The organism is Allobosea sp. BE125 (assembly GCF_031456075.1).
GTDB lineage: Bacteria > Pseudomonadota > Alphaproteobacteria > Rhizobiales > Beijerinckiaceae > Allobosea.
In genome coordinates this window covers 1-95,896 of sequence record NZ_JAVDTY010000018.1, presented here as the reverse complement: position 1 = coordinate 95,896, position 95,896 = coordinate 1, and the positions used below count along the sequence as shown (strand labels likewise).

General features: G+C 66.0%; 97 protein-coding genes. 55 read left to right on the top strand and 42 right to left on the bottom strand.

What is annotated here, in order from left to right:
* Nucleotides 1-372 precede the first annotated feature (372 nt).
* Nucleotides 373-2,409, top strand: a complete 2,037-nt coding sequence (locus tag J2Y55_RS28885; protein ID WP_310160186.1) for a M23 family metallopeptidase — start codon at nt 373-375, stop codon at nt 2,407-2,409.
* A gap of 111 nt (nt 2,410-2,520) precedes the next feature.
* Nucleotides 2,521-3,438 carry an AEC family transporter gene (locus J2Y55_RS28880; protein WP_310160184.1) on the top strand — a complete coding sequence of 306 codons (918 nt, stop codon included), beginning with the start codon at nt 2,521-2,523 and terminating at the stop codon, nt 3,436-3,438.
* 35 nt (nt 3,439-3,473) lie between these two features.
* On the opposite strand, the gene gluQRS is transcribed toward J2Y55_RS28880, so the two are convergent.
* Entirely contained in the window at nt 3,474-4,355 is an 882-nt protein-coding gene (gene gluQRS, locus J2Y55_RS28875) for a tRNA glutamyl-Q(34) synthetase GluQRS (protein ID WP_310160182.1), read from the bottom strand.
* A gap of 222 nt (nt 4,356-4,577) precedes the next feature.
* On the opposite strand from gluQRS, the gene J2Y55_RS28870 reads away from it, so the two are divergent.
* Entirely contained in the window at nt 4,578-5,219 is a 642-nt protein-coding gene (locus J2Y55_RS28870) for a DNA-3-methyladenine glycosylase family protein (RefSeq protein WP_310160181.1), read from the top strand.
* A 99-nt stretch (nt 5,220-5,318) separates the two neighbouring features.
* On the opposite strand, the gene J2Y55_RS28865 is transcribed toward J2Y55_RS28870, so the two are convergent.
* Nucleotides 5,319-6,098, bottom strand: a complete 780-nt coding sequence (locus tag J2Y55_RS28865) for an HpcH/HpaI aldolase family protein (protein ID WP_310160178.1) — start codon at nt 6,096-6,098, stop codon at nt 5,319-5,321.
* 319 nt (nt 6,099-6,417) lie between these two features.
* Nucleotides 6,418-6,741 carry a DUF1476 domain-containing protein gene (locus tag J2Y55_RS28860; protein ID WP_310160177.1) on the bottom strand — a complete coding sequence of 108 codons (324 nt, stop codon included), beginning with the start codon at nt 6,739-6,741 and terminating at the stop codon, nt 6,418-6,420.
* 358 nt (nt 6,742-7,099) lie between these two features.
* On the opposite strand from J2Y55_RS28860, the gene purC reads away from it, so the two are divergent.
* The 5 genes from purC to purQ all read left to right on the top strand — a co-directional run bounded on the left by purC (nt 7,100) and on the right by purQ (nt 10,106).
* Nucleotides 7,100-7,894 (top strand): phosphoribosylaminoimidazolesuccinocarboxamide synthase, encoded by a 795-nt coding sequence (purC, locus tag J2Y55_RS28855; protein ID WP_069689009.1) that lies wholly within the window; start codon nt 7,100-7,102, stop codon nt 7,892-7,894.
* Between the two features lie 17 nt (nt 7,895-7,911).
* A complete protein-coding gene (locus tag J2Y55_RS28850; protein ID WP_310160175.1) occupies nt 7,912-8,532 on the top strand; it encodes a hypothetical protein in 621 nt (206 codons plus the stop codon).
* Between the two features lie 81 nt (nt 8,533-8,613).
* A complete protein-coding gene (purS, locus tag J2Y55_RS28845) occupies nt 8,614-8,856 on the top strand; it encodes a phosphoribosylformylglycinamidine synthase subunit PurS (RefSeq protein WP_310160174.1) in 243 nt (80 codons plus the stop codon).
* Between the two features lie 24 nt (nt 8,857-8,880).
* Nucleotides 8,881-9,414 (top strand): GNAT family N-acetyltransferase, encoded by a 534-nt coding sequence (locus tag J2Y55_RS28840; RefSeq protein ID WP_310160173.1) that lies wholly within the window; start codon nt 8,881-8,883, stop codon nt 9,412-9,414.
* A complete protein-coding gene (gene purQ / locus J2Y55_RS28835; protein ID WP_310160172.1) occupies nt 9,411-10,106 on the top strand; it encodes a phosphoribosylformylglycinamidine synthase subunit PurQ in 696 nt (231 codons plus the stop codon). The genes J2Y55_RS28840 and purQ overlap by 4 nt, the downstream gene beginning before the upstream one ends.
* 134 nt (nt 10,107-10,240) lie before the next feature.
* On the opposite strand, the gene J2Y55_RS28830 is transcribed toward purQ, so the two are convergent.
* The 4 genes from J2Y55_RS28830 to J2Y55_RS28815 form a co-directional block, all read right to left on the bottom strand.
* On the bottom strand, nt 10,241-10,840 hold the full coding sequence (locus tag J2Y55_RS28830; RefSeq protein WP_310160171.1) for a DsbE family thiol:disulfide interchange protein: 600 nt from the start codon (nt 10,838-10,840) through the stop codon (nt 10,241-10,243).
* The gene (gene ccmD, locus J2Y55_RS28825) at nt 10,837-11,010 is read right to left on the bottom strand and encodes a heme exporter protein CcmD (protein WP_310160170.1); all 174 of its coding nucleotides are present in this window, start codon (nt 11,008-11,010) and stop codon (nt 10,837-10,839) included. The genes J2Y55_RS28830 and ccmD overlap by 4 nt, the downstream gene beginning before the upstream one ends.
* Nucleotides 11,007-11,768 (bottom strand): heme ABC transporter permease, encoded by a 762-nt coding sequence (locus tag J2Y55_RS28820; protein WP_310160167.1) that lies wholly within the window; start codon nt 11,766-11,768, stop codon nt 11,007-11,009. The genes ccmD and J2Y55_RS28820 overlap by 4 nt, the downstream gene beginning before the upstream one ends.
* Nucleotides 11,769-11,886: 118 nt before the next feature.
* Nucleotides 11,887-12,129, bottom strand: coding sequence for a hypothetical protein (locus tag J2Y55_RS28815; RefSeq protein WP_310160165.1), 243 nt, complete (start codon nt 12,127-12,129; stop codon nt 11,887-11,889).
* Between the two features lie 297 nt (nt 12,130-12,426).
* Between J2Y55_RS28815 and J2Y55_RS28810 the strand changes: the two genes are divergently transcribed.
* Entirely contained in the window at nt 12,427-12,675 is a 249-nt protein-coding gene (locus J2Y55_RS28810; protein ID WP_310160164.1) for a hypothetical protein, read from the top strand.
* Here J2Y55_RS28810 and ccmB read toward each other — a convergent pair.
* On the bottom strand, nt 12,672-13,340 hold the full coding sequence (ccmB, locus tag J2Y55_RS28805) for a heme exporter protein CcmB (protein ID WP_310160163.1): 669 nt from the start codon (nt 13,338-13,340) through the stop codon (nt 12,672-12,674). The two genes, J2Y55_RS28810 and ccmB, sit on opposite strands and share 4 nt — an antisense overlap.
* Nucleotides 13,337-13,933 (bottom strand): heme ABC exporter ATP-binding protein CcmA, encoded by a 597-nt coding sequence (gene ccmA / locus J2Y55_RS28800; RefSeq protein WP_310160189.1) that lies wholly within the window; start codon nt 13,931-13,933, stop codon nt 13,337-13,339. Before ccmA ends, ccmB begins: the two co-directional genes overlap by 4 nt.
* Nucleotides 13,934-14,454: 521 nt before the next feature.
* Here ccmA and acnA point away from each other — a divergent pair.
* The 10 genes from acnA (at nt 14,455) to J2Y55_RS28750 (ending at nt 25,040) form a co-directional block, all read left to right on the top strand.
* Nucleotides 14,455-17,166: an aconitate hydratase AcnA gene (acnA, locus tag J2Y55_RS28795; RefSeq protein ID WP_310160162.1), complete on the top strand. Its 2,712-nt coding sequence runs from the start codon at nt 14,455-14,457 to the stop codon at nt 17,164-17,166.
* A gap of 248 nt (nt 17,167-17,414) precedes the next feature.
* Nucleotides 17,415-17,696 carry an acyl carrier protein gene (locus J2Y55_RS28790; RefSeq protein ID WP_092178340.1) on the top strand — a complete coding sequence of 94 codons (282 nt, stop codon included), beginning with the start codon at nt 17,415-17,417 and terminating at the stop codon, nt 17,694-17,696.
* A gap of 180 nt (nt 17,697-17,876) precedes the next feature.
* The gene (locus J2Y55_RS28785; protein ID WP_310160161.1) at nt 17,877-18,347 is read left to right on the top strand and encodes a 3-hydroxyacyl-ACP dehydratase FabZ family protein; all 471 of its coding nucleotides are present in this window, start codon (nt 17,877-17,879) and stop codon (nt 18,345-18,347) included.
* On the top strand, nt 18,344-19,474 hold the full coding sequence (locus J2Y55_RS28780; RefSeq protein ID WP_310160160.1) for a beta-ketoacyl-ACP synthase: 1,131 nt from the start codon (nt 18,344-18,346) through the stop codon (nt 19,472-19,474). The genes J2Y55_RS28785 and J2Y55_RS28780 overlap by 4 nt, the downstream gene beginning before the upstream one ends.
* Before the next feature lie 10 nt (nt 19,475-19,484).
* Nucleotides 19,485-20,828 carry a beta-ketoacyl-ACP synthase gene (locus J2Y55_RS28775; protein WP_310160159.1) on the top strand — a complete coding sequence of 448 codons (1,344 nt, stop codon included), beginning with the start codon at nt 19,485-19,487 and terminating at the stop codon, nt 20,826-20,828.
* Nucleotides 20,825-21,571: an SDR family oxidoreductase gene (locus tag J2Y55_RS28770; RefSeq protein WP_310160158.1), complete on the top strand. Its 747-nt coding sequence runs from the start codon at nt 20,825-20,827 to the stop codon at nt 21,569-21,571. The genes J2Y55_RS28775 and J2Y55_RS28770 overlap by 4 nt, the downstream gene beginning before the upstream one ends.
* A 29-nt stretch (nt 21,572-21,600) precedes the next feature.
* Nucleotides 21,601-22,623 (top strand): zinc-binding dehydrogenase, encoded by a 1,023-nt coding sequence (locus J2Y55_RS28765; RefSeq protein ID WP_310160157.1) that lies wholly within the window; start codon nt 21,601-21,603, stop codon nt 22,621-22,623.
* Between the two features lie 153 nt (nt 22,624-22,776).
* Nucleotides 22,777-23,709, top strand: coding sequence for a lipid A biosynthesis lauroyl acyltransferase (locus J2Y55_RS28760; RefSeq protein WP_310160188.1), 933 nt, complete (start codon nt 22,777-22,779; stop codon nt 23,707-23,709).
* A gap of 66 nt (nt 23,710-23,775) precedes the next feature.
* Entirely contained in the window at nt 23,776-24,534 is a 759-nt protein-coding gene (locus tag J2Y55_RS28755) for a DUF1223 domain-containing protein (protein WP_310160156.1), read from the top strand.
* 104 nt (nt 24,535-24,638) lie between these two features.
* Nucleotides 24,639-25,040, top strand: coding sequence for a YbaN family protein (locus tag J2Y55_RS28750; protein WP_310160154.1), 402 nt, complete (start codon nt 24,639-24,641; stop codon nt 25,038-25,040).
* Between the two features lie 68 nt (nt 25,041-25,108).
* On the opposite strand, the gene J2Y55_RS28745 is transcribed toward J2Y55_RS28750, so the two are convergent.
* The 3 genes from J2Y55_RS28745 to J2Y55_RS28735 are packed head-to-tail and all read right to left on the bottom strand — an operon-like array spanning nt 25,109 to nt 27,157.
* A complete protein-coding gene (locus J2Y55_RS28745) occupies nt 25,109-25,714 on the bottom strand; it encodes a TPM domain-containing protein (protein WP_310160152.1) in 606 nt (201 codons plus the stop codon).
* Nucleotides 25,714-26,523 (bottom strand): TPM domain-containing protein, encoded by an 810-nt coding sequence (locus J2Y55_RS28740; protein ID WP_310160150.1) that lies wholly within the window; start codon nt 26,521-26,523, stop codon nt 25,714-25,716. The genes J2Y55_RS28745 and J2Y55_RS28740 overlap by 1 nt, the downstream gene beginning before the upstream one ends.
* A 25-nt stretch (nt 26,524-26,548) precedes the next feature.
* Nucleotides 26,549-27,157: a LemA family protein gene (locus J2Y55_RS28735; protein ID WP_310160149.1), complete on the bottom strand. Its 609-nt coding sequence runs from the start codon at nt 27,155-27,157 to the stop codon at nt 26,549-26,551.
* Nucleotides 27,158-27,318: 161 nt separating this feature from the next.
* On the opposite strand from J2Y55_RS28735, the gene ggt reads away from it, so the two are divergent.
* The gene (gene ggt / locus J2Y55_RS28730) at nt 27,319-29,073 is read left to right on the top strand and encodes a gamma-glutamyltransferase (protein ID WP_310160148.1); all 1,755 of its coding nucleotides are present in this window, start codon (nt 27,319-27,321) and stop codon (nt 29,071-29,073) included.
* Nucleotides 29,074-29,132: 59 nt separating this feature from the next.
* Complete coding sequence (locus J2Y55_RS28725) at nt 29,133-29,825, top strand: acid phosphatase (RefSeq protein ID WP_310160145.1); 693 nt, start codon at nt 29,133-29,135, stop codon at nt 29,823-29,825.
* 15 nt (nt 29,826-29,840) lie between these two features.
* Here J2Y55_RS28725 and J2Y55_RS28720 read toward each other — a convergent pair whose 3' ends face one another.
* The 3 genes from J2Y55_RS28720 to J2Y55_RS28710 all read right to left on the bottom strand — a co-directional run bounded on the left by J2Y55_RS28720 (nt 29,841) and on the right by J2Y55_RS28710 (nt 32,428).
* Nucleotides 29,841-30,335 carry a hypothetical protein gene (locus J2Y55_RS28720; RefSeq protein ID WP_310160142.1) on the bottom strand — a complete coding sequence of 165 codons (495 nt, stop codon included), beginning with the start codon at nt 30,333-30,335 and terminating at the stop codon, nt 29,841-29,843.
* Between the two features lie 5 nt (nt 30,336-30,340).
* A complete protein-coding gene (rlmN, locus tag J2Y55_RS28715) occupies nt 30,341-31,573 on the bottom strand; it encodes a dual-specificity RNA methyltransferase RlmN (protein WP_404979061.1) in 1,233 nt (410 codons plus the stop codon).
* Nucleotides 31,574-31,825: 252 nt separating this feature from the next.
* A complete protein-coding gene (locus J2Y55_RS28710; RefSeq protein ID WP_310160137.1) occupies nt 31,826-32,428 on the bottom strand; it encodes a hypothetical protein in 603 nt (200 codons plus the stop codon).
* 198 nt (nt 32,429-32,626) lie between these two features.
* On the opposite strand from J2Y55_RS28710, the gene J2Y55_RS28705 reads away from it, so the two are divergent.
* Nucleotides 32,627-33,601, top strand: a complete 975-nt coding sequence (locus J2Y55_RS28705) for an NADPH:quinone oxidoreductase family protein (RefSeq protein WP_310160135.1) — start codon at nt 32,627-32,629, stop codon at nt 33,599-33,601.
* A 187-nt stretch (nt 33,602-33,788) separates the two neighbouring features.
* Here the strand turns inward: J2Y55_RS28705 and J2Y55_RS28700 are convergent, their stop codons facing one another.
* Nucleotides 33,789-34,163, bottom strand: a complete 375-nt coding sequence (locus tag J2Y55_RS28700; protein WP_310160134.1) for a YkvA family protein — start codon at nt 34,161-34,163, stop codon at nt 33,789-33,791.
* Between the two features lie 180 nt (nt 34,164-34,343).
* Between J2Y55_RS28700 and J2Y55_RS28695 the strand changes: the two genes are divergently transcribed.
* Both J2Y55_RS28695 and J2Y55_RS28690 read left to right on the top strand, forming a co-directional pair.
* The gene (locus J2Y55_RS28695) at nt 34,344-35,129 is read left to right on the top strand and encodes an SDR family NAD(P)-dependent oxidoreductase (RefSeq protein ID WP_310160132.1); all 786 of its coding nucleotides are present in this window, start codon (nt 34,344-34,346) and stop codon (nt 35,127-35,129) included.
* A gap of 78 nt (nt 35,130-35,207) precedes the next feature.
* Nucleotides 35,208-35,612 (top strand): NUDIX domain-containing protein, encoded by a 405-nt coding sequence (locus J2Y55_RS28690; RefSeq protein ID WP_310160131.1) that lies wholly within the window; start codon nt 35,208-35,210, stop codon nt 35,610-35,612.
* A gap of 27 nt (nt 35,613-35,639) precedes the next feature.
* On the opposite strand, the gene J2Y55_RS28685 is transcribed toward J2Y55_RS28690, so the two are convergent.
* From J2Y55_RS28685 to ftsY, 5 genes are all read right to left on the bottom strand, one after another.
* Nucleotides 35,640-36,368, bottom strand: coding sequence for an RES family NAD+ phosphorylase (locus J2Y55_RS28685; protein WP_404979064.1), 729 nt, complete (start codon nt 36,366-36,368; stop codon nt 35,640-35,642).
* A complete protein-coding gene (locus J2Y55_RS28680; protein WP_069689042.1) occupies nt 36,362-36,775 on the bottom strand; it encodes an MbcA/ParS/Xre antitoxin family protein in 414 nt (137 codons plus the stop codon). Before J2Y55_RS28680 ends, J2Y55_RS28685 begins: the two co-directional genes overlap by 7 nt.
* Nucleotides 36,776-36,844: 69 nt before the next feature.
* The gene (locus J2Y55_RS28675) at nt 36,845-37,963 is read right to left on the bottom strand and encodes an alpha/beta hydrolase (RefSeq protein WP_310160127.1); all 1,119 of its coding nucleotides are present in this window, start codon (nt 37,961-37,963) and stop codon (nt 36,845-36,847) included.
* 190 nt (nt 37,964-38,153) lie between these two features.
* Complete coding sequence (locus J2Y55_RS28670; protein WP_310160126.1) at nt 38,154-38,777, bottom strand: septation protein A; 624 nt, start codon at nt 38,775-38,777, stop codon at nt 38,154-38,156.
* Nucleotides 38,774-39,988 carry a signal recognition particle-docking protein FtsY gene (gene ftsY / locus J2Y55_RS28665; RefSeq protein ID WP_310160125.1) on the bottom strand — a complete coding sequence of 405 codons (1,215 nt, stop codon included), beginning with the start codon at nt 39,986-39,988 and terminating at the stop codon, nt 38,774-38,776. The genes J2Y55_RS28670 and ftsY overlap by 4 nt, the downstream gene beginning before the upstream one ends.
* A gap of 69 nt (nt 39,989-40,057) precedes the next feature.
* Here ftsY and J2Y55_RS28660 point away from each other — a divergent pair, with 69 nt between their 5' ends.
* From J2Y55_RS28660 to J2Y55_RS28650, 3 genes are all read left to right on the top strand, one after another.
* Nucleotides 40,058-40,813, top strand: a complete 756-nt coding sequence (locus J2Y55_RS28660; RefSeq protein WP_310160123.1) for an RluA family pseudouridine synthase — start codon at nt 40,058-40,060, stop codon at nt 40,811-40,813.
* Between the two features lie 89 nt (nt 40,814-40,902).
* Complete coding sequence (locus J2Y55_RS28655; RefSeq protein ID WP_404979060.1) at nt 40,903-41,568, top strand: DUF6875 domain-containing protein; 666 nt, start codon at nt 40,903-40,905, stop codon at nt 41,566-41,568.
* Between the two features lie 53 nt (nt 41,569-41,621).
* Nucleotides 41,622-42,782, top strand: a complete 1,161-nt coding sequence (locus tag J2Y55_RS28650) for a GNAT family N-acetyltransferase (RefSeq protein WP_310160121.1) — start codon at nt 41,622-41,624, stop codon at nt 42,780-42,782.
* 61 nt (nt 42,783-42,843) lie between these two features.
* Here the strand turns inward: J2Y55_RS28650 and J2Y55_RS28645 are convergent, their stop codons facing one another.
* From J2Y55_RS28645 to J2Y55_RS28630, 4 genes are all read right to left on the bottom strand, one after another.
* Complete coding sequence (locus J2Y55_RS28645) at nt 42,844-43,134, bottom strand: 4a-hydroxytetrahydrobiopterin dehydratase (RefSeq protein ID WP_310160119.1); 291 nt, start codon at nt 43,132-43,134, stop codon at nt 42,844-42,846.
* Nucleotides 43,135-43,136: 2 nt separating this feature from the next.
* A complete protein-coding gene (gene thpR, locus J2Y55_RS28640) occupies nt 43,137-43,715 on the bottom strand; it encodes an RNA 2',3'-cyclic phosphodiesterase (RefSeq protein ID WP_310160116.1) in 579 nt (192 codons plus the stop codon).
* A 203-nt stretch (nt 43,716-43,918) separates the two neighbouring features.
* Nucleotides 43,919-44,974, bottom strand: coding sequence for an aldo/keto reductase (locus J2Y55_RS28635; RefSeq protein ID WP_310160114.1), 1,056 nt, complete (start codon nt 44,972-44,974; stop codon nt 43,919-43,921).
* A gap of 116 nt (nt 44,975-45,090) precedes the next feature.
* Nucleotides 45,091-45,696: an arylesterase gene (locus J2Y55_RS28630; RefSeq protein ID WP_310160112.1), complete on the bottom strand. Its 606-nt coding sequence runs from the start codon at nt 45,694-45,696 to the stop codon at nt 45,091-45,093.
* A gap of 153 nt (nt 45,697-45,849) precedes the next feature.
* On the opposite strand from J2Y55_RS28630, the gene J2Y55_RS28625 reads away from it, so the two are divergent.
* The 4 genes from J2Y55_RS28625 to J2Y55_RS28610 all read left to right on the top strand — a co-directional run bounded on the left by J2Y55_RS28625 (nt 45,850) and on the right by J2Y55_RS28610 (nt 50,758).
* A complete protein-coding gene (locus tag J2Y55_RS28625; protein WP_310160111.1) occupies nt 45,850-46,551 on the top strand; it encodes an ABC transporter ATP-binding protein in 702 nt (233 codons plus the stop codon).
* Between the two features lie 2 nt (nt 46,552-46,553).
* Nucleotides 46,554-49,139, top strand: a complete 2,586-nt coding sequence (locus tag J2Y55_RS28620; protein WP_310160110.1) for an ABC transporter permease — start codon at nt 46,554-46,556, stop codon at nt 49,137-49,139.
* A gap of 218 nt (nt 49,140-49,357) precedes the next feature.
* The gene (locus tag J2Y55_RS28615; RefSeq protein WP_310160107.1) at nt 49,358-50,134 is read left to right on the top strand and encodes a Bax inhibitor-1/YccA family protein; all 777 of its coding nucleotides are present in this window, start codon (nt 49,358-49,360) and stop codon (nt 50,132-50,134) included.
* 87 nt (nt 50,135-50,221) lie between these two features.
* Nucleotides 50,222-50,758 carry a GNAT family N-acetyltransferase gene (locus J2Y55_RS28610; RefSeq protein ID WP_310160106.1) on the top strand — a complete coding sequence of 179 codons (537 nt, stop codon included), beginning with the start codon at nt 50,222-50,224 and terminating at the stop codon, nt 50,756-50,758.
* Between the two features lie 3 nt (nt 50,759-50,761).
* Here J2Y55_RS28610 and J2Y55_RS28605 read toward each other — a convergent pair whose 3' ends face one another.
* A complete protein-coding gene (locus tag J2Y55_RS28605; protein WP_310160104.1) occupies nt 50,762-51,130 on the bottom strand; it encodes a DUF2794 domain-containing protein in 369 nt (122 codons plus the stop codon).
* Between the two features lie 361 nt (nt 51,131-51,491).
* Nucleotides 51,492-52,040 (bottom strand): peroxidase-related enzyme, encoded by a 549-nt coding sequence (locus tag J2Y55_RS28600; RefSeq protein WP_310160187.1) that lies wholly within the window; start codon nt 52,038-52,040, stop codon nt 51,492-51,494.
* Nucleotides 52,041-52,260: 220 nt separating this feature from the next.
* Here J2Y55_RS28600 and J2Y55_RS28595 point away from each other — a divergent pair, with 220 nt between their 5' ends.
* On the top strand, nt 52,261-57,108 hold the full coding sequence (locus tag J2Y55_RS28595) for an NAD-glutamate dehydrogenase (protein WP_310160101.1): 4,848 nt from the start codon (nt 52,261-52,263) through the stop codon (nt 57,106-57,108).
* Nucleotides 57,109-57,119: 11 nt separating this feature from the next.
* The gene (locus J2Y55_RS28590) at nt 57,120-57,323 is read left to right on the top strand and encodes a Trm112 family protein (RefSeq protein WP_310160099.1); all 204 of its coding nucleotides are present in this window, start codon (nt 57,120-57,122) and stop codon (nt 57,321-57,323) included.
* A 211-nt stretch (nt 57,324-57,534) separates the two neighbouring features.
* On the opposite strand, the gene J2Y55_RS28585 is transcribed toward J2Y55_RS28590, so the two are convergent.
* Nucleotides 57,535-58,083, bottom strand: a complete 549-nt coding sequence (locus J2Y55_RS28585) for a peroxiredoxin (protein ID WP_310160096.1) — start codon at nt 58,081-58,083, stop codon at nt 57,535-57,537.
* 84 nt (nt 58,084-58,167) lie between these two features.
* Entirely contained in the window at nt 58,168-59,418 is a 1,251-nt protein-coding gene (locus tag J2Y55_RS28580; protein WP_310160095.1) for a ubiquinone biosynthesis hydroxylase, read from the bottom strand.
* A 118-nt stretch (nt 59,419-59,536) separates the two neighbouring features.
* Between J2Y55_RS28580 and tesB the strand changes: the two genes are divergently transcribed.
* From tesB to xth, 6 genes are all read left to right on the top strand, one after another.
* Complete coding sequence (gene tesB, locus J2Y55_RS28575) at nt 59,537-60,403, top strand: acyl-CoA thioesterase II (RefSeq protein ID WP_310160094.1); 867 nt, start codon at nt 59,537-59,539, stop codon at nt 60,401-60,403.
* A 239-nt stretch (nt 60,404-60,642) separates the two neighbouring features.
* Complete coding sequence (locus J2Y55_RS28570; RefSeq protein ID WP_092178245.1) at nt 60,643-60,981, top strand: P-II family nitrogen regulator; 339 nt, start codon at nt 60,643-60,645, stop codon at nt 60,979-60,981.
* 28 nt (nt 60,982-61,009) lie between these two features.
* Complete coding sequence (locus J2Y55_RS28565; RefSeq protein ID WP_310160091.1) at nt 61,010-62,488, top strand: ammonium transporter; 1,479 nt, start codon at nt 61,010-61,012, stop codon at nt 62,486-62,488.
* Between the two features lie 192 nt (nt 62,489-62,680).
* Entirely contained in the window at nt 62,681-65,245 is a 2,565-nt protein-coding gene (locus J2Y55_RS28560) for a DNA translocase FtsK (protein WP_310160090.1), read from the top strand.
* A gap of 232 nt (nt 65,246-65,477) precedes the next feature.
* A complete protein-coding gene (locus J2Y55_RS28555) occupies nt 65,478-66,302 on the top strand; it encodes a LolA family protein (RefSeq protein ID WP_310160088.1) in 825 nt (274 codons plus the stop codon).
* 257 nt (nt 66,303-66,559) lie between these two features.
* Entirely contained in the window at nt 66,560-67,375 is an 816-nt protein-coding gene (gene xth, locus J2Y55_RS28550; RefSeq protein ID WP_310160087.1) for an exodeoxyribonuclease III, read from the top strand.
* A gap of 10 nt (nt 67,376-67,385) precedes the next feature.
* Here the strand turns inward: xth and J2Y55_RS28545 are convergent, their stop codons facing one another.
* Nucleotides 67,386-67,850 carry a cyclic nucleotide-binding domain-containing protein gene (locus tag J2Y55_RS28545; RefSeq protein ID WP_310160084.1) on the bottom strand — a complete coding sequence of 155 codons (465 nt, stop codon included), beginning with the start codon at nt 67,848-67,850 and terminating at the stop codon, nt 67,386-67,388.
* A 6-nt stretch (nt 67,851-67,856) separates the two neighbouring features.
* Nucleotides 67,857-68,543 (bottom strand): response regulator transcription factor, encoded by a 687-nt coding sequence (locus tag J2Y55_RS28540; protein WP_069689069.1) that lies wholly within the window; start codon nt 68,541-68,543, stop codon nt 67,857-67,859.
* 81 nt (nt 68,544-68,624) lie between these two features.
* Here J2Y55_RS28540 and J2Y55_RS28535 point away from each other — a divergent pair, with 81 nt between their 5' ends.
* Together J2Y55_RS28535 and J2Y55_RS28530 are read left to right on the top strand one after the other, a co-directional pair.
* Nucleotides 68,625-69,194: a L,D-transpeptidase family protein gene (locus J2Y55_RS28535; RefSeq protein ID WP_310160081.1), complete on the top strand. Its 570-nt coding sequence runs from the start codon at nt 68,625-68,627 to the stop codon at nt 69,192-69,194.
* A gap of 220 nt (nt 69,195-69,414) precedes the next feature.
* Complete coding sequence (locus J2Y55_RS28530) at nt 69,415-69,798, top strand: glyoxalase superfamily protein (RefSeq protein ID WP_310160079.1); 384 nt, start codon at nt 69,415-69,417, stop codon at nt 69,796-69,798.
* Between the two features lie 160 nt (nt 69,799-69,958).
* Here the strand turns inward: J2Y55_RS28530 and J2Y55_RS28525 are convergent, their stop codons facing one another.
* Entirely contained in the window at nt 69,959-70,624 is a 666-nt protein-coding gene (locus J2Y55_RS28525) for a YggS family pyridoxal phosphate-dependent enzyme (RefSeq protein ID WP_310160077.1), read from the bottom strand.
* Nucleotides 70,625-70,719: 95 nt separating this feature from the next.
* On the opposite strand from J2Y55_RS28525, the gene leuS reads away from it, so the two are divergent.
* Genes leuS through holA form a run of 3 tightly spaced genes read left to right on the top strand, consistent with a single transcriptional unit; the run spans nt 70,720 to nt 74,942 of the window.
* Entirely contained in the window at nt 70,720-73,344 is a 2,625-nt protein-coding gene (leuS, locus tag J2Y55_RS28520) for a leucine--tRNA ligase (protein WP_310160072.1), read from the top strand.
* Complete coding sequence (locus tag J2Y55_RS28515) at nt 73,331-73,894, top strand: LPS assembly lipoprotein LptE (RefSeq protein ID WP_310160070.1); 564 nt, start codon at nt 73,331-73,333, stop codon at nt 73,892-73,894. Before leuS ends, J2Y55_RS28515 begins: the two co-directional genes overlap by 14 nt.
* A gap of 16 nt (nt 73,895-73,910) precedes the next feature.
* Nucleotides 73,911-74,942, top strand: coding sequence for a DNA polymerase III subunit delta (gene holA, locus J2Y55_RS28510; RefSeq protein WP_310160067.1), 1,032 nt, complete (start codon nt 73,911-73,913; stop codon nt 74,940-74,942).
* Between the two features lie 27 nt (nt 74,943-74,969).
* Here the strand turns inward: holA and J2Y55_RS28505 are convergent, their stop codons facing one another.
* From J2Y55_RS28505 to mnmE, 5 genes are all read right to left on the bottom strand, one after another.
* A complete protein-coding gene (locus J2Y55_RS28505; RefSeq protein ID WP_310160064.1) occupies nt 74,970-75,848 on the bottom strand; it encodes a ParB/RepB/Spo0J family partition protein in 879 nt (292 codons plus the stop codon).
* A 38-nt stretch (nt 75,849-75,886) separates the two neighbouring features.
* Entirely contained in the window at nt 75,887-76,717 is an 831-nt protein-coding gene (locus J2Y55_RS28500) for a ParA family protein (RefSeq protein ID WP_310160063.1), read from the bottom strand.
* The gene (rsmG, locus tag J2Y55_RS28495; protein WP_310160061.1) at nt 76,714-77,361 is read right to left on the bottom strand and encodes a 16S rRNA (guanine(527)-N(7))-methyltransferase RsmG; all 648 of its coding nucleotides are present in this window, start codon (nt 77,359-77,361) and stop codon (nt 76,714-76,716) included. The genes J2Y55_RS28500 and rsmG overlap by 4 nt, the downstream gene beginning before the upstream one ends.
* Nucleotides 77,362-77,364: 3 nt before the next feature.
* Nucleotides 77,365-79,257, bottom strand: a complete 1,893-nt coding sequence (gene mnmG, locus J2Y55_RS28490) for a tRNA uridine-5-carboxymethylaminomethyl(34) synthesis enzyme MnmG (protein WP_310160058.1) — start codon at nt 79,255-79,257, stop codon at nt 77,365-77,367.
* Nucleotides 79,258-79,362: 105 nt separating this feature from the next.
* Nucleotides 79,363-80,688 carry a tRNA uridine-5-carboxymethylaminomethyl(34) synthesis GTPase MnmE gene (mnmE, locus tag J2Y55_RS28485; protein WP_310160056.1) on the bottom strand — a complete coding sequence of 442 codons (1,326 nt, stop codon included), beginning with the start codon at nt 80,686-80,688 and terminating at the stop codon, nt 79,363-79,365.
* A 65-nt stretch (nt 80,689-80,753) separates the two neighbouring features.
* On the opposite strand from mnmE, the gene J2Y55_RS28480 reads away from it, so the two are divergent.
* Nucleotides 80,754-82,754 (top strand): thioredoxin domain-containing protein, encoded by a 2,001-nt coding sequence (locus J2Y55_RS28480; RefSeq protein WP_310160053.1) that lies wholly within the window; start codon nt 80,754-80,756, stop codon nt 82,752-82,754.
* A 175-nt stretch (nt 82,755-82,929) separates the two neighbouring features.
* On the opposite strand, the gene rho is transcribed toward J2Y55_RS28480, so the two are convergent.
* From rho to hemE, 3 genes are all read right to left on the bottom strand, one after another.
* A complete protein-coding gene (rho, locus tag J2Y55_RS28475) occupies nt 82,930-84,195 on the bottom strand; it encodes a transcription termination factor Rho (RefSeq protein ID WP_069689081.1) in 1,266 nt (421 codons plus the stop codon).
* Between the two features lie 269 nt (nt 84,196-84,464).
* Entirely contained in the window at nt 84,465-84,893 is a 429-nt protein-coding gene (gene hemJ / locus J2Y55_RS28470; RefSeq protein ID WP_404979063.1) for a protoporphyrinogen oxidase HemJ, read from the bottom strand.
* Between the two features lie 9 nt (nt 84,894-84,902).
* On the bottom strand, nt 84,903-85,937 hold the full coding sequence (gene hemE / locus J2Y55_RS28465) for a uroporphyrinogen decarboxylase (protein ID WP_310160047.1): 1,035 nt from the start codon (nt 85,935-85,937) through the stop codon (nt 84,903-84,905).
* Between the two features lie 443 nt (nt 85,938-86,380).
* Here hemE and J2Y55_RS28460 point away from each other — a divergent pair, with 443 nt between their 5' ends.
* From J2Y55_RS28460 to dnaQ, 5 genes are read left to right on the top strand one after another with little or no spacing between them, the layout of a single operon-like run.
* On the top strand, nt 86,381-87,211 hold the full coding sequence (locus tag J2Y55_RS28460; protein WP_310160045.1) for a pyruvate, water dikinase regulatory protein: 831 nt from the start codon (nt 86,381-86,383) through the stop codon (nt 87,209-87,211).
* On the top strand, nt 87,208-87,834 hold the full coding sequence (locus tag J2Y55_RS28455; RefSeq protein WP_310160042.1) for a Maf family protein: 627 nt from the start codon (nt 87,208-87,210) through the stop codon (nt 87,832-87,834). Before J2Y55_RS28460 ends, J2Y55_RS28455 begins: the two co-directional genes overlap by 4 nt.
* Before the next feature lie 21 nt (nt 87,835-87,855).
* The gene (locus J2Y55_RS28450; RefSeq protein ID WP_310160040.1) at nt 87,856-88,689 is read left to right on the top strand and encodes a shikimate dehydrogenase; all 834 of its coding nucleotides are present in this window, start codon (nt 87,856-87,858) and stop codon (nt 88,687-88,689) included.
* A 39-nt stretch (nt 88,690-88,728) separates the two neighbouring features.
* Complete coding sequence (gene coaE, locus J2Y55_RS28445; protein WP_310160038.1) at nt 88,729-89,355, top strand: dephospho-CoA kinase; 627 nt, start codon at nt 88,729-88,731, stop codon at nt 89,353-89,355.
* Nucleotides 89,348-90,055, top strand: a complete 708-nt coding sequence (dnaQ, locus tag J2Y55_RS28440) for a DNA polymerase III subunit epsilon (protein ID WP_310160037.1) — start codon at nt 89,348-89,350, stop codon at nt 90,053-90,055. The genes coaE and dnaQ overlap by 8 nt, the downstream gene beginning before the upstream one ends.
* A 112-nt stretch (nt 90,056-90,167) precedes the next feature.
* On the opposite strand, the gene J2Y55_RS28435 is transcribed toward dnaQ, so the two are convergent.
* Nucleotides 90,168-90,902: a TerC family protein gene (locus J2Y55_RS28435; protein WP_310160034.1), complete on the bottom strand. Its 735-nt coding sequence runs from the start codon at nt 90,900-90,902 to the stop codon at nt 90,168-90,170.
* A 182-nt stretch (nt 90,903-91,084) separates the two neighbouring features.
* Nucleotides 91,085-91,564 carry a protein-export chaperone SecB gene (gene secB, locus J2Y55_RS28430; protein WP_404979062.1) on the bottom strand — a complete coding sequence of 160 codons (480 nt, stop codon included), beginning with the start codon at nt 91,562-91,564 and terminating at the stop codon, nt 91,085-91,087.
* A 263-nt stretch (nt 91,565-91,827) separates the two neighbouring features.
* On the opposite strand from secB, the gene J2Y55_RS28425 reads away from it, so the two are divergent.
* The 5 genes from J2Y55_RS28425 to J2Y55_RS28405 all read left to right on the top strand — a co-directional run bounded on the left by J2Y55_RS28425 (nt 91,828) and on the right by J2Y55_RS28405 (nt 95,757).
* The gene (locus J2Y55_RS28425; protein WP_310160030.1) at nt 91,828-92,559 is read left to right on the top strand and encodes a Tim44/TimA family putative adaptor protein; all 732 of its coding nucleotides are present in this window, start codon (nt 91,828-91,830) and stop codon (nt 92,557-92,559) included.
* Nucleotides 92,556-93,737, top strand: coding sequence for a murein transglycosylase A (gene mltA, locus J2Y55_RS28420; RefSeq protein ID WP_310160029.1), 1,182 nt, complete (start codon nt 92,556-92,558; stop codon nt 93,735-93,737). Before J2Y55_RS28425 ends, mltA begins: the two co-directional genes overlap by 4 nt.
* Before the next feature lie 2 nt (nt 93,738-93,739).
* On the top strand, nt 93,740-94,300 hold the full coding sequence (locus J2Y55_RS28415) for a Smr/MutS family protein (protein WP_310160027.1): 561 nt from the start codon (nt 93,740-93,742) through the stop codon (nt 94,298-94,300).
* On the top strand, nt 94,297-94,677 hold the full coding sequence (locus tag J2Y55_RS28410; protein ID WP_310160025.1) for a helix-turn-helix domain-containing protein: 381 nt from the start codon (nt 94,297-94,299) through the stop codon (nt 94,675-94,677). Before J2Y55_RS28415 ends, J2Y55_RS28410 begins: the two co-directional genes overlap by 4 nt.
* An 81-nt stretch (nt 94,678-94,758) precedes the next feature.
* Entirely contained in the window at nt 94,759-95,757 is a 999-nt protein-coding gene (locus tag J2Y55_RS28405) for an adenosine kinase (RefSeq protein WP_310160023.1), read from the top strand.
* The last annotated feature ends 139 nt before the right edge of the window (nt 95,758-95,896 follow it).

Below are 95,896 nucleotides of genomic sequence, written 5' to 3'. Positions count from 1 at the left end.
GCGGCGGCGCCAGCGGCGTCGCCGTCTCGATGGCCGCTGTATAGGCCCCACCTCCCAATCCTGTCAACACACTCCGTGAAACTTTTTAGACAGCGGGCCATTTTTTTGGGCGGCGGCCGCCTTCGCTGTGGGCAGCACTTATTGATCGCGCGCGTAGGCGAGCGCTCGCGCGAGAGACACTCGCAAGGTGCCCGTAAACAGCCGCAATCCAAGACCATGAGAGCGCTTGCCGCTCGTTGCGCGATTGATTCCGCGCCGCCGCGCGGGCATGGTCTCCCAGCTTGAGCGGGCGAGGCCCCCGCGCTCGGCGGCAGGTTTGTCCGCATGGCTAGGCTTGCAGGTGCGGATAAAGACGGATCAAGACGCCAGACGATGAACGCCCATCCCGAGTTCAACGCCCCAGCAGAACCGCTCGCCCCCGAGGCCGCGGCGCTGCTGATCGATCTCGGGATCGAGCCGCCGATCCGGCCGGACGGCTCCGCGCATCAATTGCAGGACCGGCGCGGCATCTCGGTGCGCTGGCTCTTCGCCTGCATGCTCGTCGGCTCCTGCGGCGCGGCCCTGCTCGGCGCCGCCATCCTGATCGCGATGCGCGGCGACACCAGCTTTCCCGAACAGCCCGAGACCGTGACGGCGCGCGCCTCCTCGGGCGCCGGCGCCGGCGGCGGGGCCCGCAAGGCGGACAAGCTCGTGGCCGAGCAACCCGTGATCGCCGCACGCCAGGCCGTGCGCGCGCCGATGTCGCAGAAGCTCGGGGATCGTGAAGTCATCCGCGTCCGGCCCTTCATCCGGCTCGCATCCAACCTGTCGATGACGACCGGCGTCTACGCGACCAATATTCCACCCTTCAACCCGTTGCGGCTCTTCGCCGAGGGCGGCCAGCCCAGCGAGCGCTATGCCGAGCCGGTGCAGGATCTCCCCGACGCCGACGTGACCATCGTGAAGCGCGACCTGACCGATATCCAGGTCCCCGACGGCAAAGCCCAGCTCGGCGACGCCGAGGTCATCACCCAGATGGAGGAAGAGCGCGCCAATGCCGCCGCCGCCGGGCGGCAGCGCAGCCTGCCGATCCCGCCGCAATTGATGCTGAGCCGCACGCTCACCGGCGCGGCCCCGACCGCCGGCGACCTCTTGGCCTATGCGCCCAGCGACACGCGCTTTTCCGGCATCGAGGTCCGCGTCGTTCCCGAGAACGTCACCAACGCGCGCAAGACCCCGATCCCCGCCTCGCGCGAGCCGCTGGTCGAGGAAAAACTGGTGATCGCCAAGCGCGGCGAGAATTTCGAGCAGACCATGCGTGCTGCCGGCGCGACCCAGGACCAGATCCGCGGCATGATGCAGGCGTTTGGCGGCAAGGTCCGCGTCTCCGCCCTTCCCGACGGCCAGGTCCTGCAGGTTCTGTTCGCGCCGGGTCCGCGCCCCGGCGATGTCAGACAGATCGTGCGCGTCTCCTTCCTGACCGCGGGCCAGCCCGATGGCACGGTCGCGATCAACGACGCCGGCGCCTTCGTCTCCGTCACCTTGCCCCGCCAGGACCTGGTCGGCCCGCAGCGCCCGCAGCGGAAGACCGGCGACGCGCAGGACGAGGAGGAGGATGAAGATGGCGGCGGCAGCACCGGCGCCAGGCTCTATGACAGCCTCTACGAGACCGGTCTGCGCCACGAGATGCCGCGCCCGCTTGTCGACGAGCTCGTCCGGATCTTCTCCTACGACGTCGATTTCCAGCAGCGCGTGCGCGGCGGCGACAATCTCGAGGTCATCTTCACCGAGGAGGAGGAAGGCGAGCGCGCCGAAATCCTGTCGGCGGCCTTGACCATCAACGGCGAGACGCGCCGCGTCTTCCGCTACCAGGCGCCCGAGGACGGGCTGATCGAGTATTTCGACGAGGACGGCCGCTCGCTGAAGAAGTTCCTGCTGCGCAAGCCGATCGCCGAAGGCGAGATGCGCTCGGGCTTCGGCATGCGCTACCACCCGATCATGCGCTATTCGAAAATGCATACCGGCGTGGACTGGGCCAACCGCATCGGCACGCCGATCCTGGCGGCGGGCAACGGCACGATCATCAGCGCCGGCTGGTCCTCGGGCTATGGCAAGCACACCGAGATCCAGCACGCCAATGGCTATGTCACGACCTATTCGCACCAGTCCAACTTCGCCAACGGCATCGTGCCCGGCGCTAGGGTCCGGCAGGGCCAGATCATCGGCTATCTCGGCTCGACCGGCCTCTCGACCGGCCCGCACCTGCATTACGAGGTCAAGGTCAACGATAATTTCGTGAACCCGATGAAGATCCGCGTGCCGCGCGGTCGCGAACTCCAGGGCGTCGCGCTGGCGGAGTTCAAGCGCCAGCGCGACGAGATCCAGGGCCTGATCGTGAAGGCCGGCGGCACGCTCGCACAGTTGCGCTGAGCGCATGACGAAGGCGTAGGAGGGGCGCCGCCTCGCAGCCGGCGCTTGACTTAGCGCCAGCGAGGGCACACCGGGAAAGCCTGTTCTGCTCCTGCCCCGCGAAATAGGCCGATGCTCGCCGCCCTCATCGTCGTCCTGCCCGTTTTCGGCCTGATCAGCCTCGGCTATCTCGCGCGCTGGGCCAAGATCGTGCGGGAAACCACCGGCGAGGGCCTCTCCGACTTCGTCTTCGTCCTGGCCCTGCCCTGCCTGCTCTTCCGCACGCTCGCCAAGGCGGATATTCCGGCCACCCAGCCCTGGGGCTACTGGATCGCCTATTTCACCGGCCTCGCCATCGTCTGGGCGCTCGCCATGCTGATCGCGAGCCGCATTTTTGCCCGTAAGGGCCCCGAGCTGGTCGTCTCGGGCTTCGCCGCCGCGCAATCCAACACCGTCTTCGTCGGCGTGCCGATGATCCTGAAGGCCTATGGCGACGCCGGCGCTGTACCGCTCGGCCTGCTGCTGGCGATCCATCTGCCGGTCACGATGACGATCGCCACCTTGCTCGCCGAAGGCCGCGCGGCCTCGATCACGATGATGATCAAGCGGCTGTTCACTCACCCGATCATCATCGGCATCCTGCTCGGCTCGGCGGCGCGTCCGATCATCGGCCTGATCCCCGAGCCGCTCTGGACGATCATCGACCTCCTGGCCGGCGCCGCCGTGCCCTGCGCGCTCATCAGCCTCGGCATCGCCATGCGGCGTTACGGGCTGACATCGGGCCTCGCTTTGCCCGCCATCCTGAGCGGGCTCAAGCTCGGGCTGCATCCGCTGATCGTCTATGTGCTGGCGACCATGGTCTTCCAGATGCCGGCGCATTGGTCGGGCGTCGCCGTGCTCTTCGCCGCCTGCCCCTGCGGCATCAACGCCTATCTCTTCGCCGAACGCTACAAGCAAGGTGTCGCCGACGCTTCCAGCGCGATCGCACTCTCGACCATGCTCTCGCTCTTCACCACCACGGCCTGGCTGACCTGGCTCGGGGTGAGCTGACGACGCAAACCGTCCTTGCGATGACCGGAGGCCGCTCAGCCGAAGCCGAGCTGCGCCCTGATCTCGCCGGCCGTGACGCCGCGCGCCCGGAGATCGGCGAGGCTTTGCGAGAGCCGGCTCTTCGCCAGCTTCTGCCCGGTCTCGTCGCTCAGCAGGGGATGGAAATGATAGCGCGGCGTCGGCAGGCCGAGCAGCCGCTGCAGCGCGACATGGATGTCGGTCGCAGCTTCGAGATCGCGCCCGCGCACGACATGGGTCACGCCTTGCAGCGCATCATCGAGCACGACCGAGAGGTGATAGCTCGTCGGCACCTCCTTGCGCGCCAGCACGACATCGCCCCAGCGGGCCGGTTGCGCGGCGACGAACCGTTCATGCCCTGCCTCGTCGAAGAGCACATAGTCAGCCGCTCCGCCTATCATCTCGACCGCGCGCTCCATCGCCAGCCGCAGCATATGCGGCTCGCCGGCCGCGATGCGTGTCGCAGCCTCGGCCGGATCGCACGCACGGCAGGTTCCGGGATAAAGCGGCGCGCCGTCGGGATCGACCGGCCAAGCCTTATGCAGGCCGACCGCGCGTTTGATCACCTGGCGCGAACAAAAACAGGGATAGACCAGCCCTCGCGCCTGCAGCCCCCTCACCGCCTCGGCATAACTCTCGAAATGCTCGGATTGCCGCCGGACCGCCCCGTCGAAGCACACACCAAGCCAGGCAAGATCCTCCCTGATCCCTGCCTCGAATTCCGGCTTGCAGCGGGTGACGTCGATATCCTCGATCCGCAGCAGCAGCCGGCCGCCCAGCTCGCGCGCCAGCCGTTCATTCGTCAGCACCGACAGCGCGTGGCCGAGATGCAGCCGCCCGTTCGGGCTCGGCGCGAAGCGGAAGACCGGCTCCGCGAAATCAGGGGAGGACGCTGCCATCCGCCTTGTCTAGAGCAATTTCCGATTCTGGAGCAATTTCCGATCCAACTGGGCCGAAAATGCTCCAGGCCTCTGCTTTAACGAGCTTTCTTCACACGAACCGATGCCCACTTCGCTCGAGAACGCTCTATGGTTTCGCGGGCGGCCAGCCGAGACCGCGACGCTGCTGACAATCCCCGTCACGACCATGCCGTTCCATCAGCCCGCCATGAATCTGATCACATGAACCTGATCACCTGCGACGCCGATCTCGAGGAAGGCATGGCGGCGCTGCGCGCGCTGCAGCCGCATTGGGCTGGGATCATCGACAAGGTCGGTCTGCCGCCGTTGCGCCGCCGCCCCGGCGGCTTCGCGGGGCTGGCGGCCATCATCGTCTCGCAACAACTATCGGTGGCGAGCGCCCGCGCCGTCTGGGCCCGCGTCGAGAGCGTGCTCGCGCCCCTGACGCCGGAGCGCATCCTGGCGGCCAGCGACGAGGAGATGCGGTTGTCGGGCCTCTCGCGGCCCAAGCAACGCACCTTGCGCGCGGTCGCCGCCGCGCTCGTCGAGGGCAGCTTGCGCTTCGAGGCGCTGGAAGCCGCCACGCCCGAGGCGGTGCATGAGCACATGACCGCCGTCTCCGGCATCGGCCCCTGGACGGCGGACATCTACCTCTTGTTCTGCCTCGGCCATCGCGACGGCTTCGCCGCCGGCGACCTTGCGATCCAGGAGGCGGCGCGGCAGGCCTTCGACCTGCCCGCCCGCCCGAAAGCGGCCGAGCTCGCGGCGCTGGCCGAAGCCTGGCGGCCATGGCGCGGCGTCGCGGCGCGATTGCTCTGGGCCTATTACGCCGCCTTGAAGAAGCGCGAAGGCATCAACGCTTAGCCGAACGCAGCGTCCTGGGCAGGACATGGCGCTGCCGGGACCCCAAGGGATAAGGAAGACGCGTGCGTTTCCCTTCTCCAGGGAAGAGGGCGCCTCCGCTCAGCCCCTGATCGTCTTGATCGCAGCCTGCGCGCCGGCGCGCATCAGCCCGGCATCGCTCATCAGCGTCACCATCCTGGCGCCGAGCGCGAAGAAATCCTTCGCCCGCTCCGCCGACTGGGCATAGATCGCCACCGGCTTGTTGACGGCAGATGCGCGCGCAACGATGTGGCGGATCGCTTCATCGACCTCGGGGATCGTCGCATCGACCAGTGCGCCGCCCGACAGCGCGATCGAAAGATCGGAAGGGCCGACGAAGACGGCGTCGATGCCCGGCAGCGCCAGGATGTCGTCGAGGATGGCGATCGCCTCGCGCGTCTCGATCATCGCGAAGGAGAGCGAGAAGCCGTTGGCCGCCTTGAAATAGCTGTTCGCATCGAGACCGGAGGTGCCGAGCGCGCCGTAGCTGCCCCAGCTGCGCTCGCCCATCGGCGGGTATTTGGAATAGGCGGCAAAGCGGCGCGCATCCTCCATCGTGTTGATCATCGGCGCGATCACACCGGAAACGCCGGCATCGAGCAGCTTCGAGACGTTCTGGAACTCGCCGACCGGAAGACGCGCCAGCGCCGGCTTGCCCGCCGCGTTGATCAGCGGAATCGCGCGGATGACCTCGCCCAGCGTGATCGGTCCGTGCTGCATGTCGAGCGTGACGGCGTCAAAGGCCTCCTGAGCCAGAATGCCGCCGATGCTCGGCTCGGGAATGCTCGACCAGGCCGAGAGGATCTTGTCGCCCTTGGCGAGACGGTCGGCGAGCGAGGACAGCACGGTGGGCTTCGACATGGGCGTTCATCCGGTTCTGGGGCCCGCTCTTGGGGGATGGCGGGTCGCTCAAATTGGACCGGGGCGACGTTCAAAAGCAAACGGGCGCCCATGCGCCCGTCTCACATGCGTCCTGCGTTTGCCGGCATCCCGTGTTTGCCGGGCAGCGCGCCCTAGTGGTTTGATTCCGACATTTGCTCCCCATTCTATATCGGGCTCGGAGCAAATGTCGGAATCATCAAAACCACTGGCAACTCTTTGGTTTTCTAGTGGAACTTATGAATTTGACATTTGCTATCCGCCCGATATCGGGCGCGAGGCAAATGTCAAATTCGTTCCACTAGCGGCCGGCCTGGATCTCTTCAGCCGCCTTGATCAGGAGCTCCGCCATGATCTGGCGAATTTCGGCGTCGCCGACCGTCACCGCCCCGGCCACGAAATCGGCCTTGACCTTGCGCACGACGTCCTCGTCGCCTGCCTCCTCGAAATCGGCCACCACGACGGCCTTCGCATAGACGTCCGCCTCCGCGCCGCTCTTGCCCAGCTTCTCGGCCGCCCAGAGACCGAGCAGCTTGTTGCGCCGCGCCGTCGCCTTGAAGCGCAGCTCCTCGTCATGAGCGAATTTGTTCTCGAAGGCGTCCTTGCGCTGATCGAATGTCGACATCTTTTTAAGTCCTCTCGCGGGGCGCGCGCTGGAAAAGGGCTCGGGAAGGCTTGGTTATGAGCCATATAGGATGGCGTGCCGCCCAGAGCCAGAGCGGAATGCTCCCGCGCCCGATCGCGAGCAGGCCCATGACCCCTGCGTCAAGGCTTCCAGAGCGGATTTGTTGCGTTTGCAGTGCAGAAGTCCCATATAGCGGGCGCGAAGACGGCCTTGGCGGTCGCCTTCGCATTGAGCCGGCCGGCCATGCGGTCTAGGCTGATCCCGCCTAAGAATCGGAATCAGCGCAGATCGCGCAGGACCGGCTGATCAGGGGCCCCGATCCCGCCGCGGGCGACCGCGACCAGAGAAAGGCCGACCTATGGATTTCCTCAAGCCACGGTACATCCCAATGAATCGCCGCCGTCGCATCTACGAAGGCAAGGCGAAGGTCCTCTATGAAGGACCCGAGCCCGGTACGCTGATCCAGCATTTCAAGGACGACGCGACCGCCTTCAATGCCAAAAAGCATGAAGTGATCGACGGCAAAGGCGTGCTGAACAACCGGATTTCGGAGCATATCTTCTCCAATCTCAACGATATCGGCGTGCCCACGCATTTCATCCGCCGGTTGAACATGCGCGAGCAGCTCATCCGCGAGGTCGAGATCATTCCGCTCGAAGTCGTGGTGCGCAACGTCGCCGCCGGCTCGCTCTCCACCCGTCTCGGGCTGGAAGAAGGGACGCAGCTGCCGCGTTCGATCATCGAGTTCTATTACAAGAACGACGCGCTGAACGACCCGATGGTCTCCGAAGAGCACATCACCGCCTTCGGCTGGGCGACGCCCCAGGAGATCGACGACATCATGGCGCTGGCCATCCGCGTCAACGACTTCCTGTCCGGCCTGTTCCTCGGCGCCGGAATCCGCCTCGTCGACTTCAAGATGGAGTGCGGCCGGCTCTGGGAAGGCGAGATGATGCGCATCGTCGTCGCCGACGAGATCAGCCCTGATTCCTGCCGGCTCTGGGACATCAAGTCGAAGGACAAGATGGACAAGGACCGCTTCCGCCGCGACATGGGCGGGCTGATCGAGGCTTATACCGAAGTCGCTCGCCGCCTAGGCATCCTCGGCGAGAACGAAAAGGTCGGACCGGCGGGCCCCCGGCTGGTGCAGTAATCGCCGCGCCTGCTGCCGTGAGCCTTCCTCGCGAACAGATCACAACACGGAAACGGGAGCCTTCGCGCTCCCGTTTTCATGTCGCCCTGACGCTGGCGGGCGCGCTGCTGCTCGCCGGCTGCAGCAATCATTACGGCTTCGGCATCACCGAACTCCCGGCCGAGCGCGGCTGGCAACCCTTGCCGATCGAATCCTGGGTGCTGAATGACGGGCTCTCGGCCAAGGCGATGTCGTTTTGCCCGCGCGCGACCTGTACCAGACAGGGCTTCGCCGCACTGATCACGCTGGAAGGCCGCGAGGCCGACGCAATGGAGAAGACGCTGGCGACAGACCCGGCCCGGCTCGCGCGCGATTTCGCCAAGTCGACGAGCAAGAAGCCGGCAAGCAAGGATGCGAGCAAGAAGGCCAAGACGGCAGAGCCGACCGCTCCCAAGAGCACGACGACCGTCTCCCGCTTCAGCGAGGACGGCGCCCAGGGCCTGCTCGTCGAGATCCGCGCCCGCGACGCCAGCGGCAAGCGCGCCGTCACCGCGATCCTGTCGGGCCGCGACGGCGCCCGCCTGAACCTGGCGCTGGGCGTGAGCCCGGATCCCGACGCCGCCCGCAACCAGGCGCGCGCGGCCTGGCGCGACCGCTGATTCACGTGAAACCGCGTGGGAGAGGTTGAGCCGGCACCGATTCGCCGCTAAGCCACGCGCAACAAACGTCCGGAGAACCTCATGAAAGCCCGCGTCACCGTCACCCTCAAGACCGGCGTGCTCGATCCGCAGGGCAAGGCGATCGAGGGCGCGCTGAAATCGCTCGGCATCGCCGGCGTCGATTCGGTGCGCCAGGGCAAGGTCTTCGACATCGAGCTCGCCGGCCAGGATGCCGTTGCTGCCGAAGCCGCGCTGAAGACGGCTTGCGAGAAACTGCTCGCCAACACCGTGATCGAGAACTACCGCGTCGAGATCGGCGTCTGACCGGCAGCGCAAGCCAGGGCCGCCATGACGGGAATAGCGCACCCATCGGCAGTGACCGCAACTATCGCGCTTCGCCCCGCGAACCATGACGACGTCGATGCGATCATGGCTTGCGAACGCCAGCCCGGCTACGACGACACCGTCGGGCGCTGGAGTCGCGAAGAGCATCTCGCGGCGCTGGTCGAGCCGAGCCATCGCTATATCGTCGCGCTCGATTCCCACAATGCCGTCATAGGCTTCGTGATCCTGCAGGAGATCGCGCCCGCCGCCAGCGCCGTATTGGTGCGCCGGATCGCGGCCCTGAGCCAAGGACGCGGCTATGGCCGCGCCTTGCTCGACCATGCGCTCGCGCTGATCTTCGACGAATTGGGCGCCGCGAAGGCCTGGTTGCGTGTCTGGCCGCATAATGCGCGTGGCATGGCCCTTTACACCAAGCTCGGCATGAGAGAGGACGGGCTGAGCGAGGTGCAACGCAATGGCGCGCCCGCCGTCATGACGATCATGTCGATCGATGCTGCGCGCTATCGCGACCGCAAGCCGAGGAGTGAGACCCCGTGAAAGCCGCCGTCATCACCTTTCCAGGCTCCAACCGCGAAGGCGACGTCGCCAAGGCGCTGAAGCAGGCTGGCGCGACGGTCGCCCATGTCTGGCACGCCGACACGGAATTGCCGGCAGGCACGGATCTCGTGGTGCTGCCCGGCGGCTTCTCCTATGGCGACTATCTGCGGACGGGCGCCATCGCCGGGCGCGCCAACATCATGGACGCGACCCGCGCCCATGCGCAGCGCGGTGGCTATGTGCTGGGTATCTGCAACGGCTTCCAGATCGTCTGCGAGGCCGGGCTCCTGCCGGGCATCCTGATGCGCAACGCCGACCTCAAATTCGTCTGCAAGCGCCAGCATCTGACGGTCGAGCGCACCGACACGCCCTACGCCAACGCCTATACCAAGGGTCAGGTCATCGATGTCTGCATCGCCCATGGCGAAGGTAACTACATCGCCGACACTGAGACCCTGGCGCGCCTCGAAGGCGAAGGCCTCGTCGCCTTCCGCTATGCCGACGAGCAGGGCCGGATCACCGCCGCCGCCAATCCGAACGGCTCGCAGAACAACATCGCCGGCATCTATTCGCCCAAGCTGAACGTGCTCGGCCTGATGCCGCACCCCGAGAATCTGATCGATTCGCTGACCGGCGGCATCGACGGGCGCGGCATGTTCGCAAGCCTGATGAGCGGCAAGCGCGCCGCGTAAGATCCTCATTCCCGGGCGAAGCCCTCGGGTCCGATCTTCGATCGGCCCAAGGATGAACTCCGCGCAGATCCGGGAATCTCCATCGCAAGGAAGCTCTCTTGCGAGAGAAGTTCGGGTCAGAGGCCTGAGCAGCGCTACTTCCCCGCTGCCGCCCGCGTCAGCAGGCGCCCGGCGGCCTGCGCATCGAGCGGCCCGACATGCTTTTCCAGGATCCGCCCGTCGGGGCCGATCAGGAAGGTCTCGGGCACGCCATAGACGCCCCATTCGATCGCCGCGCGCCCGCTCCGGTCGACGCCAACAGCCGAATAAGGGTTGCCGAGCGCGCCGAGGAAGCGCCGGGCGTTCTCCGCCTCGTCCTTGTAGTTCATGCCCACCAGCGCGACCTTGCCGGCCTTCACCGCAGGCGATTCAGCCATGGCCACCAGGAAGGGATGCTCGACCCGGCAAGGCGCGCACCAGCTGGCGAAGACATTGACGAGGGTGGCGCGCCCCTTCGCCAGATCCGCCATCGCGAAAGCCGGCACGGGCTGCCCGTCCCGCTGCAGCCCGTCGAGCTGCGACAGCGCAATTACTGGGGCGGGCTTCCCGATCAGGGCGGAGGGCACCTTGCTGGCGTCGCCCGAGAACAGGCCGACCGCGAAGACCAGCGCCAGCGCACCGAACAGGATCAGCGGGATCAGGAAAACCAGCGGCGAGCGGCGGCGCGGCGCCGCCTCGATATCAGCCTCACTCATGACGACGCCCTGTCCGAGCGGCGGCCGGCACCGCGCTGCTCCAGCGCCGCGAGCGCGCGCTTCTGCGCCCTGTGGTCGAAGAGGATCGCCGCGATCAAGCCGCCGAGGATCAGGACGACTGCGCCATAGGAGGCGAGGATGAAGCCGGCATGGGGCCCAAGACCGCTCATGCCGGCACCGCCTGCGCCGCCAGCCGGTCGAGCCGCTCGGCCTCCAATATCGTCAGCGTGCGCACCCGCCGGCGCATGATCTCGGCCCGCATCGCCACCAGATGCAGGCCCAGGCCCAGCAAGGTGAAACCCAGCGCCAGGATCAGCAGCGGCCACAGCATGGAGGGGTGGATCGTCGGTCCGCCCGCGCGAAACACCGAGGCCGGCTGGTGCAGCGTGTTCCACCAATCGACCGAGAACTTAATGATCGGCACATTGACGAAGCCGACCAGCGTCAGGATCGCCACCGCCCGCCCGGCGCGGGCGGAATCGTCGAGTGCGCGCCAGAGCGCGATGATGCCGAGATAGATCAGGAACAGCACGAGCACCGAGGTCAGCCTTGCGTCCCAGACCCAATAGGTGCCCCACATCGGCTTGCCCCAGAAGGCGCCGGTGAGCAGGCAGATCAATGCAAAGCAGGCCCCGATCGGGGCTGCCGCCTTCTGGGCGACATCCGCCAGGGGGTGCCGCCAGACCAATGTGCCAAGGCCGGAGACCGCCATCATCGTGTAGAACATCAGCGCGAGCCAGGCAGCCGGGACATGCACGAACATGATCCGGATGGTCTCGCCTTGCTGGTAATCGGCCGGAGCGACGAACCAGGCGAGATAAAAGCCGAGCGCGAGCAGCAGCGTGGCCGCGCCGGCCATCCACGGCAACAGCGTGCCCGACAGGCGCATGAAACGCGTCGGATTCGCGAAATCGATCAGGCTGGCCATGTCATCGCGATCGGCTTGTCCTCATCCGGCGGAAGCCGGAGCTCGAACCTGATCTAGCAATGCCGGCGCGTCTCAACAATCCACGACGCGCGCGGCAAATCGCGTCGTGGCGGCTGGGTCAGTCCTCGTTTTGTTGGGACGATGCCTCGGATCCGTTACCGCTGACGACGCCAAAGTCGCGCGATCGGACGCCTTCCGCAGCGAGACTGAAGCCCTCCGACTCCAATCCGCGCCGCAGCAATTCGCGAACCGCGGCGGCGCGGCTCGGCATCCGCTTCTCAAAGCGAAAGTTCTCGACCGCGCGCAGTTCGTCCTGATTCAGCATGATCTGAAGCCTGTCGGCACGTTCCAGCTCAGCCATCGCCCTTCCCCCATGAGCTAAATGAGTAAGTGTATGTATAATGGCATTATCAGGTAAATCAACAGGCTGCTAAAAAAGCGGTAGTTTGGCCGTCGACGCCGACACCCTATGGGCCGGCTCTTGCTCAGGAAGGGCCGGTGGCCGCGTCGCAGCCATTGCCCGCGACACCGTCAAAGGCTTCCATGCCGTTGTCGACGCATATTACTAACTAATTGAAATATATAATAATTTTTTGATTTTTACGTTGCACTGAATCGACGCCGACCCTATGTTCGATCATGAACAGGAGGGCCAGCCATGCTGATCCAGCTATCCAGCAATATCCAAGACGACATCAAGGAAACCGTCAGGCTCAGCCTCAGCCAGTCGCTGGTTCTGGATGTTTTTGCGACGGCCGAGAGCATCCGCCGCAAGCACGAAGATCAGAATGTCGCGCTCGAAGACATCGCCAACATGGTGGCACGAGCTGCGGCGCAATGCGGCTGCGCCCTGGAGTTTGGCGATCGCGGGACGCTTCTTGTGGAGCGGCCGCCGGCCTTGTCCTAATCCGCCTGGCGCAGCGCCACGGCTGCCGCGACCGTGCCGATCACGATCGACCCCAGCGAGAGCGCGCACAGGATCAGGAACGGCGTCAGGAACGGCACCGTGCCGCCCAGCGCGCTGTTGGCGGCGGAGACGCCGAAGATCAGCACCGGAATCGTCAGGGGCGCCACCAGGACGGGCAGGATCAGACCGCCACGCCGCAGGCCGGCCGTCAGCGCCGCCGCTGCGGCGCCGATGAAGCTCAGCGCCGGGGTTCCGACCAGCAAGCTTGCAGCGACCGGCAGCATCGCCTCAGCGGGAAGCGCGACCAGCAGGCCGAGCAGCGGCGCGGCCAGCGCCAAGGGCAGGCCGGTCGTCAGCCAATGCGCCAGCCCCTTGGCCAGAACGCTGAGTTCGAGCGGCAGCGCCGAGGCGCGGATCAGATCGAGCGAGCCGTCCTCCTCATCGCTCTGGAACAGGCGGTCGAGCCCGATCAATGTCGAAAGCAGCGCACCCAGCCAGAGGATGGCCGGACCGATCCGTGACAGCAGGTTGAGATCGGGCCCGAGCGCGAACGGCACCAGCACGACCAGCGTCAGGAAGAAGACGAGCGCCAGTTCCCCGCCGCCGCCGGCACGCGAGGCGAGCACGAGGTCGCGCTTCAGGATGGCGAGGAAGGCGCGCCTCACGGCCCGATCCTCACTTCGCGTGCGGTTTCGAGGCCCAGCGGCCCATGCGTTGCCGCCAAGATCGCACCGCCCTGCGCGAGATGATCGCGCATCAGCCCGGCCAGCATCGCTTGCGCGGCGGCGTCCAGCGCCGCCATCGGCTCGTCGAGCAGCCAGAACGGCCGCCGCGACACCAAAAGCCGCGCCAGGGCGACGCGGCGGCGCTGCCCCGCGGAGAGATAGCCCACCGGCAGGCCGGCGACATGGGGCAGGCCGACAGCCGAGAGCGCATCCTGCGGTGCCACTCCGGGTTCGCCGAGCACAGCTTGCGCGAAGACGAGGTTCTCCTGCGCCGTCAGCGTGACCTTCAGCCCATCGCGATGACCGACGAAATGGCTCAGCTCGGCCAGCGGCGCATCCTCAGCCCCCTCGATTCGCATATCCCCAGCGTCGGGCCGCAGCCGGCCGCACAGCATCGCGATCAGGCTAGATTTGCCGGCGCCGTTGCGCCCGGTCAGCGCGATCGCCTCACCATGACCGAGCCGGAAGCTCAAGCCCTCGAAAATCAAGCGCCCGCCGCGTCGGCAGCTGAGATTCTCGGCGTTCAGGACCAGCTCGGGGAATGAAAATCGCGGCAAGGCTAGGGCGTGTCGTCAGTTATGGTTTGGGGCAAGACGGGAGCGCTTTTGACCGAGGAGAAGGAGGGTGAGGACGCAAGCCTTTCGGCTTGCTACGATAGCCGACGCACTCGTCGGTCAAAAGCGCCCCGCCGCCGGAGGCGGTGAGGTCAAAAATGGCCGTCTGCAGCGTCGCTTCGCTTGCCAAGACGCAAGTCTTGGCTGCGCTCGCTCCTCCCATCCAGCCATTTTTGACCTCATCTTGCTCCAAACCATAACTGACGACACGCCCTACAGCGTCTTCCCAAGCGTCAAAGTCATCGCCGAGCTCATACGGTACATGTAGCGGGCTTCTTGGAATTGCTCTATAGAACCCGTGGCTACGCCGCACGCCGATCCGGCGCGGGGCTCGGGCACTCCCGAGGCGGCGCGCGCGTCATGCGCATTAGGCCTTCGATCCGGCAAAGCCGCAAGGCTCACCGGCTCGCGACCGCAACCCCTTGATCAGGATAGCCCGCATGGCTTCGCTCGATTCCTTCAAATGCCGCAAGACCTTGACCGTCGGCACCAAGAAATACGTCTACTACTCCCTCAAGATCGCCGAGAAGAACGGCCTGCCCGGCATCTCGAAGCTGCCCTTCTCGATGAAGGTGCTGCTTGAGAACCTGCTGCGCTTCGAGGATGGCCGCTCGGTCACCAAGGCCGATATCGAAGCCTTCGTCGGCTGGCTCGACGACAAGGGCAAGGCCGGCAAGGAGATCGGCTTCCGCCCCGCCCGCGTGCTGATGCAGGACTTCACCGGCGTTCCCGCCGTGGTCGACCTCGCCGCGATGCGAGACGGCGTCAAGGCGCTCGGCGGCGACCCCAAGAAGATCAACCCGCTGGTCCCGGTCGATCTCGTCATCGACCATTCCGTTATCGTCGACGAGTTCGGCTCGCCCAAGGCGCTTAAAGCCAATGTCGACCTCGAATATCAGCGCAATGGCGAGCGCTACCGCTTCCTGAAATGGGGCCAGCTCGCCTTCGACAATTTCCGCGTCGTTCCGCCCGGCACCGGCATCTGCCACCAGGTCAATCTCGAATACCTCGCCCAGACCGTCTGGACGGGCAAGGAGAAGGTGAAGAAGGGCAAGAAGACCGAGACCGTCGAGGTCGCCTATCCCGACACCGTGGTCGGCACCGATTCGCACACCACCATGGTCAACGGCCTGGCCGTGCTCGGCTGGGGCGTCGGCGGCATCGAGGCCGAGGCCGCCATGCTCGGCCAGCCGCAGTCGATGCTGCTGCCCGAGGTCATCGGCTTCAAGCTCACCGGCAAGCTCAAGGAAGGCATCACCGCGACCGACCTCGTGCTGACCGTCACCCAGATGCTGCGCAAGAAGGGCGTCGTCGGCAAATTCGTCGAGTTCTTCGGACCCGGCCTCTACGCGCTGACGCTCGCCGACCGCGCGACCATCGCCAATATGGGCCCTGAATACGGCGCGACCTGCGGCTTCTTCCCGGTCGACGCCGAGACCCTGAACTATCTCGACACCACCAGTCGCAAGCCCGCCCGCGTCGCCCTCGTCGAGAAATATTCGAAGGCGCAAGGCTTGTTCGCCACCCGCGCCACGCCCGACCCGGTCTTCACCGACACGCTCGAGCTCGACCTGACAACGGTCAAGGCCTCGATGGCCGGCCCCAAGCGTCCGGAAGGCCGCGCCGATCTCGGCGCCATCAAATCCGGCTTCGCCGCTGCGATGGACACCGAGTACAAGAAGGCTGTCGAGCTCTCGCGCCGGGTCAAGGTCGAGGGCAAGAACTTCGACCTCGGCCATGGTGACGTCGTCATCGCCGCGATCACCTCCTGCACCAACACCTCCAACCCCTCGGTGCTGATGGCGGCGGGCCTGCTCGCCCGCAACGCGGTCGCCAAGGGCCTGAAGGTCAAGCCCTGGGTCAAGACCTCGCTCGCCCCCGGCTCGCAGGTCGTGGCGGAGTATCTCGCCAAGGCCGGTCTGCAGAAGGACCTCGACAAGCTCGGCTTCAACCTGGTCGGCTTCGGCTGCACCACCTGCATCGGCAATTCCGGGCCGTTGCCGACGGAGATCTCCAAGACCATCAACGAGCAGGGCCTGATCGCTGCCGCCGTCATCTCCGGCAACCGCAATTTCGAGGGCCGCGTCTCGCCCGACGTGCAGGCGAACTACCTCGCCTCGCCGCCGCTGGTCGTCGCCTATGCGCTGGCGGGCTCGGTGCAGCTCGATCTGACCACCGAGCCGCTCGGCATGGACAAGGCCGGCAATCCGGTCTTCCTGAAGGACATCTGGCCGACCAACAAGGAAATCCAGGCCTTCATCGCCAAGAACGTCACCAAGGCGATCTTCAAGGCGAAATATGCCGACGTCTTCAAGGGCGACGCCAACTGGCAGAAGGTCAAGACGCCCCAGAGCCAGACCTATGCCTGGGAAGACGCCTCGACCTATGTCCAGAACCCGCCCTATTTCGAAGGCATCAGCAAGACGCCCAAGCCCGTCACCGAGATCGTCGGCGCTCGCATCCTGGGCCTGTTCGGCGACAAGATCACCACCGACCACATCTCGCCGGCCGGCTCGATCAAGGCGGCCTCGCCCGCGGGCAAGTACCTGATGGAGCACGGCGTCGAAGTCGCCGACTTCAACCAGTACGGCACGCGGCGCGGCAACCATGAGGTGATGATGCGCGGCACCTTCGCCAATATCCGCATCCGCAACCACATGATGGGTCCCAACGGGCGCGAAGGTGGCTACACCATCCACTATCCCAGCAAGGAAGAGCTGCCGATCTATGACGCGGCGATGCGCTATCAGCAGGAGAAAGTGCCGCTGGTCGTCTTCGCCGGCGTCGAATACGGCAATGGCTCCTCGCGCGACTGGGCGGCCAAAGGCACCAACCTGCTCGGCGTCAAGGCCGTGATCGCCCAGAGCTTCGAGCGCATCCACCGCTCGAACCTGGTCGGCATGGGCGTGGTGCCGTTCACGCTGGCCGAGGGCACGAGCTGGGCTACGCTCGATCTCAAGGGCGACGAGACCGTGACCATCAAGGGCCTCGCCACCGTGAAGCCCCGCCAGATGCTGGAAGCCGAGATCACCTCGGCCGACGGCAAGGTCAAGAAGGTGCCGATCCTCTGCCGCATCGATACGCTGGACGAGATCGACTACTTCAAGAACGCCGGCATCCTGCAATATGTGCTGCGTGGCATCGCAGCCTGATCCAGGCACGTCATTCTCGGGCCGCGCCATGCGCGGACCCGGGAACCTCTTTCCGCAAGAGGCTCCTCAGCAAGAGATGGCCGGGTCAAGCCCGGCCATGACGCGCTTCTCGGCGCGCAAGGTTGTCCTCTTTCCGCCCTCGGTGTAAGGGGGCGTCACAGTCATCCTCGGCGGGGGGCTTGGGGCAGGCGCGGGATCCCCGCGCCCGGATGTCGCCCGCCATCATCATTCAAGACGGGAGCACCCGCATGTCCGCCACGTTCGAGACGGTCGCCGGCATTATTTCCGAGACCTGCGACATTCCACGCGAAAAGATTACGCCCCAGAGCCACGCCATCGAAGACCTCGGCATCGACTCGCTCGCCTTCCTCGACATCGCCTTCGCGATCGACAAGGCCTTCGGCATCAAGCTGCCGCTCGAGCAGTGGACCCAGGAAGTCAACGAGGGCAAGGCGCCGGCCGAGCAGTATTTCGTGCTCGAGAACCTGTGCAAGCGCATCGACGAGCTCGTGGCCGCCAAGAAGGCCTAGGGTCGCAGGAAGACCTGAGGTCGGCCCAAGGCCCAGCGCCTGAAGCCTGCTTGATCTGCGCTCGGCCTTGAGCCGGGCACACTCTCCCGATAGAGCATATGCAAGCCCGCGCGCGGAGACTTCGGTCCGCGGCGCGGGCGCGCGCCGTTTCCGGTCGCGCCCGACAAGGCCAAGGATCGCATGCGCCTCGAATATTTCGACATGATCGACACCGTTGTCGCATTCGAACCTTCGGAAAAGCGCATCGCCACGCGCTCGACCGTGCCGTCCGCAACTGCGAGCCCGGTCTTCGAAGGCCATTTCCCCGGCCACCCGCTCGTGCCCGGCGTCCTGCTGACCGAGACGATGGCGCAGGCCTCCGGCTATCTGCTGCTGGGCCTGAACGGGCTGACCCAGATGCCCTTCCTGATGACGGTCGACAAGGCGCGCTTCCGCACCTTCGTCGAGCCCGACGCCGTTCTCGACGTCACCGCCGAATTGGTGATCGAGGGCTCGGGCTACGCCGCCACCAAGGCGAAGATCACCATCGCCGGCAAGCCGATCTGCGACGCTGAATTGCGGTTCCGACTGATGCCCTTCCCCGCCGACATGCGCGCGCTGATGGAAGGCCGCATCAAAACCATCGGCCTCAAGCCGGAGCCTGCACGATGAACCCTCACGACGTCGTCATCACCGGGATCGGACTGGCGTCCAGTCTCGGCGAGGGGCTGGAGGCCCATGCGCAGGCACTGGCAGCCGGCACCGCGCCGAATACCGACGCCACGAGCTTCGCACCCTATCCGGTGCACCCGCTGAAGCCGCTCGAACTCGACCGCCAGATCCCGAAGAAATCGGATCAGCGCCAGATGGAGCCTTGGCAGCGGCTCGGCGTCTACGCCGCCGGCCTGGCTCTCGACGATGCCGGGCTGAAGCAGGATGCCGAGGCCAAGAGCGCGCTGCAGGTCATCGTCGCCGCCGGCGGCGGCGAGCGCGACCATGCCGTCGACGGCGCCATCCTCACCGGCCTGCGCGGCGCCAACGAGCCGGGAGCCTTTCTGAACGAGCGCCTGATGGGCGATCTGCGCCCCACCCTCTTCCTCGCCCAGCTCTCGAACCTGCTTGCCGGCAATATCGCCATCGTCCACGGCGTCACCGGCGCCTCGCGCACCTTCATGGGCGAGGAGCAGGCCGGCGTCGACGCCATCCGCACCGCGCATGCCCGCATCGCGGCAGGCCAGGCCGAGGTCATGCTGGTTGGCGGCGCCTATAATGCCGAGCGGCGCGACATGCTGCTGCTGCTCGAACTCGGCGGCTACTTGCGCAAGGGTGAATTTGCCCCGGTTTTCGCGCGCGAGGCAGCGCCCGGCCTCATCACCGGCAGCGCCGGCGCCTTCCTGGTGCTCGAATCGGCCGGGCGCGCCGCCGCACGCGGCGCCAAGGTCCATGCCCGGCTGAGCCATGTTGCCGCGGCGCGCTCGAAGCGCCAGTCCGGCACGGTCGAGGCGGCCCTGAGCGGACTGCTCTCGGGTTTTGGCGCAATTGCACCCGGCGCCCTGGCGGTCTCGGCGGCGACCGGCGCCGCCGGCGTCACGGCGGAAGAGGCTTCGGTCATCGCTGCGCTGCCGCAAGCCAGGCGCGTCGCGACCGGCGACCTCGTCGGCCATGCCCTGGAGGCCGCGTTCCCGGTTTCCGTCGCCTTGGCCGCGGCCGCCATCTCGGCGGGGCAGGCCAAGGAGGCGATCGTCACCGGCGCCGGCCATTGGCGCGGCGAGGGCGCGGCGCGCCTGGTGAAAGCGTGAGGATCAAGCGATGAGCGCCAAGAACCTGACTGCAGTGAACCAGACGGCAGTGAACCAGACTGCGGCGGGCCAGACCGCAGCCCATCGCGACGCCAAGGGTCGCCGGGTCGTCGCCGTTACCGGCCTCGGCATCGTCACCTCGCTCGGCCAGGGCAAGGAGGCCAATTGGCAGGCGCTGACCGCCGGCAAATCCGGCATCCACCGGATCGAACGCTTCCCGACCGAGGGCCTGCGCACCACCATCGCCGGCACGGTCGATTTTCTCTTCGACGGCTCCTTCACCGCCCCGCAGCTCTCGGAGAAGCTCGCGACGCTCGCAGCCGACGAGGCGGTCAGCCAGAGCGGCCTCGGCCAGCCCGGCGATTTTCCCGGCGAGCTCTTCATGGCGGTGCCGCCGGTCGAGATGGAATGGCCGCAGAAGCAGGAGCTGGCCCAAACCCTTGAAGGCGACGTGGATTATGACGGGCTGCTGCGCGCCGCCGCCTCGCAGAAATTCAAACCCATGCACGAGCTCTTCCTGTTCGGCGCAGTCGCGGATCATATCGCCGACAGATTCGGCACCAAGGGCTCGCCGATCTCGCTCTCGACGGCTTGCTCCTCCGGCGCGACCGCGATCCAGATGGGCGTCGAGGCAATCCGCCGCGGCGATACGGAAGCCGCGCTCTGCATCGGCACCGACGGCTCGGTCCATGCCGAGGCGCTGATCCGCTTCTCGCTGCTCTCGGCGCTGTCGACCCAGAACGATCCGCCGGAAGCCGCCGCGAAACCCTTCTCGAAGAACCGCGACGGCTTCGTCATGGGCGAAGGCGCCGGCGCGCTGGTGCTGGAGGATTACGACCATGCGCTCGCGCGCGGCGCGACCATCCTGGGCATCGTCGCGGGTTGCGGCGAGCGCGGCGACGGCTTCCACCGCACCCGCTCGAGCCCCGACGGCAAGCCCGCGATCCTGGCGATGCAGGATGCGCTCGACGATGCCGGGCTTACGCCCGACGATGTCGACTACATCAACGCGCACGGCACCTCGACGCCCGAGAACGACAAGATGGAGGCGATGAGCTGCGCTGCCGTCTTCGGCGAGCGCATGGCGACATTGCCGATCTCCTCCAACAAGTCGATGATCGGCCACACGCTGACCGCGGCCGGCGCAGTCGAGGCCGTGATCTCCTTCATGACCATCGCCAATGGCCGCATTCCGCCGACGATCAACTACGCCAATCCCGACCCGGCGATAGCGCTCGACGTCGTGCCCAACACGGCGCGCGACGCGACGGTGCGCACCATCATCTCGAACTCCTTCGGCTTCGGCGGCCAGAACACCTGCCTCGTGCTGACTGTGGAGCCGACCCACGCATGACCCGCATCCTCGTCACAGGCGGCGCCAAGGGCGTCGGCGCCGCGATCGTCCGTGCGCTGGCCGCGGCCGGTCATGATGTCGATTTCACCTATCGCTCCTCGCCCGAGCAGGCGCAGGCGCTCGTCGCGGAGATCAATGCGGCCCACCCCGATCGTCTGCTCGCCGCCCTCCCGCTCGATCTCTCCGACAAGGCCGCGCTCGACGCCTTCTGCGAGGGGCGTGAGGCGGAAAGCTATTTCGGCTTCATCCATAATGCCGGCCAGCCCTATGATTCGCTGGCCGCAATGATGGTGCAGGACAAGGCTGAAGCGGCGATGCAGGTCAATTTCTGGGCCTTCACCCGCCTCGCCAAGAGCCTGATGCGCAACATGATCCGCGCCCGCGCCGGCCGCATCGTCGCGATCGGCTCCGTCGCGGCCTTGCGCGGCAACCCGGGCAATGCCGCCTACGCCGCCTCCAAGGGCGCGCTGATCTCCTATGCCAAGACGCTCGCGGTCGAGACCGGCAAGCGCGGCGTCACCGTCAACGTGATCGCGCCGGGCTTCGTCGACACCGACATGATGGCGCCCTATGCGGCCTATCGCGACAAGATGCAGGCCCAGATCCCGGCCGGCCGCTTCGCCAAGCCCGAGGAGGTCGCAGGGCTCGCCGCCTTCCTGATGAGCGAGCCGGCGGCCTACATCACCGGCACCGTGCTGCCGATCGATGGCGGGGTGACGGCACAGCTTGGCGTGCATCGCTGATCGCCGACCGCAAAAGGGCTTTCCAAGACATGCGTTCCCTCCAGCTTCATGGCGACCGCGACCTCCGTCTCGAGGAGATCGAGCCGCCGCCGCCGCCCGCCGCCGGTGAGGTGCAGATCCGCATCCGCGCGGTTGCGCTGAACTATCTCGACGTCTGGGGCTTTCGCGGCATGGCCTTCGCCAAGCGCAAGATGCCCCAGGCCGCCGGCGTCGAGGCCGCGGGCGAGATCGTCTGCGTCGGCGAGGGCGTCACCAATCTCAAGGTCGGCGACACCGTCACCGCCTATGGCGCCGAGACCTGCGGCCACTGCAAGGCCTGCCGGGAGGGCCGCGACAATCTCTGCGAGAACGTCGCCGGCATCATGGGCTTCCATATCGACGGCTTCGCGCGTGAACTGCTGAACAAATCGGCGCGCCTCGTCATCAAGGCGCCTGAAGGCGTCTCCTTCGAGGACGCGGCCTGCGCGCCGATCGGCTTCGGCACGGTCCAGCACATGCTGTTCGACAACGCCAAGCTCGAACCCGGCGAATCCGTCCTGGTCCACGCCGGCGGCTCGGGCATCGGCACGGCCGCCATCCTGATGGCCAAGGCGATCGGCTGCACGGTCTATACGACCGTCGGCGATGACGAGAAGGGCCGCAAGGCCAAGGCGCTCGGGGCCGATTTCGTCATCAACTACAAGACCGAGCGCTTCGAGGGCGAGGTTCGCCAGCTCACCAAGCGCAAGGGCGTCGATGTCGTCTTCGAGCATGTCGGCGCCGACACCTGGAACGGCTCGCTGCTCTGCCTCAAGCGTGGCGGCCGGCTCGTCACGTGCGGCGCGACGTCGGGCGCCTCGACCACGATGAACCTGATGCAGCTCTTTCAGCAGCAATACCGCATCACCGGCTCCTTCGGCTGCCGCATCGAAAACATCGCGCAATCGCTGGAAAAGATGGCCGGCGGCATGAAACCCGTGATCGATTCGGTGTTTCCGCTCGCCGATTTCGAAAAAGGCCTGGCCCGGCTTGAAGGCCGGCAGGTCTTCGGCAAGGTCATCGTCGCCTTCTGACGCGGCCGTCCGCGCCCGGAAGGCTTGACGCAGGCGGCCTTCCTGCCGCAAGTCCCCGGTTCCTGCCCGATAAGCTCAATGCACGGGCGAGATGGGACCGGGCTGACCTTGAGACGACTGAAAGTTCTCGCCGCGCGCGCCGGCGCCGTGGTGATGATCGGCCTGATCCGGGCGCTGTTTGGCTTCCTGCGCTGGCTCGGGCCCGAGCGGGCGAGCGATCTCGGCGGCTGGCTGCTGCGCAGCGTCAGCCCCGTGATCCCGGTCAACCGCGTCGCGCTCGCCAATATCCGCGCGGCTTTCCCTGATATGGCGGAGGACGAGGTTCGGCGGATCGCCCGCGGGGCCTGGGAGAATCTCGGCCGCACCGCCGCCGAATACGCCCATCTCAACACCCTGTTCGACTATGACGACGACAACCGGGACGCGCCCTCGCGCGTCGAGGTCGACGGCATCGAGCAATTCATCGCGCTCAAGGATGATGGCAAGCCGGGCCTGATCTTCTCCTCCCATCTCGCCAATTGGGAGCTGCCGGCGATCTGTGCCGCCGCCTACAAGCTCGACACCACCGCCGTGTTCCGCGCGCCCAACGACCCGGCCATCGCCGCGATCGTGCATGAGATCCGTTCCGGCGCAATGGGCGGGCTCGCCGCCGCCAAGCAGGGCGCAGCCTTCGCCATGCAGGGCGTGCTGGAGAAGGGCGGCCATCTCGGCATGCTGATCGACCAGCATTTCACCCGCGGCGTGGTGGTGCCCTTCATGGGCCGGCCGGCGCTGACCAACCCGATCCTCGGCAAATTCGCACGGCGCTTCGAATGCCCGGTCCATGGCGTGCGCGTCATCCGCTTGCCGCATCATCGCTTCCGGCTGGAGCTGACGCCGCCGCTCGACCTGCCGCGCGATGCCAATGGCGAGATCGACGTTCAAGGCGCGATGGCGATGATGACCGCCGTCGTCGAGGGATGGGTGCGCGAGCATCCCGAGCAATGGCTCTGGATGCATCGGCGCTGGCGGCCTAACCTGGTCGCCGCGGCGAAGGGCGGCGACGCGCCCAATATGACGATTCAACCGGTTTTCAAGGCAACGTGATTTCCAAGTGAGAGCTGTTGGGCGCTTGGTAATACCTCACAGCTATAATGGTCGCCGAGTTCAGCCATGACCCTTCGCGCCCGCCTCCTTCCCGTATCCATCGCCGCGCTCCTCCTGGGCGTCGCGACGGCGCATGCGCAGGCTCCCGCAGTGCAGCCGAAGGCGGTCGTCGAGCTCTTCACCAGCCAGGGCTGCTCGTCCTGCCCGCCTGCGGACGCGCTGCTGCGCGAGATCGCCAAGGACCCTGCCGTCATCGCGCTGACGCTGCCGGTGACCTATTGGGACTATCTCGGCTGGAAGGACACGCTCGGCCAGGACGTCTTCACCAAGCGCCAGAAATTCTATGCCAAGGCCCGCGGCGACGGCCAGGTCTACACGCCCCAGGCCGTGATCAACGGCGCCTCCCACATCGTCGGCTCCGACAAGACCGAGATCGAGCGCATGCTGCGCGAGCAGGCACCCAGTGCCCTGCCCGTAAAGCTCTCGCTGCAGGAGGACGGCACGACGCTGCGGATCAAGATCGCAGCCTCCGCCAGCCCGGGCGACAAGCCCGCCGGCGTCTGGATTCTTCCGGTCGCGAAGCTGGTCACCGTTCCGATCACGCGCGGCGAGAATGAAGGCCGCACCATCACCTACGCCAATGTCGTGCGCGGCATGGTGCGCATCGGCGAATGGGATGGCGGGGAGACGACCTTGACGGCTCCCCTCACGACGACGCGCGCCGCCGATTCCGACAGCTATATCGTCGTCGTGCAGGCCGAAACGCTCGGGAAATACGGCATGATGCCCGCCGCGATGCTGGGCGCCGCCCGCAGCGCGCGCTGATCCGGGACCCCGAACCCGGCTTGTATCGACCTACCCTAAATGCCAGTGACGTGCGGCCGGCCCATGGCCATGGCGCGACGCGACCCCTGCGGCAAGGATCTCGAGTGGAACCCAATGCTTCCCTGAAGCCGCGCTGGCAGCGCCCGGTCTATTTCGCGCTCGGCTGCCTGAGTGTGGCGATCGGCGTCGTCGCGCTGGTCGTGCCCCTGATTCCCGGCATCGTCTTCCTGGTGCTGGCGACGGCCTGCTTCTCCCGATCCTCGCCGAGGATGGAAACCTGGCTGACGACCCATCCCCGCTTCGGCAAGCTGATCGCGAACTGGAATGCGGCCGGCGCCATACCGCGCAGCGCGAAATGGCTGATCACGATCAGCATGATCGCGAGCTTTTCGCTGATCTTCCTGGAAACCGATTCGCGCCTGCTTCAGGCCGTTGTGGCCGCGATCATGCTCGGCGTGCTCGTCTATGTCTGGCGGCGACCGGAACAGCCGGCATCGGCAGCCTGATCGCGGCGGTCCCGGGCTGATCGTTCAAGGCCTGTCGGCATCTCCCCTGCCCGAGGCGCGCAGCCAGATCACAGCAGAATCACCTTGTTCGGCAGTTCGTCGACATCATCGGCGACCGGCGGCGCGTGCTGCGCCAGGACGCGCCCGAGCGCCCCGACCGCGTCGATCAGCCCCTCGCGCAAACGCTCCTGCCGCGCAGCGTCGAGCAGGGCGGCGACGATGTCCCGCCATGTCTCCGGATCGACCTTGCCGTCGATGCCGATATCCGTGACGACCTCGGCATAGCGCTCCTGCAAGGCGACATAGAGCAACACGCCGGTGCGCCCGCGCGTCTGCGTCAGCCCGCGCGCGGTGAACTCGCGCAGCGCCACGTCATGCGCGCGGCCGCGCTTGACGAAGCCGGGCACGAAGCGGCCGCCGCGCCCATACCAGAGCAGCGCGGCCATCAACAGGGCCGCGCAGATCAACTGGATCAGGAAGATGCGCGGCGCGCTCGTCATCGTCAGCGCCAGCAGCGGCCAGGGTACCAACAGCGACAGCACCAGGGCCAGCACCATCGGCACCGAGCGATAGCTGCTCGCGGCACGGTCGATCACCACCACGATCTCGCCGCTGGTCAGGCGCTCGGCCTCCGCGACGGCCGCCGCAATCGCGTCCCTGTCGTCCGAATCCATCACCAATCCCCCGAAGCCCCGCCGCCGCCCGACGAGCCGCCTCCGCCGGAGAAGCCGCCCCCGCCGCCGGAACTCCAGCCGCCGCCTCCCCAGCTCGATCCCGAGCCCGAGCCCGAACCCCAGCTCGAATTCTGCGGCAGCGTGATCCAGCGCCCGTCACGCAGGCGATGTCGCCCGGCCCCGCCCGCCTGGCTCAGGCCGCGCATGAAGGCGACCACCAGGATGAAGATGAACACCATCACCAGGATGACGGCGAGGGTCTCGGCCGGCGAGCTCTCATCATCCCGTACCAGGGCGCGGCGCTGCCATTCCTCGGCATCACCGGAGAGGATCGTCAGGATCGCGTCGACGCCACCCTCGATGCCACCAGCGAAGTCGCCAGTCTTGAATTTCGGCGCCACCGCCGTGGTGATGATGACCTTGGAGAGCGCATCCGTCAGCGCCCCTTCCAGCCCGTAGCCGACCTCGATGCGGACCTTGCGCTCATTTGGCGCGACGATGAACAGCACGCCGTTGTTGCGCGGCTTCTCGCCGAGCTTCCAGAACCGGAACAGGCCATTGGCGAAATCCTCGATGCCGATGCCTTGCAGCGAGGGCACCGTCGCGACCACGAGCTGGTCGCCGGCCTTGTCCTCATGCGCCTTGATCTTCGCCTCGATGCGCTGGCGCGCCTCGGGCGCGATGAGCTTGGCGCCATCGACGATACGGCCGGTGAGGGCGGGATAGGCGGGGTCCGCCGCCCGGGCGCCCGCGCTCGCAAATACGAGCGCAGCGAGCAGGATCAGCGACCAAAGGCGGCTGCGCGCCATCACGCGCCTCGCGATCGCCGCGGCCTCAGAACTTCACCGCCGGTGGCCGCTCCGCCCCGGCCGTCGCGGCAAAGGTCTCCATCGGCTTGGAGCCCCAGAACAGTTTTGCCCAGATCACGCCCGGAAAAGTGCGGATCTCGGTGTTGAAGGCCTGCACCGCCTGGATGTAGTCGCGCCGCGCCACCGTGACCCGATTCTCGGTGCCTTCGAGCTGCGACTGCAAGGCGAGGAAGTTCTGGTTCGATTTGAGGTCGGGGTAGCGCTCCACCGTGACGAGCAACCGGCCGAGCGCGCCGGTGAGCTGGTTCTGCGCGTCCTGATATTCCTTGAACTTCGCGGGATCGGTGATGGTCGAGGCGTCGACCTTGACCTGGCTCGCCTTGGCGCGCGCCTCGACGACCTGCGTCAGCACCTCGCGCTCCTGCGCGGCATAGCCCTTCACCGTCTCGACCAGATTCGGAATCAGGTCGGCGCGGCGCTGATACTGATTCTGCACCTCGGACCAGGACGCCTTGGCCTTTTCCTCCAGCGTCGGGACGTTGTTGTAACCGCAACCCGCGAGCGCGAAACCGAGGAAAGCAAGCACTGCCGCCGTCAAACTACGGCGAAAGGCGATGGAAACTGGGAACGACATGCCGGGCCCCTTTGCTGACGTATCGACAGGCAGGACCGTGACCTTAGCCGTCCCGGGCCCGGCCTCCAAGGCGGATACGAAGCTGCGTTGCCGAGACCGTGGCGCGCCGGCACGATCTGGCGCTAATCTGGCGCGCAAGCCGCGGCGGTGAGGAGGACGAGATGACGACCCTGTCAGTATCGAGGAGCGCTCTCCTCGCGATCGCCCTGTCCGCAGCCATCGTGAGCTCTGCAACCGCCCAGAGCCTCGCTCCGGCGCCCGAAGCCGGCACGGGACGCATCGCCAAGACCTCCGGTCACGCCCAGCGCTACATGGTCGCCGCCGCCAATCCACTGGCCACCAATGCCGGCCGCGAGATCCTGCGCGCCGGCGGCAGCGCGGTCGATGCGGCGATCGCAATCCAGCTCGTGCTCAACCTCGTCGAGCCGCAGAGCTCGGGTATCGGCGGCGGCGCCTTCATGGTGCATTGGGACGAGGCCGGCCGGAAGCTCTCGACGCTGGACGGGCGCGAGACCGCGCCGGCGGCGGCAAAGCCGAACCGCTTCATCGGCGCGGACGGCAAGCCGATGAAGTTCATGGAGGCCGTCATCGGCGGCCGCTCGGTCGGCGTGCCCGGCACGCTGAAGCTGCTCGAGGGCGCGCATCAGCGCTGGGGCAAGCTGCCCTGGCCGCAGGTCATCGCGCCGGCGATCAAGCTCGCCGAGGACGGTTTTGCGATTTCGCCGCGCCTCAACGGCCTCCTGGCCGGCGAGAAGGCCTTGATCGCCGACCCGCTCGCCGCCGCCTATTTCTACGAGCCCGACGGCAAGGCCAAGGCCGTCGGCACGATCCTGAAGAACCCGGCCTTCGCCGCGACCTTGCGCGCCATCGCCGAGAACGGCTCGGCCGCCTTCTATGCCGGGCCGATCGCCGAGGACATCGTCGCCAAGGTCACCGGCCACAACAGCAATCCAGGCGACATCACGCTTGCCGACCTCGCCGCCTACAAGATCGAGGAGCGCGAGGCCGTCTGCGGGCTCTACCGCGTCTACCGGATTTGCGGCATGGGTCCGCCGAGCTCCGGCACGATTGCCGTGCAGCAGATGCTCGGCATCCTTGAGACCAAGGATCTGGCGCGCATGGGCCCCGGGCCCGAGGCGGCGCACTGGTTCAGCGAGGCCGGCAGGCTCGCTTTCGCCGATCGCGCGCTCTATCTCGCCGACCCCGCTTTCCTCAGCGTCCCGGTCTCGGGATTGATCGACCGCGACTATATCCGCTCGCGCGCGGGCCTCGTCAGCCCCGACAAATCCATGGGCCGCGCCACGCCCGGCGATCCGCCGCATAAGCGCGCCCAGTTGCTCGCGCCCTCGGACAGCGTCGAGCACGGCACCAGCCATATCTCGGTGATCGACGCCAATGGCGACGCCGTCGCGATGACCACAACGATCGAGGATGGCTTCGGCTCGCGCCTGATGAGCAAGGGCGGCTTCCTGCTCAACAACGAATTGACCGACTTCTCCTTCGCGCCGGAAGAGGACGGCAAACCCGTCGCCAACCGCGTCGAGGCCGGCAAGCGCCCGCGCTCCTCGATGGCGCCGACACTGGTCTTCGACGCCTTCGGCAGGCTCTATGCCGTGGTCGGCTCGCCCGGCGGCAGCCAGATCATCGGCTTCGTCGCCAAGACATTGGTCGCGCTGCTCGACTGGAAGATGGATCCGCAGAATGCCGTCGACCTCGCCAATTTCGGCAGCCGCAACGGCCCCACCGAATTGGAAAAGGGCACCGAAGCCGAGCCCTGGAAGGCCGTGCTGGAGGCGAAGGGCCATGAGGTCCGCCTGCTGGAGATGACCTCGGGCATCCAGGCCATCGTCAAAACGCCGGAAGGGTTCGTCGGCGGCGCCGATGGCCGGCGCGAGGGCGTCGCGATCGGCGATTGAAGCTTCATAGCCTTGTCATGTTTTGGGCGCGTCGGTTTCTCCCCATCAGGAAAACCATCATGCGCTCCCTCTTTCTCGCTGCCCTGACGACAGCCGTGCTCGCCCTCTCCCCGGTTCACGCCGAGGAGGCGAAACCCTTCGCCACGGCCAAGACCATCGACCTCCTGACCCTGCTCAAGCCGCCGCCCGCCAATGATTCGGCCCAGACCCGGGCGGAGCTCGCCGAGGTGCTGAGCATTCAGGTCACGCGCACGCCGGAGATGGAGGCGCAGGCCCAGGCCGATGTCGTCGAGAATGTCTGGCGCTTCGCCAATGTCATGGGACCCAACTTCAAGACCGAGACGCTGCCGGCCTTCTCGGCCTTCTTCGACCGCGTCGTCGCAACCGAAGGCGAGGTCGTCGACCCGGCCAAGGACAGCTGGAAGCGCCCGCGTCCGCATCAGTACAGCCCGCTGGTCAAGCCCGCGGTGAAGCTCTCCAACTCCGGCGCCTACCCCTCGGGCCATACCACTATCGGCACGCTGATGGGCGTCGTCCTGTCGAACATGGTTCCGGAGAAGCGCAACGAGATCATGGCGCGCGCCTGGGCTTATGGCGAAAACCGGATCATCGGCGGCATCCATTTCCGCGCCGATGTCGAGGCCGGCCGCATCGCCGGCACGGTGATCGCCGCCAGGATCATGGAGCAGCCGGATTTTCAGGTTGAATATGCCGCGGCGAAGGCCGAGCTGCGCAAGGTTCTTGGCCTCTAAAGCAGGGGGCGAAGCCTATCGGGGTGGCGCGCCGGCCGGAACCGTCCGGGCGGCGCCCGCCCCACGCCCTGCGATCAGCCAGTAGACGAACCCCGTCGCGGCCCCGATCAGGAACAGGGCGCCGATCACCCGCATCTCGGCCTCGCTCGGCGCGCGCGACAGGCGCAGCATGGCGAGCGGCAGCACGGTCGCCAGCAGGCCGGTGAGCCCGCTCTGGATCAGCCCGCTGCGCAAGCGGAAGAGCTCGCTGAAAACAGCGACCAGCACGACCGGCGCGACGATGATCGCCATGCCAAGCCGCCCGAGCAGGCTGAAGGCGGCCTGCGCCACCGGCGTGGGATCGATGTCGCTTTCGGCCAGGCCGAACAGCGCCTCCGTCAAGCGCTGGAACCCGCCGCCGATCAGAAGCGCAATCTCGGGCGAGACCACGCTGGCGACGAGCATCGCGAACAGCCCCGCCCCCATGGCGACGAGCAAGGCGAAGGGGATCAGCAGCAGCCAGCGCAGCAAGGCGATTATTCCGCAGCGACGGCGGCGGCAGCCGCCGCCTCGTCCTGGTCCAGCATCAGCCTTGCGCGGGCCGAGAGCTTCTCGGTCTCGCTCTTCAGCTGGCCGCAGGCGGCGAGAATGTCGCGCCCGCGCGGGGTGCGCACCGGCGAGGCATAGCCGGCCCGGAAGACGATCTCGGAGAAGCGCTCGATCCGGTCCCAGTCCGAGCACTCATATTTGGTGCCGGGCCAGGGATTGAACGGGATCAGGTTGATCTTGGCCGGAATGCCCTTGAGCAGGCGCACCAGTTCGCGCGCATCGGCGTCGCTGTCATTGACGCCCTTGAGCATGACATATTCGAAGGTGATCCGCTTCGCGTTCGAAACGCCGGGATAGGTCCGGCAGGCCTCGAGCAGTTCGGCGATCGGATACTTCTTGTTCAGCGGCACGAGCTCGTTACGCAATTCGTCGCGCACCGCATGCAGCGAGATCGCCAGCATCGTGCCCATCTCATGCCCAAGCGGGCCGATCTGCGGCACGACGCCGGAGGTCGAGACCGTGATGCGGCGGCGGCCGAGCGACAGCCCCTCATTGTCCGAGATCACGTCGATGGCATCGCGCACGCCGTCGAAATTATAGAGCGGCTCGCCCATGCCCATGAAGACGATGTTGGAAACGAAGCGCCCGCCATCATTGGGCACGAAAGCGCCGTCGGGCTTGCTCCGGTTCGGGAAATCGCCGAGCCGGTCGCGCGCCACCATCAATTGCGCCACGATCTCCTCACAGGTGAGGTTGCGCACGAGGCGCTGCGTGCCGGTGTGGCAGAAGGTGCAGGTCAGCGTGCAGCCGACCTGGCTGGAGACGCAAAGCGTGCCGCGGTCGACCTCGGGAATATAGACGCATTCGATCTCGGCGCCGCGATCGCGTGGGCCGGTCGACGCCATGCGGATCAGCCATTTGCGCGTGCCGTCGGTCGAGACCTGCTCGGCCGTCACCTCCGGCAGATCGAGCGTGAAGCGCTCATCGAGCGCCGCGCGCAAACCCTTGCCGATCGTCGTCATCGCGGAGAAATCGCGGACGCCATAATGGTAGATCCAATTCCAGAGCTGGCCGACGCGCATGCGCCGTTCCTTCTCGGGAACGCCGATCTCGGCCAGCGCCAGCGCCAAGCCGGCGCGCGTGCGCCCGACCAGCGAAACGCGGCTCGTAACAACGGGTTCGGCCGCTGGCGCGGCGGGCTCAAGCACGGACAAGGTCATCGGAACTCTGGCTCGGACGGGCGATCATCGGCCCGAATATCGGCGGCTCATAACACGAGAACGCCCAGCCGCGAAATCACGGTCCGAATACCCGAACAAATCAGTGCGACACAGGGTGGCTGCCGGAATTCGCCAGCGTGAGTCGGCTGGCGCGGATTTCGAGAACCGGAGCGCAACGGACTTCATGTCCGTGAGCACCGGAAGCGCAGAAAGCCGCGTCAGACGGCCGCGCTCGCGGATTCCGGCGCCGCCTTACTTACAAGCGTCTTCGGCGCGCTTGACCGCCTGGTTCATCCCGGCGAGCGAGTATTTGTCGCTGGTCGGATTGCCGCGCTTCGAGGTGCCCTTGACTTCAAGCCCCGAGCCTTTGCGCAGCGCGTCTAACATGCGCGGCTCCTCGGCCGGGTTCTTGAGCCACATGTTCTGGCCCTTCGCCACCAGCGCGAAGCGCTCGGACCCGATGATCGCCTGATGCTCGACATCTTCCTTCAGGTCGAAATTCATCACGAAGCTGATCTCGTTGCGCACGCCCTCGGTCGGGCGGCTGGAGACGAAGAGCAGTCCCTCGATATCCTTGAGGTTGGCGGGCACACGCGTCTCGGCCTTGGAAAGCGCGTAGCAGACCTTCGAGCGCCCTTGCTGCGAGGAAAAGGCCTGCCATTTGCCGGCCGTCTCCAGGAGCATCGCCTGGGCCTGGCCAGCGCTTGCCGATGCGACCGGTGCAGGCTTCGCCTGCGGCTTCGGCTTGGGTTGAGCGGAGGCCGGCACGGCCGCGATCACGCTCGCGGCGAGCAGCGATGCGACGATCATGAGCCGTGAGGCGGCGAATTCGGTGCGGAGCAAACAGAGATTCATAGGCCGCCATCAATCAGCAGAAATCTTAACAGCGTCTCTATTCCCGGGGCATTTGACCCGAGAGTTCAAGATCGCGGAAACGATAGGATGTCACGATCCGGGCGAAAATGCGAATGCCCCACACCCCACCCATGGTTCCGTTCGTCATCTGAGCATGCCACATTCGCGCGCAGCACCATCGCAGCGGTTGGGGAAACGATGAAGGCACTGCTCTGCGACGCCCATGGGCCGGCCGAGACGCTCGTCATCCGCGACATTGCCGAGCCCAGGCCCGGGCCGGGCGAGGTCGTCATCGCGGTCAAGGCAGCCGCGCTCAACTTCTTCGACACGCTGATCATCGAGGGGCGCTACCAGACCAAGCCCGAATTGCCTTTCTCGCCTTCGGCCGAATGCGCCGGCACGATCGCCAGTATCGGCGAGGGCGTCACCGGCTGGCGTGTCGGCGAGCGCGTCGCCGCCTGGCTCGGCCATGGCGCGGCGCGCGAAAGCGTCGTCGTCTCGGCCCAGCAGATCGTGCGCGTGCCCGATGCGCTCGACGACGCCCAGGCGGCGGGGCTGTTCGTCACCTATGGCACGGCGATGCATGGGCTGATCCAGCGCGCCGACCTCAAGGCCGGCGAGACTCTGGCGGTGCTTGGCGCTGCCGGCGGCGCGGGGCTGGCGGCGGTCGAAATCGGTGCGCTGCTCGGCGCCCATGTCATCGCTTGCGCCTCCTCGGCCGAGAAGCTCGCGCTCGCCCGGACGCATGGCGCGCAGGAGGAGCTCGACTACAGCAGCGAGGATCTGAAGGCCGGCCTGCGCCGCCTGAGCGAAGGGCGCGGCGTCGATGTGCTCTACGACACGGTCGGCGGCGAGCTGGCCGAGCCGGCTTTGCGCGCCATGGCCTGGGAAGGGCGGTATCTCGTGGTCGGCTTTGCCGGCGGCGCGATTCCGAAGATCGCGCTTAACCTGCTGTTGCTGAAGGGCTGCGACCTGCGCGGCGTGTTCTGGGGCGAGTTCGTCCGGCGCGAGCCCACCGCGCATCGCCGCAATATGGAGCGCCTGCTGGACTGGGCCGCGAACGGGCATATCCGCGCCCATGTCCACGCCGCCCTGCCATTGGAGCGCTGGGCCGAGGGCTTCGCTTTGATCGGCGACCGCAAGGCCAAGGGCAAGATCATCCTGACGCTGTGAGCCCGCCGTCATTCCGGAGCGACCCGGAATGACGCATCTTTCGACGAACGGCCAGAGCGTTTTCGAGCGAAGTGGACACCGGTTCGCCCGCGGCAAACGCGAAGCGTTTGCGCGGAGAAAACGCGTTAAAACAAAGAGCTGGAGCGGTTGAACGACCCAATCGGATCGGAAACTGCTCTGGCCCCGCCTACAGCTCCGCCAGCGTCCGCTTCGCCTTCTCGCGATGCTCAGGCGTGATCGAGCCAGCGACCGCAGCGAGAGCGGCCGCTATCACCGCCGCATCGTCGGTGAAGCCGATGAAGGGCAGGATGTCGGGAATGGCGTCGAGCGGCAGCACGAAATAGCCGAGCGCCGCCAGAAGCGTCAGCCGCACGCGCCGCGGCGTCGCCGGATCGCGCGTGCAGATCCAGGCTGCCAGCAGATCCTCGGCGAAGGGTACCCGCTTCGCCACGCGCTTGAGCCGGCCCAGAAACTCCGAACCGAAGCGCGCCTCGTCGCGCAGGCTCCGGCGAATCTCCGCCATCTCCTCCGCCGAAAAGCGTGAATGGAACGTGTCGCTCATGCCAGCCCCTCCTCGCGGGCTTTCGATCCAAGCGGCATCGGGATGATGCCGGGCCAGGATCGTTGCAAAATGTGGCCCCAGGCCCAAGGCTGCACAAGGGCCGGCGCAAGAATCTCGCTTGGAGCCGGACGACAGGGCCTCTAAACGCGTTGCCAACGCCATTGCGAACGGGAAACGCCCATGAAACTCGATTCCTCGCTCTCCGCTATCGTCACCGGTGGCGCCTCGGGCCTCGGCGAAGGCACTGCGCGCATGCTTGCAGGCTTCGGCGTCAAGGTCGCGCTCTTGGACCTGAACGCCGAGCGGGGCGAGGCGGTCGCCGCCGAGATCGGCGGGGTCTTTTGCCTTTGCGACGTCACCAATGACGCCTCCGTCGACGCGGCGCTCGCCCAGGCACGGGCCGCCCAGGGCGTCGCCCGCATCATCGTCAACTGTGCCGGCATCGCGCCCGGCCGCCGCGTCATCTCCAGGAAACGCGAGACCGGCGAACTCATCGCCCATGACATGGCGACCTTCGAGAAGGGCCTCGCCATCAACCTGACCGGCACTTTTCGCGTGATCGCGAAATCGGCCGTGGCGCTGGCCGCCCTCGACCCGGTCACTGGGGATGGCGGGCGTGGCGTGATCATCAACACGGCCTCCGTCGCCGCCGAGGACGGCCAGATCGGCCAGGCTTCCTACTCCGCCTCCAAGGCCGGCGTCGTCGGCATGACCCTGCCGATCGCACGCGAACTTGCCGCCTACGGCATCCGCGTGATGACGATCATGCCCGGCCTGTTCGAGACGCCGATGTTCGACGGTCTGCCGGAGGAATCGCGCGCCTCGCTGGGCGCCTCGATCCCCTTCCCCTCACGCCTCGGCAAGGCCGGCGAATATGCCGCCCTGGTCAAGAGCATCATCGAGAACGACATGCTCAACGGCACCGCGATCCGGCTCGACGGCGCGATCCGGCTGGCGGCGAAGTAGAACAATGTGGTGGGCTGCGGTTCATTGCCGTCAGTCCCGGCCGCGGCCATCCTTCGGGATCAGCACCCGGAGGTTCGAATGGATGACATCGTCAACGCCCTGTTGCTGAAAGACGATGCCGTCCTCCTGGCCAGGCGCAGCCCGCATCGAAAAGCTTATCCTGGCCTGTGGAGCTTTCCCGGAGGCCATGTTCAGGCCGGAGAAACGCTGGAACAGGCGCTCATCCGCGAAATTCACGAAGAGATGGGTATCGCGATCCTAGCCTGCGACGCTCTTGGCCGAATCGTCGGCCCGCATACATCGACCGAGCCAGTTGCCTTCCATATCTATGCCGTGAGGAAATGGCAGGGCGAGCCGTGTATCATGGATGATGAGCACACCGAGTTCGGCTGGTTTCGCTTGGAGGAAGCCCTGGCGCTTCCTGACCTTGCCCTTGAGGAGTACCGGCCCTTGCTCGAGTCGCTGCGTTCGGCCGATGCTTGAGCAACGAACGAGCCTCCATCGGTATCCTCAACCGCTACCCTGAACGATCCGGTAGACCTCACCGCGGCTGAGGTCGCGGTAGAGATCCACCCGCTCGCCATTCCAGTGATAGTCGAGATGGCGGCCCTGAACCGGCTTCGAGGCGCCGTCGGGATAGAACAGGCCGACGCAGGCCCCGCCAGCACGGCGAACGCTCGGATAGACCACGCCTTCCGAGCCCGCGGCGCGAAGCGTGTTGCCGAGCTCCTGGCTTTGCGCATAGTCGTCCGGGTCGAGCACCGCGCTGACGGCCGACCCCGGCTTGCGCAGATCATGCAGCCGCGCCTCGACATCGAGCAGGATTTCACGAAATTGCGAGGTCCAGCCCGGCGGCTGCTTCGTCGCGGCCATGAAGCGGCCATGGTGGTGCACCGTCTCGAACAGTGCGACCTCGAAGCTGTCGCCGGCATAGAGCACGCCGAACCCCCCGGTGCTGAAACGGCTCGGCCGGTCCGGGCTGACATGGGTGAAGGGCGCCATCAGCCAGCTCGCGCCCGGGCCCGAGACACGCCTCTCCGGTGGCACGAGCGCGAGATTGCCGACGCTCTCCATCAAACGCGGATTGGTCTTCTGCTCGGCTGCCAGGATCAATGGCCAGTCGGCGGGATCGGCGATGTCCTCGAACAGGTCGATCGGCGGAAACAGGCTGCGGATGATCCGGACCGCCCCCCGCCACACCAGATCGGTGGCGGGGACGGCGCTGACATCGATCACCAGCCGCCCCGTTCATCGTCGAGATAGCGCCTGACCCGCATCAAATCCGTCAATTCGCCGCCGAGCATGACTGCCAGGGCGGTGTGGCCGGAGAAGGCGGCATTGGGCGCCTGGATCCAGTCATAGCCGCGCTGCGGCTCGCGAAAGATCAGGCGCAGCGCCTTGTGGATGCCCATCAGATTGGAGAGCCTCGCCTTGCCGTCGCGCGAGATGCGGCCGATCTCGCCGGCCTTCCAGCGCCGGTAGCTGCGCAAGGGCAGGTCGAGCAGCGTCGCCGCCTGCTCGTCGGTGACGCGCCAGAGCCGGAACAGGTTGATCGCGGCGCGAAACATCGCACCGGCTTCGTCATCCGAAATCGGATCCGGGACAAAGTCGCGCTGTGTCGTCTCGATGCGCTGCAGGGCCGTCATGACGCAATCTCCATTTGGCATCAAATAATACATAAAATGCCAAATGGCAAGATCAAGCCGATGATCGCCCTATCGCCCGAGATGGCGGTCGAAGAATTTGGCGATATCGGTGAAGGCCTCTTTCGTCTCGGGGGCGTTCACATCCCCGCCATACTGGCCATGGCTCTGGCCCTCATAGACGTTGAGGTCGGCAACGACACCGGCGCGCCGCAGCTTGCGATGGGTCCGGACCGTGTTCGACAGGAACAGGTCGCGCGTGCCCGAGGTCAGGATCGTCGGCGGAAAGCCGTGGAAATCGCCATAGATCGGCGAGAGCTGCGGGTCCTTCAGATCGTGGCCATTGGCGTAGAGCAAGGCCGCGTGCCCGAGCCAGCCATCCCAACTCACCAGGACATTGTCGACCCATTCATTGGTGGCGTAGCTGTCGCCGATCTTGGCGATGTCCGACCAGGGCGTGCCAGGCGCGATCGCGGCGGGCAGCGGCAGCTTCTCCGCCTTGGCGCGCAGGACCATGGCGAGCGTCATCGCGCCGCCGGTCGAGGTGCCGAAGATCGCCATGTTGCGGGGCTTGGCCATCTTGGTCGCCGCCTTCCAGACCGCCATGGCGTCATCCATCGCGGCGGGATAAGGCGCATCGGGCGGCATGCGGTAATCGACCGAGATCACCTTGTAGCCGCCGAAGCCGGCGAGCAGGATCGCTTCAGGCAGCGCCGCCTCGCCTGGCCCGAAGACATAGCCGCCGCCATGGACATGAACGAGCAGCCGGTCCCGATTGGCACGCGGGATCGTTCTGGGCGTGACGATGAAGGCCTTCACGCCGCCGATCACGGCGGGCTGGACATCGACCTTCAGCTTCTCCTTCAGCGCCGGCAGGGCGGCGATGGCGAGCTTGGCGCGCCGGTCGACCAATTCCTTCCATTCGGCGGCGCTGTTGGGCGCAGCGTCCATATGCGGCGGGAACGGCAGGGCGATCAGCTTGCGCATCTCCGGGCTGACCTCCTCGGTCGGCACCGGAAAGCTGCGCGGCGGCGTCCTGCGCGGGCCGTCCGCGGCGTTGGCGGCCTTTTGCTCGGCAGCGAAACTGGCCGGTGGTGCAGCCGGCGGGGCCGGAACCGCCTGGGCCCAGGCGGCTATGGGACCGCTGATGGCAAAGATGAGGGCAAGCGACGGAAAACGAAGCGACGGCATGGGCGTTACCTCCGTCTCAGGTCTTGGTTGTCGACAGGTCTTGGTTGTCGAACTGCCTGAGTGAGGTCAGCAGAGCCCCGATATCCGCCGCTCGCAACCTGCGAACCCACCCCGCAGGGCAATGCCACGATGCGCCCATGGCATGGCGCGAGCCGAATTGACGGGAGCAACCAGCTCGCGAGGCGGCCTGCTACTCCTCGGTCTTCGCCGGCTTCAGCTCATGCTTCAGGATCAATGGCGTCTGCGCGAGCGCAAAGGCCATGGTCAGCGGCATCACGCCCCAGACCTTGAAGGCGACCCAGAAATCCTGCGTCTGCGTGCGCCAGACCACCTCGTTCAGGGCTGCCAGCACGAAGAAGAACAGCCCCCAGCGGAAGGTCAGCTTGCGCCAGCCGTCCTCGTCGAGCTGGAGCACCGTCTCCAGCACCAGCGCCAGCAGCGAGCGGCCAAAGAACAGGCCACCCAGCAGCACGCAGCCGAACAGCGCGTTCACGATGGTCGGCTTGACCTTGATGAAGAAGGCATCGTCGAGCGCGATCGTCAGCCCGCCGAAGACACTGACCACCACGGCGTTGACGATCGCCATACGCGGCAGATAGCCCAGCACGATCCGCGATAGCGCCAGTGCGACCAGCGAGGCGGCGATGAAGATACCGGTCGCGACGAAGATGCGCCGGTCCGGCGCGACGCCGAAGAGCCGGTCGCCATAGGAGTTGGCGAAGAAGAAGATCGCCAGCGGCCCGAATTCGAGCGCAAGCTTGAGCAGCGGATTGACGCTTTTGCCCGGCTTCGCCTCGACCACATTCTCGCTCACGCTGCTTCTCCCAATCCCGCGACCGCGCGGGCGAATTCCTGCGCCGAGAACGGCTCCAGATCATCGACGCTCTCGCCGACGCCGATGAAATGCACCGGCAGGCCGAATTTCGCCGCCAGCGCCACCAGGATGCCGCCGCGCGCCGTGCCGTCGAGTTTTGTCATCACCAGCCCCGTCACTCCGGCCGTATCCTGGAACGCTTCGACTTGGCTGATCGCGTTCTGACCCACCGTCGCGTCGAGCACGAGCAGCGCCGCATGCGGGGCTTCCGGATCGAGCTTGCGGATGACGCGGACCACCTTGGCGAGTTCGTCCATCAATCCCGTCTTGTTCTGCAGCCGCCCGGCGGTGTCGACCAGCAGCACGTCCGCCCCTGTGGCCTTGGCCTTCTGCAAGGCCTCGAAAGCGAGCCCCGACGCATCCGCACCCTGCTGGCCGGAGATGACCTCGGCCCCGGTGCGCTCGCCCCAGACCTTGAGCTGCTCGATCGCGGCGGCGCGGAAAGTGTCGCCGGCAGCCAGCATCACCGATTTGCCCTCGGCCCTGAACTTGGCCGCGAGCTTGCCGATCGTCGTCGTCTTGCCCGAACCGTTGACGCCGACCATCAGGATCACGAACGGCTTTTTCGTGGCGTCGATCGCCAGCGGCAGGGCCACGGGGGTGAGGATCGCCTCGACCTCGCGCGCCAGGATCGCCTTCACCTCGGCCGGCTCGATCTGCTTGTCGTAGCGTCCCTCGCCGACCGCCTTGGCGATGCGAGCCGAGGTCGCGAGACCCAGATCGGCCTGGATCAGGATGTCCTCGAGGTCTTCGAGCGTGCCTGCGTCGAGCTTGCGCTTGGTGAAGAGGTCGGTGATCCCGGTGGTGAGCGCCGAGGAGGTCCGCGACAGTCCCTCGGTCAGCCTGCGCCACCAGCTCCGCTTCGGCTCCGGCGCGGCGACCACTGGCGGGGAGGCCATGACTGGAGGTGCCGTGACTGGGGGCGCCATGACCGGAGGGGCCTGCACCGGCGCGGGCTCGGGCATCGCGATCGGCAAGGGCGCCGCCTCGCCCATCAGCAGGTCGGGCGCGATCAGCGCGTCAGGTTCCGGCTCCGGCGGTGCCTGCGTGACGGGCGCGCCGGGCTGCTCCGCCGGCTTCGCCTGCTCGTCCTCACCGCCGAAAAGCCTGGAAAAGAAACCGCGTTTCTTCGGTTGCGTCTCGCTCATCATCCGTCCTGTCGTCCGACCATGCCGCGCCTCGAGGTTGCGTCGTCCGGCCGCGTTCGCTAGCGCAATGCCATGACCGCGCCCGATCAACCAGAAATTTCGCAAGGAACGCCGGATTCCGAGCTTCCCGTGCCGCTGCTCTATCGCGACGCGATGATGCTGGTCATCGACAAGCCGGCGGGCCTGCCCTCGCATCGCGGTCCCCAGGCCAAGCGCCGCGTCATCCCGGTTCTCACCGATCACCTCGACGCGCTGCGCTTCGGCCTGCCGCGCCGGCCCGAGGCCGCGCATCGGCTCGACAAGGATACCTCCGGCTGCCTCGTGCTCGGCCGCCATCCCCGCGCCATGGCCGAACTCAACCAGATGTTCCGTGAGGGCCGCATCGACAAGACCTATTGGGCGATCGTGCAGGGGGATCCCGCTCACAATGAGGGCCTGATCGACTTGGCGCTGGGCAAGCGCGCGCCCGATCGCGGCTGGTGGATGAAGGTCGATCCCGAAGGCTTGCCCTCGCAGACACGTTTCCGTGTGCTCGGGCGTGGCGTCGACGAGACCGGGCCGCTCGCCTGGCTCGCTTTGGAGCCCCTGACCGGCCGCACCCATCAATTGCGCGTGCATTGCGCGGCGTCCGGCTGGCCCATGCTCGGCGACGAAATCTACGGCACGGCGCCACGCGAGGGTGGGCCGGGGCTGCAATTGCATGCTCGCAGCATCACGATCCCGCTCTACCGCAAACGCGCGCCGATCCATGTCGAAGCCCCGCCGCCGGAGCATATGCAGGCAGCGCTTTCGCTCTGCGGCTGGACGAAATCTTTTACAAAATCCTAATGCCGGTCCTCGGCTACCGGAGGTTGCGGGAAACCCTTCCCTAACGTGTACCCATTAAAACCCCCCGGACATCAAAGCCGGGCGGGGCCATGCATCAGATAATCAGCGCAGCCGACACTCCTATGTCGGTTGTTCCAACTGCACGTCCTCTTCTGACATTGCCCGAAGCGCGCTCCCGCTGCGCAGGCCAAACCGGAACAGCGCTGTCGATCCTGCTCGGCTGGGTCGAGAGCTATCTGATGAGCGCTCATGCCGATCTCGGCCGCACCGGCGCGGTCTGTCCCTTCACCCGTCAGGCCGCCAAGCTCGACACGGTGCGTCTCAGCATCAGCGATGCCGGCCCCGAGGACGAAGAGGCGGTCTTCACGCTGCTTCGCGACGGCTTCAAGGCGCTGAACGCGATTCCCGCCAAGCCCGCTATGGCGCATTTCCGCACCGTGATCATCGGCTTTCCCGCCTGCGCCGCGCCGGACGGCATCGCGATGCTCAAGCGCATCCAGAAGCGCCACAGATTCTATTCGCTCGCCCGCAACCGCATGATCGGGCTGATGTATGCCGATTCCGACGCGCCGGGACTGTGGAATCCCGAATTCCGGCCGCTGCGCGCACCTTTGCCGGTGCTCGCCATCCGCCACATGGTCGAGCAGGACGCCCCCTTCGCAGCGCGCCATCCGCTCCTGCTGGTGCCTTATCTCGCGCGCTTTCCGCTGGCGGGCGTGAAACGATTGATCTCGCATGTCCGGGCCGGCGCCTGATGGCCGTCCTCACCGCGCTTCGTACCAAATGCAGCGAGCTCTCCGCGCCGAGCATGGCTGCCCCGACCACGCGCGACGGTGCGCTCACCATCGACATCGTCAGCGGGCATGACGGCTTCCTGGCGCTGCAGCCCGAATGGGACGCGCTCTTCGCCCGCGCCGCTTTGCCGCAGCAGGTCTTCCAGAGCCATGTCTTCCTGCGCCATTGGGCGCGGCACTACCTCGAAACCGACAGCCGCCTCAGCATCGTCACGGCCAGGCGCGGAGGCCGGCTCGTCATGGTCTGGCCGCTGATCGCTCAACGCCGCTTCGGTATGACCATGCTGCGCTTCATGGGCGTGCCTGTCGCGCAGTTCGGCGATGTGCTGGTCGAGCGCGATGGCCACCAAGCGGAGCTGTTGCAGGCCGGCTGGGCGGCGGTCCGCACGCTGCGCGCCGACCTGTTTGAATTGCGCAAGCTGCGCACCGATGCCGCCCTTGCCCCCGCCGGAATGCCGGTTGACGCGATCCTGCTCGAGCAGCGCGAGGCGCCTTACGCCGATCTCGACCTGCGCGTCGGCCGGGAGGGCCCCAGCGCCGTCTACGCCGCGCGCGAACGCTCGAACCATCGCAGACGCTTGCGCCGTTTGAGCGAGCGCGGCGACATCTGCTTTGCGACGCTGGGCCCCGGCCCGGAGGCCGCAGGGCTCGCCGCCGAGGCGATCGCGATGAAGCAGATGGCGCTGACCCGGCACGGCATTGTCGCACCGACCGTCGCCGATCCGCGCTTTGCCGCCTTTTTCCATGATCTCGCCGGCGACGCCGAGGGCGGCTCGCCGCTCCGGATCGCCGTGATTCGCTGCGATGACCAGGCGATCGGCATCGACCTCGCGCTCGACTGCAAGCAGGTGAGCTTCGGCCATGTCATCGCGACCCATCCCGACCATGAGCGGGGCGGCGTCGGCGGCATCCTGGTGCATCGCAGCTTCGCTGCCGCCAAGGCGCGCGGCAACACGCTGTTCGATCTGCTGGCCCCGGCCGACGCGTACAAGCTGGAGCATGCCGACGGGCTGACCGTAGTGAGCGATGCGATGCTGCCGCTGTCCTGGCAGGGCCGGCTGGTCTGCCGGCTCGGATTGCGCCATCTGCGCCCGGCGCTGCGGGCCGCCGTCCGGAGCCTGCCGGAGCCGGTAACCCGCCGCCTCGCCGCCTGGTCGAACACCGGCAAGAGCTAAACACTGGCAAGAGTTGACGAGTTCAGCCTTGTCCAGGATGACGGCGCGGTTCTGATGGGTCTCAGCCCGCCAGCGCGTCCATGGCGCGGGCGAGCTTGACGTCGAGCTCGGTCAGGCCGCCGGCGTCATGCGTTGCCAGCGTGACCTCGACGGTCTTGTAGACATTCGACCATTCCGGATGATGGTCCATCTTCTCCGCCAGCAGCGCGACGCGTGTCATCCAGCCGAAGGCCTCGTTGAAATCACGAAAGATGAAGCGCTTCGTGATCGCCTCGCGCCCCTCGACGAGCCGCCAGCCGGTCAATGTCATCAGCGCCTCGTTGCGGGCCTCCGCGCCCAATCGCTTCGGCATCGTCATCTCCGCTGGAAACCGGTCTGGGACAGCCGGTTGGGGTAGGCCGGCCCAAGCGGATAGGCCGCCTCCAGCACATAGGGACCGCCGCCGACCGAATCGCGCGACGACATCAGCGCCAGCCGCCGGGTCGTGAAGCTGATCGGCCGGACGATCGGGTGCTGGCTGAGATAATGCGCGACATCGATCGGGGAGGCGTCCCGCAGCCGTGCCAGGGTGACGTGCGGCACGAATTTGCGCGCCTCCGGCGGCAGGCCGAGCCGGCGCATCAAGCGCTCGATATCGGCCTGGAGTTCGCTCAGCTTCTGGCTCGGCTGGACCCGGGCGAAGACCGCGCGCGGCTTGTCGCCGCCGAAGCTGCCGAGCGAATCGAGCGTCACCTGGAAGGGATAGGATTGCAGATCGGCCAGAAAGCTATCGACGTCATTGGCCATGCGGCGATCGATATCGCCGAGGAAACGCAAGGTGATGTGATAATCGGCCGGCTCGATCCAGCGCGCACCGACGAGCCCGCCTCGATGCAGCGTCAACACCGAGGCAACCTCGGCGGGTATTTCCAGAGCTGTGAACAGCCTCGGCATGACGAATCAGTGCCAGTTTTTTGTGACTCTGGCGAGACGAAAAGCCAGGCAAGCACCGCCTTCGTCCACAAGGCAGCGTTGCCCACCCGTCATGCCGCCTCTGTGGCGAGCACCCACGCCTTGAAACACCTCGCGGCGAGAGGAGCCGCCATGGTAGGGGCAAGCCCGACCATGGCGGCAAAATGCGGGGCCGATGCCCCTTTTCAGGGGCAGGGGTTGCCGACGAGCTGGTGGATCGCGTCGATCTTGGCCTCGAGTTCGGGCGAGAGCGTGACGCCGATCGAGGCGATGTTGGTCTTCAACTGGTCCATCTTGGTCGCGCCGATGATGTTGGCCGTCACGAAGGAGCGCGAATTGACGAAGGCCAGCGCCATCTGCGCCGGATCGAGCCCTGCCTCGCGGGCAAGCCCGACATAGCGCTTGATCGCATCCTCCGCGCCTGCCGTCTCATAGCGCTGCGCCCGATTGAACAGGGTGGTGCGGGCTCCGGCCGGGCGCGCGCCATCGAGATATTTGCCGGTGAGGAAACCCTGAGCCAACGGCGAATAAGCGAGCAAACCGACATCCTCGCGGATGGCGACCTCGGCCAGCGCCGTCTCGAAGGTGCGATTCAGCAGGCTGTAGGCGTTCTGGATCGACTGGACCCTCGGGCCGCCGCGCGTTTCCGAATCGCGCACGAAGCTCATCGTGCCCCAGGCGCTCTCATTGGAAAGGCCGAGATGGCGGATCTTGCCGGCCTTGATGACCTCGGCGAAAGCGTCGAGCTGTTCGGCGATCGGCGTTTCGTCGGCCGGCTTTTCGAAGGCCGCCTTGCTGAAGCGCGTCGGGTTCGAGCCCCAGGGCATTGGCCGCTCGGGAAAATGGATCTGGTAGAGGTCGATATAGTCGGTCTGAAGCCGCGCCAGGCTCTTGTCGACCGCCTCGAAGATCTGCTTGCGGGTAACGCGCGTCGGGCCCTTGTCGTCGCGCAGCCAGTCGCTGGTGCCGCGCCCGACGACCTTGGAGGCGAGGATCACCTTGTCGCGATTGCCCCTGGCCTTGAACCAGTTGCCGATGATCCGCTCGGTCGAGCCCTGCGTCTCCGCCTTGGGCGGGATCGAGTACATTTCGGCGGTGTCGAAGAAGTTCACGCCCTGGTCGAGGGCGTAGTCCATCTGTTCATGGCCTTCGGCCTGCGTGTTCTGCTCGCCATAGGTCATGGTTCCAAGGCAGATCACCGAGACCTTGAGATCGGTGCGCCCGAGACGACGGTATTCCATGGCGATGCAACTCCGAGAAAAGACCGGCGAGCAGGCGCGCGCCGCGAGGAAGGCAAAACGGAAAAGGCGGGCAAGACGAAATAGGAGGGAAGCGATTTTCGGGCCGAGAACCGCGCTCAGGATTTGGCGGGCAGCGTCGCGAGGAAGCGCTCGACAGTCGGCAGGATGCGCTGGACGATGACGCGGACGCCTTCTGGGGTGGGATGAAGCAGATCGGCCTGGTTCAGCGCGCGGTCGCCTGCGATGCCGTCCAGGAAAAACGGGTAAAGCACCAGTCCATGCGCCTGCGCAAGCCGTGGGAACATGGCGTCGAAACGGCCCGTATAATCCGGCCCGAGATTGCGCGGCGCATACATGCCCGCCAGCAGCACGGCGATGTTGCGCGCCTTCAACCGTGTGACGATCGCATCCAGCGCCTTCTCGGTGATCGCCGGATCGATGCCGCGCAGCGCGTCATTGGCGCCGAGTTCGAGGATGACGCCGTCGGTCCCGTCGGGAACCGACCAGTCCAGTCGCTCCAGCCCGCCCGAGGCGGTATCGCCGGAGACGCCGGCATTGCTGATCTCCACCTGAACGCCCTTCTGGCGCAGGGCTTGCTCCAGCACGGCGGGAAAGGCGGCGCTGCCGGGCAGGCCGTAGCCGGCCGACAGGCTGTCCCCGAACGCGACGAGCTTGAGCGGGCGGGGCGGTGTCTGGGCCATAGTCGCGACCGGAAGCAGCATGAGACAGAACAGAAAAACCGCGGCAAGCGATTGGACAAGCGCATGGGCACGCCCATATCGCCCCGGAATGGGGTGCGCTGCGGTACCGCCCCACTCGCTCCATGATGCGGTGCGAGAGGGTCTGATGGAACGCGAAGTCAGGATCATGTCACGATGAGCGAAAAGCCCGCCCCGGCGATCGAATTGCAGGATGTCCACCTTAGTCTGGGGCGTGCGGCCGCCCGCGTCCATATCCTGAAGGGTGTTTCTTTGTCGCTGCCCTCGGGCGAGGCGACAGGGCTCGTTGGTCCCTCCGGCTCCGGCAAGTCCACGCTCCTCATGACCATGGCCGGACTGGAGCGCCCCGATTCCGGCATCGTCAAGGTCGCGGGCCAGGATCTCGGCAGCCTGAACGAGGACGGCCTTGCCCTGTTCCGCGGCAAACGCATCGGCATCGTCTTCCAGTCCTTCCACCTCGTCCCGACCATGACGGCGCGTGAAAATGTCGCGCTGCCGCTGGAACTGGCCGGCGCCAACGACGCCTTTGCCCGCGCCGAGGCGGAATTGCGCAATGTCGGCCTCGGCGATCGCATGGACCATTACCCTGCCCAGCTCTCGGGCGGCGAGCAGCAGCGCGTCGCGATCGCGCGTGCGGTCGCGCCCGATCCGGCAATCCTGGTCGCCGACGAGCCGACCGGCAATCTCGACGAAAGCACCGGCCGCTCGATCGTCGACCTGATCTTCGCGCTCCGGCGCGAGCGCGGCGCGACGCTTGTGCTGGTCACGCATGACCTGTCGCTTGCCGCCCTTTGCGACAAGACGATCCGCCTGCGCGCCGGGCGGATCGAAGCCGATGCCGATCTGGCGGTCGCCTGATCATGCACGCAATCGTGAAGCCGGAAGCCCAGCCTCCCTCTCGCGCTACCGGCGTTGCCCTGGCGTTGCGGCTCGCCTGGCGCGATCTGCGCGGCGGCCTGCGCGGCTTTGGCGTCTTCATCGCCTGCCTGGCGCTCGGCGTGATGGCGATCGCAGCGGTGGCCTCGGCTTCGCGCGGCCTGACCGAGGGCCTCTCGCGGGAAGGACGGCGCATCCTCGGCGGCGACGCCGCCTTCAGCCTGATCCACCGCGAAGCGAGCCCGCAGGAACTCGCCTTCCTCACTTCGCATGGCGCCGTCTCCACCATCGCCACCATGCGCGGCATGGCCAATGCCGGTGAGAAGGGCGCAGCCCTGGTCGAAATCAAGGCGGTCGATGCCGGCTATCCCAGCATCGGCGCGGTCACGACCGAACCGGCGGCGCTGCTCTCGGATCTCCTCGCTGAGCGTGACGGCGTCTTCGGCGCCGTCGCCGATCCCGTCCTGTTCGGGCGTCTCGACCTGAAGCCGGGCGACATCATCTCGGTCGGCGCAGCCAAACTGCAGCTTCGTGCCAATCTCGTCTCGGAGCCCGACAAGATCGCGGCCGGCGTCGGCTTCGGCCCGCGCCTGCTGACGACGCAGGCCGCCTTGCGCGCCACCGGCCTGCTCCAGCCCGGCAGCCTGGTGCGCTGGACCTATCGCGTCATCCTGCCCGCCGCCGCCTCTGACGAAGCCGCGCTCGACGCGCTGATCGCAGCCGCCGGCACGCAGCAGCGCGAGGCGGGTTGGGAGATCCGCTCGCGCTCCAACGCCAATCCGGGCTTCCAACGCAATCTCGAGCGCTTCACCCAGTTCCTGACGCTGGTCGGCCTGACCGCCCTGCTCGTCGGCGGAGTCGGCGTGGCCAATGCCGTGCGCCGCTTCGTCGAGGCCAAGAAGCTCGATTTCGCCACGATGAAGGCGATCGGGGCGACCGGCGGGCGCGTCGTCGCGATCCACCTGACCGAGGTCATGCTGGTCGCGGCCCTGGGCACCGCAATCGGCCTGGCGCTCGGCGCGGCCGCGCCTTTCGCGCTGGGCTATGCGCTCCAAGGCATCCTGCCGCTGCCCTTCGAGCCGACCCTGGCGCCGGGCGAACTCGGCGTCGCAGCGCTCTACGGCATGCTGACGGCGCTGGTTTTCGCGATTCTGCCGCTCGGCCGCGCCCATGACGTGCCGGTCTCGGCGCTGTTCCGCGACCAGATCGAGCCGGATGCCCGCCGCCCGCGCCCGGTCTACCTGATGATCTTCGCCCTGGCCCTGGCCGGGCTCGTCAGCGTCGCGCTCGTCTTCGCCTATGACCAGCGCATCGCGCTGATCTACCTCGCCGTGATGGCCGGCATCTTCCTGCTGCTGCGCGCGGTTTCATGGGGTCTGATGGCGCTGGCGCGCGCATTGCCGCGACCGCGCAATCCGAGCCTGCGCATGGCGCTCGCCAACAGCCACCGCCCCGGCGCATTGACGCCTTCGCTCGTGCTCTCGCTGGGACTGGGCGTCGCCCTGCTTTCGGCGCTGGCCTTCATCAATGTCAGCCTGACGCGCCAGCTCACCCAGGCTTTGCCGGAGAAAGCCCCGAGCTTCTTCTTCCTCGACATCCCCAATGCCGAATCGGCGCGCTTCGACGCCTTCCTCGCCGAACAGCGGCCGGGCGCGGTGACCGAGCGCGTGCCGATGATGCGCGGGCGCATCGTCAGCGTGAACGGGGTCAGGGCCGAGGACGTCAAGGCGACCGAGCAGGCCGCCTGGGTGCTCGACGGCGACCGCGGCATCACCTATGCCGCAGCCCTGCCGGAAGGCTCGAAGCTCAGCGCCGGCGAGTGGTGGCCGGCGGATTACAAGGGCGAACCGCTCGTCTCCTTCGACGCACCGATCGCGGCAGGAATCGGCCTCAAGGTTGGCGATACGCTCACCGTCAACGTGCTCGGCCGCAACATCACCGCCCGCGTCGCCAATCTGCGCGCGGTCGAATGGCGCTCGCTCGGCATCAATTTCGTGATGCTGTTCTCGCCCAACACCTTCGCCGGCGCGCCCCACACCAACCTCGCCACGATCACACCCGCCACCAATGCAAGCAGCGCCGACGATGCGAGTCTGCTGCGCAAGCTCGCCGTCGCGTTTCCTTCGGTGACGGCGGTGCGGGTGAAGGACGCGCTGGAAGCGGTCAACACCATCGTCGGCCAGCTCGCCACCGCGATCCGGGGCGCATCGGGCCTCGCCATCGCCGCCAGCCTGCTCGTCCTGGGCGGCGCGCTCGCGGCCGGACAGCACGCGCGGCTCTATGACGCAATGATCCTGAAGACGCTGGGCGCGACAAGGCGCTTTATACTTTCGTCGTACGCCCTTGAGTACGCAGCGATCGGCCTCGTTTCGGCATTGTTCGGCGTTCTCGCTGGCGCTCTGGCGGGCTGGGGCGTCGTCACGCAAGTGATGAAGATCGCATTCGTCAGTGATCCGACCGGGGCTCTACTGGCTGCAACTGCAGCTGTCGGGGTTACCGTCCTGTTCGGGCTTGTCGGAACGCTGCAGATACTATCGAAAGCGCCGGCTTCTCATCTGCGGAATTTGTGATGACTATCTGCTTCCGGCTAACGATAGACATGAAACGGCCGCTGCATTGCATCATTCGCACGCCACGTTTCTATGCGGGTGCGCCCCTTAACCATGACGGCCCCTTGTAAGCGCGGCCAATCCCCCTCATATTCGCGACATCGCCACGATTGTCGGCGATGATGGGTTTCGCAGAGGCGATATCCGTCTCCGGAATCAACGTCAGGGGAACTCGCTCGATGAGCAACTTCGACCGCAATGCTCCAGTCTGGGGTGCCGGCCGCGCACAGCAGACCAGCGCCGTCGAGATGGATCAGGGCCTGCGCTCGTTCATGCTCGGCGTCTACAACAACATGTCGATCGGTCTGGCCATCACCGGCCTCGCCGCGATCGGCATCTCCATGCTGGCGATCGCCGGCGTCTCGCCGACCGGCAAGGTCACGGCGCTGACGGCGTTCGGCCAGGCGCTTTATCTCAGCCCGCTGAAATGGGTCGTGATGCTGGCGCCGCTCGCTTTCATCATGTTCTTCTCGTTCAAGGCTGAAAGCATGAGCGCCGCGACGGCGCGCACCATGTTCTTCGCCTTCGCGGCGGTGATGGGCGTCTCGATGTCCTCGATCTTCGTCGTCTTCACCGGCGAGTCGATCACCAAGGTGTTCTTCATCACGGCTGCGGCCTTCGGGGCGCTGAGCCTTGCCGGCTACACCACGAAGAAGTCGCTCTCGGGCATGGGCTCGTTCCTGATCATGGGCCTGATCGGCCTGATGATCGCCTCGGTGGTGAACATCTTCCTGGCCTCGAGCGGGCTGTCCTTCGCCATCTCGGCGATCGGCGTGCTGGTCTTCGCCGGCCTGACCGCCTGGGATACGCAGCGCCTGAAGGAGATGTATCTCTACTCCGACCTGGACTCGGAATCGGCTGCGAAGCTCTCGGTGAACGGCGCTCTGTCGCTCTACCTGAACTTCATCAACATGTTCCAGATGCTGCTGAGCCTGTTCGGCAACCGCAACAGCTGATCATCGCTCCGCCATGCGGATAATTGAGAGCCCCGGCCGCAAGGCCGGGGCTCTTCTTTTGGGCAACCGCCCGGTCATCATCAGTCCATGACGACGCTTTCGATCCGCCCCGCCCGCCCCACCGACATTCCCGCCATCACGGCGATCTACGCCCATGCCGTCCTGCACGGCACCGCCTCCTGGGAGATCGAGCCTCCCGACGAGGCCGAGATGCTGCGCCGCCAGCAGGCGATCCTGGCCGGGGGCTACCCCTACCTCGTCGCGGAGCACGATAGGGCGCTGCTCGGCTATGCCTATGCCGGAGCCTATCGCCCGCGCCCGGCCTATCGCGCGACCGTCGAGAATTCGATCTATGTCGCCCCTGCCGCGCAAGGCTCGGGCGTCGGCAGTGCGCTGCTGGCGGCGCTGATCGAGGCCTGCGCCGCGCGCGGCTTCCGGCAGATGATCGCGGTCATCGGCGACGGCACCGGCGCCTCCATCGGCTCGCGCCGCCTGCATGAGCGCGCCGGCTTCCGGCTCATCGGCGTGGCCGAGAAGGTCGGCTACAAGCATGGCCGCTGGCTCGACCAGATGCTGATGCAGAAGGAGGTGGGCGAGGCCGACAGGGCGCCGCCCTCGCTGTGAGCCTCAGCTCACCACGCTCAGGCGCTTGTCGACCACGCGCAGCACGCGGCCGAGATCGGGGCCGCGCTTGAGCACGAGCCCCGTCGCCGCCACGACGGAATAGGCGCCCTGCCGCTTGGCCAATGCCGGGTCCTTGACGAAGCGATAAAGCGGTACCTCGGAAGAGCGGCGATAGACTGAGAACTGCGCCTTGTCCTTCAGGAAATCGATCGCATAGTCGCGCCATTCACCCAGTGCGACCATGCGGCCGTAGAGGTTCAGCAATTCCGCGAGTTCGCGTCGATCGAAGGTAACGGTGGGGGTTTTGGCCGGGCTGGGGAAGCCAATGACCCCGCCGGCCTGCTGCGATTGCGGCGTTTCGCTTTCGCTCATTGCGCCTCCCGATCGGCGACCGCCGGGTCGCCACGCTGTTTGGCAGGCGATGATGCGCCTGCGATGCTGCGCTGGCAAGGTTCCTCGACGGCAAGGCAATGACGGCCATCACAGCTTCGTCAGCTTCGCCGCATTTTCGCCCGAAACGGGACAAGCGAAGGCCAAACTACGCGGTTCAACTGACCATGTTGCCTCGACGGCCCGGCCTGACGATCTTCGGATTTGTCAGCCCCCCAGCCCCCCAGCCCCCCGGAGTTCGGATGGGCCGGGCCAATCGGTTCGAGGCTACCTCACGGCCGGCGGTCTCCGCTGGCCGTTTTCTTTTGCCGCTTGTTTCTACGATTCCGGTTGTTTCTACAATTTAGCGCGTCTGGCCGTGATATTCGGCATTGGGCCGCATATCGACCGCCGAGGCCATCCGGTTCGACATGTTGAAGAAGGCCGCGACCGCGCCGACATCCCAGATGTCGCGCTCGCCGAACCCGGCCTTGCGCAGGCCCTCGCGATCGGCCTCGCCGATCAGATGCGGCGTCTCCGTCAGCTTGACCGCGAAATCCAGCATGGCGCGATGCCGCACCGAGAGCTCGGCTGCCCGGTAGTTCATCACCATCAGTTCGCCGAGCACCGGATCACCCGAAAGCTGGCGCACCGCCGCGCCATGCGCGGTGAGGCAATAATAGCAGCGGTTCACGCTGGAGACGGCAACCGCGATCATCTCCCGCTCCAGCTTCGACAGGCCCGACGGCGCCAGCATCAGGTCGTTGTAGAACGTCGCAAAAGCGCTCAACTTGGCGTCGTCATGGGCATAGGACAGGAGTACATTGGGCACGAAGCCGAGCTTCTCCTGGCATTTGTCGAAATAGGCCTGATTCTCGGCCGAAAGCGTGCCAGGCGGTAGCGACAGCGCCATCACCGCGGGCGGCGAATCCTGCTGCGCCGGAGCCTCGCCCACCTTCGGTTTGTCATGCTTGGTCGCCATGGTTCCTCCTGTCACGTCGCTTGTGCCCGGACTTCGACAGGATCGGTCGAGTCAGGGTCCAATTTGGCCTTGCCGCGACCTCAGTCGCGGCGAAAGTTGAAAGGCCGCGCAGCCTATGTCATCGCTGCGGCAAAAGAACAGGGGGAGAAGCATGGCTAAGCGGGTACTGAATGCGACGGCTGCAGCCATCGCGGCGATCGAGGCTGCCGCCTCCCAGACCGGTGGCGCTCTCCCCGCCGAATTCGTGCGGCTGCTCTTCGGCCGCGTCGTCGCCGAGGATCTCGACGCCCTGCCACCGGCCATGCTCGCCCGCGCCGCTGTCGCTGCCTATGACCATCTGAGCGCGGCCCGCGCGCCTGGAGCCATCAAACTGCGCTTCTACGACGAGAGTTTCGACAGCGAGGGCCGCGAGCGCCAGCTGACGATTCTCGAGGTCGTCAACGACAACAAGCCCTTCCTGCTCGATTCGACCCTGGCCGAACTTACCGACCAGGGTTTCGAGCCGCTCCTCGTCGCCCACCCCATCCTGGCGGTCGCTCGCGATGCGGAAGGCCGGTTCCTCGAGCTTGCCGGCGAGGCAGCAGGCCGCGCGCCGGAGGGCACCCGCCGCGAAAGCCTGATCCATATCCATCTCGACCGCATCGATACGCCCGAGGCGCGCGAGCGCCTGCGTAGCGCGCTCGACCGTGTCTATGCCGATGTCGGACTGGCCGTCGACGATTGGGCCGCGATGCGTGGGCGAATCACCGAGGTGATCCAGGCCTATCGCGCCAACCCGCCGCCCTTGCCGGAGGATGAGGTCAGCGAGGCGCTGCAATTCCTCGAATGGATCACCGGCGATAATTTCACCTTGCTCGGCATCCGCGCCTATCGCTTCCCGGGCGGTGATGCCGCCGCAGACCCGATCGAGGGCTCGGGCCTGGGGATTCTGCGCGACCCCTCCGTCCGGGTCTTGCGCAAGAACCGCGAAATGGTGGTGACCACGCCCGAAATCCGCGCCTTCCTGGCCAAGCCCCAGGCGCTGATCATCACCAAGGCCAACGTCAAGAGCCGGGTGCACCGGCGCGTCCATCTCGACTATGTCGGGGTCAAGCTCTTCACCTCCGACGGCCGGCTAGACGGCGAATTGCGCATCGTCGGCCTGCTCACCTCCAATGCTTATACCGGCAGCGCTCGCGCGATTCCCTATCTGCGCCTCAAGGTCGCGCGCGTCGCCCGTAATATCGGCTTCGACCCGGCGAGCTATTCCGGTCGGGCATTGATGAACGTGCTCGACGCCTTCCCGCGCGACGAGCTTTTCCAGATCGACTCCGTGACGCTGGAAAGCTTCGCGCTCGACATCCTGCAGCTGACCGAACGGCCGCGTATCCGGGCGCTGGCCCGTGCCGACGAGTTCGATCGCTTCGTCTCGATTCTCGTCTTTATCCCCAAGGATCGTTACGACACCACAGTGCGCCGCCGTGTCGGCGAATTCCTCGCCCGCATCTATGAAGGCCGCATCTCGGCGGCCTATCCGGCCTATCCGGAAGGTCCGCTCGCCCGCACGCATTACATCATCGGCCGCGACGAGGGCAGAACCCCCAAGATCGATCGCGCCACGCTCGAACGTGGCATCAGCGCGATCGTGCGAACCTGGGGCGATGGCCTCAAGGACGTGCTCGACCGGCAGAAGGCAGGGCCCGCTGCCCGCGCGCTCGTCGAGCGTTATGCCGAAGCATTCGGTGCCGCCTATCGCGAGCGCTTTGAAGCGCAGGATGCGCTCGCCGACATCGACATCCTGCAGAAGCTGACCCCCGACCGGGGCCGCGCGGTCAATCTCTACCGCCGCGAGGGCGACCCGGCGACGCGCGCCAATCTCAAGGTGTTCTCGCGCGGCGCGGCGATCTCGCTCTCGGCCCGCGTGCCGGTGCTGGAGAATATGGGCTTCCGCGTCGTCAACGAGCGCACCTACAACATCCTGCCGCAGCCGGCCGCGAGCGAAGGCTCGGAGACCGCCCCCGTCTGGCTGCACGACATGACCCTGGAGCGCGCCGACGACAGCGCGATCGACGTCGAACGGCTCGACCCGACCATCGAGGCGGCGCTGATGGCGCAGTTCCGGGGCCTGGCCGAATCCGACCGCTTCGACCAGCTCGTCCTGGCCGCAGGGCTGGCTTGGCGTGAAGCGGCGCTGCTGCGCTCGCTCGGGCGCTATCTGCGCCAGGTCGGCGCACCCTATGCGCAGGACTACATCGCCGACGCGCTGACCCGCCATGCCGGCATCGCCTCGGGCCTCGTTGCGCTCTTCCTCGCCAAATTCGACCCACGCATCGATGCGACACAACGCGAGGCCCGCGTCGCCGTCGAGCGCGAACGCATCGAGACCGCGCTGAACGACGTCACCAGCCTCGACGAGGACCGCATCCTGCGCCGCCTCGTCAATCTGATCGATGCCGGCCTGCGCACGAATTTCTTCCAGATCGGCCCGGACGGACATCCGCGCGGCACGATCTCAATCAAATACGAATGCGCCAAGCTCGATTCGCTGCCGCTGCCGCGCCCGCTCTACGAGATCTTCGTCTATTCGCCGCGTGTCGAGGGCGTGCATCTGCGCTTCGGCAAGGTCGCGCGCGGTGGCCTGCGCTGGTCCGACCGGCCGCAGGATTTCCGCACCGAGGTGCTCGGCCTGGTCAAGGCGCAGCAGGTCAAGAACGCCGTCATCGTGCCTGTCGGCGCCAAGGGCGGCTTCGTGCCCAAGCAGCTTCCCGCCCCCTCGGACAGGCAGGCCTGGCTGGCGGAAGGCACCGAGAGCTACCGCATCTTCGTGCGCACACTGCTCGAGCTGACGGACAATCTCGATGGCGAGACCGTGATCCCGCCCGCCGACACCGTGCGCCATGACGGCGACGATCCCTATCTCGTCGTCGCCGCCGACAAGGGCACCGCGACCTTCTCCGACACGGCCAATGCGCTCTCGCTGGAGAAGCATCACTGGCTCGGCGACGCCTTCGCCTCGGGCGGCAGCCAGGGCTACGACCACAAGAAGATGGGCATCACGGCGCGCGGCGCCTGGGAAGCGGTGAAACGCCATTTCCGCGAAATCGACATCGACATCCAGACCACGCCCTTCACCGTCGCGGGCGTCGGCGACATGTCGGGCGACGTCTTCGGCAACGGCATGTTGCTCTCACCGGCGATCAAGCTGGTCGCCGCTTTCGACCACCGCGACATCTTCCTCGATCCCGATCCGGATCCCGCAAAGACCCTGGCCGAGCGCCAGCGCCTGTTCGATCTGCCGCGCTCCTCCTGGGCCGACTACGACAAATCGCTGATCTCGCCCGGCGGCGGCGTCCACTCGCGGCAGGCCAAGAGCATTTCGCTCTCGCCGGCGATGCAGGCGCTGCTCGATCTGCCCAAGGCCGAGGTTACGCCGCCCGAATTGATGACGGCGATCCTGAAGGCGCGGGTCGACCTGCTCTGGTTCGGCGGCATCGGCACCTATATCCGCGCCGCCGACGAAAGCGATGCGCAGGTCGGCGACCGCGCCAATGACGCGATCCGCATCACCGGCGCCGATGTCAGGGCGAGGGCGATCGGCGAGGGCGCCAATCTCGGCGCGACCCAACGCGGGCGCATCGAGGCCGCGCGCAAGGGCGTCAAGCTCAACACCGACGCGATCGACAACTCGGCCGGCGTCAACACCTCCGACGTCGAGGTCAACATCAAGATCGCGCTCGCCGGGCCGGTCAAGGACGGTCGTCTCGCTGAGGATGACCGCAATACGCTCCTGGCCGAGATGACCGACGAGGTCGGCCTGCTGGTGCTGCGCAACAACTATCTGCAGACATTGGCGCTCTCGCTCACCGAAGCGCAGGGACAGGCGGCGACGCCGGGCTTGCGACGCCTGATGCAGGCGCTGGAGGCCGAAGGGCGTCTCGACCGCAGCGTCGAATATCTGCCGAGCGACGCGACCATCGCCGAGCGCGAAAAACGTGGCGAAGGCCTGACGCGGCCGGAGCTTTCGGTGCTGCTCGCTTATGCCAAGCTTGCTCTGCACGACGCGCTTCTGGCCTCTCCAGTGCCCGACGACCTCTATCTGAACAGCGAACTGGTTCGTTACTTCCCCAAGGCGCTGCGCGACGGCTACGCGCCCGAGATCGCCGGCCACAAGCTGCGCCGCGAGATCGTCGCGACACAGCTCGCCAACGCCATCGTCAATCGCGGCGGCCCGGCGATCGTGACGACGCTCGCCGACCAGACCCGCGCCGAGGCTCCGGCCATCGCCGCCGCCTATGCGATCGCGCGTGATTCCTTCGATCTGATCGCGCTCAACGCATCGATCGACGCGCTCGACGCGAAAGTACCGGGCAAGACCCAGCTCGGGCTCTACGCTGCCGCGCAGGAGCTGGTGAGCGACCGGATGAGCTGGTTCCTGCGCCGGGGCGTGGCCAAGCCGGGCGCGATCGAGCAGACGGTGGCGCGCTATGCCAAGGGCGTGAGCGCGCTCGCGGCCGAGCTCGAGACCCTGCTGCCGGAGGCTGCCGCCCAGGCCCGCATCGCCCGGATCGCGGTGCTGACCTCGGAAGGCGTGCCCGAGGTGCTCGCCGCCCGGATCGCCAGCCTGCCGGCGCTCGCCCAGGCAACCGACATCGTCGATATCGCGGAGCGCACGGGGCGCGACATCACCGAGGTGGCGCGGATTCATTTCGGAGTCGATTCGGTCTTCGGCCTGTCGAATCTGGAGGGCGCTGCCGCCGCCGTGCCGGCCACCGACGATTACGAACGCCTCGCCCGCGAGCGCGCCGTCGAGACCCTGGTCGATGCCCATGCCGGCCTGACCCAGGAGATCGCGGGCGCGGCCAACGGCGCCGGCACCCTCGATGCCTGGCTCGACACGCGCGGCGCGGATGCCGAACGCACCCGCAGCACGGTCTCGGCCATTGCCATGTCGGGCCTCTCCCTGCCAAAGCTGATGGTCGCCGCCGGCATGCTTGCCGACCTGCCCAACAAGCACAGTTGAACGAGATCCCCATGACCGAGACCGGACCGGAACCGACCGCGACCCGTATCGACCCGAAGCTGCTTGAAATCCTGGTTTGCCCGGTGACCAAGACGACGCTCGAATATGACGCGGCCAGGCAGGAGCTGATCAGCCGCGCCGCCAAGCTCGCCTACCCGATCCGCGACGGCATCCCGATCATGCTGCCGGAAGAGGCAAGGCAATTGGAGGGCTAGAGCGTTTTCGAGCGAAGTGGACACCGGTTCGCGTGAAGAAAACGCGTCAAAACAAGGAGCTGGAGCATTTCCGCGATTCGGGGAAACGCGGAAATGCTCCAGAGCGTTTTCGAGCGAAGTGGGCACCGGTTCGCGTGAAGGAAACGCGTTAAAACGATGATCTGGAGCAATTGAACGATCCAATCGGATCGGTTGCAGGCGCGAGGGCCACTTACAAAGGGTTGGCCTCCAGCCATTCAATTGCCTGCGCCGCGCTCTGCTCGGGCTGGCTGACGGGGTAGAACACGGCTTCGACCGCTCCCTCCCGCAAGACCAGCGTCAGGCGCTGGATCAGCCGCATGCCCCCGGCTTCGAAGGTCGGCAGGCCCAACGCCTCGGTCAGCGCGAATTGCGCGTCGCTCAGCACGGCGAAAGGCAAATGCAGCCGCGCCGCCATCTCCTGCTGATAGGCTGTCGGCTGCGTGCTCAGCCCGAATACCGCCGCCCCGAGCGAAGCGAGATCCGCATGATGATCGCGAAAGCTGCAGGCCTGTGGCGTGCAGCCCTTCGCGCCGGGGATCACATCCCATCCAGCCAGGGCGGGCTGCCCCGGCTCGCTGGTGCGGGGATAGCAGTAGATGACCGTGCGCGGGGACGGCAAAGCCGAAAGATCGATGCTGCCGCCTTGCGTCGAGGCCAGGCGGACCGGCGGCAGGGCAAGCCCCTTCAGGCGCTCGCACAGGGTGTCGCCCAGAACGGGCATGATGGTCGCTTGATTCACGGAATGGCCTCTCTGGAACAGGATGATGCGAGACGAGGCGCCGGTTCGCTCCCGGCTCCAGCCGCGGGGTGACGCCCTGCGCCCTTACAGCGCCTCGCCGCGCAACAGCCGCGGAGTCGCGCCGGCGAGCCCCGCCGCCTCGCGAATGAAAAAGCGCTTCAGCCCCGGCAATCGGTCGACCAGACCCAGGCCCAGATCGCGCGCGAGCCGCACCGGGGTGACGTCGTTCGAGAACAAACGGTTCAGCCCGTCTGTGACCGCGCCCATCGCCACCGTGTCGAAGCGGCGCGCACGCTCATAGCCTTCGAGCACCTCGGCGGCTCCGGGGTCGAGCCCGAGCCGGGCCGCGTCGACGATCGCTTCGGCCAGGGCCGCGACGTCCTTCAGCCCGAGATTGAGCCCTTGTCCGGCGATCGGGTGGATGACATGGGCGGCGTCGCCGAGCAGGGCCAGCCGCTCCCCGACGAAGCGTCGCGCCACGCCGAAGCCGAGCGGATGCGCGCTGACGGCGCTCTCCAGCGCGATCTCGCCGAGCTCCAGCCCGAAACGCCGCTCGATCTCGGCCAGCAGGTCGGCTTCATCCAGCGAGAGCAGCGCCGGCACATTCTCCGCGCCTTCAGTCCAGACGATCGAGGAGCGATGGCCAAGCCTGCCTCCATCGGTGAGCGGCAGGATGGCGAAGGGGCCCGATGGCAGGAAATGTTCGACGGCGCGGCCGTGATGCGGGCGCTCGTGACCCAGCGTCGCGACCAAACCGGTTTGCCGATAGGCCCAGCCGACCCAGCCAATGCCGGCCTGCTCGCGCAGCTTCGAGCGCGCCCCGTCGGCCGCCACGAGCAAAGCCGCCTGGAGCCGCTCGCCATCAGCGAATCGGAGTTCGACCTCGTCATCCCTGCTTTCGAAGCGGCGCACGCCCTCGGGGCGCAGCACCACGCCCGCAGCGCGGCAGGCGTCGAGGAGCGCCCCCAGCAGCGCCGCATTCTCGACCATATGAGCGAAGGGCTGGCCAGGTTCGACCTCGCCATCGAAAGTCAGGAAGACCGGGCGCACCACATCCGGGTTGCGGCTGTCGGTGACGACCATCTCGGTCATCGGCTGGGCGGTCGCTACGACCTTCTGCCAGATTCCGAGCGCCGCCAGCATGTTCTGCGCCGCGGCGGCAACCGCATAGGCGCGGCTGTCGGCGCGTGGCGCCAGGCTCAGCGACGGATCGGCCAGCACGATCTCGAAGCCTGCGCCAAACGCCTGCTTCAGCGCCAGCGCCAGCGACAATCCGGCGATCCCGCCGCCCGCGATCACGATCCGGTTGCGGGCCAGGCCCAGTCCAGACGCCATTGGAATCCACTCCTCGCCCGACGGCCCTGCAGAAGGCGCGCCGGCTTGACGACGCGCGATGCGTCGGTGCTGATGCAGCATAGACTGCGATCGCGCCCGCCCGAAGAGCCTTCAGACCATGACACAGATCAGCGACTCCCTGCTGTCGATTCTCGACCTCGAGCCGCTCGAACGCAATCTGTTCCGGGGTCGCAGCCCCAAGGTCGGCTGGCAGCGCGTCTTCGGCGGGCAGGTGATCGGCCAGGCGCTCTATGCCGCCTGCAAGACGGTGGAAGATCGCCAGCCCCACTCGCTGCACGCCTATTTCCTGCTCCCGGGCGATCCCGAGATCCCGATCATCTACGAGGTCGACCGGCTGCGCGACGGTCGCTCCTTCACCACGCGACGCGTACTGGCGATTCAGAAGGGCGAGGCGATCTTCGCCATGTCGGCCTCCTTCCACGTCGCGGAGGAAGGTTTCGAGCACCAGATGCCGATGCCCGACGTGCCGATGCCGGAGGATCTGCCCGACCGCGAGACCATGAAGCGCAGCGTGCTGCCGCATATGCCCGACGCCGTGCGCGCTTATTACCAGCGCGAAAGACCAATCGAGATCAGGCCGGTCGAATTGGCCCGCTATGCCAGCGGTGGCAAGATGGAGCCGAAATTCAACGTCTGGATCAAGGCGATGCAGCCCTTGCCCGACGAACCGGCGATCCACCAGAGCGTGCTCGCCTATGCCTCGGACCTGATGCTGCTCGATTCGAGCCTGATCGCCCATGGCAAGAACGTTTTCGACAAGCAGATCCAGGGCGCCAGTCTCGACCATGCGCTCTGGTTCCACCGGCCCTTCCGCGCCGACGAATGGCTGCTCTACGCCCAGGACAGCCCCTCGACCTCCGGTGCGCGCGGCTTTTCGCGCGGCCTCATCTTCAACCGGGACGGTAAGCTGGTCGCCTCGGTTGCACAGGAAGGTCTGATCCGCCCGAGGCTGGACATGGCCTGAGTGCTTTCTGAGCATCGGCCTAATAAATCATCATTTGCATATTTCTTGACCAACGCTGGCGGCCTCATCGCCGGTGTGTTCGCTGATTCGCGAATTCAACCCCCGGTGTGACCACGGGGCAGTTGGCACGCGCCTTGAATTGCCGTTTCCCGACGTGCGCCGAAACTCTCGAAGGTGCGCGAGGCGCAACAAGATCGCCGGGGCTGACTTCCGGGCGGCGTAAACGGGGAAACCCTGCAATGAAGATCGTGATGGCTATCATCAAGCCGTTCAAGCTGGAGGAGGTGCGCGACGGGCTCACCGCCATCGGCGTGCACGGCCTGACCGTGACCGAGGTGAAGGGCTATGGCCGCCAGAAGGGCCACACGGAAATCTACCGTGGGGCCGAATACGCCGTGAGCTTCCTGCCGAAGATCAAGATCGAGGTCGCCGTGTCCGACGAGCTCGTCGGCAAGGTGATCGACGCGATCACTGCCGCCGCCCGCACCGGCCAGATCGGTGACGGCAAGATCTTCGTTTCGTCGATCGAGAAAGCCGTGCGCATCCGCACTGGCGAAACCGACGGCGACGCCCTCTGAGCCAGCGATCCTTCAGGAGTTTCCAACGATGAATTTCAAGACCCTCAGCCGGGCCGGACTTATCGGGCTGGCGCTCGCGGCGGCCGCTGGCACCGCGCTCGCGCAGGCTCCGGCCACCCCTCCCGCGCCCGTCCCCAACAAGGGCGACGTCGCCTTCATGATGAGCTCGACGGTCCTCGTCCTGCTCATGACCATTCCCGGCCTCGCGCTGTTCTATGGCGGTCTCGTCCGCAGCAAGAACATGCTCTCCGTGCTGACGCAGGTCTTCGCCATCGTCTGCATCGTCTGCCTGCTCTGGGTGTTCTACGGCTACTCGCTCGCCTTCACCAATGGCGGCAGCCTGAACGACTATGTCGGCGGCTTCTCCAAGGCCTTCCTGAAGGGCATCGATCCGAACTCGACGGCCGCGACCTTCTCCAACGGCGTCGTCATTCCCGAATATGTCTATATCTGCTTCCAGATGACCTTTGCCTGCATCACGCCGGCCCTCATCGTCGGCGCCTTCGCCGAGCGCATGAAGTTCTCGGCGCTGCTGCTCTTCAGCGTGCTCTGGGCCACCTTCATCTATTTCCCGATGGCCCATATGGTCTGGTACTGGGGCGGTCCCGACGTTGTCGGCAACGCCGCCAAGGCGCTGGCTGACGCTGGGGCGGACGGCAAGGTTGCGGCCCAGGCCGCGCTCGATGCTGTCAACGCCGATGCCGGCATGCTCTTCAAATGGGGCGCGCTCGACTTCGCCGGCGGCACCGTCGTGCACATCAATGCCGGCATCGCGGGCTTGGTCGGCTGCCTGCTGCTCGGCAAGCGCATCGGCTACGGCAAGGAGCTGATGGCTCCCCACTCGCTCACCATGACGCTGATCGGCGGCGCCCTGCTCTGGGTCGGCTGGTTCGGCTTCAACGCCGGCTCCAACCTGGAAGCCAACGGCACCGCCGCGCTCGCCATGATCAACACCTTCGTCGCCACGGCGGCGGCGGCAGTCGGCTGGCTCTTCGTGGAATGGGCCGTCAAGGGCAAGCCCTCGATGCTCGGCATGGTCTCGGGCGCGGTCGCGGGCCTCGTCGCGGTCACCCCCGCCGCCGGCTTTGCCGGTCCGATGGGTTCGATCGGTCTGGGCCTTGTCGCCGGCGTCGTCTGCTTCGTCTTCTGCTCCACCGTCAAGAACGCGTTGGGCTATGACGACTCGCTCGATGTCTTCGGCATCCACTGCATCGGCGGCATCATCGGCGCCCTGGCGACCGGCATCCTGGTGAATGTCGATCTCGGCGGCGTCGGTATCCCGGACTATTCCTCGAAGCCCGGTGAACTTGCCGTCGGCGCCTATGTGCTGGGCGATGCCTTCCTGGCGCAGGCCAAGGCGGTGCTGTTCACGCTGGTGTTCAGCGGTGTCGGCTCGCTGATCCTCTACAAGATCGTCGACGTCATCGTCGGCCTGCGCGTCGCCCCCGATCAGGAACGCGAAGGCCTCGACATCGCCGAGCATGGCGAGCGCGCCTACCACGACTGAGCCGCTCTCGCCTCAGCGTCTCACGTGAAACAGCCCCGGCGGGAAACCGCCGGGGTTTTTCGTTGCCGACAGCGCATTTCCCCAGCCCTGGACCGCCGCCCGTGCAAGGTTAAGCGGGTCTTAACCTCACCTTCCTAACGTGACCGGACAGGCCCGACTCCGGCGGCCGGAAGCCCGAAGCACGACACCAGCATGCGCACGATCCGACGTTCCTCCTCGCTGATGGACCGCCTGCCCGATCCGGTGCGGGAGTTCCTGTCGCGGCGCGCGGCGGAGCTCACCGGGCTTGGCCTGCTGGCCCTGACATCGGCGATCGCGCTCGCGCTCGCGACCTGGTCGGTCGACGACCCCAGCATCAACAACGCCACCAGCGGCGCCGTCAGGAACTGGCTCGGCCGTCCCGGCGCCATGGTCGCAGATCTGCTGATGCAATTGATCGGGCTCGGCGTCATCGCCCTGCTGTTCCCGCCGGTGATCTGGGCGCTGCGGCTGGTGCGTTTCCATCTGTTCGATCGTGGCGCGCTCAAGCTCGGCCTCTGGGTCGTCGGCATCGTCGCCACCGGCGCGGTCGCCAGCGCCCTGCCCGCCACGCCGCGCTGGCCGCTGCCGACCGGCATGGGCGGCGTCATCGGCGACGGCCTGCTGTTTGGCACCCGCAACCTCGTCGGCATCGCCGGCAATGCGCTGAGCGGCCTCGTTGGTTTCCTCTATGCCGGCATCTCGATCCTGGCGATCACGGCCGCCGCCGGCTTCGGTTTCGTCACCGACGAGGATCCGATCGCCGAGAACGAGGATGAGGACGAATCCTGGAGCGAGAGCGAGGATCGCCGCGACGACGAACCCGGCATCGCCGTCATCCTGATCGGCTGGCTCGCCCATGGTGCGATGTCGCTCAGGGGCATGATCCTGCGTCGCCTGCCGCAGCCGCCCGAGCCGCTGGTCAATGCAGGCCCCACCACCTCGGCCCCCGTGCCGGGCCGCGTCCGCCGCGAGCCGCAATTCGGCGAGGCCGCACCGCGCGCCGCGAGCCAGCCCTTTGCGCCAGAGCCCCTGCCCGTTTCGCGCCCGCCTCGGCCCGCAGCGGTCGACCTGCCCGAAGACGACGACGAGCCGCAGGATCTGCGCGATCTCAATGCACCGCGTGTCACTGCGCCTGCGATCGCGCCCAAGCCGGGAAAGCGCATGCAGCGCGAGGCCCAGCCCTCGCTGCTCGATCGCGACCAGTTCGAACTGCCGCCGCTGACCTATCTGTCGGAGCCCAAGAAGCTGCCCGCCAACGCGATCTCGACCGACGCGCTGGAGCAAAATGCCACCTTGCTCGAAGGTGTGCTCGAGGATTTCGGCGTGCGCGGCGAGATCACCCAGGTTCGCCCGGGCCCGGTGGTGACGCTTTACGAGCTCGAGCCGGCTCCGGGTACCAAATCCTCGCGGGTGATCTCGTTGGCCGACGACATCGCCCGCTCGATGAGCGCGATTGCGGCCCGCGTCGCCGTGGTCCAGGGCAAGAACGCCATCGGCATCGAACTGCCCAACGCCAAGCGCGAGACCGTCTTCCTGCGCGAATTGCTGGCGAGCCAGGATTTCGAGAGCTCCAAGCACAAGCTCGCCTTGGGGCTGGGCAAGACCATCGGCGGCGAGCCGGTGATCGTCGATCTCGCCCGCATGCCGCATCTGCTCGTCGCCGGCACCACCGGCTCCGGCAAGTCGGTGGCGATCAACACCATGATCCTGTCGCTGCTCTACCGGCTGAAACCGGAGGAGTGCCGCCTGATCATGGTCGATCCAAAAATGCTCGAGCTCTCCGTCTATGACGGCATTCCCCATCTGCTCACGCCGGTCGTCACCGACCCGAAGAAGGCGGTCGTGGCGCTGAAATGGGCGGTGCGCGAGATGGAGGAGCGCTACAAGAAGATGTCGAAGGTCTCGGTGCGCAACATCGACGGCTTCAACGCCCGCGTCGGCGAGGCGAAGGCCGCCGGCGAGGTCATCACCCGCACCGTGCAGACCGGCTTCGACAAGCATTCCGGCGAGGCGATCTATGAGGAGGAGGTCATGGACCTCGAGCCTCTGCCCTATATCGTCGTCATCGTCGACGAGATGGCCGATCTGATGATGGTCGCGGGCAAGGAGATCGAGGGCACGATCCAGCGCCTGGCCCAGATGGCGCGTGCGGCCGGCATCCATGTCGTGCTGGCGACGCAGCGCCCCTCGGTCGACGTCATCACCGGCACGATCAAGGCGAACTTCCCGACCCGGATCTCCTTCCAGGTCACCTCCAAGATCGACTCGCGCACGATCCTGGGCGAGCAGGGCGCCGAGCAGCTGCTCGGCCAGGGCGACATGCTCTACATGGCCGGCGGCGGGCGCATCACCCGCGTCCACGGCCCCTTCGTCAGCGATGCCGAGGTCGAGAAGGTCGTCGCCCACCTGAAGACGCAAGGCCGGCCGCAATATCTCGAGGCCGTCACCTCCGAGGAGGAGGAGGGCGCATCCGAGGGCGAGGATGGCGCGGTCTTCGACAAGAGCGCGATGGGCCAGGCCGAGAGCGACGACCCTTACGACCAGGCGGTAGCGGTGGTGCTGCGCGACAAGAAGGCCTCGACCTCCTATATCCAGCGCCGCCTCCAGATCGGCTACAACCGCGCCGCCTCGATCATGGAGCGGATGGAGAACGAAGGCATCGTCGGTCCCGCCAACCACGCCGGCAAGCGCGAAATCCTCGTCGAAACCGGCAGGGCCCGCGAAGACGAGGATTGAAACACCGCTATCCGGTCCTCAAATTGCCATGACGGTACTGCAACCTTCAGTCATCGCGATGCGTTGACTGGAGCGGGTTGGTAAAGAGTGGAAACCGGTTCTTCCTATGAATCCCGCGCCAAGATGTGACTGGAGCGATGGGTTCGCTTCGATGACCCGTTTGTTGCAGCGTGCCGGCAAAGGCACGATGATCCCGGCCTCTGGGCCGATTTTGAGTGGAGCTTGCATGCTCATGACACGCCGCCTCCGGATGCGGGCCTCGATCAGCGCGCTCGCCGCGCTCGGCTTCGCAGCCAGCCTCGGTGGGGCCAGCGCCCAGCCGCTGAATCTGCAGCCTTCCAAGCAGGCGATCACCACCGCCAAGCCGTCGCGCAGCGGCACGCGCCTGCCCCCTGTACGGCCTGAGGGCCTCGGATTGCCGCGCATGGCAACAGCGGGGACACCTGTGCAAACCGCGTCCGCCGAAGCGCCCCAGCGCATCGCGGCCACGCCTGCGAAAGCATCGGGCAAGTCCGCCGCCCCGCAGACGCAAGACGAGGCTGTCGAGCGGTTGAACGCCTATTTCAACGGCTTCGCCACTCTACAGGCCGATTTCATCCAGTTTTCTCCCGATGGACGCCGTCTTGAGGGCAAACTCTACATTCAGCGCCCGGGTAAGATGCGCTTCGAGTATCGCGCTCCGGTGACGACGGAGGTCATCGCCGACGGCACCTCCGTCGCGATCCGCGACAAGAAACTGGCGACACAGGATATCTATTCGATCGGCCAAACCCCGCTGAAATTCCTGGTCAAGGAGCGCATGGATCTGGCGCGCGATTCGGTCGTGATGGGCGCCGGCACCAAGGGCGACATCCTCTCAGTCCGGATCGAGGACCGCTCGACGCTGGGCGGCACCTCCAAGATCACCCTGAATTACGACATCACCGCCAATGAGTTGCGCGGCTGGGTGGTGATCGATCCGCAAGGCTATGAGACCACGGTCTCGGTCTACAATCTCGACACCCAGCGCCGCCCCGATCCGAAGAATTTCACGATCAACTACGAGCGCATGCTCTGAGGCCCAACGCCACATAGCTTGATTCAACCAAGCTCCGTCATTCCGGGCGCAGCTCTCGGGTCCGATCTTCGATCGGCCCAAGGATAAACTCCGCGCAGATCCGGAATCCATCAAAGGGCACACCTTGGCTTCGATGGATTCCGGCTCGACGCTGTTGATGTGGCTTGACCGGAATGACGGCGCGATTGCCGTCGTGGAGCTTGCTTTTCTGCGCGCTACGAACCAGTTTCCGGCGGCCCTCCGCCCGGAACAATCGCGTGCAACTCACCGTCACCAGCTGGAATATCAATTCGGTCCGCCTGCGCATCGGCATGGTTTGCGACTTCCTGACCACGCATGCGCCCGATGTGCTGTGCCTGCAGGAAACCAAGACGCCCGACGAGCAATTCCCGGCCAAGGCCTTCGAGAAGATCGGCTATGTCCATCAGGCCTTTATCGGCCAGAAGGGCTATAACGGCGTCGCCATCGTCTCGAAACTGCCCTTCAGCGAGAAGGACGCCATGGCGATGTGCGGCAAGAACGACGCCCGCCACATGACGGTCGTGCTCGACAAGGCCGCGGGCGCCGCCGCCGGCGTCGCGATCCATAATTTCTACATTCCGGCGGGCGGCGATATTCCCGACCCGGCCAGGAACGACAAATTCGCTCATAAGCTCGCCTTCCTCGACGAGATCGGCGCCTGGGGCATCGCCAAGAAGCCGACCGACCGGCCCGCCATCCTGCTCGGCGACCTCAACATCGCGCCCTATGAGCACGATGTCTGGAGCCACAAGCAACTGCTCGACGTGGTCAGCCATACCCCGATCGAGACGACGACGCTGGAGAAGCTGCGCAGCGAACTCGGCTGGACCGACGCCGCGCGCACGCTCAGGCCTGAACCCGAAAAACTCTATAGCTGGTGGAGCTACCGCGCCGCCGACTGGGAAGCCTCCAACCGCGGCCGCCGCCTCGACCATATCTGGCTCTCGGACGCGCTGAAGCCGGCCTTGCGCGACCTCAGCTTCCTGCGCGAGGCGCGCGGCTGGGAGCGCCCCTCGGATCATGTGCCGGTGACGGTGACGCTGGAGCTTTGAGGCTCTTCTATCAGCTCCGGTCGATCGCGTTCAGCGCGGCCTGAACCTGGCTCAATTCGCCGACGAACTCGCGCAAACGATCGCCGATCGCTTCGGCGATCGCCTCGGCCGACTTCGGAAACTCGGCAAGGACACGGCGCATCACGCTGCGCGACAGCTTCATCACCTGCGTCGGCTCGCGCGCGATCGCCGTCACCGGCCGATGCGCCGAGGTGAACAGGGCGATCTCTCCGAGCAAGGCGCCGGCGCCGACGATCTCGTCTGCGGGCTGGCCGTCATCCTGGTGCAGCAGGGCGACTGCGCCCGAGATGATCAGCACCGCGCCGTCCGACAGATCGCCGCCACGAAACAGGACATCGCCGGCGCGCAGGATGCGGCTTTCCGCCGCGAACGCCACCAGCCGCAGCGCATCGCGCTCCATCAGACTCAGCAGCGGCTGCCGGGCCAGCAGGGCAATGTCGTTGTCGAGAGCCATATCGACTTAAGGGTTGAGGCGGTAACCGCCCGCATCCGTCACGAGCAAACGTGCATTGCCCGGATCGGGTTCGATCTTCTGGCGCAACCGGTAGATATGCGTCTCGAGCGTGTGGGTCGTGACCTGACTGTTATAGCCCCAGACCTCCTGCAGCAGGATCTCGCGGGCGATCGGCTTGCGGCCGGCGCGATAGAGAAAGCGCAGGATCGCGGTTTCCTTCTCGGTCAGCTTGGTCTTGGAGCCCTTCTCGCTGACCAACAGCTTCGAGCCGGGATGGAAGGTGTAAGGCCCGACCTGAAAGACCGCGTCCTCGCTGGCCTCGTACTGGCGCAAATGCGCCCGGATGCGCGCCAGCAGCACGGCGAATTTGAACGGCTTGACGACATAATCATTGGCGCCGGCTTCCAGCCCCAGCACCGTGTCCGAATCGGAGCCTTGGCCGGTCAGCATGATAACCGGGCTCTTGAAGCCGTTCTTGCGCATCATTTTGACGGCTTCGCGCCCGTCCATGTCGGGCAGGCCGACATCCATCACGGCGAGATCGATCCGCTCGGCCTGCACGGCCTTGACCGCCGAAGTCGCGGTGCCGGCGGTCGAGATCTTGAACTCGTCGTAAAGCGCGAGCTGTTCGGCCAGCGCGTCGCGCAATGTCTCGTCATCATCGACGAGCAGGATATGATGAACGGCGGACATGAACGATCATTATAACGGTTGCGCAGCGGGCACCATGAGCCCGCTGATTCGTGTCTGCAAGTCACGCGGGATGGAATTTCAGTGAGAAAACGTGAGAAGCCAATCACGTCTTGGTCGGTTCGCAAGCCGTGCGGGCTCACGCGACTGCGGGTCTTCGCCTCGGTCCGGGACCGCAAAAAGGGCTTCCTGGTCGCAGGCAGCGCGGTGTTCCCTTGCGCGCTTGGCCGCTCCGGCATCGTCGTACTCAAGCGCGAGGGCGATGGCGGCACCCCGCGCGCCGCCCTGCCACTGCGCAGCGTGCTCTACCGCAAGGCGCGGCTGCCCAGGCCGAGCACCCTGCTGCCGCTGCGCGCCATCACCGCCCGTGACGCCTGGTGCGACGATGCCAGCGACCGCCGCTATAACCGATTAATCGCCCGCCCGCCCGGCGCCGCCGAGGAGCGATTGCAGCGCGACGACCATCTCTACGACGTCATCGTCGAGCTCGGCTGGAACGACGCGCCGGTGATTCGCGGCCGCGGCAGCGCGATCTTCTGGCATCTCGCGCGGGCCGGCTTCACGCCTACGGCCGGCTGCGTCGCGGTCGAGGGTCATGTCTTCGCCAAGGTGCTGCCGCGGCTGGCGCGGCATTGCGTTCTCCTGGTCAGATAGCGCCGCGTCAGCAAGAGCGTTTTCGGGCGAAGTGGATACCGGTTCGCGTGAAGAAAACGCGTCAAAACAAAAATCTAGAGCAATTGAACGATCCCACTGGATCGGAAATTGTTCTAGAAAACGCGTCCGGGCACCGTCTCGACCATCAATTTCGGACCGGCCGACGCAATCGCAGGCACCGTCCTGCATCGACGCGGCTCTCCCAATCGAGACTTTCACGATGACCGATACGGCTTCAACGAGCCTCCGCTTCGGGCGGATCGCCGCGATGCTCCCCGTCAAGGACATGGCCAGGGCGCATGATTTCTACGCGGGCACGCTCGGCTTCAGCAAAACCTTCGAGAACGGCGATCCCGTCGGCTTCATGATCCTGAAGCGCGATGGGGCCGAATTGCATCTGACGCTGCAGCCCGATCACAAGGCGGCGCCCTTCAATGTCGCCCATATGATGGTGGAGGATATCGACGCCCTCCACGCCATCATTCGCGGCCAGGGCCTGCGCATCCTCAAGGGCCTGCGCGACAAGGATTACGGCCTGCGCGCCTTCGTCTTCGAGGACCCGGACGGCAACCGCATCGACGTCGGAGAGCCGTTGACGCGCTGAGGAGGGCGATCTTGTTCGTCATGGTCGGGCTTGTCCCGACCATCCACGTCTTCGCTCGTCGAGCACTATGATCAAGACGTGGACGCTCGCCACAAGGGCGAGCATGACGGTGAGTGCAGCACGCTGCCCCTACCCGCAACGGGAGAAGGAAACCCCGCGCCTAGCCCCGCGCCCCAAAAATCGCGCTGCCCACGCGCACATAGGTCGCGCCCATCTGGATCGCGGCCTCGTAATCGGCGCTCATGCCCATCGAGAGACCGTGCAGGCCGTGGCGCGCCGCGATCTTGGCGAGCAGGGCGAAATGCGGCGAAGGCGGCTCATCGGCCGGCGGAATGCACATCAGCCCCGTGATCACGAGGCCGTGACGCAGGCGGCAGTTTTCCAGGAAGGCATCGATCCCGGCCGGGCTGACGCCGCCCTTTTGCGGCTCGTCGCCGGTGTTGACCTGGACGAACAGGGTCGGAGCCTTGGCGGTGCGTCCGATTTCGCGCGCCAGTTCCTTGGCCAGGCTCTCGCGATCGAGCGAATGGATCGCGTCGAACAATTCGACCGCCTCGCGGGCCTTGTTGGATTGCAGCGGCCCGATCATGTGTAGTTGGGCATCGGGAAAGCGCAGCTTCAGCTCCGGCCATTTGGCCTTGGCCTCCTGGACATAGTTTTCACCGAAGACGCGCTGCCCGGCTTCCAGCGCCGGCAGGATCGCCTCTGCCGGCATGGTCTTCGAGACCGCGATCAGCGCAACCGAATCGGGTTCGCGCTCGAAATCGCGCGCCGCGCGCGCAATCGCGGCCCGTGTGGCGGCCAAACGCGTAACCGTATCGCTCATCGGTAGTCCCTTCATGCCCTGTGCGGCGTTGACCGCGTGGCTGCAATGGTGTCCTAGTCCGGGCTCATCCGATCACGCAAGAATTGCCCGTTATCATGGCCGTCGAACGCTACAATCCCAAGGAATCAGAGCCGAAATGGCGCCGTGTCTGGGAGGAGCGCAAGCTCTTCGAGACCCGCAACGACGATCCGCGCCCGAGCTATTACGTCCTCGAGATGTTTCCCTACCCTTCCGGCCGCATTCATATGGGCCATGTCCGCAATTACGCGATGGGCGACGTCGTCGCGCGCTACAAGCGCGCCAAGGGCTTCGCCGTGCTCCACCCGATGGGCTGGGACGCTTTCGGCCTGCCGGCCGAGAACGCCGCCAAGGCCAACAAGGTCCATCCGCGCGAATGGACCTACGCCAATATCGCGACGATGCGGACGCAATTGCAGTCCATGGGCCTGTCGCTCGACTGGAGCCGCGAGCTCGCGACCTGCGACCCGAGCTATTACAAGCACCAGCAGAAGCTGTTCCTGGATTTCCTCAAGGCCGGGCTGGTCGACCGCAAGACGGCGCGGGTCAACTGGGACCCGGTCGACGAGACCGTGCTCGCCAATGAACAGGTTATCGATGGGCGCGGCTGGCGCTCCGGCGCGCCCGTGGAAATCCGCGAGCTGACGCAGTGGTTCTTCAAGATCACCGACTACGCTCAGGAGCTGCATGACGCGCTGGAAGGCCTGACGCGCTGGCCCGACAAGGTCCGGTTGATGCAGAAGAACTGGATCGGCCGCTCGGAAGGGCTGTTGATTCGTTTCGCTCTCGAATCGAATCCCTTTGGCCGCAACGAGCTGGAGATCTACACGACCCGGCCCGACACGCTGTTCGGAGCCAGGTTTATGGCGATCGCGCCCGACCACCCGCTGGCCAAGGCGGCCGCCGAGAACAACCCGGCCCTGCAGGCCTTCATCGAGGACTGCAAGCGTACCGGCACGGCCCAGGAAAACATCGACAAGGCCGAGAAGCTCGGCTTCGACACCGGCATCCGCGCCGTGCATCCCTTTGATAAATCATGGACCTTGCCGGTCTATGTCGCCAATTTCATCCTGATGGAATACGGCACGGGCGCGATCTTCGGCTGCCCGGCCCATGACCAGCGCGACCTCGACTTCGTCAATAAATACGGGCTCGGCGTCACGCCCGTCGTGGCGCCCGAGGGCCAGGATCCGGCGAGCTTCATCATCACCGACACCGCCTATGGCGATGACGGCCGCATGATCAATTCACGCTTCCTCGACGGCATGACCATTCCGGAAGCGAAAGAAGAAGTCGCCCGCCGGCTCGAAGCCGAGACGCGCGGCAACAGCCCCGTCGCCACCCGCAAGGTCAATTTCCGCCTGCGTGACTGGGGCGTTTCGCGCCAGCGCTATTGGGGTTGCCCGATTCCGGTGATCCATTGCGCCGATTGCGGCACGCTGCCGGTGCCCGACGCCGACCTGCCGGTCAAATTGCCCGACGACGTCTCCTTCGACCGGCCCGGCAACCCGCTCGACCATCACCCGACATGGAAGCATGTCGCCTGCCCGCAATGCGGCAAGCCGGCCCGGCGCGAAACCGACACGATGGACACCTTCGTCGATTCGTCCTGGTATTTCGCCCGCTTCACTGATCCCTGGCGCATCGACAGCCCGACCGACCGGCCGGTCGTCGATCGCTTCCTGCCGGTCGACCAGTATATCGGCGGCGTCGAGCACGCGATCCTGCACCTGCTCTATTCGCGCTTCTTCACCCGCGCCATGAAGGCGACGGGCCATGCCGGGCTCGACGAGCCTTTCGACGGCATGTTCACGCAAGGCATGGTCGTCCACGAGACCTACCGGGCCAAGGACGGCAGCTGGGTCGAGCCCGGCGATGTCCGCATCGAGGTGAACGGCACCGAGCGCCGCGGCTTCCATGTCGATACCGGCGCGCCGATCGAGATCGGCGCCATCGAGAAGATGTCGAAGTCGAAGAAGAATGTCGTCGATCCCGACGACATCATCGCCTCCTACGGCGCCGACACGGCGCGCTGGTTCATGCTCTCCGATTCGCCGCCTGACCGCGACGTGATCTGGACCGATGAGGGCGTCCAGGGCGCTGCCCGCTTCGTCCAGCGCATTTGGCGCCTCGTCGGCGAGATCGCCGAGCGCACGGGCAACAGCGCCGCCCTGCCGGCCTCCCTGAGCGAGCAGGCCCTGACGCTGCGCCGCGCCAGCCACCGCGCCTTACATGCGGTCGGCCTCGATATCGAGCGCCTCGGCTTCAACCGCTGCATCGCCCATATCTATTCGCTGACCAACGCTATCGGCAAAGCGCTCGACGCTGCTGCCGAAAACGCCGCGCTCGCCCCCGATATCGCTTTCGCGCTGCATGAATCCGCCATCATCGCCACGCAGCTTGTCGCACCGATGATGCCGCATCTCGCCGAGGAATGCTGGCAGGCGCTGGGGCGGCCGGGGCTCATCGGCGAGGCCGCGTGGCCTGTCGCCGACGAGACCTTGCTGAAGGACGACAGCATCGTGCTGCCGGTGCAGATCAACGGCAAGAAGCGCGCGGAGGTGACCGTCCCCGCCGATGCGAATACCGTGGCCGTGGAGGCGCTCGCGCGCGCCTCCGAGGCTGTCATCAAGGCGCTTGACGGCCGGGAGATCCGGAAGATCATCGTCGTGCCCGGGAGAATCGTGAATGTCGTCGCCTGAAGTCCAGAACCGGCCCTTGTCGCAGCCGGTTCCGACCCGCCGCATGATGCTGGCCGCCACATTGCTCGCGACCGCCTTCGCCGGGGGCTGCCTGCAACCGCTCTATTCCGAGAGCACCACGAGCACCATCGGCGGCAGCGTCAAAAACGCGCTGAAGAGCGTTGAAATCCCCCAGATTCAGGGGCTGACCGGCCATTATCTGCGCAACGAACTCGTTTTCGAACTCGATGGCGGCGGCGAACCCGATGTCCAGAAGCGCCTGCGCTTCGAGGCCAAGATCTCCGAAGCGATCGAGGTCGTCACGGTCGATTACAACACCGGCCGCGCCGATTCGGCGGTCCTGATCGCCACCGCAACCTGGACAGTGAAGCGCATCGGGGGTGCGGGCGAGACTGTCTCCTCAGGCACCAATCTCGTACGCGCGCCCTATGAGCGCTCCTCGCAGCGCTTCGCCACGGTGCGCGCCGCGCGCGACGCCCAGATCCGCGCGGCCAAGAGCCTGGCCCAGCTGATCAAGGGGCAACTCGCCGCCGATCTGGTCTCCGGCTGAAGCGAGAATCTCCGCCATGGCCGCCGTCAAGGCGCATGAGGCCGAGCGCACCCTGGCCAAGCCCGATCCGGCCTGGCGGCTGTTTCTGATCTACGGCCCCGATACCGGCCTGGTCTCGGAGCGCGCCGCCGCGCTGGCGCGCGCCAATGTCGACGACGCCAACGACGCTTTCCAGCTCGTGCGGATGAGCGGTGACGACATAGCCTCCGACCCGCTCAAGCTCGTCGACGAGGCCAACACCATCGGCCTGTTCGGCGGCCGCCGCGCCATCCGCGTCTCCGCCACGGGCAAACTGCTGACGGCCGCCGTCGAGCCCTTGCTGGCGACGCCATCGCGAGACGCCATCGTCATCATCGAGGCCGGCGATCTCCAGCGCAGCAATCCGCTGCGAGTCGCCTGCGAGAAGGCACGCTCCGCCCTCGCCGTTCCCTGCTACAGCGACGGCGCGCGCGATCTCGGCAGCCTGATCGACGAGATGCTGCGCACGGCCGGCAAGACCATCGACCGCGTCAATCGCGACCATCTCGCCGGGTTACTCGGCGGCGACCGGCAGACATCGCGACGCGAGATCGAGAAGCTCCTGCTTTATGTGGGGGCCGATCCGGCTGTTCTGAGCGAGCATATCGAGGCGGTCGTCGGCGACACGGCCCAGCGCGAGCAGGCGGCTCTGGTCGACGCCGTCTTCGCCGGGCGCCTGCCGGCGCTCGATCTTGCCTATGCCAAACTGAGCGGGGAGGGCCTCGATCCCGGCGTCATGCTGGGCGCGGTGCTGCGACAGGCGCTGACGCTGCTCAAATCCCGGCAAAGCGTCGATGCCGGCCGCGGCGTCAAGGACGTCGTGGCGACGATGCGGCTGCCATTTCCTCGCATTCCAGCAATGGAGGCGGCGCTTTCGGCCTGGACGACCCCGAAGCTGACGGAAGCCATCTCGCTTCTGGGGGCCGCGACGCTTGCCGTCAGGCGGGATGGCGATATCGCCCGGCCCGCCGCAGTGCGCACGCTCTGGACCTTGGCGCGTCTCGGCCGTTCCGGAGCGCGCGGAGACTGAAGTATTTTCGAGCGGAAATTACTCGATTCAGGCCTTCAGCCTGCGGCAGAGCGCTTCGAGCTGCTCGAGCGTCTTGTAGGCGATCTTCATCTCGCCGCCGCCATTGGCCCGATGCTGGATCGAGACCGACAATCCCAGCGCTTCCTCGAGAGCCTTCTCGACCGCGCGGGTATCGGGATCCTTATCGATCTTGGGCTTGCTTGGAACGCTCTTGGGTTCGCCGCGCGATTCGTCCTGAACGATCCGTTCGATGTCACGGACGCTGAGCCCTTCATCGATGATCTTGCGAGCCATCAATTCCGGCTCCGAAACAGACAGCAAGGCACGGGCATGGCCGGCCGAAACCGCGCCTTCGCTGACCATCTTACGCACCGACTCCGGCAATTTGGACAGCCGCAAGGTGTTGGCGACATGGCTGCGGCTCTTACCGATGACCCGCGCAAGGTCGTTTTGCGTATAGCTGAACTCCGCGATCAGCCGCTCATAACCGGCGGCCTCCTCGATTGCGTTCAGATCGGTACGTTGGACGTTCTCAACGATGGCGATTTCGAGCGCTTCGCGGTCATCCGCCTCGACCAGGATGACCGGCACATCGTGCAAGCCTGCACGCTGGGCTGCGCGCCAGCGCCGTTCGCCCGCAATGATCTCGTAAGCATCGAGCATGTTGGGAATCGAGCGCACGATGATCGGCTGCAGGATGCCGCGCTCGCGGACCGAAGCCGTGAGCTCTTCGAGATCATCCTCGCCGAAGCTGCGCCGCGGATTGCGCGCGCTCGGACGCAGGAACTCGACAGGCACGCGCCTCTGGCCGCGCGCCCGGTCGATTGCTCCGATCTCCTCGCCGACATCGCCGATCAGCGCCGCCAGGCCTCGGCCGAGCCGCGAGCGCCCCTGTTCTTCGGCCATTGCCATCCTCTTGTACTCTCTCGTCTTTTTGTCGTGGATCAGGCTGCCGCGCGCAGAACGCGCTCGCGCTTGATCACCTCGGAGGCCAGCTTTAGATAGGCTTGCGAACCTGAACAGCGCAGATCATAAAGCAGCGCCGGCTTGCCATAGGACGGCGCCTCCGAGACCCGGACATTGCGCGGGATCACGGTCTCATAGACCTTGTCGCCGAGGAATTCGCGGACATCGGCCATCACTTGGCCGGATAGATTGTTGCGCGGGTCGTACATGGTCAGAACCACGCCCTGGATGATCAGGCGCGGATTCAGGCCGTTGCGGACCTGCTCGACAGTCTTCAGCAACTGGCTCAGGCCCTCCAGCGCGAAGAATTCGCATTGCAGCGGCACCAGGACAGCGTCGGAAGCCGTCATCGCGTTGATGGTGATCAAGCTCAGCGAGGGTGGGCAATCGATCAGCACATAGGTCAGGTCGGAACAGCGCTGGTCATAGACCAATTCGTCGATCGCATTCTTCAGGCGATGGGCGCGATCCTTGGACCCCGCGATCTCCAGCTCGACGCCGAGCAGATCCAGCGTCGACGGCGCCAGGAACAGGCCCGGGACCGCAGTCTCCTGCATCGCCTGCCCAAGACCGACATCGCCGCACAGGACGTCATAGGTCGAGGATTTGCGGCTTCTCCGGTCGATGCCGAGCCCCGTCGAGGCATTGCCTTGCGGGTCGAGGTCGACGATCAGCACCTTCTCTCCGATCGCCGCCAGCGCCGTGCCGAGGTTGATCGCGGTCGTCGTCTTGCCGACGCCGCCCTTCTGATTCGCGAGTGCCAGCACGCGCGGACGGCGCGGCAGGACAATAGGGGTAAGATCGGTCATGAATCGGCCCGCTTCTCGACCGCACGAACCATCAGGATGCGTGCGGCGCTGTCTGTCACGGAAGAAACCGTTGAGGCCTGAATCTTCCAATATTTAGACGCGTCGGTCAATTCAGCATCTAGATGTTGTCCCTTGGGAAAGAGCCCCAGGGCCCCTGTTCTCAACAGGTCTTTGCACCAGTCCAGCAGCAGCGGCAACGGCGCCAGGGCTCGCGCACAAACGACGTCGATCTTGCCCACAAAATCGCCGACGGCATCCTCGATTCGCGCATTGTGAACCCTGACCGGCGCCCCCGTCAAACGCGCCGCATGCCGCAGGAAGGCGCATTTGCGGCTATTGCTCTCGACAAGATGGATCTCGCCGGCCCCGCGCTCCGCCAGGCAAATGCCGATCACCAGCCCGGGAAAGCCGCCGCCGGAACCGAGATCGAGCCAGCGCTGCGAGTCTCGCGCCAGATCGAAGAGCTGCAGAGAATCGGCGATATGGCGCGTCCAGACATCTTTCAATGTGCCCGAGGACACCAGATTCTTTGCCGCCTGCCAGCGCTCGAGCTCGGCGACGAGGATCGCCAGACGCTCCTCTGTTTCACGTGAAACAGGCGTCAAGCGCAAAGCATGCGCCCTGTCGCTTTTATCAACAGTCACGAATCACGCGATCGGTTCAGGAGCGCGCTGGCGGCGGCCACGCCGCGCATGCGCCGCCAAAAGGGTCAGCGCAGCAGGCGTCATACCCTCGATCCGCGCCGCTTGGGCAAGATCGGCTGGCCGCTCCGCGTTCAACTTCAGTTTGATCTCGTTGGACAAGCCCGAGATCCCGTCGAGGTCGAGATCCTCCGGCACCTTCAACGCTTGATCGCGCTTATAGGCCTGGATCTCCGCCGACTGACGGTCGAGATAGACCGAATAAACCGCATCCGCTGTCACACGTGAAACCACCGACGGCGCATAGTCAGCAAGATCCGGCCATATCACTGCCAGGCTCTCATAACCGATATCGGGATAAGAGAGCAGCTGGTAGGCGCTTCGTCGCAGACCATCGCGGTTGAGATGAAGCCCAGCCGCCTCCGCTTGCTGCGGCGTCACCCAGACATCCTTCAATCGGGCCTCCAACTGCGCGATGGCGGCCCGTCGCGCTTCGAAATGGTCGCGGCGTATGGAGCTCACCAGGCCGAGCTCCATACCAAGCGGCGTCAAGCGCTCATCGGCATTGTCGACGCGCAATGACAGTCGAAACTCCGCCCGCGACGTAAACATTCGATACGGCTCCGTAACGCCGCGCGTGACCAGATCGTCGACCAGAACCCCGATATAGGAAGTGGTGCGCTCGAACACGGCCGGCTCGGCCCCGCCGGCCCGGCGTGCAGCGTTCAAACCCGCGAACAGCCCTTGCGCCCCGGCCTCCTCATAGCCGGTCGTGCCGTTGATCTGGCCCGCCAGGAACAAGCCACGGACGGCACGCGTCTCCAGCGTGTTCTTAAGGGCGCGTGGATCGACGAAGTCATACTCGATCGCATAGCCGGGGCGCAGCATCGTCGCGCGCTCCAAGCCTGGAATCGTCTTGAGCACGCCGAGCTGCACATCCTCCGGCAAGGAGGTCGAAATCCCATTTGGATAGACCGTATCGTCATCAAGCCCTTCGGGCTCGAGAAAAATCTGATGGCCGTCGCGATCCCCGAAGCGGCCGACCTTGTCCTCGATCGAAGGACAGTAGCGCGGCCCGCGGCCCTCGATCTGGCCGGAAAACATCGGAGCGCGATGCAGATTGGCGCGGATCAGGTCATGAGTCGCCAAAGTCGTACGCGTGATTCCGCAGGAAATCTGCGGCGTGGTGATCGCCGTGGTCAACGCCGAGAAGGGCTCAGGCGGATCGTCGCCGGCCTGCATCTCGAGCGCCGCCCAATCGATCGTGCGCCCATCCAGACGCGGCGGGGTACCGGTCTTGAGGCGGCCAAGCGGGAAGCCATGGCGCTCCAAGGTCGCAGACAGCCCCAGCGAGGGCGCCTCATCGACACGCCCAGCCGGAATCTTGGCCTCGCCGATATGGATCAAGCCGCGCAGGAAGGTTCCGGTCGTCAATACGACCGTTCCGGTAGTGAATCGACGTCCATCCGCCAGGATCACGGCGCTGACCTGGCCGTTCTCAATCGCGATATCGAACACCTCGCCGGCGACGACCTCGAGATTGCCCTGTTCGGCTAACAAATCCTGAACGGCCAGGCGATAAAGCTTGCGATCCGCTTGAGCCCTGGGGCCGCGCACGGCCGGGCCCTTGCGGCGGTTCAGCATGCGGAACTGGATGCCGGCTCGGTCGGCTGCCCGCGCCATGACGCCATCGAGCGCATCGATCTCGCGGACAAGATGCCCCTTGCCGAGACCGCCGATCGCCGGATTGCAGGACATCACGCCGATCGTCTCCGGCCGATGCGTGATCAATGCGGTGTGCGCACCAAGCCGCGCAGCTGCGCTCGCCGCCTCGGCGCCGGCATGGCCGCCGCCGACCACGATCACATCGTAGTGCGTTTCGACAACAGGAAGAGACATGCGGATTCGCTAGCGAAGCCCGGGCCTGGGGTCAATGATTATAAGGCGATGGCGCCTCGTTTCACGTGAAACGGTCCGAATTATCGAGGTGATGCCCGCCGCTTGCTATTTTCCGATGCAGAAGCCGGAAAAGAGCTGGTCGAGAACATCCTCGACATCGATGCGCCCGACCAAGCGTTCCAGCGCCATCACGGCCAGGCGAACCTCCTCGGCCAGCAACTCGACCTGGCCGTGCCGGGCATCGATCGCGCGCTCCAGCGCAAACACCGCATCGGACACCGCAACCCGGTGCCGCTCACGCGTCAGCAATGCCGGCTCAGGCTGCGAGAGCGTCCCGAGTTCAGCCATAATGCTCGCCAGCAGATCATCCAGGCCCGCGCCCGTCTGGGACGAAACCGCGATCTCACCGGGCAAGGCCTGACTTGCCAGATCGCTTGCGAGATCGGCCTTCGTGGCGATGCAAAGGGTCTTTTGAATCGAGGCGAAACGATCCGGAAGCGAATCGATTGCTCGAAGCTTGAGAACAAGATCTGCTCGCGCAACCAGGTCCAGGGCCCGCCTCACGCCCTCCGCCTCGATAGCGTCCGCGCTCTCGCGCAAACCCGCTGTATCGACCAGCGTGACCGGCAAACCCGCTAGATCGAGCCGCACCTCGATCGCATCGCGCGTCGTCCCCGCCATGGCCGAGACGATCGCGACATCGCGGCGGGCGAGTGCGTTGAGCAGGCTCGACTTGCCGGCATTGGGCGGGCCGGCAAGCACCACGACGAAACCCTCGCGGACGCGCTCGCCCATGGCAAAGCTGCCGAGCGCCTCGCGCAGCTCCCCGACGATGCCTGCTGCGATCGCCAGTGCCTCATCGACGAGCGGCCCCGAGACATCGCCCTCGTCGGAGAAGTCGATATCCGCAGCAAGCAGGGCCATCCCCTCGATCAATCGGCCCCGCCACGCCGTCGCTTGCTTGCCGAGCGTGCCGGTCATCTGACGCAGCGCCTGCCGGCGCTGCCATTCCGTTTCCGAATCGATCAGGTCCGCCAGACCTTCGACGGCGGCGAGATCGAGCTTCCCGGCTTCAAAGGCCCGCCGGGTGAACTCACCCGGCTCCGCAAGTCTCACCCCTGGCAGATGCGTCAGGACGTTCAGAAGGCGGGCAATGACGGCCCTTGCGCCATGAACCTGGAGCTCGGCGATATCCTCACCCGAAAAGCTTGCCGGCGCGGGAAAATACAGCACCAGCCCGGTATCGATGACGTCGCCGGCCTCGTCACGCAATTGCCGCAAGACGGCATGGCGTGGCGCAGGGATTCCCCCCGCAATCGTTTCGAGCACGAATCGAACCCGCGAGCCGGATATCCGGATGACGGCGACACCCGCCCGCCCGCTGCCGGAGGACAGGGCGACGATCGTCGGATAGGCTGCTGCGTCGCTCATCTCTCGAACACCATGCTGCGCCCGACGCCAAACCCGCTTTGGCATCCGGCCGGAAAGCCACTCCGATGAACCGTCTCGCGGACGCCGCCAGCCCCTATCTCCTGCAGCACAAGGACAATCCGGTTCACTGGTGGGAATGGCGCGAGGCCGCCTTCGCCGAGGCCAAGCGCAGCGGCCGGCCGGTTCTGCTCTCGGTCGGTTACGCCGCCTGCCATTGGTGCCATGTCATGGCGCATGAAAGTTTCGAGGATCCTGCAACCGCGGCGGTGATGAACGAGCTCTTCGTGAACATCAAGGTCGACCGCGAGGAAAGACCCGATATCGACCATGTCTATATGAGCGCGCTGCACAGCCTGGGCGAGCAGGGCGGTTGGCCGCTGACCATGTTCCTGACCGCCGATGGTGACCCGTTCTGGGGCGGCACCTATTTCCCGCCGGAAGCGCGCTATGGCCGGCCCTCCTTCACCGGCGTGCTGAAACAGCTCGCGGCGATCCACCGGCAGGATCCCGATCGCATCGCGCGCAACGCCGCCGCCATTCGCGCTGCCCTTACACAAGCCGATGCTTTCGCCAAAGCCGGGACAGGTGAGCCCGATCTCGATGCGCTGGTAGGTCAAATCGGCGGCGCCTTCGATCCGCGTCATGGCGGCCTGCGCGGCGCGCCGAAATTCCCCAATTCCGGCCTGATCGAAATGCTCTGGCGCCATGGTGCGCGCACCGGCTCTCCTGCAACGTTGGAGCCTGCCCGGAGGACATTGGAGCAGATGGCGCGCGGCGGCATCCATGACCATCTCGGCGGCGGCTTCGCCCGCTACTCCGTCGACGAGCGCTGGCTCGCCCCGCATTTCGAGAAGATGCTCTACGACAACGCCCAATTGCTCAACCTCTACGCTTTGGAGGCGGCCCGCAGCGGCGATCCGCTGATGAGGATGGCGACTGAGGGCATCGTCGCCTGGCTCGCACGCGACATGCTGCTGCCGGAGGGCGCTTTCGCCGCCAGTCTCGATGCCGATTCCGAAGGCGTCGAGGGCAAGTTCTATGTCTGGACCGCGCGCGAGCTCGAAACGCATCTCTCGGAGGAAGAGGCTCGCCTGCTCGCGCTCCATTACGACGTGACGCCCCACGGCAATTGGGAAGAGGTCACGATTCTCAATCGGCTGGAAACGCCGGATCCCGATCCTGAGACGGCAACCGTCCTGGCCGGTATCCGCGAGCGATTGCTGGCAATCCGGGCCAAGCGGATTCCCCCCGCCCGCGACGACAAGATCCTGGCCGACTGGAACGGCATGATGATCGCGGCGCTGACGCGGGCATCCGGCCCGCTCGGCCGCAAGGACTGGCTCGCCCTTGCCCGGCGCGCCTATCATTTCGTCGCCGAATCGATGGCCGATGGCGACGGGCTCGCCCATTCCTATCGCGAGGGCCGCCTGATCAAACCGGGCTTCGCGCTCGACCATGCCGCCATGGCGGATGCTGCGCTGGCGCTGCACGACGCGACATTCGAGCAGCACTACCTCGACGATGCCCGGCGTTGGAGCGCCCATTTGCAGCGGCACTACCTCAGCGACACCACGAATCTACTCGGTATGACTCTTATGGAAAACAAGGGCTTGCCGGTCATACCGCGCCCAACCCATGACGACGCCGTGCCCAACGCCAACGGGATTCACGCTACCAATCTGCTACGCTTGGCGATCAAGAGCGGTGATGTCGAAGATCGCGATCGCGCCGATGCGTTCCTCGGTGCCGCACTGGCCGCGGCCGAACGCGCACCCATGGCGCATGGCTCGATCCTGAACGCCTATGATCTGGCGCGGCATGGCGTGGAGATCGTGCTGGCGGGGTCGGAGCGGGCGGCACTGCACCAGGCGGCGCTCGCCCTACCCTATACGGTGACAACCCTGGTCGACTGCCCGGATGCCTCGAGCCTGCCGGCCGAGCATCCAGCTGCCGCGATGGCGCGCCAGGCTGGCACAGGAGCGGCCTTCATCTGCTTTTCCGGCCGCTGCCTGCCGCCCGTCACGGAGCCGAATCGATTGGCGCAGGCCGTCACTGACGGCCGATGAAACCGCACGACCTTTCCTGGAAGTCGACGTATCGCAAATCACCTCAGCACGGCCGCCTGATTTCAGCCTTGCCTTTGGCCCGCTAAGCCACGCCACTCCAAAAAGAAAAGGGCCGCTTGCGCGACCCTCCCCACATCCACCAGCTGAGCGGATACCTTCTCCTCCGAGGGGAAAATCAGGTGTTCATCGAGTCGAAGAAGTCGGCGTTCTGTTTGGTCTGGCGCAGCTTGTCCATCAGGAACTCGATCGCGTCCTGCGGGCCCATCGGGTTCAGGATGCGGCGCAGCACATAGGTCTTGGCCAGCACATCCTTGGGCGTGATGAGCTCTTCCTTGCGGGTGCCCGACTTGAGGATGTCGATCGCCGGGAAGATGCGCTTGTCGGCAACCTTGCGGTCGAGGATGACTTCCGAGTTGCCGGTGCCCTTGAACTCTTCGAAGATGACTTCGTCCATGCGGCTGCCCGTGTCGATCAGCGCGGTCGCGACGATGGTCAGCGAGCCGCCCTCTTCGATATTGCGCGCCGCACCGAAGAAGCGCTTGGGCCGCTGCAGGGCGTTGGCGTCGACACCGCCGGTCAGCACCTTGCCGGAGGAGGGCACCACGGTGTTGTAGGCACGGCCCAGACGCGTGATCGAATCAAGCAGGATGACGACGTCGCGGCCATGCTCGACCAGGCGCTTGGCCTTCTCGATCACCATCTCCGCGACCTGGACGTGACGCGAGGCCGGCTCGTCGAAGGTCGAGGACACGACTTCGCCCTTCACCGAGCGCTGCATGTCGGTGACTTCCTCGGGCCGCTCGTCGATCAGCAGCACGATCAGATAGCATTCCGGATGGTTGGTGGTGATCGACTGCGCGATGTTCTGCAGCAGCACGGTCTTGCCGGTGCGCGGCGGCGCCACGATCAGGGCGCGCTGGCCCTTGCCGATCGGCGAGACGATGTCGATGACGCGGGCCGAGAAATCCTTCTTCGTCGCGTCCGGCACTTCCATGCGCAGGCGCTCATCGGGATAAAGCGGCGTCAGATTGTCGAAATTGATCTTGTGCTTGATCCGCTCGGGATCCTCGAAATTGATCGTATTGACCTTGAGCAGCGCAAAATAGCGCTCGCCATCCTTGGGGCCGCGGATCGGGCCTTCAACCGTATCGCCGGTGCGCAAACCGAATTTGCGGATCTGCGTCGGCGAGACATAGATGTCGTCGGGACCGGGCAGGTAGTTCGAATCCGACGAGCGCAGGAAGCCGAAACCGTCAGGCAGAACCTCGACCACGCCCTCGCCGAGAATCTCGGTGTCCTTCGCCGCGAGCTGCTTCAGGATCGCGAACATCAGCTCCTGCTTGCGCATCGTGCTGGCGTTCTCGACCTCGAGCCCCTCGGAGAAGGTCAGAAGTTCGGTCGGCGATTTGACCTTGAGGTCTTGGAGCTTGATTTCCCGCATGGGGCACCCGGATCGTGAAAGCCCCTGCGAAACGAACAGGGGTCAGGAGGTAACGGAGAAAAACGTCAGGTCCAGGACGGACCAGCGTTGCGGTTGCGCGCCATGAGCGTCTGCGCAGGCAGCGGGCTCACGAACCATCGGCAACAGGGAATACGCCAAACGAGCGCAGGGGCTTGATAGCGGGATTCTCACGCGGGCTCAAGCGGGAAACGCAAGCCGTCGTCCCCCCAGCAAACAGCTCGCGCCGACGTGAAATTCAGAACGGCAAATCAGAACGGCTTGACGATGACGAGGATCACGATCAGCGCCATCAACACGGCCGGAACCTCGTTGATGATGCGATAGAACCGCGCGCTCTTGAGGTTGCGATCCTCGGCGAAGGCACGGACCCGTCCCACCAGATAGCCATGGATGCCCGACAGGATGAAGACCAGCAGGATCTTGCCGTGCAACCAGCCGCCCTTGAAGCCGAAGGCCGACCAGGCGAGGTAAAGGCCCAGGATCCAGGTCACGATCATCGAGGGCGTCATGATGCCCTTGAGCAGACGCCGCTCCATGATCTTGAAGGTCTCGGACTGGATCGACCCGGTCTGCGCTTCCGCGTGATAGACCATCAGCCGCGGCAAATAGAGCATGCTCGCCATCCAGGCGATCACCGCCATGACGTGAAATGCCTTGATCCATTCATACATCGCGATGGTCCTCCCTCAGGCCCTGACGGCGGCAATGAGCCGCTCGACATGCGCGATCGGGGTGTCGGGCAAAATGCCGTGACCCAGATTGAAAACGAAGGGCTTAGGCCCGAAGACCGATCTAATCGCGGCGACCTCGCGCTCCAGCTCCGGCCCTCCGGCACGCAGGATCAGTGGATCGAGATGGCCCTGGACAGGCACCAGTGATTGGATCGCGTCGCGCGCGAAACCGCGGTCGATATCGGTTTCAAGTCCAGCGGCATCGACGCCCGTCGCCTTGACATAGCCCGGAATCAGCGCGCCGGCTCCACGAGGAAACCCGATGATGCGGGTCTCGGGATGACGTGCCCGCACGCCCTCGACGATCCGCTTCGTCGGCGCAATGCACCAGCGCTCGAACTCTGCCGGCCCCAGCGATCCTGCCCAGCTGTCGAAAATCTGGACGGCATCGACCCCGCCTTCGATCTGGGCATTGAGATAGCCGACCGACGAGACGACGATCCGATCGACCAGGCGCTGGAAGAGATCCGGGTCGCGCTTGAACAGCTCTTTCGCCGGCCCCTGATCCGGAGTGCCTCGACCGGCCACCATATAGGTCGCCACGGTCCAGGGCGCGCCACAGAAGCCGATGAGAGCGGTCTCCCTGGGCAGAGCCGCTCTCACCCGGCGCACGGTCTCGATGATCGGCGCAAGCTTGTCCTGGTCGGCTTGCCCATCGATGGCGCGCAGGCGTTCCTCATCGGCAACCGGCTCGAGGCGCGGACCTTCGCCTTCGACGAACCAGAGGCTCTGTCCGAGCGCTTGCGGAACGACGAGAATGTCAGAGAACAGGATCGCGGCATCAAAGCCGAAGCGCCGGATCGGCTGCAAGGTGACCTCGGCAGCGAGCTCCGGGTTGTAGCAAAGCGCGAGGAAGCTTCCGGCCTTGGCGCGAAGCTCGCGATACTCCGGCAGATATCGGCCAGCCTGGCGCATCAGCCAGAGCGGGGGAGTGACCAGCGTCTCTCCATCAAGTGCCCGCAGGAAAACCGGTTTGCTATGCGTCGACATTCTCGGGTCCAGACCATCGCTCTCGATCTCTTCTAAATATGATTCTTGAGAGAGAATCTTCTTTTTTGACTCTTGGAGGCAGGCACAGGCTTAGCCGCAAAGCCATCCACAGCCGGTCCACAGCTCTTGGACTGTCGAGGCCCGAATGCGGCAATGGCGATCGAGGTCGTTAAGGCTTTCTTAACCAATTGGAATCGGGGTCGGGCTTCCGGCCTCGAAAATGATTCACGTGAAACATCGCTGAACCTGACCACAGCCCTTTGCCTGTTGATCGAAACGGGGGGTTATACACGCCGCTTTCCGGAGGCCTCCGGGACGCTCGGTTGTCCACACTCATCCCCCGCCCCTTGAATGAGCTCGCCCTGCCGACAGCCTCCCAGTCCAATTTGCTTTGTTCGCTCAGCGCGCTAGAGGTGGCTCTGTTCGCTAATCCGGGAGCCGACGTGGCCCGCAATTATTTTCACCTCCATCTCGTCTCGGACGCGACCGGCGAGACGCTGATCGCAGTCAGCCGCGCCGCCGCCGCGCAATACGAGACCGTCTCGGCGATCGAGCATGTCTACCCGCTCGTCCGCTCCGAGGCGCAGCTCGCCCGCGTGCTGGCAGAGATCGAGGCCTCGCCCGGCGTCGTGCTTTACACCCTGGTCGAACCGGAATGGTCGGCGAGGCTCGAGGCGTTTTGTCGCGATCTCGGCTGCCCCTGCCTATCGGTGCTCAACCCGGTGCTGTCGCTGTTCCAGTCCTATCTTGGCCAGGCGTCGGCACCGAGGCCTGGCGCCCAGCACGTCCTCAACGCGGAATATTTCCGCCGTATCGACGCGATGAACTACACGCTGCTGCATGATGACGGGCAGCTCGGCGGCGATCTCGAAAGCGCCGATATCATCCTGGTCGGCATCAGCCGGACCTCGAAAACCCCGACCTCGATCTATCTCGCCAATCGCGGCATCAAGACCGCCAACATCCCGCTGGTGCCGAATGTGCCGTTGCCGCCAGAACTCGAAGCCCTGAAGAAGCCGCTGGTCGTCGGCCTCGTCGCCAGCGCCGATCGCATCGTCCAGATCAGGCAGAACCGCCTGCTCTCGCTCAAGGCCGATGACGAGACGCCCTATGTCGATCCAGCCATGGTCGCCGATGAGGTCGCGCAATCACGCCGGCTTTGCGCCCGCAAGGGCTGGCCGGTGATCGACGTCACCCGCCGCTCGATCGAGGAGACGGCGGCTGCGATCCTCGATCTCCTGCGCGACCACCGCATGAAGTTCATCGCGACATGACGAGCGCAGCAGCGCTCTGGCTGGGTTCCGCTCCGCTTGTGCTGGCCTCGGGCAGCACGACACGGCGCGACATGTTGCTCGCGGCTGGAATTCCGGTCGAGGTGATCAAACCCGATATCGATGAGCGTGCCGTCGAAGCGTCCCTGCTGCAACGGGGTCTGCCGGGCGAGGACGCGGCTCCCGAGCTTGCGCGCGCCAAGGCCTTGGCAGTCTCACGCGCTCATGCCCAACACATCGTGCTCGGCGCCGATCAGACATTGATCTGTGAGGGTGTCAGTCATCACAAGCCCGCTGACGCCGCCGCGGCCCGTGCCCAGATCGCCGTGCTGTCGGGCCGGACGCACCAGCTGCGCTCGGCCTTCGTCCTGGCGCAAGCCGGCGAGGTGATCGCGCAGGGCGCCCAGACCGCCGATTTGACCATGCGCAATCTAAGCCCGGATTTCATCGCGGCCTATGTCGATGCGATGGGCCCGTCCGCTTTCGCCAGCGTCGGCGGTTACCAGATCGAAGGGCTTGGCGCCCAGCTCTTCGACACAGTCGAAGGCGACCATTTCACCATTCTCGGCTTGCCGCTCCTTGCCGTCCTCACCGCCTTGCGCGGTCACGGTCTGCTCGCGCACTGATCCCTCGGACCGCTATCCACCATGACTCTTCGCTGCTTCGTCATCGGCCATCCGATCGCCCATTCGAGATCGCCGCTGATTCACGGAACCTGGCTCGAGCAGCACGGGCTCGACGGTTCCTATGAGCGCATCGATGTCGCGCCGTCGGATCTGCCGGGCTTCGTCGCGCGCATCCGGGCCGGCGAGTTCACTGGCGGCAATGTCACCGTCCCGCATAAGGAAGCGATGCTGCCTTTGCTCGACGAGGTCAGCGAAGCGGCGCGCGCCATCGGTGCGGTCAATACGATCTGGCGCGAGAACGGACGGCTTTACGGCGACAACACCGACGCTGCCGGTTTCCTCGGTCATCTCGATGCGACGACGCCGGGCTGGCAGGATGGGATTCGCACAGCGCTGCTGATCGGAGCGGGGGGTGCGGCGCGCGCCATCGCCTATGCGCTGAAGAGCCGTGGCATGGCGCGCATCATCCTGGCCAATCGTGGGCGGGAGCGGGCCCATGAGCTTGCCCGGGTTCTCGGCGCGCCGCTGCAGGCGCGCGATTGGGACGAGCGCGATGCATTGGTCGGAGAGGCGGATCTCATCGTCAACACGACCTCGCTCGGCATGAAGGGCCAGCCGCCGCTCGCTCTCGATCTGGCGCACCTGCGCTCCGGCACGATCGTCGACGACATCGTTTATGTCCCGCTGAAGACCGCGCTGTTGACGCAGGCCGAGGCGCGCGGCGGCGTCATCGTCGATGGCCTCGGCATGTTGCTGCACCAGGCCGTACCCGGATTCGCGCGCTGGTTCGGGGTGGTACCGTCGGTAACGCCGGCCCTGCGCGCAAGGCTCGAAAGGGATATCCTGGGGGCCTGATTCGGCGGGACCCAATGGCCACCCCATGACTTTCATCCCATGACCTTCATCCTCGGACTCACCGGCTCGATCGGGATGGGAAAGTCGACGACCGCGGCCTTCTTCCGCGCTTGCGGCGTGCCGGTGCATGATGCCGATGCCAGTGTCCATGCGCTCTATCGCGGCCGGGCCGCGCCATTGATCGGCGCGGCCTTTCCCGGTGTCGTCCGTGACGGCGTGGTCGATCGCGCGCGTCTCTCAGTGGCGGTGGTCGGACAGGCGGAGGCGCTGAAGCGTTTGGAGGGCATCATCCATCCGCTCGTTCGCGAGGAGGAGGAGGCCTTCCTCGGGAATAGCCGCAAGGCAGGCGCGGGGCTTGTCGTGCTCGACATTCCGCTGTTGCTGGAGACCGGCGGGCAGGGGCGTTGCGACGCCGTGCTCGTCGTCACCGCCCCGGCCGAGATCCAGCGCGCCCGCGTCCTGGCGCGCCCGGAGATGACGGAGGAGAAGTTCGCCGCCATCCTCGCCCGCCAGATGCCGGATGCGCAGAAGCGGCGCCACGCCCATTTCCTTGTGGACACGGGCGGCGGTCTGCTGGCCGCGCAGCGGCAGGTGAGTTCTATCCTGAGCGTCCTCGCCGGCCGGCCCGGCCGCAGGCTTCCAGTGGAGAGCGCCGCTCATGCGTGAAATCGTCCTCGATACCGAGACGACCGGCGTTGAAGCCAATAACGGCGACCGCATCGTCGAAATCGGTTGCGTCGAGCTGGTCAATCACTGCCCGAGCGGACGCAATTTTCACGTCTACATCAATCCCGAACGCTCGATGCCGGACGGCGCCTTCAAGGTCCACGGCCTCTCCGAAGCCTTCCTCTCCGACAAGCCGCTCTTTGCGGCGATCGCCGATGACTTCATCGAGTTCATCGGCGATGCGCGGCTCGTGATCCACAACGCTGCCTTCGATATCGGCTTCCTCAATATGGAGCTGAAGCGGCTCAGCTACGGCCCGATCGAACAGCACCGCGTCGTCGACACCCTGGCCATGGCGCGCCGGAAGCATCCCGGTGCCTCCAACAGCCTGGACGCGCTCTGCTCGCGTTACGGCATCGACAACACCAGGCGCACCAAGCACGGCGCGCTGCTCGACTCCGAAATCCTGGCCGAGGTCTATATCGAGCTGATCGGCGGCAAGCAGACTTCGCTTGGCCTGGGCGTCGCAATGGCGGGTGACAGTGGCGGGCTCGGCGGCGCAGCGATCGAGCGCCCGCAACGCCAGCGGCCTCTCGCCTCCCGCCTCGACGACGCAACCATCGCCGCTCACGAGACCTTTATCCGCACGCTCAAGACACCGCTCTGGAGCGGCTATCTCGGCCTGACCGACGAGGCCTGAATCGATTCGCGTCCAGTCGCCATTGCGAGCCTAAGCGAAGCAATCCAGCGTCTCGCCTAGGCCCCTGGATTGCTTCGTCGCTTCGCTTCTCGCAATGACGGAGAGCGACTGTTCAGCTCTTCGTCTTGCGCCGCGACAGCATGTTCAGCCCCTCGATCGCAGCCGAGAAGGCCATGGCGGCGTAGATGTAGCCCTTGGGCACATGCGCGCCAAAACCCTCGCCGATCAGCGTGCCGCCGATCATCAGCAGGAAGCCGAGCGCCAGCATCACGATGGTCGGGTTGCGCTCGATGAAGCTCGCCAGCGGGTCGGCCGCGAGCAGCATCACCAGCACCGCGAAGACGACGGCGATCACCATCACCGGGATATGCTCGGTCATGCCGACGGCGGTGATGATGCTGTCGATGGAGAAGACGAGATCGAGCAGCAGGATCTGGACGATGACGCCACCGAAGGTGACGGCCGCCGCCTTGCCGCCGTCGAAGACGTCCGGCCCATGGTCGGCATCGACCTTGTGATGGATTTCCTTCGTCGCCTTCCAGACCAGGAAGAGGCCACCGGCGATCAGGATGAGATCGCGCCAGGAGAAGGCCTTGCCGAGCACCGAGAAGACCGGCGCGGTCAATTGCACGATGATGGCGACGGTCGAGAGCAGGCCGAGCCGCAGGATCAGCGCCAGCCCGATGCCGATCTTGCGGCCGCGCGCGCGCTGCTCCTCCGGCAGCTTGTTGGTCAGGATCGAAATGAAGATCAGGTTGTCGATGCCCAGGACGACTTCCATGGCGATCAATGCCCCGAGTGCGGCCCACACCGTGGGGTCGGCGGCAAGCGTCATCAGATAGTCCATCCCGGCTCCTTCATGTCGCGAAACGGCGGGCGCCCGAATGAGCGTCCGCCGTCGACTGCTCCGCGAGATGGAAATTCCCCCGGCCGACCGCAAGGGGGGAGCGGGCCGCACCGCCAACGAAAAAGGGCCCGTGAGGGCCCTTTCCGTGACAATTCATGCTGCCGGCAAGTCCAGCCCGAGGTTCAGGCGTTCGGCGCGCCCTGGGCCTGGAGCTCCTGCACGCGCTGCTGGAACAGGGCCGCGAAATCGATCGGCGGCACATAGAAGGGTGGGAAGCCGCCGTTCTGGACCGCCTCGGCGATGATCTGCCGGGCGAAGGGGAAGAGCAGGCGGGCGCAGTCGATCACCAGCACAGGGTGGATGTGCTCCTGCGGCACGTTCTGGATGCGGAACACGCCGCCATAGCTGAGATCGAAGGCAAACAGCGTCTCGCCGCCGAGCTCGGCCTTGCCCTCGAGCTGCAGCACGGTCTCGTAATCGTCCTCGCCGAGCGGCGCGGTCGAGACGTTGACCTGCAGCGACATCTGCGGTCCCTGCTGCGTCTGCTGGCTGAGCGAGCGCGGCGCCTTGGGATTCTCGAAGGAGAAGTCCTTGGTGTACTGGATCAGGGCGCTCATGCTCGGAGCTGCCTCGGGGGCTTGCGCGCCGTTGCCGTTGGGAATGTCGTTGGCCATCGGTCCCATCATGATCTGAAGGCTGACTTAAGGAAATCCCGGGCCGGTTTAAGACGTTCGGGACTGCGCGCCGTCCTGCGGTGCAATGCGGGCGTCGGCTATCATGGACGCCACCCTGGCACAAGAAGCCGCCTTCACAAGTTCAGGGGTGGATGTTACGAGCCTTGATCACCATATCAAGCTTCACGGCCGAAAACCTTTAGGGGACAGGCCGATGCAAGGTGGCCACTGGAGCTTCGGATCAGGTTTCGATGCAAAATTCCTTCGACATGACGACGATTATTTTCCTGGCTCTGGCCGTTTTCGTCGCCTGGAAGCTGCGCTCGGTTCTGGGTCAGAAAACCGGTCAGGAACAGCCGCCGACCGATCCCTTCGCGCGTCGCGAGGGAGCGCCGGTGCGGCCCGACCAGGCTCCCCCGGCCGACAGCAAGCGTGACAACGTCATCCGCTTGCCCGGCGCAGCCAATGATCCCGCGGTGAGCCCGGCTCCCGCCGCCGACCGCTGGAAGGATATCGCGCCGGCGGATTCAGCTATCGTTGCCGGCATCGAGGCGATCATCCGGCAGGAGCCGGGCTTCGATCCGCGCGCCTTCATCGGAGGCGCCAAGGCGGCCTATGAGACCATCGTCACCGCCTTCGCGCGGGGTGACCGCAAGGTGCTGAAAGGCCTCCTTGCCAAGGAGGTCTATGAGGGCTTCGAGCAGGCGATCACGGATCGTGAGAAGCGCGGCGAAAAGGCGGAATCCTCCTTCGTCTCGATCGACAAGGCCGAGATCACCGCCGTCGACGTCAAGGGCAAGAACGGCCAGGTCACGTTGGCCTTCGTCTCGCAATTGATCAGTGTCACGCGCGATGCTCAAGGCGCGGTTGTCGACGGCAGCGCCGAAGCGGTCTCCGAGGTCAACGACATCTGGACTTTCGCGCGCCAGCTCGGCAGCCGCGACCCCAACTGGCTCTTGGTCGCCACCGAATCCGCCGCGTGATCCGTGGCGCCGTTGCTGCGCTGGCGCTTGGCCTCGTGGCTTGCGGTGCGACCATGAGCGCAGCGCTCGCCCAAGCCCCGCCGCTGCCGCCCGGCGCGCGGGTCGAGGCGGTTGCCGTCGCCGCCATTCCGGGATGGGCCAAGGACGATCATCGCATTGCCCTGGACATCTTCGCACGCGGTTGCATGACGGACCCGCCGCTGCGAGCGTCTGTGCCGACCCCCGAAGTGCTGGACTTCATCTGCACCCGCGCCCGTCTTCTGACGAAGAAGGCCCGACCCGACCGCGAGACGGCGCGTCGGTTTTTCGAGCAGAATTTCTCGTTCTGGCGAATTCGCCCCGCGGCTGCCGAGACCGGCTTCATGACCGGCTATTTCGAGCCCGAATTCGAGGGCTCGCTCACGCGCTCCGCAGCTTTCCCGACGCCGCTCTATGGCCGCCCGGCCGATCTGGTGACCCGCCAGCCCGGCGATGACTGGCCGGGCATCGAAGCAGGGCTTTCGGCCGCGCGCCGTACGGCGCGGGGACTCGTGCCCTTCCCCGATCGCGCCGCGATCGAGGCCGGCGCGCTCGATGGCGAGAGGCTCGAAATCCTCTGGATGCGTGATCCGGTCGATCGCTTCGTGCTGCAGGTCCAGGGCTCCGGCCGGATCCGTCTGCCCGATGGCCGGGTGACACGACTGGTCTATTCCGGCCGCAACGGCCACGCCTATACCTCGCTCGGCCGGGCGCTGAGCGAGCGCGAGAACATCCCGCCCGCAGAGATGACGATGGACCGGCTGATCGCGCGATTGAAGGCCGATGCCGGCTTCGCCCGCGATCTGATCGCGCTCAACCGTTCCTTCGTCTTCTTTGCGCGCCGGGACGATCTGCCGCCGGACTCCGGACCGATCGGTGGAGCCGGCTTACCCTTGACGCCTTTGCGCAGCATCGCGATCGACCGCACGGTCTGGCCTTATGGCCTGCCCGCTTGGATCGACGCCACGATCCCCGATGGGCAAGGCGGCAGCGAACGGCTTTCGAGGTTGATGATCGCGCAGGATACCGGCTCGGCGATCCTCGGGCCGGCGCGGGTCGACCTCTTCGTCGGTTCGGGCGCGGTGGCCGGACATCGAGCGGGGCTGATCCGTCACAATTTCGATTTCACCGTGCTCTGGCCGCGCGATCCGAGGCCCTGACGATGCGGTCGCGACGGGGCAAGACATTGTCGCCGGCCGATATCGCGCTCTGGCGCGAGGTCGCGCGCTCGGTGACTCCGCTTCCCGGCCGCAAGCCGGTCGAGCCCGAGCAGCCGGAGCCGGCTGCGCCCGCCGCCGTCATGGCCGAGGCTGTCATTCTCGTGGTGGCTGCGAAGCCGGCCCAATCCAAACCTGCGCCACCGCCATTGGCGCCGCTCGAACGCCGCCTGCGCACGCAATTGCGGCGCGGCCAGCAGGGCGTCGAGGCGGTGATCGATCTGCACGGCATGCGCCAGGACGAAGCACATCTGGCATTGCGCGCCTTTCTGCGGCGCGAACAGGCGCGCGGCTGCAAGCTCGCGCTGGTCGTCACCGGCAAGGGCGCGGCGGGAGACAGCCTGTTCGGCGAGGAGCGCGGGGTGCTGCGCCGCATGGTGCCGCATTGGCTGCGTCTGCCCGATCTGCGTCCGCTGGTCGTCGGCTTCGAGGAGGCCGAGCAGCGCCATGGCGGAGCGGGAGCGCTCTATATACGCCTGCGCCGCCAGCGCGAGATCGGGCCATGACCCCCTTCGGCCAGAGAGTGCGGGCCCTGCGCGCGGCCCGTGGCGTCACCTTGGCGCAAATGGCGGGCTCGCTCGGGGTCACGCCGGCCTATCTCTCGGCGCTGGAGCACGGCAAGCGCGGTCGGCCGACCTTCACGCTGATCCAGGGCGTCATCCATGTGCTGGGCGTGATCTGGGACGAGGCGGATGAATTGGTGCGCCTCGCCGATCTCTCGCATCCGCGTGTCACTGTCGATACGGCCGGCCTCGATGCCGAGGCGACGCTGCTCGCCAACCGCCTCGCCCGCGAGATCGCGGTCCTGGAGCGTGACGAGCTCAAGCGTCTTGCGGATATCCTCGACGAAGCCGCGATTCGCCGCACTGCTGCGCCGGATTGAGCCCGGCTTGCTTGACCCGAAGCCCGGCGGATGCAACACGCGCCGCCAACCTCTCCTTAAGATCAGCATCCGGACCTGTTCATGAGCAATTCGCGCACCGACGTCCTCGCCCTCGGCAATGCCATCGTCGACGTCATCGCTTCCGCCGAGGAGGACTTCCTGGCCAAGCACGATCTCGCCAAGGGCGCGATGATGCTGATCGACGAGGCCCGCGCCGAGGCGCTCTACGCCGCCATGGGCCCGGGCAAGGTCATTTCCGGCGGCTCGGCCGCCAACACCATCGCCGGCCTCGCCTCCTTCGGCGGCAAGGGCGCCTTCATCGGCAAGGTCAAGGCCGACGAGCTCGGCAAGCTCTACCGGCATGACCTGACCTCGCTCGGCGTGTCCTTCGACACGGCCTTCGCGACGGAAGGCCCCGCGACCGCGCGCTCCTTCATCATCGTCACGCCCGATGGCGAGCGCACGATGAACACCTATCTCGGCGCCTGCCAGGGGCTCACTGTCGGCGATGTCGATGCCAAGGCGGTCGAGAGCGCCGACATCATCTATCTCGAAGGCTATCTCTGGGACCCGCCGGCCGCCAAGGAGGCCTTCCGCAAGGCTTCCGAGATCGCCCACAAGGCGGGCGGGCGCGTCGCCATCACCTTGTCGGATTCCTTCTGCGTCGATCGCTATCGCGACGAGTTCCTCGGCCTGATCCGCAATCGCATGGTCGACATCGTCTTCGCCAATGAGCACGAGCTGAAGAGCCTCTACCAGACCGCTGATTTCGATACGGCGCTGGCGGCGTTGCGGGCCGAGAACATCCTCGCCGCCGTGACCCGCTCGGAGAAGGGCGCTCTGGCCGTGACGCCGGACGGCATCGTCGTCGAGCCGGTCTTCCCCGTCGAGCGCATCGTCGACAGCACCGGCGCAGGCGATCTCTTCGCTGCCGGCTTCCTCTTCGGCCTGACCTCTGGCCGCGAGGTGCGCGACGCTCTGCGCCTGGGCGCGCTTGCCGCCGCCGAGGTCATCAGCCATGTCGGCGCAAGGCCGGATGTGAACCTGAAGGTGCTGGCAGGGAACGAAGGGCTGCTGTGAAGCGCGGCGCGCAGTGAGTCGAGCGCGGGGAACCCTCTCCCGTAGGAGACCTTTGCATAACCGGCAGTGTCGTGATTCCCTTTGGATAAAGGGGATTGATCGCGATGCACCGGGTTTCAGGGCAGCCGAGTTTTCTGGA

Excerpts from the sequence above, each read along its gene's own strand:
- J2Y55_RS28885 (WP_310160186.1), top strand. The coding sequence starts at position 373 with ATGAACGCCCATCCCGAGTTCAACGCCCCAGCAGAACCGCTCGCCCCC.
- J2Y55_RS28880 (WP_310160184.1), top strand. The coding sequence starts at position 2,521 with ATGCTCGCCGCCCTCATCGTCGTCCTGCCCGTTTTCGGCCTGATCAGC.
- gluQRS (WP_310160182.1), bottom strand. The coding sequence starts at position 4,355 with ATGGCAGCGTCCTCCCCTGATTTCGCGGAGCCGGTCTTCCGCTTCGCG.
- J2Y55_RS28870 (WP_310160181.1), top strand. The coding sequence starts at position 4,578 with ATGAACCTGATCACCTGCGACGCCGATCTCGAGGAAGGCATGGCGGCG.
- J2Y55_RS28865 (WP_310160178.1), bottom strand. The coding sequence starts at position 6,098 with ATGTCGAAGCCCACCGTGCTGTCCTCGCTCGCCGACCGTCTCGCCAAG.
- J2Y55_RS28860 (WP_310160177.1), bottom strand. The coding sequence starts at position 6,741 with ATGTCGACATTCGATCAGCGCAAGGACGCCTTCGAGAACAAATTCGCT.
- purC (WP_069689009.1), top strand. The coding sequence starts at position 7,100 with ATGGATTTCCTCAAGCCACGGTACATCCCAATGAATCGCCGCCGTCGC.
- purS (WP_310160174.1), top strand. The coding sequence starts at position 8,614 with ATGAAAGCCCGCGTCACCGTCACCCTCAAGACCGGCGTGCTCGATCCG.
- J2Y55_RS28840 (WP_310160173.1), top strand. The coding sequence starts at position 8,881 with ATGACGGGAATAGCGCACCCATCGGCAGTGACCGCAACTATCGCGCTT.
- J2Y55_RS28830 (WP_310160171.1), bottom strand. The coding sequence starts at position 10,840 with ATGAGTGAGGCTGATATCGAGGCGGCGCCGCGCCGCCGCTCGCCGCTG.
- ccmD (WP_310160170.1), bottom strand. The coding sequence starts at position 11,010 with ATGAGCGGTCTTGGGCCCCATGCCGGCTTCATCCTCGCCTCCTATGGC.
- J2Y55_RS28820 (WP_310160167.1), bottom strand. The coding sequence starts at position 11,768 with ATGGCCAGCCTGATCGATTTCGCGAATCCGACGCGTTTCATGCGCCTG.
- J2Y55_RS28815 (WP_310160165.1), bottom strand. The coding sequence starts at position 12,129 with ATGGCTGAGCTGGAACGTGCCGACAGGCTTCAGATCATGCTGAATCAG.
- J2Y55_RS28810 (WP_310160164.1), top strand. The coding sequence starts at position 12,427 with ATGCTGATCCAGCTATCCAGCAATATCCAAGACGACATCAAGGAAACC.
- acnA (WP_310160162.1), top strand. The coding sequence starts at position 14,455 with ATGGCTTCGCTCGATTCCTTCAAATGCCGCAAGACCTTGACCGTCGGC.
- J2Y55_RS28790 (WP_092178340.1), top strand. The coding sequence starts at position 17,415 with ATGTCCGCCACGTTCGAGACGGTCGCCGGCATTATTTCCGAGACCTGC.
- J2Y55_RS28785 (WP_310160161.1), top strand. The coding sequence starts at position 17,877 with ATGCGCCTCGAATATTTCGACATGATCGACACCGTTGTCGCATTCGAA.
- J2Y55_RS28780 (WP_310160160.1), top strand. The coding sequence starts at position 18,344 with ATGAACCCTCACGACGTCGTCATCACCGGGATCGGACTGGCGTCCAGT.
- J2Y55_RS28775 (WP_310160159.1), top strand. The coding sequence starts at position 19,485 with ATGAGCGCCAAGAACCTGACTGCAGTGAACCAGACGGCAGTGAACCAG.
- J2Y55_RS28770 (WP_310160158.1), top strand. The coding sequence starts at position 20,825 with ATGACCCGCATCCTCGTCACAGGCGGCGCCAAGGGCGTCGGCGCCGCG.
- J2Y55_RS28765 (WP_310160157.1), top strand. The coding sequence starts at position 21,601 with ATGCGTTCCCTCCAGCTTCATGGCGACCGCGACCTCCGTCTCGAGGAG.
- J2Y55_RS28760 (WP_310160188.1), top strand. The coding sequence starts at position 22,777 with ATGATCGGCCTGATCCGGGCGCTGTTTGGCTTCCTGCGCTGGCTCGGG.
- J2Y55_RS28755 (WP_310160156.1), top strand. The coding sequence starts at position 23,776 with ATGACCCTTCGCGCCCGCCTCCTTCCCGTATCCATCGCCGCGCTCCTC.
- J2Y55_RS28745 (WP_310160152.1), bottom strand. The coding sequence starts at position 25,714 with ATGGATTCGGACGACAGGGACGCGATTGCGGCGGCCGTCGCGGAGGCC.
- J2Y55_RS28740 (WP_310160150.1), bottom strand. The coding sequence starts at position 26,523 with ATGGCGCGCAGCCGCCTTTGGTCGCTGATCCTGCTCGCTGCGCTCGTA.
- J2Y55_RS28735 (WP_310160149.1), bottom strand. The coding sequence starts at position 27,157 with ATGTCGTTCCCAGTTTCCATCGCCTTTCGCCGTAGTTTGACGGCGGCA.
- ggt (WP_310160148.1), top strand. The coding sequence starts at position 27,319 with ATGACGACCCTGTCAGTATCGAGGAGCGCTCTCCTCGCGATCGCCCTG.
- J2Y55_RS28725 (WP_310160145.1), top strand. The coding sequence starts at position 29,133 with ATGCGCTCCCTCTTTCTCGCTGCCCTGACGACAGCCGTGCTCGCCCTC.
- rlmN (WP_404979061.1), bottom strand. The coding sequence starts at position 31,573 with ATGACCTTGTCCGTGCTTGAGCCCGCCGCGCCAGCGGCCGAACCCGTT.
- J2Y55_RS28710 (WP_310160137.1), bottom strand. The coding sequence starts at position 32,428 with ATGAATCTCTGTTTGCTCCGCACCGAATTCGCCGCCTCACGGCTCATG.
- J2Y55_RS28705 (WP_310160135.1), top strand. The coding sequence starts at position 32,627 with ATGAAGGCACTGCTCTGCGACGCCCATGGGCCGGCCGAGACGCTCGTC.
- J2Y55_RS28700 (WP_310160134.1), bottom strand. The coding sequence starts at position 34,163 with ATGAGCGACACGTTCCATTCACGCTTTTCGGCGGAGGAGATGGCGGAG.
- J2Y55_RS28695 (WP_310160132.1), top strand. The coding sequence starts at position 34,344 with ATGAAACTCGATTCCTCGCTCTCCGCTATCGTCACCGGTGGCGCCTCG.
- J2Y55_RS28690 (WP_310160131.1), top strand. The coding sequence starts at position 35,208 with ATGGATGACATCGTCAACGCCCTGTTGCTGAAAGACGATGCCGTCCTC.
- J2Y55_RS28680 (WP_069689042.1), bottom strand. The coding sequence starts at position 36,775 with ATGACGGCCCTGCAGCGCATCGAGACGACACAGCGCGACTTTGTCCCG.
- J2Y55_RS28675 (WP_310160127.1), bottom strand. The coding sequence starts at position 37,963 with ATGCCGTCGCTTCGTTTTCCGTCGCTTGCCCTCATCTTTGCCATCAGC.
- ftsY (WP_310160125.1), bottom strand. The coding sequence starts at position 39,988 with ATGATGAGCGAGACGCAACCGAAGAAACGCGGTTTCTTTTCCAGGCTT.
- J2Y55_RS28660 (WP_310160123.1), top strand. The coding sequence starts at position 40,058 with ATGACCGCGCCCGATCAACCAGAAATTTCGCAAGGAACGCCGGATTCC.
- J2Y55_RS28655 (WP_404979060.1), top strand. The coding sequence starts at position 40,903 with ATGCATCAGATAATCAGCGCAGCCGACACTCCTATGTCGGTTGTTCCA.
- J2Y55_RS28650 (WP_310160121.1), top strand. The coding sequence starts at position 41,622 with ATGGCTGCCCCGACCACGCGCGACGGTGCGCTCACCATCGACATCGTC.
- J2Y55_RS28645 (WP_310160119.1), bottom strand. The coding sequence starts at position 43,134 with ATGCCGAAGCGATTGGGCGCGGAGGCCCGCAACGAGGCGCTGATGACA.
- thpR (WP_310160116.1), bottom strand. The coding sequence starts at position 43,715 with ATGCCGAGGCTGTTCACAGCTCTGGAAATACCCGCCGAGGTTGCCTCG.
- J2Y55_RS28635 (WP_310160114.1), bottom strand. The coding sequence starts at position 44,974 with ATGGAATACCGTCGTCTCGGGCGCACCGATCTCAAGGTCTCGGTGATC.
- J2Y55_RS28630 (WP_310160112.1), bottom strand. The coding sequence starts at position 45,696 with ATGCTGCTTCCGGTCGCGACTATGGCCCAGACACCGCCCCGCCCGCTC.
- J2Y55_RS28625 (WP_310160111.1), top strand. The coding sequence starts at position 45,850 with ATGAGCGAAAAGCCCGCCCCGGCGATCGAATTGCAGGATGTCCACCTT.
- J2Y55_RS28620 (WP_310160110.1), top strand. The coding sequence starts at position 46,554 with ATGCACGCAATCGTGAAGCCGGAAGCCCAGCCTCCCTCTCGCGCTACC.
- J2Y55_RS28615 (WP_310160107.1), top strand. The coding sequence starts at position 49,358 with ATGAGCAACTTCGACCGCAATGCTCCAGTCTGGGGTGCCGGCCGCGCA.
- J2Y55_RS28610 (WP_310160106.1), top strand. The coding sequence starts at position 50,222 with ATGACGACGCTTTCGATCCGCCCCGCCCGCCCCACCGACATTCCCGCC.
- J2Y55_RS28605 (WP_310160104.1), bottom strand. The coding sequence starts at position 51,130 with ATGAGCGAAAGCGAAACGCCGCAATCGCAGCAGGCCGGCGGGGTCATT.
- J2Y55_RS28600 (WP_310160187.1), bottom strand. The coding sequence starts at position 52,040 with ATGGCGCTGTCGCTACCGCCTGGCACGCTTTCGGCCGAGAATCAGGCC.
- J2Y55_RS28595 (WP_310160101.1), top strand. The coding sequence starts at position 52,261 with ATGGCTAAGCGGGTACTGAATGCGACGGCTGCAGCCATCGCGGCGATC.
- J2Y55_RS28590 (WP_310160099.1), top strand. The coding sequence starts at position 57,120 with ATGACCGAGACCGGACCGGAACCGACCGCGACCCGTATCGACCCGAAG.
- J2Y55_RS28580 (WP_310160095.1), bottom strand. The coding sequence starts at position 59,418 with ATGGCGTCTGGACTGGGCCTGGCCCGCAACCGGATCGTGATCGCGGGC.
- tesB (WP_310160094.1), top strand. The coding sequence starts at position 59,537 with ATGACACAGATCAGCGACTCCCTGCTGTCGATTCTCGACCTCGAGCCG.
- J2Y55_RS28570 (WP_092178245.1), top strand. The coding sequence starts at position 60,643 with ATGAAGATCGTGATGGCTATCATCAAGCCGTTCAAGCTGGAGGAGGTG.
- J2Y55_RS28565 (WP_310160091.1), top strand. The coding sequence starts at position 61,010 with ATGAATTTCAAGACCCTCAGCCGGGCCGGACTTATCGGGCTGGCGCTC.
- J2Y55_RS28560 (WP_310160090.1), top strand. The coding sequence starts at position 62,681 with ATGCGCACGATCCGACGTTCCTCCTCGCTGATGGACCGCCTGCCCGAT.
- J2Y55_RS28555 (WP_310160088.1), top strand. The coding sequence starts at position 65,478 with ATGACACGCCGCCTCCGGATGCGGGCCTCGATCAGCGCGCTCGCCGCG.
- J2Y55_RS28545 (WP_310160084.1), bottom strand. The coding sequence starts at position 67,850 with ATGGCTCTCGACAACGACATTGCCCTGCTGGCCCGGCAGCCGCTGCTG.
- J2Y55_RS28540 (WP_069689069.1), bottom strand. The coding sequence starts at position 68,543 with ATGTCCGCCGTTCATCATATCCTGCTCGTCGATGATGACGAGACATTG.
- J2Y55_RS28530 (WP_310160079.1), top strand. The coding sequence starts at position 69,415 with ATGACCGATACGGCTTCAACGAGCCTCCGCTTCGGGCGGATCGCCGCG.
- J2Y55_RS28525 (WP_310160077.1), bottom strand. The coding sequence starts at position 70,624 with ATGAGCGATACGGTTACGCGTTTGGCCGCCACACGGGCCGCGATTGCG.
- leuS (WP_310160072.1), top strand. The coding sequence starts at position 70,720 with ATGGCCGTCGAACGCTACAATCCCAAGGAATCAGAGCCGAAATGGCGC.
- J2Y55_RS28515 (WP_310160070.1), top strand. The coding sequence starts at position 73,331 with ATGTCGTCGCCTGAAGTCCAGAACCGGCCCTTGTCGCAGCCGGTTCCG.
- holA (WP_310160067.1), top strand. The coding sequence starts at position 73,911 with ATGGCCGCCGTCAAGGCGCATGAGGCCGAGCGCACCCTGGCCAAGCCC.
- J2Y55_RS28505 (WP_310160064.1), bottom strand. The coding sequence starts at position 75,848 with ATGGCCGAAGAACAGGGGCGCTCGCGGCTCGGCCGAGGCCTGGCGGCG.
- J2Y55_RS28500 (WP_310160063.1), bottom strand. The coding sequence starts at position 76,717 with ATGACCGATCTTACCCCTATTGTCCTGCCGCGCCGTCCGCGCGTGCTG.
- mnmG (WP_310160058.1), bottom strand. The coding sequence starts at position 79,257 with ATGTCTCTTCCTGTTGTCGAAACGCACTACGATGTGATCGTGGTCGGC.
- mnmE (WP_310160056.1), bottom strand. The coding sequence starts at position 80,688 with ATGAGCGACGCAGCAGCCTATCCGACGATCGTCGCCCTGTCCTCCGGC.
- J2Y55_RS28480 (WP_310160053.1), top strand. The coding sequence starts at position 80,754 with ATGAACCGTCTCGCGGACGCCGCCAGCCCCTATCTCCTGCAGCACAAG.
- rho (WP_069689081.1), bottom strand. The coding sequence starts at position 84,195 with ATGCGGGAAATCAAGCTCCAAGACCTCAAGGTCAAATCGCCGACCGAA.
- hemE (WP_310160047.1), bottom strand. The coding sequence starts at position 85,937 with ATGTCGACGCATAGCAAACCGGTTTTCCTGCGGGCACTTGATGGAGAG.
- J2Y55_RS28455 (WP_310160042.1), top strand. The coding sequence starts at position 87,208 with ATGACGAGCGCAGCAGCGCTCTGGCTGGGTTCCGCTCCGCTTGTGCTG.
- J2Y55_RS28450 (WP_310160040.1), top strand. The coding sequence starts at position 87,856 with ATGACTCTTCGCTGCTTCGTCATCGGCCATCCGATCGCCCATTCGAGA.
- coaE (WP_310160038.1), top strand. The coding sequence starts at position 88,729 with ATGACCTTCATCCTCGGACTCACCGGCTCGATCGGGATGGGAAAGTCG.
- dnaQ (WP_310160037.1), top strand. The coding sequence starts at position 89,348 with ATGCGTGAAATCGTCCTCGATACCGAGACGACCGGCGTTGAAGCCAAT.
- J2Y55_RS28435 (WP_310160034.1), bottom strand. The coding sequence starts at position 90,902 with ATGGACTATCTGATGACGCTTGCCGCCGACCCCACGGTGTGGGCCGCA.
- J2Y55_RS28425 (WP_310160030.1), top strand. The coding sequence starts at position 91,828 with ATGCAAAATTCCTTCGACATGACGACGATTATTTTCCTGGCTCTGGCC.
- J2Y55_RS28415 (WP_310160027.1), top strand. The coding sequence starts at position 93,740 with ATGCGGTCGCGACGGGGCAAGACATTGTCGCCGGCCGATATCGCGCTC.
- J2Y55_RS28410 (WP_310160025.1), top strand. The coding sequence starts at position 94,297 with ATGACCCCCTTCGGCCAGAGAGTGCGGGCCCTGCGCGCGGCCCGTGGC.
- J2Y55_RS28405 (WP_310160023.1), top strand. The coding sequence starts at position 94,759 with ATGAGCAATTCGCGCACCGACGTCCTCGCCCTCGGCAATGCCATCGTC.